Origin of the sequence: Allonocardiopsis opalescens (assembly GCF_003002095.1) — a bacterium.
GTDB lineage: Bacteria > Actinomycetota > Actinomycetes > Streptosporangiales > Streptosporangiaceae > Allonocardiopsis > Allonocardiopsis opalescens.
Genome location: NZ_PVZC01000001.1, coordinates 401,816 through 517,158, shown reverse-complemented (window position 1 = coordinate 517,158; position 115,343 = coordinate 401,816). Strand labels below are relative to the sequence as shown.

41 protein-coding genes and 1 tRNA gene (1 of these 42 cut by a window edge) are annotated in these 115,343 nt (G+C 76.1%); 6 read left to right on the top strand and 36 right to left on the bottom strand.

Translation table 11 applies throughout. The features are described from left to right. Positions 1–10: 10 nt before the first annotated feature. The 14 genes from atpD to rpmE form a co-directional block, all read right to left on the bottom strand. Positions 11–1,453: a F0F1 ATP synthase subunit beta gene (atpD, locus tag CLV72_RS01885; protein WP_106238110.1), complete on the bottom strand. Its 1,443-nt coding sequence runs from the start codon at positions 1,451–1,453 to the stop codon at positions 11–13. Continuing rightward, positions 1,454–2,380 (bottom strand): F0F1 ATP synthase subunit gamma, encoded by a 927-nt coding sequence (locus CLV72_RS01880; protein ID WP_106238107.1) that lies wholly within the window; start codon positions 2,378–2,380, stop codon positions 1,454–1,456. A 3-nt stretch (positions 2,381–2,383) separates the two neighbouring features. Continuing rightward, positions 2,384–4,027 (bottom strand): F0F1 ATP synthase subunit alpha, encoded by a 1,644-nt coding sequence (atpA, locus tag CLV72_RS01875; RefSeq protein WP_106238104.1) that lies wholly within the window; start codon positions 4,025–4,027, stop codon positions 2,384–2,386. A 55-nt stretch (positions 4,028–4,082) separates the two neighbouring features. Beyond that, positions 4,083–4,892 carry a F0F1 ATP synthase subunit delta gene (locus CLV72_RS01870; protein ID WP_106238102.1) on the bottom strand — a complete coding sequence of 270 codons (810 nt, stop codon included), beginning with the start codon at positions 4,890–4,892 and terminating at the stop codon, positions 4,083–4,085. Further along, positions 4,892–5,440: a F0F1 ATP synthase subunit B gene (locus tag CLV72_RS01865; RefSeq protein ID WP_106238099.1), complete on the bottom strand. Its 549-nt coding sequence runs from the start codon at positions 5,438–5,440 to the stop codon at positions 4,892–4,894. The genes CLV72_RS01870 and CLV72_RS01865 overlap by 1 nt, the downstream gene beginning before the upstream one ends. A gap of 46 nt (positions 5,441–5,486) precedes the next feature. After that, on the bottom strand, positions 5,487–5,711 hold the full coding sequence (gene atpE / locus CLV72_RS01860; RefSeq protein WP_106238097.1) for an ATP synthase F0 subunit C: 225 nt from the start codon (positions 5,709–5,711) through the stop codon (positions 5,487–5,489). 88 nt (positions 5,712–5,799) lie between these two features. Then, a complete protein-coding gene (gene atpB, locus CLV72_RS01855) occupies positions 5,800–6,648 on the bottom strand; it encodes a F0F1 ATP synthase subunit A (RefSeq protein ID WP_106238094.1) in 849 nt (282 codons plus the stop codon). Positions 6,649–6,717: 69 nt separating this feature from the next. Next, entirely contained in the window at positions 6,718–6,936 is a 219-nt protein-coding gene (locus CLV72_RS01850; protein WP_211302659.1) for an AtpZ/AtpI family protein, read from the bottom strand. A gap of 69 nt (positions 6,937–7,005) precedes the next feature. Next, positions 7,006–7,410 carry a Cg1360 family ATP-synthase-associated protein gene (locus CLV72_RS01845; RefSeq protein ID WP_106238087.1) on the bottom strand — a complete coding sequence of 135 codons (405 nt, stop codon included), beginning with the start codon at positions 7,408–7,410 and terminating at the stop codon, positions 7,006–7,008. A 214-nt stretch (positions 7,411–7,624) separates the two neighbouring features. Continuing rightward, positions 7,625–8,782 (bottom strand): glycosyltransferase family 4 protein, encoded by a 1,158-nt coding sequence (locus CLV72_RS01840; protein WP_106238083.1) that lies wholly within the window; start codon positions 8,780–8,782, stop codon positions 7,625–7,627. Positions 8,783–8,943: 161 nt separating this feature from the next. Continuing rightward, positions 8,944–9,750 (bottom strand): L-threonylcarbamoyladenylate synthase, encoded by an 807-nt coding sequence (locus CLV72_RS01835; protein WP_106238079.1) that lies wholly within the window; start codon positions 9,748–9,750, stop codon positions 8,944–8,946. Between the two features lie 364 nt (positions 9,751–10,114). Next, positions 10,115–10,972 (bottom strand): peptide chain release factor N(5)-glutamine methyltransferase, encoded by an 858-nt coding sequence (prmC, locus tag CLV72_RS01830; RefSeq protein ID WP_106238076.1) that lies wholly within the window; start codon positions 10,970–10,972, stop codon positions 10,115–10,117. After that, positions 10,969–12,036: a peptide chain release factor 1 gene (gene prfA, locus CLV72_RS01825; RefSeq protein WP_106238072.1), complete on the bottom strand. Its 1,068-nt coding sequence runs from the start codon at positions 12,034–12,036 to the stop codon at positions 10,969–10,971. Before prfA ends, prmC begins: the two co-directional genes overlap by 4 nt. Before the next feature lie 90 nt (positions 12,037–12,126). Then, entirely contained in the window at positions 12,127–12,336 is a 210-nt protein-coding gene (rpmE, locus tag CLV72_RS01820) for a 50S ribosomal protein L31 (RefSeq protein WP_106238069.1), read from the bottom strand. Positions 12,337–12,662: 326 nt separating this feature from the next. Here rpmE and CLV72_RS01815 point away from each other — a divergent pair, with 326 nt between their 5' ends. Continuing rightward, on the top strand, positions 12,663–12,944 hold the full coding sequence (locus tag CLV72_RS01815) for a hypothetical protein (RefSeq protein ID WP_106238066.1): 282 nt from the start codon (positions 12,663–12,665) through the stop codon (positions 12,942–12,944). A 124-nt stretch (positions 12,945–13,068) separates the two neighbouring features. Here the strand turns inward: CLV72_RS01815 and rho are convergent, their stop codons facing one another. From rho to CLV72_RS01780, 7 genes are all read right to left on the bottom strand, one after another. Then, positions 13,069–15,048 carry a transcription termination factor Rho gene (gene rho, locus CLV72_RS01810; RefSeq protein ID WP_106238064.1) on the bottom strand — a complete coding sequence of 660 codons (1,980 nt, stop codon included), beginning with the start codon at positions 15,046–15,048 and terminating at the stop codon, positions 13,069–13,071. A gap of 416 nt (positions 15,049–15,464) precedes the next feature. Next, on the bottom strand, positions 15,465–16,517 hold the full coding sequence (thrB, locus tag CLV72_RS01805) for a homoserine kinase (protein ID WP_106238061.1): 1,053 nt from the start codon (positions 16,515–16,517) through the stop codon (positions 15,465–15,467). Beyond that, on the bottom strand, positions 16,517–17,581 hold the full coding sequence (gene thrC / locus CLV72_RS01800; RefSeq protein WP_106238057.1) for a threonine synthase: 1,065 nt from the start codon (positions 17,579–17,581) through the stop codon (positions 16,517–16,519). The genes thrB and thrC overlap by 1 nt, the downstream gene beginning before the upstream one ends. An 85-nt stretch (positions 17,582–17,666) precedes the next feature. Continuing rightward, a complete protein-coding gene (locus tag CLV72_RS01795; protein WP_106238053.1) occupies positions 17,667–18,959 on the bottom strand; it encodes a homoserine dehydrogenase in 1,293 nt (430 codons plus the stop codon). An 80-nt stretch (positions 18,960–19,039) separates the two neighbouring features. Then, a complete protein-coding gene (gene lysA / locus CLV72_RS01790; RefSeq protein ID WP_106238050.1) occupies positions 19,040–20,425 on the bottom strand; it encodes a diaminopimelate decarboxylase in 1,386 nt (461 codons plus the stop codon). A gap of 105 nt (positions 20,426–20,530) precedes the next feature. Continuing rightward, positions 20,531–21,676 carry a DALR anticodon-binding domain-containing protein gene (locus tag CLV72_RS01785; protein ID WP_146159314.1) on the bottom strand — a complete coding sequence of 382 codons (1,146 nt, stop codon included), beginning with the start codon at positions 21,674–21,676 and terminating at the stop codon, positions 20,531–20,533. Positions 21,677–21,733: 57 nt separating this feature from the next. Then, the gene (locus tag CLV72_RS01780) at positions 21,734–22,147 is read right to left on the bottom strand and encodes a response regulator transcription factor (RefSeq protein ID WP_245929811.1); all 414 of its coding nucleotides are present in this window, start codon (positions 22,145–22,147) and stop codon (positions 21,734–21,736) included. A 105-nt stretch (positions 22,148–22,252) separates the two neighbouring features. On the opposite strand from CLV72_RS01780, the gene CLV72_RS01775 reads away from it, so the two are divergent. Both CLV72_RS01775 and CLV72_RS01770 read left to right on the top strand, forming a co-directional pair. Then, a tRNA-Arg gene (locus CLV72_RS01775) sits at positions 22,253–22,324 on the top strand. A 678-nt stretch (positions 22,325–23,002) separates the two neighbouring features. Beyond that, positions 23,003–23,383 (top strand): VOC family protein, encoded by a 381-nt coding sequence (locus CLV72_RS01770; RefSeq protein ID WP_106238043.1) that lies wholly within the window; start codon positions 23,003–23,005, stop codon positions 23,381–23,383. A 141-nt stretch (positions 23,384–23,524) separates the two neighbouring features. Here the strand turns inward: CLV72_RS01770 and CLV72_RS01765 are convergent, their stop codons facing one another. Next, positions 23,525–24,145 carry a TetR/AcrR family transcriptional regulator gene (locus tag CLV72_RS01765; RefSeq protein ID WP_106238039.1) on the bottom strand — a complete coding sequence of 207 codons (621 nt, stop codon included), beginning with the start codon at positions 24,143–24,145 and terminating at the stop codon, positions 23,525–23,527. Between the two features lie 91 nt (positions 24,146–24,236). Here CLV72_RS01765 and CLV72_RS01760 point away from each other — a divergent pair, with 91 nt between their 5' ends. Beyond that, a complete protein-coding gene (locus tag CLV72_RS01760) occupies positions 24,237–25,775 on the top strand; it encodes an MFS transporter (protein WP_106238037.1) in 1,539 nt (512 codons plus the stop codon). A 108-nt stretch (positions 25,776–25,883) separates the two neighbouring features. Here the strand turns inward: CLV72_RS01760 and CLV72_RS01755 are convergent, their stop codons facing one another. The 4 genes from CLV72_RS01755 to CLV72_RS01740 all read right to left on the bottom strand — a co-directional run bounded on the left by CLV72_RS01755 (position 25,884) and on the right by CLV72_RS01740 (position 30,230). Beyond that, positions 25,884–26,870, bottom strand: a complete 987-nt coding sequence (locus tag CLV72_RS01755; RefSeq protein WP_106238033.1) for an NAD-dependent epimerase/dehydratase family protein — start codon at positions 26,868–26,870, stop codon at positions 25,884–25,886. A 4-nt stretch (positions 26,871–26,874) separates the two neighbouring features. Further along, complete coding sequence (locus tag CLV72_RS01750) at positions 26,875–28,227, bottom strand: nucleotide sugar dehydrogenase (RefSeq protein ID WP_106238030.1); 1,353 nt, start codon at positions 28,225–28,227, stop codon at positions 26,875–26,877. A gap of 130 nt (positions 28,228–28,357) precedes the next feature. Continuing rightward, positions 28,358–29,230, bottom strand: a complete 873-nt coding sequence (gene rfbA / locus CLV72_RS01745; protein WP_106238026.1) for a glucose-1-phosphate thymidylyltransferase RfbA — start codon at positions 29,228–29,230, stop codon at positions 28,358–28,360. A gap of 226 nt (positions 29,231–29,456) precedes the next feature. Continuing rightward, positions 29,457–30,230: a thioesterase II family protein gene (locus tag CLV72_RS01740; RefSeq protein WP_106238024.1), complete on the bottom strand. Its 774-nt coding sequence runs from the start codon at positions 30,228–30,230 to the stop codon at positions 29,457–29,459. A gap of 980 nt (positions 30,231–31,210) precedes the next feature. On the opposite strand from CLV72_RS01740, the gene CLV72_RS01735 reads away from it, so the two are divergent. After that, positions 31,211–34,000, top strand: a complete 2,790-nt coding sequence (locus tag CLV72_RS01735; RefSeq protein ID WP_106238021.1) for a helix-turn-helix transcriptional regulator — start codon at positions 31,211–31,213, stop codon at positions 33,998–34,000. A gap of 79 nt (positions 34,001–34,079) precedes the next feature. On the opposite strand, the gene CLV72_RS01730 is transcribed toward CLV72_RS01735, so the two are convergent. The 9 genes from CLV72_RS01730 to CLV72_RS01690 form a co-directional block, all read right to left on the bottom strand. Then, the gene (locus CLV72_RS01730; RefSeq protein WP_106238018.1) at positions 34,080–45,272 is read right to left on the bottom strand and encodes a type I polyketide synthase; all 11,193 of its coding nucleotides are present in this window, start codon (positions 45,270–45,272) and stop codon (positions 34,080–34,082) included. Positions 45,273–45,380: 108 nt separating this feature from the next. Next, complete coding sequence (locus CLV72_RS01725) at positions 45,381–46,622, bottom strand: type III PLP-dependent enzyme domain-containing protein (protein WP_106238016.1); 1,242 nt, start codon at positions 46,620–46,622, stop codon at positions 45,381–45,383. Continuing rightward, positions 46,619–48,166 (bottom strand): AMP-binding protein, encoded by a 1,548-nt coding sequence (locus CLV72_RS01720; protein WP_245929810.1) that lies wholly within the window; start codon positions 48,164–48,166, stop codon positions 46,619–46,621. Before CLV72_RS01720 ends, CLV72_RS01725 begins: the two co-directional genes overlap by 4 nt. Before the next feature lie 239 nt (positions 48,167–48,405). After that, entirely contained in the window at positions 48,406–70,428 is a 22,023-nt protein-coding gene (locus CLV72_RS33535) for a type I polyketide synthase (RefSeq protein WP_106238012.1), read from the bottom strand. Positions 70,429–70,435: 7 nt separating this feature from the next. Next, complete coding sequence (locus tag CLV72_RS01710; protein WP_106238009.1) at positions 70,436–86,653, bottom strand: type I polyketide synthase; 16,218 nt, start codon at positions 86,651–86,653, stop codon at positions 70,436–70,438. Between the two features lie 310 nt (positions 86,654–86,963). Further along, positions 86,964–87,593, bottom strand: coding sequence for a dTDP-4-dehydrorhamnose 3,5-epimerase family protein (locus CLV72_RS01705; RefSeq protein WP_245929809.1), 630 nt, complete (start codon positions 87,591–87,593; stop codon positions 86,964–86,966). A 227-nt stretch (positions 87,594–87,820) separates the two neighbouring features. Continuing rightward, positions 87,821–92,740: a type I polyketide synthase gene (locus CLV72_RS01700; RefSeq protein ID WP_106238005.1), complete on the bottom strand. Its 4,920-nt coding sequence runs from the start codon at positions 92,738–92,740 to the stop codon at positions 87,821–87,823. A gap of 80 nt (positions 92,741–92,820) precedes the next feature. Then, positions 92,821–112,764 (bottom strand): type I polyketide synthase, encoded by a 19,944-nt coding sequence (locus CLV72_RS33025; protein WP_281262383.1) that lies wholly within the window; start codon positions 112,762–112,764, stop codon positions 92,821–92,823. A 278-nt stretch (positions 112,765–113,042) separates the two neighbouring features. Next, a complete protein-coding gene (locus CLV72_RS01690; RefSeq protein ID WP_106237998.1) occupies positions 113,043–114,623 on the bottom strand; it encodes an AMP-binding protein in 1,581 nt (526 codons plus the stop codon). Positions 114,624–114,786: 163 nt separating this feature from the next. On the opposite strand from CLV72_RS01690, the gene CLV72_RS01685 reads away from it, so the two are divergent. Then, a complete protein-coding gene (locus tag CLV72_RS01685; protein ID WP_106237994.1) occupies positions 114,787–115,035 on the top strand; it encodes a phosphopantetheine-binding protein in 249 nt (82 codons plus the stop codon). 29 nt (positions 115,036–115,064) lie between these two features. Here the strand turns inward: CLV72_RS01685 and CLV72_RS01680 are convergent, their stop codons facing one another. Then, positions 115,065–115,343: the final stretch of an ACP S-malonyltransferase gene (locus CLV72_RS01680; protein WP_146159313.1), read on the bottom strand. It continues 669 nt past the right edge of the window; only the last 279 of its 948 coding nucleotides appear in the window; its start codon lies off the right edge, out of view; it ends in the stop codon at positions 115,065–115,067.

Genomic DNA, 115,343 nt, shown 5'->3' with positions numbered 1-115,343 from the left:
GCGGCCGGCCTCAGCTCTTGAGGGTCTCCGCCTTCTTGACGGCTTCCTCGATGCCGCCGACGTTGAGGAACGCCTGCTCGGGCAGGTGGTCGTACTCGCCCTCGGTCACCGCCTTGAACGAGGCGACGGTGTCCTCCAGCTCGACGAACACGCCCGGGTCGCCGGTGAACTTCTCCGCCACGTACATGTTCTGCGACAGGAAGCGCTCCAGGCGCCGCGCCCGGCGCACGATGATCTTGTCCTCTTCGGTCAGCTCGTCGATGCCGAGGATGGCGATCTGGTCCTGGAGGTCGTTGTTGCGCTGCAGGATCTCGATCACCCGCTGCGCGACCTGGTAGTGCTCCTGGCCGACGTACTGCGGGTCCAGGATGCGGGAGGTCGACGCCAGCGGGTCCACCGCCGGGTAGATGCCCTTGGCGAACACGCCGCGGGACAGCTCGGTGGTGGCGTCCAGGTGCGCGAAGGTGGTGGCCGGGGCAGGGTCGGTGTAGTCGTCCGCCGGCACGTAGATGGCCTGCATCGAGGTGATGGAGTGGCCCCGGGTGGAGGTGATCCGCTCCTGCAGGATGCCCATCTCGTCGGCCAGGTTGGGCTGGTAGCCCACCGCGGACGGCATCCGGCCCAGCAGGGTGGACACCTCCGAACCCGCCTGGGTGAAGCGGAAGATGTTGTCGATGAACAGCAGCACGTCCTGCTGCTGCACGTCGCGGAAGTACTCCGCCATGGTCAGCGCGGACAGCGCCACCCGCAGCCGGGTACCGGGGGGCTCGTCCATCTGGCCGAAGACCAGCGCGGTGTCGGGCAGCACGCCCATCTCCGCCATCTCGACCATCAGGTCGGTGCCCTCACGGGTGCGCTCGCCGACGCCGGCGAACACCGACACACCGCCGAAGTTGCGGGCGATACGGGTGATCATCTCCTGGATGAGCACCGTCTTGCCCACACCCGCGCCGCCGAACAGGCCGATCTTGCCGCCCTTGACGTAGGGGGTGATCAGGTCCAGCACCTTGATGCCGGTGACCAGCATCTCGGTCTTGGACTCCAGCTGGTCGAAGGCCGGCGGGCGGCGGTGGATCGGCCACCGCTCGGTGACCTCCAGGGAGGCTCCGTCGGCGTCCAGCGGCTCGCCCAGCGTGTTGAACACGTGGCCCTTGACGCCGTCGCCGACCGGCACGGTGATCGGACCGCCGGTGTCGATGACCGGCATGCCGCGGACCAGGCCGTCGGTGGGCTGCAGCGAAATGGCCTTGATCAGGTTGTCGCCGATGTGCTGGGCGACCTCCAGGGTCAGGGTCCGCTTGTCGGCGCCGAAGGTCACGTCGACCTTGAGCGCGTTGTAGATCGCGGGCATGGAGCCGCGCGGGAACTCCACGTTGACGACCGGACCGATCACCTCGGCCACGCGTCCGGACGCGACGCCGGACGCGGCCGTCTCCTCCACAGTCGCAGTCACTTAGTTCTCACTCCCCACCTGAGCGTCAGCGAGCGCGTTGGCGCCCCCGACGATCTCGCTGATCTCCTGGGTGATCTCCGCCTGCCGGGCCGCGTTGGCCTGGCGGGCCAGGACCTTGGCCAGCTCCTGGGCGTTGTCCGTGGCCGCCTTCATGGCGGCCCGGCGCGACGCCTGCTGGGAGGCGGCCGACTCCAGGAGGGCGAAGTAGATCCGGTTGTTGACGTACCGGGGCAGCAGGCTGTCCAGCACCGCCTCGGCCGAGGGCTCGAACTCGTACAGCGGGAGCGCCTGGCCGCCGTGGGCCTGCCGCAGCTCCTGCTCGCTGACCTCTTCGACCTCCAGCGGCAGCACGCGGTGGGCCGCCGCCCGCTGGGACAGCATCGAGACGAACTCGGTGGAGACGATGTGGATCTCGTCCACGCCGCCCTCTTCCGTCGGGGTGGTGAACGCCGCCATCAGCGCGTCCCCGATCTCCTTGGCGTCGGCGTAGGAGGGGACCTCGGTGATCCTCTCCCAGCTGCCGGCCAGCGGCCGCTCCCGGAAGGTGTAGTACGTGATGCCCTTGATGCCGACGATGTAGGTCAGCACCTCCTTGCCCTCCGAGCGGAGCAGCTCGGTCAGGCTCTCGGCCTCCTTGATGGCGTTGGAGGTGTACGCGCCGGCCAGGCCCTTGTCGCTGGTGATCAGCAGCACGGCGGCCCGGGTGGGCCGCTCGGCCTCGGTCAGCAGCGGGTGGTCGGTCGACTGGTAGCCGGCCACCGCCGACACCGCGCGGGTGATCTCCCGCGAGTAGGGCCCCGCCGCCGCGGCACGCTGCTGCGCCTTGGTGATCCGGGTGGCGGCGATCAGCTCCATCGCACGGGTGATCTTCGCCATCGACTTGACCGACCGGATCCGACGGCGCAGAACGCGAAGCTCGGCACCCATCCGCTAGCTCCCGCCGCGCTTGGCGACCTTGATGGTCTCCTGGCCGACCTCGTCGCTGTCCAGCGCCTCGGCCTCGGCCTCGGAGCCCAGCACGGTGCCCGAGCTGGTCTCGAAGTTCCGCTTGAACTCCTCGATGACGTTCTTGAGCTGGTCGGCGGTCTCGTCCTCGAAGGTGCCGGTCTCGCGGATGCCGTCCAGGATGCCGCCGTGCTCGCGGGCGACGAAGTCCAGGAAGTCGGCCTCGAAGCGGCGGATGTCCTCGACCGGCACCTCGTCGAGCTGGCCGGTGGTGCCGGCCCACACCGAGATGACCTGCCGCTCCATCGGCTGCGGCTGGTACACGCCCTGCTTGATCAGCTCGTACAGCCGCTCACCGCGCTCCAGCTGCGCCTTGGACGCGGCGTCCAGGTCGGAGCCCAGGCCGGCGAAGGCCTGGAGTTCGCGGTACTGGGCCAGCTCGGTGCGCATCCGGCCGGAGACCTTCTTCATCGCCTTGGTCTGCGCGGCGCTGCCGACTCGCGACACCGAGATACCGGTGTTGATGGCCGGCCGCTGGCCCTGGTTGAACAGGTCGGCCTCGAGGAAGATCTGGCCGTCGGTGATCGAGATGACGTTGGTGGGGATGTACGCCGAGACGTCGCCCGCCTTGGTCTCGATGATCGGCAGACCGGTCATCGAGCCCGCGCCCAGCTCGTTGTTGAGCTTGGCGCAGCGCTCCAGCAGCCGGGAGTGCAGGTAGAAGACGTCGCCGGGGTAGGCCTCGCGGCCCGGCGGGCGGCGCAGCAGCAGCGACACGGCGCGGTAGGCCTCGGCCTGCTTGGTGAGGTCGTCGAAGATGATCAGGACGTGCTTGCCCTGGTACATCCAGTGCTGGCCGATGGCCGAGCCGGTGTAGGGGGCGATGTACTTGTAGCCCGCCGGGTCGGAGGCCGGGGCCGCCACGATGGTGGTGTACTCCAGCGCGCCGGCCTCTTCCAGCGCGCCGCGCACGCCCGCGATGGTGGAGCCCTTCTGGCCCACCGCCACGTAGATGCAGCGCACCTGCTTGCTGGGGTCGCCGGACTCCCAGTTGGCCTTCTGGTTGATGATCGTGTCGATCGCGATCGCGGTCTTGCCGGTCTGGCGGTCGCCGATGATCAGCTGCCGCTGGCCGCGGCCGATCGGGGTCATGGCGTCGATCGCCTTGAGGCCCGTCTGCATCGGCTCGCGCACTTCCTGGCGCTGCACCACGGAGGGGGCCTGCAGCTCCAGCGCGCGGCGCTCGGTGCTGGCGATCTCGCCCTTGCCGTCGATCGGGCGGCCGACGGGGTCGACCACGCGGCCCAGGTAGGCGTCGCCCACCGGCACCGAGAGGATCTCGCCGGTCCGGCGGACCGGCTGCCCCTCCTCGATCTTCTCGAAGTCGCCGAGGACGATGACACCGATCTCGCGGGTCTCCAGGTTCTGGGCCAGGCCCAGGGTGCCGTCCTCGAACTCCAGCAGCTCGTTCGCCATCGCCGAGGGAAGGCCGGCCACGCGGGCGATGCCGTCACCGGAGTAGGTGACGGTGCCGATCTCCTCGCGTGCGGCGGCTTCAGGCTCGTACGACTGGACGAAGCGCTGCAGCGCGTCCCGGATCTCCTCCGGCCGGATGGTCAGCTCCGCCATCTCGTATGTCCTTGCTCTAGAAGTCTTCAGGCTCTTGGTGAGGTGCGGTCGGGGGTCAGCCCGCCAGCCGCTTCCTGATCTCGGCCAGGCGGCCGGCGACCGTGCCGTCGATGACCTCGTCGCCGATCCGGACGGACATCCCGCCCATCACCTCGGGATCGACTTCGATGTTGACGTGGACGGGACGGCCGTAGGTGCTGGACAGCGCGCTGACCAGCCGGGCCCGCTGGCGCTCGGAGAGCGGGACCGCGCTGCGCACCACCGCCACCAGGCGCCGGCGCCGCTCGGCCACCAGGCGGCTGTACGCCTCCAGCCCGACCTCAAGGTTACGTCCCCGCGGACGGGTGACAAGTTCGCCGACCAGGCGGCGCGTGGCCGCGCTCGCCCGGGTGCCGAGCAGGTCGGCCAGCAGCCGCTCCTCGCGCTCGGCCGAGGCCGAGCGGTCGGTGAGCGCGCTGCGCAGCGCCGGCTCGGCCGCCACGATCCGGTCGAAGCGGAACAGCTCGTCCTCGACGTCGTCCAGCCGCCCCGACCGCTCCTCGTCCAGCACGGTGGCGAACACGGCCAGCCGCTCCACGGCGTCGGTGAGGTCGGCGCCCCGCGACCAGCGCGCCCGCACGACGTCGTCGACCAGCAGGGCGGCGGTCGGCGAGACCTTGCCCTCGAGCAGGTCGGCGGCGAAGCGCGACTTGCGGTCGGCCTCGACGGAGGGGTCGGCCAGCACCCGCCGCAGCGAGTGCTCGCGGTCCAGCAGCGCCACCACGTCGAACAGCTCGCCGCCCAGCGAGGCCGCGTCGGCGTCGCGCGCGACGGTGTTGAAGCGGTCGGTGACCTCGGCCAGCGAGGTGCGGCTCACACCTCGCATCAGCGTGCCTCGGCCTGCGAACCGGCGCGGTCCTGGCTTTCCAGCTCGTCCAGGAAGCGGTCGATGACGCGGCTCTGCGCGGCGTCGTCGGAAAGGGCCTCGCCGACGATCCGCTCGGCCAGCTCGGTGGAGAGCGTGCCGATCTCCACCCGCAGCCGCGCGACGGCCTGCTGCCGCTCGGCCTCGATCTGGGCGTGCGCGTTCTCAACGATCTTGCGCGCCTCGACCTGCGCCTGCTCGCGCATCTCGGCGATGATCGCGGCACCCTGCTGCTTGGCCTTCTCGATCTCGGCATTGCGCTCGGCCCGGATCTCGGCCAGCTGGGCCTGGTACTGCTGCAGCGTCTCCCGCGCCTCGGCCTCCGCGGCCTTGGCGCGCTCGATGCCGCCCTCGATGGCGTCGGCCCGCTCGTCGAGCGTGGTCGTCACCCTCGGCAGGATCTTGGTCCAGAACGCGAAGAGGATGATGGCGAACGCGATGAGACCGAACACCAGCTCCGAGGTGTGCGGCATCAGGATGTGGTTTTCCTCGGCTGCCAGTAGCCCCATGGGTGGCACCCCCTTTCTCGTGTCCGTCGGGAGTCGTCAGGGAGGGTCAGGAAGAGGTGTACGGCAGCGCGAAGGCGAGCACGAAGCCAAGGATGGCCAGCGCCTCGACCAGCGCCATACCGAGGTAGATGTTCAGCTGCAGCGGGCCGCGCAGCTCCGGCTGGCGCGCGATGGCCTGGTTGCCGAGACCGAACACGATGCCCACGCCGATGCCCGGGCCGATGGCGGCGAGACCGTAGCCGATGACGTTGAGGTTACCGAGGATTTCCATGCTTATCCCTTATCTTCTGCAACGACCGGCGGTGCTCGGGTCGGTCCGCCGGAGTGGTTTCGGTTGACGGGTACGTAAGACGTCCGCCCTAGTGCGCCGGCTCGACCGCGCCGCCGATGTACACGGCGGTGAGCAGCACGAACACGAACGCCTGGAGGCTCATGATGACGATCTCCAGCAGGGTGAAGGCGAAGAAGCCGAGGAACGCGAACCCGGAGAAGACCACCGAGACCGCGCCCAGCAGGGCGTCGGGGGCTCCCGGGTTGAACATGTAGAAGCCGGCGGCCGCGAAGGTGGCCAGCAGCAGGTGCCCGGCGAACATGTTCGCGAAGAGTCGGACGGCGTGGGTGACCGGCCGCACGATCAGGGTCGAAATGACCTCGATCGGAGTCAGGATGATGTAGAACGGCCAGGGAACGCCGGGCATGAACAGGATGTCCCTGAAGTAGCGCCAGCCGCCCTGCTTGCGGATGCCCACGACGTTCCAGAACACGTACACGATCAGCGCCAGCACGATCGGCACCGCGGTGTTCGCGGTGACCGGCAGCTGGCCGACCAGCGGAACGACGCCCCAGAGGTTCATGACCAGGATCATGAAGAACAGCGTGATCAGCAGCGGGACGTACCGGTCGCCCTGCTTGCCGATGGTGGGCCTGGCCACCTGGTCGCGGATGAAGAGGTACCCCATCTCCGCGACGCTCTGCCAGCGGCTCGGCACCAGCTTCATCTTCGACGTGGTGGCGAACCAGAATCCCAGCACCACCACCACGGTCAGCGCGAGCAGCACCGTGTACTTGGAGATCGCGAACGGCCCGAACTCCACGATGGGCGGCGGGAAGAAGATGTCGGTGGTCGGCGGGGCGAACCCCGGTCCACCCGGCGTGAACAGGCCGCCATCCCCGTCCTCGGCCGCGAGGACGTGTGCGTTAGCGCTCACGGCGAACCCTTTCGTCGTGATTCAACAAAGACCTCGTACATGAGGGCACTGCGGTGCCCGTGCTGTGTGTCAGTGCTTGGGCAGCCGCCGCCAGACCAGGTAGATCGAGCCACCGAGGCCGAGCAGGATGCCGATCGGGAGGAACAGCGGGGTCGCGCGATCGGTGAGCCAGTCGGCCAGCCAGCCGATCCCGCCCCAGCACAGCGGGCCGGCCAGCAGAGTTCCGACGATCGCCATGGCGTCGACCTTGGGTTCCGGCTCACGGTCGGACCCCTGGCGATCGTTCATCTCGCTCCGGAACATAGCAGTTGGTACGGGTGTACCGCACATCGCCCGAAAGGCGGGGGCGGACGGGTTTCATCGGCCCGCGTCCGGGTCGACATAGAGGATCTTGGTGGTGGCGGTGGCCCAGGTCTGGCCGCCGATCCACACCACCGCGCACAGCGCCGCCGTGAGGGCGAACGCGGTGTGGTCGAACAGCGGGGTACCGCGCAGCGCGACCAGCAGGACGCCCAGGACCAGCACCTTGAGCAGGTAGCTGCCGAGCGCGCCGGCCATCATCAGCTGCGGGTTGATCCGCGCCACGTAGGAGACCGCGAGGAGCCCGAGCGGGAAGAAGACCATCACCAGCACGATGCCGGCCAGCGCTCCGTACAGGCCGTGGGTACCGGCCATGAAGAAGGCGGCGGCCGCGGCTAGCGCGCCGGCGATGACTGTCGGAATCGCGGCGCCGCGGAGGATCCGGGCGTCGTGTCCCTGCATAGAAGAACTCCGGAAAGTTAAGAAGGGCTCTGCTCGTGAAAGGTATCACAAGCTCTCGGCGTCCCATTTAGGCGGTTGGGACCCGGGTGCGCCCGCTGTCGGGCGCGCCTCGCCACCAACGGGCGTCCAGGCAATGGAACCCGAGGTCAGCGGGGTTCTGACCGAAGCCGTCAAATCGTTGCCGAGCCGTGTTCATCCGCCGCTGAGACGCACATCATGCGCCGCCGCGCGGCCCGGGACCGACGCCGACCGCGGCCCGCGCCCGCGCCTCGCGCAGCCGCTCCTGGCGGCGGCGCAGCCGGGGCAGGGTGACCAAGAGCACAGCGCACGCGGCGACGCCCAGCGCGCCGAGCAGGAAGACCCACGGGTCCGCGAAGATCGACATGGTGACGGCGGCGAAGGCGATGATCCCGGCCCACAGGTACATCAGCAGCACCGCGCGGGCGTGGGAGTGGCCGAGGCCGAGCATCTGGTGGTGGAGGTGCTTGCGGTCGGGGGCGAAGGGCGACTTGCCCGCCAGGGTGCGCCGCACCACCGCCAGCAGCAGGTCCAGGAAGGGCAGCGCCAGCACCAGGATCGGCAGCAGCATCGGCAGCAGCGCCACCAGGCCGCCGGCCTCGCCGCCGACGCTCGGGGTGAACTGGCCGGTCACCGTGATGGTGGTGGAGGCCAGCAGCAGGCCGATGAGCATGGCGCCGGTGTCGCCCATGAAGATGCGGGCGGGGTGCAGGTTGTGCGGCAGGAAGCCGGCGCAGATGCCGATCAGCACGGCGGCGATCATCGCCGGGAAGGTCTGCCGGTCGAAGCCCTGGTGGATGGCGACGGCGTAGTAGTAGATGAAGAAGGCGCTGGCCGCGATGGCGACGATGCCCGCGGCCAGGCCGTCGAGGCCGTCCACGAAGTTCACCGCGTTGATGGTGACCACGATGAGCACCACCGACACCACGGTGTGCACGTCGGGCGGCAGCACCAGGGTGGTGTCGGGCAGCGGCAGCCAGAGCAGCTGCGCCCCGCTGCCGACCAGCACGCCGGCCGCGAGCACCTGGCCGGCCAGTTTGCTCAGCGGGTCGAGGTCCCAGCGGTCGTCCACCACGCCGACGATCACGATGATCAGCCCGGCCAGCAGCACGCCCTGCCAGGACTGGTCGACCAGGGTCTCGCGCAGGTTCGGCAGCTGCCCGGCGACCAGGAAGGCCGCCACCAGCCCCGCGTACATGGCCAGCCCGCCCCAGCGGGGGGTGGGCACGGTGTGCACGTCTCTGGCCCGGATCGGGGTGAACGCGCCGAACCTGAACGCCAGCCACCGGACGAACGGCACCGACAGGTAGGTGACGGCCGCGGCGATCAGGATGGTGAGTGCGTACTCCCGCACGTGACAGCTACGCCTTCGCGATCTGCCCGGCCCGGACCGGGAACCGGGGAAACGGGGAACGAGGAATACGGAAGAGCAAAGAGGAAAGAGCCTGCCCCAAACTAGCAGCCGCGGCGCGGCGGCCGGAGCCGCTTCGCCGGACGATACCGAGCCTTCACACGTCAGTCACCCGAGGCGGACGGGCCGTGGTCGCGGTGCGGCGGCTCGCCGCCGTCGCCGCGCTCGGGCGCCTCCTCCGCGTCGGTGCGGGGCGCGGCGGACTCGGTGTCGGGGGCCGCCGCGGCGGAGTCGGCCGCCGGCGCGGCGTCGTCGCCGTCCTCCTCGTCCACGCCCAGGATCGAGCCGACCACCTGGCGCAGCCGGTCGACCGGGATGGCGCCCTCGCGCAGCACGCGCGGCACCGCGTAGGTGAGGTCGACGATCGTGGACGGCACCGTGTCGGCGCTCGGGCCGCTCTCCAGGTACACCTCGACCCGGTCCTCCAGCTGCTCGCGCGCCTCCTGCGCGGTGCGCGCGGGCGGCCGGCCGGTGCGGTTGGCGCTGCTCACCGCCATCGGCCCGACCTCCTTCAGCAGGTCGAGTGCGACCGGGTGCATCGGCATCCGCAGCGCGACGGTGCCCCGGGTGTCGCCGAGGTCCCACGACAGGCTCGGATTGGCGGTGCACACGATGGTGAGCGCCCCGGGCCAGAACTCGTCGATGAGGTCCTGGCCGAAGGCACCGAGGTCGGTGATGAGCGAGGTGGCCGCCCGCACACTGCCGACCAGCACCGGCGGCGGCATCTCGCGGCCGCGCCCCTTGGCGGCCAGCAGCGAGCGCACCGCGCCCGGTGTGAAGGCGTCGCAGCCGATCCCGTACACGGTGTCGGTGGGCAGTACCACCAGCTCGCCCCGGCGTACCACCGACGCGGCGTCGGACAGGCCCGCCTTGCGCTCGAAGTCGACCGAGCAGTCGTAGGACCGGCTCATTACCTCTCCCGTGCTTCGTTCACTGGCCGGGCCGCCCGGCCGTGTTTCCCGGCGCGGCTCACTCGTCGAGTCGCCGTGCTGTGCCTCCCGGCACGGCTTGGTCTCCTCGCTCGCTCCGCGGACGAACCCAATCGCACGAATCGCGCTTCGTCCACTCCGCTCACTCGTCGAGTCGCCGTGCAGTGCTTTCCGGCACGGCTCGGTCTCCTCGCTCGCTCCGCGGACGAACCCAATCGCACGAATCGCGCTTCGTCCACTCCGCTCACTCGTCGAGTCGCCGTGCAGTGCTTTCCGGCACGGCTCGGTCTCCTCGCTCGCTCCGCGGACGAACCCAATCGCACGAATCGCGCTTCGTCCACTCCGCTCACTCGTCGAGTCGCCGTGCTGTGACGAACCTGTCCCGCCGGGTCAGGTCCTTGTGGTTGCGGACGTCGCGCCAGCCGAGTTCCTCGGCGAAGACCCAGGGGACGTCCAGGCCCTGGCCGTCGCCGTGCTCGACGGCGAGGGCGCCGCCGGGGCGCAGCAGCCGGCGGGCGGTGCCCTCCAGGGCGCGGATGGCGTCCAGGCCGTCGGTGCCGCCCCACAGGGCGGAGGCGGGGTCGTGGTCCCGCGACTCCGGCGGCATCCGCTCGCGCTCGCCCTCGGGGACGTAGGGGGGGTTGCTGACGACGAGGTCGGCGCGGCCGGCCAGCTCGGGCAGGCAGGCGGCGAGGTCGGCCAGGTGCAGGGTGACGCGGTCGGCGTGGCCGCTGGCCTCGATGTTGGCCGCGGCCCAGCGGTGCGCGGCGGGCTCGACCTCGACGGCGTGCACCCGCGAGCGGGGCACCTCCTGGGCGATCGAGATGGCGATGGCGCCCGAGCCGGTGCCGAGGTCGACCACCAGGGGGTCGGCGACGTCCATGTCGCGGAGGGTGTCGATGGCCCAGCCGACCATCATCTCGGTCTCGGGGCGGGGCACGAAGACGCCCGGGCCCACCTGGAGTTCGAGGTAGCGGAAGAAGGCCCGGCCGGTGATGTGCTGCAGCGGCTCCCTGGCCGCGCGGCGGGCCACCGCCTCCCAGTACCGGGCGTCGAAGTCGGCGTCGGCGACGGCGTGCAGCTCGCCGCGGGACACGCCGTGGACGTACGCGGCCAGCTCCTCGGCGTCGAAGCGCGGCGAGGCCACGCCGGCCTCGGCCAGCCGCAGCGTGGCCCGTGCCACCTCGTCCAGCAGGAAGTTCATGCTTGGGCCTGGCTGAGCCTCTCTGCCATGTCGGCGTCGAGCAGGGCGCGCAGGACGTCGTCGAGCGCGCCGTCGATGACCTGGTCCAGGTTGTACGCCTTGAAGCCGACGCGGTGGTCGGAGATGCGGTTCTCCGGGAAGTTGTAGGTGCGGACCCGCTCGGAGCGGTCGACCGTGCGGACCTGGCTCTTCCGCTCGGCCTGCGCCTCGGCGTCGGCGCGCTCCTGGGCGTCGGCCAGCAGCCGGGCGCGCAGCACCCGCATCGCCTGCTCCTTGTTCTGCAGCTGGCTCTTCTCGTTCTGGCACGAGACGACGATGCCGGTGGGCAGGTGTGTGATGCGCACGGCGGAGTCGGTGGTGTTCACGCTCTGGCCGCCGGGGCCCGAGGAGCGGAAGACGTCGACGCGGATGTCGTTGTCGTTGACCTCGATCTCGACCGCCTCGGCCTCGGGCATCACCAGCACGCCCGCCGCGGAGGTGTGGATGCGGCCCTGCGACTCGGTGACGGGGACCCGCTGCACGCGGTGCACGCCGCCCTCGAACTTCAGCTGCGCCCACACGCCCTCGCCGGGCGCGGGGTTGCCGCGCGCCTTCACCGCGACGGTGACGTCCTTGTAGCCGCCGAGGTCGGAGTGGGTGGCGTCGATGATCTCGGTGCGCCACTGCCGACGCTCGGCGTAGCGCAGGTACATCCGGAGCAGGTCGCCGGCGAAGAGCGCGGACTCCTCGCCGCCCTCGCCCGCCTTGATCTCCAGGATGACGTCCTTGTCGTCATTGGGGTCGCGCGGGACGAGCAGCCGGCGCAGCCGCTCCTCCAGCTCGCCGCGGCGGCGGGTCAGCTCCTTGGCCTCCTCGGCGAAGGCGGGGTCCTCGCTCGCCAGCTCCATCGCGGTCTCGTAGTCGTTGCCGACCTGCTCCAGCTCCCGGTACGCCTGCACGATCGGGGTCAGCTCGGCGTAGCGCTTGCCCAGCCGGCGCGCGGCGCTCTGGTCGGCGTGCACCGAGGGATCGGCGAGCCGCTCCTCGATGTCGGCGTACTCGCCGACGAGTTCGTCAAGCTTCATGGGTGCGATCCTGGGGGCTGGCGGGCGAGAGCGGACGGACGCGCGTGCGCCGCGACCGCGCGGAGCGCGGTCGCGGCGCGGAAGCGGCCGCTACTTGCGCTTGCCGAACCGCTTCTCGAAGCGCGCCACCCGGCCACCGCTGTCCAGGATCTTCTGCTTGCCCGTGTAGAACGGGTGGCAGTTGGAGCAGACGTCGGCACGGATGGTGCCGCTCTGCGCGGTGCTGCGGGTGGTGAAAGTGTTCCCGCAGGTACAGGTCACCGTGGTGACCACGTACTCGGGGTGGATGTCGGGCTTCACGTGGGTCTCCTCGCATCGGGCGGCCGCCGGGCGCTCAGCGCGGATCGCGGTGGGGCGATTGTCCCGGGGGATGAGCGTGAACCGGTGCCGCAGCGGTCGATGTCCAGTCTGCCAGATGCGGGAACGTGCCTGGACCGGACGGTATTCCGACTGCGCTCCGCCGCCCCGACCGCGCTCACCGGAACGGACCAGTCGCCGGCTCGCACGCCTCGATCCGTCTTGAAATTACGTCGCTTGACGAACGTTTCACTTATACAGTCTGCACGTCCAACCTTTGGCCGACCTAGAGACTGCACATGCCGTGCATAAGAACTTATGCACAAGTCATGGCGTTCAAGCGGATCGTCATCAGTGTCCCGGAGAGTCGTGTGTCCGAGATCAAGGAAGCGGCCGGCGAGCAGTCGGTGCCCAGTTGGTTCGCCGCGTTGGTCGCCCGCCGACTGCTCGACCAGGAGAGCGACCGCCTGTGGGATGAGTGGATCGCCAAGGCCGAGGCGACCGCCACCCCCGAGGACCTGGAGTGGGTCGAGGAGGCCGTTGCCGAACTCCGACAATTCGATGCGGAGCAGGAGCAGCAGAGCAGGAAGAACGCATCACCGTGGGAGTGATCCTCGATGCAGGGCCTTCATTGCGCTGGAGCGCAGGCAGGACCGGGTAGGACCTACTAAGGAGACAGGGATGCCCCGGACCAACGCAACTGGTCCGGGGCATCCCCTGTACTGAGATCATGGCTCAGTTCTCGTCCGAGCCGCCCACGGTGGTCTTCTGGACCTGGAGCAGGAACTCGGCGTTGCTCTGGGTCTTGCGCATCTGCTCCAGCAGCAGTTCGAGAGCCTGCTGGGTGTCGAGCGCGTGCAGGACCCGGCGGAGCTTCCAGACGACCTGGAGCTCCTCGCGCGACATCAGGATCTCCTCCTTGCGGGTGCTGGAGGCGTCGACGTCGACGGCGGGGAAGATCCGCTTGTCCGCGAGGCCGCGGTTGAGCTTCAGCTCCATGTTGCCGGTGCCCTTGAACTCCTCGAAGATGACCTCGTCCATCCGCGAGCCGGTCTCGACCAGGGCGGTGGCCAGGATCGTCAGGGAGCCGCCGTGCTCGATGTTGCGGGCGGCGCCGAAGAAGCGCTTGGGCGGGTACAGCGCGGTGGAGTCGACACCACCGGACAGGATGCGCCCGCTGGCCGGGGCGGCGAGGTTGTAGGCGCGGCCCAGGCGGGTGATGGAGTCGAGCAGCACGACCACGTCCAGGCCCAGCTCGACCAGGCGCTTGGCCCGCTCGATGGCGAGTTCGGCGACGGTGGTGTGGTCCTCGGCCGGGCGGTCGAAGGTGGAGTTGATGACCTCGCCCTTGACCGTGCGCTGCATGTCGGTGACCTCTTCGGGCCGCTCGTCGACAAGCACGACCATCAGGTGGCACTCGGGGTTGTTCTGGGTGATCGCGTTCGCGATGGCCTGCAGGACCATCGTCTTGCCCGCCTTGGGCGGCGACACGATCAGACCGCGCTGGCCCTTGCCGATCGGCGACACGAGGTCGATGATCCGGGTGGTCAGGATGTTCGGCTCGGTCTCCAGCCGCAGCCGCTCCTGCGGGTACAGCGGCACCAGCTTGGTGAAGTCGGGGCGGTTGCGCGCCTCCTCGGGCGGCAGGCCGTTCACGGTGTCCAGGCGGACCAGCGCGTTGAACTTCTCGCGCCGCTCCCCCTCGCGCGGCTGGCGCACCGCGCCGGTGAGCGCGTCGCCCTTGCGCAGGCCGTTCTTGCGCACCTGCGCCAGCGAGACGTAGACGTCGTTGGAGCCCGGCAGGTAGCCGGTGGTGCGGATGAAGGCGTAGTTGTCGAGGATGTCCAGGATGCCGGCGACCGGCAGCAGGACGTCGTCGTCGCTGATGACGGGCTCGGGGTCCACGCGGTCGCGCCCGCCCCTGCGGTCGCGGTTGCGGAACCGGCGGCCCCGGCGGCGGCCGCCGCCGTCGTCATCGTCGTCATTGCGGTCGTTGCGGTTGCCGCGGCCGCCGTGGTCGCCGCCGCGCTGCTGCTCGGCGTCGTCGCGGGGGCGGTCGTCGCGGGCGCGGCGGCGGTCGTCGCCGTCGCCGCCGTCGCGGTTGCGGCGGTTGCGCTGCCGCTCCGGGCGCTCGCCGGAGGCGGCGCGGTCGGCGCCGCCCTGCTGGGGCGCGGACTGCTGCTGGGCGCCGCCGTCGTTCTCGGGGGCCGCGTCGTCGGCGTTGCGCCGGCCGCGGCGGTTGCGGGTGACGGCGGAGCCCGCCGGCGCGCTCGACGCCGCCGGCTCGGCCGTGGTCTCGATGGTGGTCTGAACGGTACTGTCCTTGCTCTCGGGGCTCTGCGGGCCGGGTTCGGTCGCGGCCGCCGCCGCGCCGGAGGAGTTCTCCCTGCCGTTGCGCGAGGTCTCGGCGCCCGCCGAGGCGGCGGCGCCGGAGCGCCCGTTGGCCGCGCCCTGGCCGTTACCGCCGCTCTGCTGCTCCTGGATGGCCGCTACGAGCTGGTTCTTGCGCATGCGTCCGATGCCCGTGATGCCGAGCTGCGACGCCACGGCCTGCAGTTCGGCGAGCTTCAGCGCGGACAGGCCGGTTCCCGAACGGCTCCGGGAGCGCGACGTGGCGGGAGTCGCGGCAGCGTCGACAGCTCCACCCGATACGGGCTCGGCCGTTCCGGGCGCCGCGTTGTCCGCATCGTGGTGGAGTTCGGTGGTGTCGCTCAACTCAAGGGTCCTTCCCAGGGAGCGGGCTGGCGTGGCCGTCGGGGACCAGCAGCCCAGTGGTGCGGTCCGGCGGGGGGCCGGATCGAGCTCCACGTGTATGTTGCGGCAGACCTCGCTTCGATGGAAGCGCTCCCCTTTACATGCACCGTGGGTTCTGGGTACAGCCAGATGTCCTGGATCGTCAGCCCGCGCGACTGGTGCCAACGGCGTTTGAGGAAGACGTGGAACCACTGTCGATGGAAACACTGTCTCGACGCGATCGCGGCACGGAAGCCGCCCGGATGCGGTGCTTGCGCGGAAGGCTGTGCAGCGGACGAGCACACACCCCGCATCGGGGCATCTGGTGCAGTCACTAGCCTAACACCACCAGGAGCCACGGCTATTCCTCTGGTGCGTGTCGTGTCACGGCGAAGCCGTCACACGTCAGGGGAGGTAACGAGCGCGCCCGTGTGATCGACAGCGAACGGGCTTATATGCCATGCGGTACCCGGTTCGCCCGCCGTCGAATCTCGCACCGCGCTGTGGTCTTCGCCCGATGCCAGCACGAGCACGCTCGGGCCGGCGCCGGAGACGACCGCGGGGAGTCCGCGCTTGCGCAGTTCGGCCACCAGGGCCGCCGTCGCCGGCATGGCGGAGGCGCGGTAGTCCTGGTGCAGCCGGTCCTCGGTGGCGGCGAGCAGCAGCTCGGGGCGGCCGCTCAGGGCGGCGACGAGCAGCGCGGCCCGGCCCGCGGTGAACGCGGCGTCGGCGTGCGGCACCCGCTCGGGCAGCAGGCCGCGGGCGCGCTCGGTGGCCAGCCGCTCCTCGGGCACGCACAGCACCGGGCTGAGCCCGGCGAAGGGCTCGAAGCGGGCGGCCGCCCAGCCGCCGCCTCCGCGCTGTGCCTCCCAGCGCGGCTTGGTCTCCTCGCTCCCTCCGCGGACGAAGTCGGTCGCACCGATCGGACTTGGTCCACTCCGCTCACTCGTCGAGTCGCCGCGCCAGGCGATAGTGCAGCCGCCATAGACACACGGCGCGACATTGTCGGGGTGGCCCTCGATGTCGGCGGCCAGGGCGAAGACGCGCTCGCGCGCCACCGCGAGGCCGGGACCGACCAGGGGTCCGTCGCGCAGCAGCGCTCCCGCGGCCAGCACGCCCGCGACGATGGCGGCGGCCGAGGAGCCCAGGCCGCGGCCGTGCGGGATGCGGTTCACGCAGCGCAGCGCGATGCCCGGCCGCGGCACGCCGAGCGTGTCGAAGACGGTGTGCATGGTGCGCAGCACCAGGTGGCGGTCGTCGCCGGGCAGCGAGTCGGCGCCTTCGCCGCTGACGCTCACGGTGCTCGGGCCCGGGCTCAGCTCGGCGGTGACCTCGTCGTAGTGGGCGAGGGCGAGGCCGAGCGCGTCGAAGCCGGGGCCGAGATTGGCGCTGGTGGCCGGGACCCGCACCGTGACGGGGCCCTCGCGCCAGGTGCGGTCCGCGCCGCCCATCAGGCCAGCCCGAGTTCGATCGCGGCGGAGTGGGCGTCGACCGGCACCGTGATGGGGGCCGGGGCGCCCGAAAGCGCCCAGTCCGTGTCCTTGAGGCCGTTTCCGGTCACTGTGCACACCACCCGCAGGCCGCGCTCGATCGCGCCGGAGGAGACGGAGCGCAGCAGGCCGGCCACGCTCGCGGCCGAGGCCAGTTCGACGAACACGCCCTCCTCGCGGGCGAGCAGCCGGTAGGCGGCCAGGATCTCGCGGTCGGTGACGGCGTCGATGAGGCCGCGGGACTGGTCGCGGGCCCGCTCGGCCAGCTGCCAGGAGGCGGGGTTGCCGATCCGGATCGCGGTGGCGATGGTGCTCGGCTTGGGCACCGGTTCGCCGCGCACGATCGGCGCCGCCCCGCTGGCCTGGAAGCCCGCCATCCTCGGGGTGCGGGCGGCGACGCCGTCGGCGGCGTACTCCTGGTAGCCCATCCAGTACGCGGAGATGTTGCCGGCGTTGCCGACGGGCAGGCAGTGGACGTCGGGGGCGTCGCCGAGGGTGTCGACCACCTCGAAGGCGGCGGTCTTCTGGCCGTCGAGCCGGAAGGGGTTCACCGAGTTAACCAGGGCGACGGGGTAGTCGACGGCGAGCTTGCGGGCGAGTTCGAGGCAGTCGTCGAAGTTGCCGTCGACCTGGAGCAGCTTGGCGCCGTGCACCAGCGCCTGGGCGAGCTTGCCCAGCGCGATCTTGCCCTGCGGCACCAGCACCGCGCACATCATCCCGGCGCGCACCGCGTAGGCGGCGGCGCTGGCGCTGGTGTTGCCGGTGGAGGCGCAGATGACGGCCTTGGCGCCGGCCTCGGCCGCCTTGCTGATGGCCATCGTCATCCCGCGGTCCTTGAAGGAGCCGGTCGGGTTGAGCCCTTCGACCTTGAGGAAGACCTCGCAGCCGGTCAGCGCGGACACGCGCGGGGCGGGCAGCAGCGGGGTGCCGCCCTCCAGCAGCGTGACGACCGGGGTGTCGGCGGTGACAGGCAGCCGTTCGCGGTACTCCTCGATGACTCCGCGCCAGGACCCTGGGCCGCTCACGGCGCCTCCTTCGGTGTTATGCGTCGTCCCGGTCGTGATCGGTTCCGCGCACCCGCCCGCCGGGCCGGGAGGGGTGCGGCGCGGGTCAGCCGTCGGCCAGCGCCTCGACGCGCATCACGCTGGCCACCGAGCGGACGGTGGACAGCCGGCGCAGGTCGTCGACGGTGGCGGCGAGTGCGGCGTCGGCGGCCATGTGGGTGACGATGACGAGCTGGGCGTCGTCGCCGTGGCCCTCCTGGCGCACGTTCTTGATGGACACGTCGTTGCGCGCGAAGCTCTCGGCGACCGTGGCCAGCACACCGGGGCGGTCGGCCACGTCGAGGGCGACGTGGTAGCGGGTGACGGAGTCGCCCATCGGGTGGACCGGCAGCCCCGCGTAGGTGGTCTCCTCCGGGCCGCGCGCCCCGGCCAGCCGGTTGCGGGCCACCGCGACGAGGTCGCCGAGGACGGCGCTGGCAGTGGGGGCGCCCCCCGCGCCGGCGCCGTAGAACATCAGCCGGCCGGCCGACGCCGCCTCGACGAAGACCGCGTTGTATGCCTCCCTGACGCCGGCCAGCGGGTGCTCGCGCGGCAGCATCGCCGGGTGCACCCGCACGCCGACGCTGGAGCCGTCGGGCGAGCGCTGGCAGATGGCCAGCAGCTTCACCACGCAGCCCATCGCCTTCGCGCTGGCGATGTCGGCCGCGCTGACCTCGGTGATGCCCTCGCGGTGCACGTCGGCGGCGGTGACGCGGGTGTGGAAGGCGAGGCCGGCCAGGATGGCGGCCTTGGCGGCGGCGTCGAAGCCCTCGATGTCGGCGGTGGGGTCGGCCTCGGCGTAGCCGAGCGCCTGCGCCTGCTCCAGCGCCTCGGAGAAGCCCGAGCCGTGGGCGTCCATCCGGTCCAGGATGTAGTTGGTGGTGCCGTTGACGATGCCGAGCACCCGCTCGACCCGGTCGCCGGCCAGCGACTCGCGCAGCGGCCGCAGCAGCGGGATGGCGCCGGCGACGCTGGCCTCGTAGTAGATGTCGGCGCCGGTCGCCTGGGCGGCGGCGAACAGGGTGGCGCCGTCCTCGGCCAGCAGCGCCTTGTTGGCGGTGACCACGGACTTGCCCGCCTTGACGGCGTCCAGCAGCAGGGTGCGGGCCGGCTCGATGCCGCCGATCACCTCGACGACGATGTCGACGTCGTCGCGGACGGCCAGCGCGGCGGCGTCGGTGGTGAACAGGGCCGGGTCGACCTCGGGCAGCCGGACGCGGCCGGGGCGGCGCACCGCGACTCCGGCCAGCTCCAGGGGCGCGCCGACGCGGGCGGCGAGGTCGTCGGCCTGCCGGGCCAGCTGCCTGACCACTTCGGACCCGACCACACCGCAGCCGAGCAGCGCCACCTTCAGTGCCATGTCGCCGCGCTCCCCATCTCCACCTTCGTCCCGCGCCGTGCCGGACCGGCCGCGCACCCGCGGCCCCACCTGGCCAGGAGTCAGCCTACGTCCAACCGCAGCAGGTCGTCCTCGGTCTCGCGCCGCACGATCGTGCGGGCCCGGCCGCCGCTCACCGCCACCACCGCCGGCTTGGGGAGGTGGTTGTAGTTGTTGGCCATCGAACGGCAGTACGCGCCGGTGCCGGCGACCGCCACCAGATCGCCCGGGCCGATGTCGGACGGCAGGTAGAGGTCGCGCACCACGATGTCGCCGCTCTCGCAGTGCTTGCCGACCAGGCGCGACAGCATCGGCGGCGCCGTGCTGGCACGCGAGGCGACCACGCAGCTGTAGTCGGCGCCGTACAGCGCGGTGCGGATGTTGTCGCTCATCCCGCCGTCGACGCTGACGTAGCTGCGCAGCCCCTCGACGTCCTTGACCGTGCCGACCTCGTACAGGCTGATGCCGGCCGGGCCGACGATGGCGCGGCCCGGCTCCACCGACAGCCGCGGCACCTCCAGGCCGTTCGCCGCGCACTCGCGGGCGACGATCTCGCGGAGGTTCGCCGCGATGACGGTGACGTCCAGCGGGGTGTCCTCGGGCAGGTAGGCGATGCCGAGGCCGCCGCCCAGGTCCAGTTCGGGCAGGGCCACGCCGTGGCGGGCGTGCACCTCGGCCAGGAAGACGGTGAGCCGGCGCGCCGCCACCTCGAAGCCGGCCGTGTCGAAGATCTGCGAGCCGATGTGGGAGTGCAGCCCGACCAGCTCCAGCTGCGGGCACTCCAGCACCCGGCGCACCGCCTCGGCCGCGGCGCCGGTGCTGAGCGCGAAGCCGAACTTCTGGTCGTCGTGCGCGGTCGCCACGAACTCGTGGGTGTGCGCCTCGACGCCGGTGGTGACCCGCACCTGCACCTGCGCGCGCACATCGCGCTCGGCCGCGAGGGCGGCCAGCCGGTCGATCTCGGTGAAGGAGTCCACGATGATCCGGCCCACCCCCGCGTCCAGCGCGCGGGCCAGCTCGGGCACCGACTTGTTGTTGCCGTGCATGCCGATGCGCGCGGGCGGGAAACCCGCCGCCAGCGCCACCGCCAGCTCGCCGCCGCTGCACACGTCCAGGCCCAGGCCCTCCTCGGCCACCCAGCGGGCCACCGCCTTGCACAGGAAAGCCTTGCCCGCGTAGTAGACGTCGGCGCCGCCGAAGGCGTCGCGGAAGGCGCGGGCGCGGGCCCGGAAGTCGTCCTCGTCCAGCACGTAGAGCGGGCTGCCGTACTCGGCGACCAGGTCTTTCACGCCGACCCCGCCCACCGTCAGCATGCCCTCGACGCGGCGCGCGCCGCTCGGCCACACGGCCGCGTCCAGGACGTTGACGTCCTCGGGCGGCGCCGGCGGGTGGTCACCGGGCAGCACGTCGGCGTGACGCGGCCCGGCGGGGTGGGCGTAACGGCTCATGGTCGGCTCGCTCCTCGTTCCCTTCGGTCGTGGCAGGAGTGCGGCGGGGCGCCCCGGGAGGCGCGGCGGAGCCCCGGTCCGCGGCGGTGCGGTGCGGAGGCGGGGTCACATCCGCTCGGGGGCGCTCACGCCGATCAGGCGCAGGCCCGTGCCCAGCACCGTGCGGGTCGCGGCGGTCAGCCGCAGACGGGCGCGCACAGTGCCGTCGGCGGCGTCGTCGCCGCGCGGCAGCACCCGGCAGGTCTCGTGGAAGTCGTGGTAGATGTCGGCGAGTTCTTCGAGATAGCGGACCAGCGCCTGCGGTTTCGCGCCGCGGGCGGCCAGCGCCACCTCGCCCGGGAACGCGAACAGCATCCGCAGCAGCGCGCGCTCGCACGGATGGCCGAGCGGGTGGGCGGACGCCGCGGAGACGCCGTCGGGCCGTTCCCGGCCCTCCTCCACCTGCCAGCCTAGTGCGTCGCCGGCGCTGTGCGGGCCCCAGGTCAGGCGCAGGTCCGCGGCGTGACGCAGGGCACTCGCCGCGTGCGCGTGGGCGTAGCGGACGTCGAAGACCGGATTGCCGCGCCGCTGGGCCGACCACAGCACCAGGTCCGGCGCTGCCGGAGCCCCGCCCGCCGGCACCGCGGCGCCATGGCAGAACGCGAAGCGCAGCGCATCCGCGCCCAGCGCCGCCAGCGGCCCCGCCAGATCGGGCCCGCAGCCCGCGGGCGGCGGCGGAGCCTGCCACGACACCCGCGCACCCGACGCCGCCAGCAGCCGCGCGATGACCTCCGCCCGCACCCGCCCCCGCGCCTGCGCCAGCGAACCCGCCGCCGCCAACTCCCCCGCCGGCACCGCCTCGATCACCGTCGGGCGCTGCGTCCGGCCCGAGCCGTACCGCTCCCCCGCCGCCAGGATCTCGTCCGCCAACTCCGACAGTGCCCCGTCGGCCAGCCGCAGCAGCAGCATCCCGCGCGGATGGCCCCGCGCCGCCGCGAAACCCGGCGCCGCCGCCAGCCGCTCCGCCAGCGCCGCCGCCACCTCCCCCGGCGGCCGGCCCGCCGACGCCCCCCGCAAACGGATCGGGAAGGGAGTCGCGAAATCGAAGGAATCCGCCGGCCCCGGCGGATCCAGCCGGCCCGACACGGACGCGCGGCTGCCCACCGTCCACAGCGGCACCGGGACCATCCGGGCCGCGCCACTCAGCACACCCGCACCGACCAGCGCTGACACCGCGCCGGACAGAGCGGCGTTCACGGCGTCAGGGGTCACCCCACGAGCCTACCGACCGCCCCGCCGCCCCCTCGGGCGGCGGAACCCCCGCCCGGGCTAGCCCGCCTGCCCGCCCGCACCGCGCTCACGGACCCGCTCCGCCGCCAGCGACCGCACCACCCGGATCAACTCCGAAGGATCGAAGGGCTTGGTGAGATAGGCGTCCACCCCGATGTCCTCACCCCGGCGCAGATCGTCGTCCTGCGCCCGCGCCGTGATCAGCACCACCCTGATCCCCCGGGTACGGGCGTCATGGCGCAGCCGCGAGGCCGTCACCCAGCCGTCCAGCCGCGGCATCATCACATCCAGGGTGATCACGTCGGGAGCCACCTCGCCGACCCGGTCCAGGCAGTCCTGGCCGTCGACCGCGGTGTGCACGTCGAAGCCCTCTAGTTGCAGGTTCACGGCGATGAGCTGCCGAATGACCTCATCGTCGTCCACGACCAGTACACGTCCCAGCGCCTCTCCCACGGCCGCGAGGCTAGCGCCTCCGCCCGGATCGCGCTCCCGTATCCGTTAAAGGACGGGCCGACCGGCCGAAGCTGCTACTCTTGTCCCGCCGGTAGAACACGGCACGCCCCCCTAGCTCAGGGGATAGAGCAACGGCCTCCGGAGCCGTGTGCGCAGGTTCGAATCCTGCGGGGGGCACGCGACTTGGGCTTGTCATACTCGCCGCCCCTTTGGGGCGGCTTCGCTGTTGTGTCGCGTTGGTGTTGGCCCGGGGGGAGACCCCCCGGAACCCCCCACTGGGTTGCCTCCGTTCCGGTCCCAGTTCCGGCGGTTACCCCAGGTCCGGGCTTCGGGGCTCGCCGTTTTTCCAGTTCCTCAGGTCCGGGCTTCGGGCGGTCCCTGTTCTTCGCTCCTCAGGTCCGGGCTTCGTCTAGGCCGTGGTTCTTCGCTCCTCGGGTCCGGGCTTCGGTCTGGGCCGTGGTTCTTCGCTTTCGGGGCCGTACTTCGGTGTTCGGCGTTGTTGATCCTTCTCTGGGGCCGTGCTTCGGGGCGGTCCCCGTTCTTCGCTGTTCTCCGCTCTCCGGGTCCGGGCTTCGGTCCGGGGCCGCAGTTGGTCCTTCCTCGGGCGTGTTCGGGTCGTGCCGTTGTTGTTCGGTTCTCGGGTGGATTCTCGGGCTTTGGATTTGTCGGGTTTGGGAGGTTATTTGGGGGTGGGCATGAGTGGGTTAATTCAGGTGGGGATATAGGGGTGCACCTGAATTCGGAGGGGGTTCCCGGGGTTTTTGCGGTAGGGGCTGGAGTGGGGGTTACGGGGTGGATTAGGCTGGCTACCGCAGGTTGGAACGGTTGAGTTGTTCGTGGAGGTTGGTCGGGCTTATGAGCGATCCTGTTGTTAATTTCGAACTGCCGGCGGACGACGTCGAGCGGGCGCGCGGGTTTTATCGCGAGGCGTTCGGGTGGGAGATCACTGCCTTTCCGGAGATGGACTACACGATGCTCGGCACCTCGCCGGTGGACGAGAACGGGGCGCCGACCCAGCCGGGTGCGATCAATGGCGGCATGGTGAAGCGGGAGTCCGCCAGCGACGTCCCGATGATCGTGATCCGGGTCGGCGACATCGCGGCGGCGCTGGAGAAGGTGGAGCGGCTGGGCGGCAAGGCGATCAATCCCGCCAAGGCCGTGGGCAACATGGGCTTCAGCGCCACCTGCGCCGACAGCGAGGGCAACGTGATCGGGCTCTGGCAGGACGCCGCGTAGGCGCGGCGCTCCGTCTCCGGCGGCCGGAGGCGCCCCCGGGGGGCGCGTCCGGCCGCCGCCGCGCCGGCGGCTCGGTCCGCTGCGGACCGCCCGGCCGCCCGCGTCCGCACCGCGCTCGTCCCCTCCGCTCCGGGCCCCGGCTCAGCCGTCCGCGGGCTCGGCGCCGCCGGCCGGGCCGGACTCGTGGAACTCGCGGGTCAGGATGCGCAGCGCCTCGGCGAGGTCGTGCGCGGTGGGGGCCCGCTCCGGGTCGATGCCCCGCTGCAGCATCACCCCGATCAGCAGGGCTAGGTAGAAGCCGCCGAGGGCCCGGTCCGCCCCCTCGTCCGCCGCCTTCATCCCGCTCTGGAACCAGGCGGCGATCCCCTGCCGCCCCTCCTCGTAGCCGTCGGCGACGTGGTCGAGCAGCTCCGGCGAGTGCCGCGCCTGAGACAGCACCTCGAAGGTGCCGGCCCATGAGTCGTCGAAGCCCGCCATGGACTCCAGCACCCGTTCCCAGGAGCGCTCGAAGCGCTGGTAGGGGTCGTTCGCGTCGCTGAGGTCGATCTCGCTGCTCAGCGAGCGTTCCAGGTCGTCGGCCCAGTCCTTGACCGTCTCGATGAGGGCCACGTTCAGCAGCGCCTCCTTGGAACCGAAGTGATAGCCGATGGAGGCCAGGTTGGTGCCCGAGGCGGCCACGAGGTCGCGCGCCGTGATGCGCGCGTAGCCGAGCTCGTGCAGGCACTTCTTGGCCGCGGCGAGTAGGTCTTCGCGATGTCCCACGTGACGACTGTACCAAGTGAGCCATACATACGTATGAACTGAACAGACGTATGACCTATACGCACGTATAAGACGCATGTATAGTGGCCGCATGACTGAGCTCACGCCCAAGGCGGGGCGGCGGGAGTGGATCGGGCTGGCCGTCCTCGTCCTGCCCGCCCTGCTGGCCTCGATGGACCTGTCCGTACTCTTCATGGCGCTGCCCTGGCTCAGCGCCAGCCTGGAGCCGACCGGCCCGCAGCAGCTGTGGATCATGGACATCTACGGCTTCCTGCTCGCCGGCCTGCTGGTCACCATGGGCACACTGGGCGACCGGATCGGCCGCCGCCGCCTGCTGCTGATCGGCGGCGTGGCCTTCGGCGCCGCGTCGGTCCTGGCCGCCTACTCCTCCTCCCCGGAGATGCTGATCGCCGCGCGAGCCCTGCTGGGCATCGGCGGCGCGATCCTGGCGCCGTCCACGCTCTCGCTGATCCGCAACATGTTCCACGACGAGAACCAGCGCAATGTGGCGGTCGGCGTGTGGACCGGCGCCTTCTCCGGCGGCATCGCCCTGGGCCCGCTCTTCGGCGGCCTGCTGCTGGAGTACTTCTGGTGGGGCTCCGTCTTCCTGGTGAACGTGCCGGTGATGGTGCTGCTGCTGATCGCGGGCCCGCTGCTGCTGCCGGAGTTCAAGGACCCCAACCCCGGCCGCTTCGACCTGGTCAGCGCGGTCCTGTCCATCGCGGCCGTGCTGCCGATCATCTACGGCATCAAGGAGGTGGCGGCCAACGGCCTGGAGTGGGCGCCGCTCGCCTTCATCGTGGTCGGCCTCTTCGTCGGCTACGCCTTCGTGCGGCGGCAGAACGCGCTGCCCGACCCGCTGATCGACACCAGCCTGTTCCGGCGGAGCGAGTTCAGCGCCTCGATCGGCGCGCTGACCATGCTCGCCTTCGCCAGCGCGGGGGTGGGCATGCAGGTCACGCAGTACATGCAGCTCATCCTCGGCCTCGGGCCCTTCGAGGCCGCGCTGTGGATGATCCCGACCCTGTTCGGCACGGTGATCGGCGTCGCGCTGGGCACCCAGCTGGTGAAGCGCTTCCGCCCCGGTTTCATCGTCGGCGCCGGGCTGGGCATCATCGCGGTCGGCTTCGCCGTGCTGACGCAGATCACGGTCGAGTCCACGCTGATGACCATCATCGGCGGCTACATCGCGGTCACCCTCGGCACCGGCATGGTCGCGACCCTGGCCAACAACATGGTCATCACCACCGCGCCGCCCGAGCGGGCCGGCGCCGCGGCGGCCCTGTCGGAGACCGGCGGCGAGTTCGGCGGGGCGCTGGGCATCGCGATCATGGGCAGTATCGCGGTGGGCGTGTACCACGGCACGATGGTGCAGAGCCTCCCCGACGGGCTGTCGCCCGAGGCGGCGGAGGCGGCCAGCGGCACCCTGGGCGGCGCGGCGGCGGTCGCCGCGGAGCTGCCCGGCGAGCTCGGCGGGCAGCTGCTCGACGCGGCGCACCTGGCGTTCACCAACGGGATCAACGTCCTGGCGGTCGTCGGGGTGGTGATCATGCTGACCGGCGCCGTCGTCGTGTCGACGCTGCTGCGCAAGGTGCGCACGCCCAGCGAGAACGCCGAACTCTCCGGCTGAGTCGGTGGCGGTCCGGGCGCACCGGAGTCCCGGACCGCCGCCGCGCCGGACGGCCCCGGCCCCGTCGCACGGGGCCGGGGCCGTCGTCGCTGCCTGAAGGCCCGCGCCTCAGGCGGGCGAGGGCGCCTGCTCCAGCCACCACGGGTTGGCCCGCGCCCACTCCAGGGTGCGGGCCAGGCCCTCCTCCAGCGGGACCGCGCAGCTCCAGCCCAGGAGCTCGCGGGCCTTGGCGGTGTCGGGGACGCGCCGGTCGATGTCCTGGTAGGTGTCGCCCATGGCGGTGCCCGTCTCCAGCGTGGTGGGCGCCTCCCCGGAGCCGGACAGCTCGCCGATCAGCCGGACGACCTCCCCGACCGTGGACTCCCGCGAGGAGCCGATGTTGAAGCAGTGGCCCTGGGCGGCGGGGTGGGTGGCGGCCAGCAGCGTGCCGTCGATCGCGTCGTCGATGTAGGTGAAGCACCGGGTCTGCGTGCCGCTGTCGTAGACCTCGGGGGCCCGGCCGTGCAGGGCCCGGTGGATGCTCCTGCTGACGACGTAGGCGGGCCGCTGGCGCGGGCCGTAGACGTTGAAGTAGCGGACCACCGACGCCTTGAGTCCCTGCCCGCGGACCATGGCGAAGGCCAGGTGCTCGGCGAGGGCCTTGCTGGAGGAGTAGGTCCAGCGCTCGGTGGCGGTGCTGCCGAGCACCCGGTCGTCGTCCTCGCGCCACGGGACGGTCGGGTTCTTGCCGTAGACCTCGCTGGTGCTGGCCACGACCACGCGGACGCCGGCGGCCAGCGCCAGCCGCAGCACGTTGCGGGTGCCCAGGACGTTGATGTCGATGACGTCGAGCGGGCGGCTGAGGTAGCGGTCGACGCCGACCACCGCGGAGAGGTGGAAGACCACGTCCACGTCCGGGGTGATCACGGCCGCCAGCGCCGCCTCGTCGGTGATGTCGCCCTTGACGAAGTCGACGGCCCGGTGCGCGGCCTGGTCGAAGTCCGGGGGCGGGGACCCCAGGTCGTAGACGACCACCTCGTGGCCGGTGCGGCTGAGACGCTCGACGAGGTGGCTGCCGATGAAGCCGCAGCCTCCCGTGACGACGACCTTGGACACGTTCTCACCGTCCGATTCCGCGGTAGGTGTAACCGATTTCGTACAGTTCGCCGATGGTCTGCCGCGAGTAGTACGCGCGACCGTCGAAGACCAGGCACGGCATGGACACCCGCTTGCCCAGGGCGGCGAAGTCGAGCCGCTGGAACGGGTCGTGTCCGGCCAGGACGGCGAGGCAGTCGGCGTCGCGGACCGCCTCCTCCAGCACGGGGACCGGCCGCAGGCCGAACATCTTCTCCGCCTCGTCCGGATCGGCCAGCGGGTCGAAGAGGGTGACCTTCGCGCCGGCGGCGCGCAGCGCCGCCACGGCCGGCAGCACCGGCGTGGCGCGCAGGTCCCCCGTGTTGTTCTTGAACGCGATTCCCAGTACGGAGACGACCGCGCCGTCCAGGCTCTTGCCCGCCTTCGCCAGGCCGTCGGCGATCATCTCGCAGGCGTAGGCCGGCATGGACTCGTTGACCTTGCGGGCCGTCTCGATGGTCTCCAGCCGCGCGCCGCGGTCGCGCGCCGCCCGCCAGGCCATCCAGGGGTCCTTGGTCAGGCAGGACCCGCCGACGCCGACGCTGGGCCGCAGGATGTTGACGTAGGAGTCGCCCTTGGCCAGCGAGTTGGCCCCGTCGATCACATCCAGGACGTCGACGCCGAAGGCGTCGCACATCCGGGCCAGGTCGCTCGCCATCGCGATGTTGTGGTCGATCCACCAGTTGTCGGCCAGTTTGACGATCTCGGCCACCTCGGCGGCCGCGTACTCCAGCACGGGCACGCCGAGCGCCCGGTGCCAGAACTCGCTCGACGCCTTCGTGCTCTCCTCGTCGCAGCCGCCGACGATGATCGGCAGCTTCCGGATCTGGGCGAGCGCCCCGCCCTCCGAGAGGCGCTCCGGGCAGAAGGCGAGCCCGAAGTCGGTACCGTGCCGCGCGCCGCCGGCCTCGAGCAGCGGGAGGACGGCCTTGCGGGTGTGGCCCGGCGCGACGGTGCTCTTCAGGATGACCAGCTGGCCGGTGCGCAGCCGCGGCGCCAGCTGCCGGCAGACGCTCTCCAGCGCCTCGGTCCGCATCGCGCCCTCGGCGTCCACGGGCGTGCCGACGGTGATGATGACGACGTCGGCGGCGTCGACGCCGGTGTAGTCGGTGGTGAAGCTCAGCCGCGGGGAGTCGCGCAGGGCCGTGAGCGCTTCGGCGAGCCCGGGTTCGGCGGTGCGGCAGTGGCCGCGCTCCAGCTCGCCGATCAGCTCGCGGTCGCTGTCGATCCCGATCACCGTCATCCCCTGCTCGGCCAGTGTGACGCCGAGGCAGGAGCCGACGTAGCCGAAGCCGATGACCGCGACCGTGAGGTCGGGGGAGTCCCGCAGAAAGCGCATGGTGGTTCCTTTGGTCGCGCCGCCGTGGCGGCCGGTTGCCGGGCCGGGGCGGCCGGTGGATGGTGCGACTGCTCGTGACGGCCGCCTCCGCGCGCCGCGGGGCGCGCCGGGGCGGCGGGCGGGACCGCCGTCAGCGGAGCTGCTCGGCGATGGAGAGCACGTACTGGCCGTACGCCGAGCCCGCGAGCTCCTGCCCGAGCCGCGCGCAGCTGTCGGCGTCGATGAAGCCCATCCGGAGGGCGATCTCCTCCAGGCAGGCGATGCGGACGGACTGGCGGTGCTCCAGCGTCTGCACGTACTGGCCGGCCTCCAGCAGCGACTCCGGGGTGCCGGCGTCGAGCCAGGCGAAGCCGCGGCCGAGGTCGATGACGCGCGCCTGGCCGCGTTCGAGGTAGACCCGGTTCACGTCGGTGATCTCGAGTTCGCCGCGGGCCGAGGGGCGCAGGTTCTTGGCGATGTCCAGCACGCTGTTGTCGTAGAGGTACATGCCGACGACGGCGCGGTTGGAGCGCGGGGTCCGCGGCTTCTCCTCGATGGACAGCAGCCGGCCGTCCGCGCCGATCTCCGCGATCCCGTAGCGCTCGGGGTCGCGGACGGGGTAGCCGAACAGCACGCAGCCCTCGATGTCCTCGGTGTGGCGCTGCAGGATCTCCTGGAAGGCGTAGCCGTGGAAGATGTTGTCGCCCAGGACGAGGGCGACCGGGTCGTCGCCGACGTGCTCGGCCCCGATGACGAAGGCTTCGGCGAGGCCGTTGGGCTCGGGCTGCTCGGCGTAGTCGATCCGCAGCCCGAGGTGCGAGCCGTCGCGGAGCAGGCGCCGGATCTGCGGCAGGTCCCAGGGGGTGGAGATCACCAGGATCTCCCTGATGCCCGCCAGCATGAGCGCCGAGAGCGGATAGTAGATCAGCGGCTTGTCGCTGACCGGGAGCAACTGCTTGGAGACGGCCAGCGTGACCGGGTACAACCGGGTGCCCTTGCCGCCGGCCAGGATTATGCCTTTCATCAACGGACAGCCGTGTGAACGCCGGCGCAGCGCACGGCACCGTGAAAGGCATTGTTGGGAATACTCACCGGAAACACCTCTACAGAAATGCCCGCACCAGGGGCCCGCACATGTCGGAATTCGACCCGAGCTTGTCCGCGCCATTCTCGAAATGGCCGGACGATGGACACTCTGGCATGTCCCGGTGAAGCCATCAGCCCCTAGCGTCCCCCTTAACGGCCCCTGATCACCGGGCGGGAGCGGTGCCCGCCAGTGCCGCCAGCCGCTCGCGCAGGTACCCGATCACCTCGGCCGCGCGCTCGTTCAGATAGAAGTGCCCGCCGGGGTGGACGCGCAGCTCGAAGGGGCCGGAGCTGTGCTCGCGCCACGCCTCGGCCTCCGCCAGGTCGACCTTGGGATCGTCGTCGCCGATCAGGACGGAGAGGGGGCAGGCCAGGGTCTCGCCCGGCCGGTGCCGGTAGGTCTCGATGGCCTTGTAGTCGCTGCGCAGCGCGGGCAGCACCGTGCGCATGACCTCGTCGTCGTCGAGCAGGCTGCTGGTCGTGCCGCTGAGGGTGCGCAGCTCGGCGAGCAGGCCGGCGTCGTCCAGCTGGTGCAGCCGCTCGTCGCGGTAGCGCGACGGCGCCCGGCGCCCGGAGGCGAAGAGCGCGATCGGCGGGGTGCCGCGCCGGCCGAGCCGGAGCGCGACCTCGTAGGCGAGGGTGGCGCCCAGGCTGTGGCCGAAGAGCGCCACCGGGCGGGTGATCCAACCGTCCAGCGCGCGCACGGTGCGGTCGGCGAGCTCGCCGATGTCCTCGACGCGCGCCTCCGCGCGGCGGTCCTGGCGCCCGGGGTACTGCACGGCGAGCACTTCGACGCTCGGGGCCAGCGCGCGGGAGACGGGGAAGTAGAAGCTGGCCGATCCGCCTGCGTACGGGAAGCACAGCAGCGTGACCGCCGCCTGTTCCGACGCGTGGAACCGGCGAATCCAGGAGGTGTCTCTTTCGTTCGAACCGGCCATTGCCACTCCGTGCCCCTTCGATGTCGAACGCGTCGGCGGACCGGCGTCACAGGCCGTTCCGGCCGATTTCCCGCTGGATTCTCCCGTATTTCTCCGGCCGCTGTCCGGCGCCGCCGGACGGCGGTGCGGACCGGGCGTCCTGCGGGCGGCGCGGCCATCTGCCGAGAGGCCGGAAAGTGCGCTTCCGGAACGGGGACGGCGCATTATCCGGCGCCACCGGCCAAGTCGAGCAGACGGCCGGCGTCGGCGCCTACCCCTAACCCCGGGCCGCGCCGCCGCTAGGGGTCCGGCCTTCCCCGGCCCGCGCCGCGGCCGCGCCGGCGGCGCGCTCCGGGGGCCGGGACAGGAGCCGGCCGTACCGGTCACCGGGACGCCGGTCCGCACGGCCGAGCCGGGCGACGGATTCGAATACAACCTCCACTAGATGACTTTATCAGCTATTACTGAAATGAAATCCTGCCGACATTCACCGTTAACGAATCGCATCCCAAGTGAAACCCCCCTTGCACCGAACGGTCGCCCCCTAGGGGCGCGACCATGAAAATATGGGGCCCCTACTCCAGGCTAAATGCCTGAATAGCGGATGCCGCCGACCTCCACGCCGGCTCCGTTGCCATGCCGGAACAGCAGCCATTCAAACGTGATGCCGACCACAGAAGTGCGGGCATTTGGTGCGCACAGCGCACCCGCGGCCGCCGCGACCCCATTAGCGACCCCGTAACGCGACACCAGGGACGAAACCCCCCAAACAGGTACATCAAGGCACCTACCGCAATAAAGCAGGCAAGGCGCCTGACCGGAGTCGGACACCTTGATCGCAATATCACTCTGAGCAGCCGATAGTCACTCTGAGCAGCTTGTGATCATCTTGTGTGGTCAGTTATGTTCCGCCCAGATCGACACAATGATCTACGGATCTACTACGGGAACTCACGCTTCTCCCGGACCCGCCCTCCGAAACGAGAGGTACCCCTAGTCTCATGCCTTTGGTCGAGCGAAGCGATGAACTCTCTCACTTGGCCGATCTACTTGCGGATAGCGTGAGTGGTAAAGGACGCCTTGCGGTCATCATGGGACCGATTTCCTACGGGAAAACGGAACTGCTTCGTGTATTCGGCGAGCAGGCCGCGGAATCGGGCGTGACATGGTTGAGCAGTTCGTGCTCGCCCCTGGAGCGCGACCTGCCCCTCGGTGTCATGAACCAGCTCTTCCACACCGCCGCGCTGCCGGCCGACCACCGGGCGCGGGCCGCGCAGACGCTCCGGGAGGCCGTCCACCACCCCACCGGGACGGAGGACGCCGGCGACTGGCTGAGCCTCGCGCCGCGGCTGTGGACCGTTCTGCTGGAGCTGTCGGAGAGCAGGCCGCTGCTCATCACGGTCGACGACGTCGAGTACGCCGACCTCCCCTCGCTGCACCTGCTGCTGTACCTGGTGCGCCGGATCACCAGCGCCCGGATCTTCGTGCTGCTCGCCGCGGCCGACCGCCCGCAGCGCGTCTGCCCCATACTCGACGTCGACCTGCTGCACCATCCCGCCTGCGAGCGGATCCGGCTGAACCCCCTGTCGATCAAGGGCGTCGCCGACGTGGTCACGCACGAGCTGGCCGGCGCCGCCGACGAGGCGACGGCCGCGGCGGTGTACCGGATCAGCGGCGGCAATCCGCTCCTGGTCACCGCGATCACCGAGGACTACCGCAACGCGGTCAAGGCGGCGAACGGAGCGGAGCCCGCCGGGATACCGGTCGGCGAGACCTACGCCCGCTCGGTGCTGACACTGCTGCACCGCGGCGACCCCGACACGCTGCTGGTCGCCCGCGCCCTCGCCGTGCTCGGCGAGCACGGCTCCCCCAGGCTGGTGGCCGACCTGGTCGACCGGACCGCCGACACGGTCGGGCAGGCGCTGCGCTCGCTGCGCGCCATCGGCCTGTTCGGGGTGTCGGACTACCGCCACCCCAGCGCCCGCTCGGCGGTGCTGAACGACATCGACCCGCACGACCGCGTCGAGGCGCACCGGCGCGCCGCCCACCTGGTGCACGCCGAAGGGGCGGCCGCCACGACCATCGCCGACCACCTCGTCCGCGCCGCGCACCACGAACCGCCCTGGGCGCTCGAACTGCTCCGCGACGCCGCCACCCAGGCGGTCGCCGCCGGCCGGCACGACGCGGCCATCCGCTACCTGCGGCTGGCGTCCAGGGCCACCACGGACGAGGGCGAGCGCGCGCTGGTCACCAGCCTGCTGGCCCGGGCCGAGTGGCTGCTCAACCCCGCCATCGCCGAACGGCACGCCGCCCCGCTGCACGCGGCCGCCGGCAACGGGGTGCTGGGCCGCTCCGACACCTTCAGCAGCATCCGCTTCCTGCTCTGGTACGGCTACCTCGACGAGGCGACGGACCTGCTGCGCAAGCTCGGGTCCAGCGCCGACGAACTGGACCTGGAGGACGCCGCCTCGCTGGAGATCACCGGCCGGTGGCTCTCCCTGACCTTCCCCGGCGTCTTCCAGGAGGTCAGCAGGGACCTCCCCCCCTTCGACCAGACCGGCGTGGTCCCCTCGTCCTTCAGCGTCTACCTCCAGGCGGTGCGGGCGCTCGACACGGTGCTGCGCCGCGGACCCGACATCGAGGCCGCCAGGACGGCCGACCAGGTGCTGCGGCACTCCGCGGTGGACGAGCCCTTCGTCGAGGCCATGGACAGCGCGCTGTCCGCGCTCATCCACGCCGACCAGCTGGACAAGGCGCGCCACTACTGCTCGTCGCTGCACGATGAGCTGTCGAACCGCGGCTCACCCACATGGCAGGCGTACTTCTCCTCGGTCCGCGCCTATATCGAATTGCGCCAGGGCCGGCTGTCGGCGGCCTTGGAGCACATCACGGCCGCGCTGCGGATAATGCCGCTGCGGAACTGGGGCACGGCCGTCTGCCTTCCGCTCGCCGTGCTGATTCGCGCGCACACGGAGACGGGCGATTACGAGTCCGCGCTGGCGAGCGTGCGCCACCCGATTCCCGAATCGCATGTGAAGACCCGCTGGGGCTTTCCCTATCTCTATTCACGTGCCCAGTACTATCTGCGCATCCACAATTTCCGTGCCGCGCTGAGCGACTTCCTCGCCTGCGGCCGGCTCATGCGCGAGCTGGACCTGGACTCACCGGCACTGGCCCCGTGGCGGACCGGGGCGGCGGAGGCGTACCTCGGCCTGGGCGAGTCCGAGCCGGCCAGGAAGCTCCTCAACGAGCAGCAGGCGCTCCAGTACCGCCAGCCCGCCCGTGTCCGCGGCAACCTGCTGCGGGTCCAGGCCGCGGCCGGTGAGCCCCGGCAGCGCCCCGCCCTGCTGAGGCAGGCCGTCGACGTGCTGCAGGAGTCGGGCGACGGCCTGGAGCTGGCCTATTCCCTGGTCGCCCTGACCCGCGCGCTCGACGCGCTCGGCGATTCCAACAAGGCGCGCATGATCGGCCACCGCGCCGAGACGGTCATCACCGACTGCGGCGCGGAGCCGCTGCGCCGCGCGCTGTCCTACAGCGGCGGGGGCGACTCGGGCGGCTCGGGGGAATCGTCCGGGGCGGCGGAGGGCATCGGCGCGCTCAGCGACGCCGAGCAGCGCGTCGCCTCGCTGGCCGCCTCGGGCTACACCAACCGGGAGATCGCCGGGAAGCTCTACATCACCGTGAGCACCGTCGAGCAGCACCTGACCCGCATCTACCGGAAGCTGGCGGTGAACGGCCGCAGCAACCTGCCGGTCCTGTTCCACCAGAACCAGAAGGTCTCCGCGGAGTGAGGCGGGGCCGCCGGCTCGCGCCGGCGGCCCCCTCCGCCCGCCCGGGCCGAGCCGCCCCCGCCCGGCCCGGGCCGGCGGCCTAGGTCCGCAGCTCGTTGTCCAGGATGTCGAACAGCTCGTCGGCGGTGGCCGCGTGCAGCTCCTGGTCGGCCGCCGCCTCGCCGGCGGCGCGCAGTTCGGCCCAGCGGGCGGTGAGCGCGTGCAGGCGGGCGGCGATCCGGGCGTGCTCGGCGTCGTCGGGGCGCGCCCCGTCCAATGCGGACTCCAGCCGCGCCAGCTCCTCGTCCACCGACGGCCCCTCCGGCGCCGCCTCGCCGACCAGCTCCGCCTGGAGGTGCTCGGCGACGGCGGCGGGGGTGGGGTGGTCGAAGATCAGGGTGGCGGACAGGCGGACGCCGGTCACCCCGCCCAGGCGGTTGCGGAACTCCACCGCGCTGAGTGAGTCGAAGCCGACCTCGGTGAAGGCGCGCTCGGCGTCCACGGCCTGCGGGCCGCTGTGCCCGAGCACCGCCGCGGCGTGCGTCCGCACCAGGTCGAGCAGGTGGCGGCCGCGCTCCTCCGCCGGCATCGCGGCCAGGCGCTCCGCCAGGGGGTCGTCGGTCCGGTCGGCCGCCGCCGCGCCGGCCGCCGGGCGGACCGGCCGGGCGGCCAGCTCGCGCAGCAGCGGCGGCAGGGCGGCGCCGCGCTCGCGCAGCGCCGCGGCGTCGAAGTTCACCGGTGCCAGCAGCGCGCGGTCGTAGCGGAGCGCCGCGTCGAGCAGCGCCAGCCCCTGCCGGTCGGGGATCGGCGCGATCCCGTCGCGGGCGACCCGCTCGGCGTCGCGCCGCGACAGCCCGCCGCCCATCCCGCCGGCCTGCTCCCACAGACCCCAGGCCAGCGAGACCGCGGGCAGCCCGGCCGCCCGCCGGTGCAGCGCCAGGCCGTCCAGGAAGGCGTTGGCCGCCGCGTAGCCCGCCTGCCCGGCGCCGTCCACCCAGCCGGCCAGCGAGGAGAAGAGCACGAACATGTCCAGGTCGAGCTCGCGGGTCAGCTCGTGCAGGTGCCAGGCGGCCTCGGCCTTGGGCGCCAGCGCCGTGTGCAGCCGCTCGGGCGTCAGCGCGGTGACCACGCCGTCGTCGAGCACGCCTGCGGTGTGCACCACCCCGGTCAGCGGCGCCTCGGTGGGGACGGAGTCCAGCAGGGCGCGCAGCGCCTCCCGGTCGGACACGTCGCAGGCCGCCACCCGCACCGACGCGCCCAGACCCTCCAGCTCCGCGACCAGTTCGGCCGCGCCCGGCGCATCCGGGCCGCGCCGGCTCACCAGCAGCAGGCTCGGCACCTCGTGCCCGACCACGAGGTGCCGAGCGACCAGGGCGCCCAGCCCGCCGGTACCGCCGGTGACCAGCACCGTCCCGGCCGGGTGGGCCGCGGGCCGCGGTGCCCGCGGGCCGCCCGCCTCCGCGCGGGCGGCCCGCGCGGCCAGCACCGTGCCGCCCCGCACGGCGGTCTGCGGCTCCGCCGAGGCGAGCGCGGCCATCAGCATCCCGGCGGAGCGGACGGGGTCCGCGTCCAGGTCCACCAGGGCGAAGCGGTCCGGGTGCTCGGCCTGCGCGGCCCGCACCAGGCCCCACACCGCCGCCGCCACCACGTCCGCGACCCCCTCGCCCGGCACCGCCTCCACCGCGCCCCGGGTGACCACCGCCAGCCGGGTCCGCGCCAGCCGCTCCTCGGCCAGGACCGCCTGGACGGCGGCGAGGACGCGGGCGGCCGCGGCGCGCAGGGCCGCGGGCCGGTCGGCCGCCGACTCGGGGGGCGGGCACCACAGCAGCGCCGTCTCCGGCGCCGGGCCGCCGGCCGCGGCCTCGGCGGCCAGCGCGGCGGCGTCCCGGTGGACGGCGACCGTGCCGCCGGGGACCGGGCCGAGGCCGGAGCCTCCGTCGTCGAGCAGCGCGATCCCGCGCACCGGCAGCGCCTCCCCGGCCGGTACCGGGACCCACCGCAGCGCGTACAGGGAGTCGCGCCCGCCCGGGGCGCGGAGCTGCTCGGGGGCGACGGGCCGCGTCGCCAGCGCCGCCACCGAGGCGACGGGGGCTCCCGAGGCGTCCGCCAGCGCGAGGGAGAAGGCGCCGGACGCAGTGCCCGACACGCGCACCCGCAGCGAGGCGGCACCGCCCGTGGAGACGCCGACGCCGGTCCAGCTGAAGGGCAGCGCCGACGCCTCGGCCGCCCCGGTGAGGCCGGCGATGTGCAGGGCGGCGTCGAAGAGCGCGGGGTGCAGCCGGTAGCGCTCGGCGTCGACCCGCTCCTCATCGCGCAGCGCGACCTCGGCGTAGACCTCCGCGCCGCGCCGCCAGGCGGCCCGCAGCCCCTGGAAGGCGGGCCCGTACTCCAGGCCCTCGCGGGCCAGTTCGCCGTAGCGGCCGCCGATGTCCAGCGGTTCGGCGCCCAGCGGCGGCCAGACCGACAGCTCGGCCGGCTCCGCGGGCGCGTCGGCGGCGGCCCGCAGCAGCCCGGTGGCGTGGCGGGTCCACTCGCCGTCCGCGCCGGCACCGTCCGGGCGGGCGTAGACGCGGAGCCGCCGGTCCCCGGACTCCTCGGCGGGGTCGACGCGGACCTGCACCGCGACGCCGGTGTCCTCGGGCACCGGCAGCGGCGCTTCCAGGGTCAGCTCGTCCAGTACCGGGCGGCCGACCTCGTCGCCGGCCCGGACCGCCAGCTCCACCAGCGCGGTGCCGGGCACCAGCACGGTGCCGTGCACCTGGTGGTCGGCCAGCCAGGGGTGGGTGTCCAGCGAGAGGCGGCCGGTCAGGGTGACCGCGTCGCCGTCGGGGTCGGCGACCACGGCGCCCAGCAGCGGGTGCCCGGCGGCGGCCTGGCCGAAGCCGGCGGCGTCGCCGCCCTGGGCCGCCGTTCCGGACGCGTTCAGCCAGTAGCGCTGCCGCTGGAAGGCGTAGGTGGGCAGCTCCGGCCGCGCCTGCAGGGCGCCGGCCACCGCCCGCCCGGGGAGCAGCGGGGTCCAGTCGACGCGGACGCCGTGGGCGTGCAGCTCGGCCAGCGCGGTGACGGCCTGGCGCGGCTCGTCGCGGTCGCGGCGGGCGGCGGGGACGAAGACCGCGTTGGCCTCCTCGGGCGCGGCGCCCTGGCCCATGGCCGTCAGCACGCTGTCGGGGCCGATCTCCAGGAAGGCACGCACGCCCTGGCCGTGCAGGGTCCGGACGCCGTCGCCGAAGCGCACCGCGGCGCGCACGTGCCGGACCCAGTAACCGGGGGTGGCGATCTCGTCTCCCGCGAGGCCGCCGGTCACGTTGGACACCACGGGGACGGTCGGCGCCTGGAAGCGCAGATCCGCGATCGCGGCCTCGAACTCCGCGAGCATCGGGTCCATCAGCGGCGAGTGGAAGGCGTGCGAGACCCGCAGCTCGCGGGTCTTGTGCCCCGCCTCGGCCAGCCGGGCGGCGATCCCGGCCACGGCCTCGCGGGCGCCGGAGACGACGACGGCGGCGGGGCCGTTGACGGCCGCGATCCCCACCCGGTCCTCGACACCGGCCAGGTACGGCAGCACCTCGTCCTCGGCGGCCTGCACCGCGAGCATCACGCCGCCGTCCGGGAGCGCCTGCATCAGCCGGCCCCGTGCCGCCACCAGGGCGCACGCGTCGGCCAGGGTGAGTACGCCCGCGACGTGCGCCGCGCTGATCTCGCCGATCGAGTGGCCCGCCAGGAAGTCCGGGCGCACCCCCCACGACTCCACCAGCCGGAACAGCGCCACCTCGAAGGCGAACAGCCCCGCCTGGGTGAAGAGCGTCTGGTCGACCAGGCCCGCGCGCTCCGATTCCGGTTCGGCCCACAGCACCTCGCGCAGCGGCTCGGGGAGCAGCGCGTCGAACTCGGCGCAGATGGCGTCGAAGTTCGCGGCGAACACCGGGAAGGCGCCGTGCAGTTCGCGGCCCATGCCGAGCCGCTGGGAGCCTTGCCCGGAGAAGAGCACCGCCAGGCCGCCCTCGCGGGCGACCCCCCGCACCAGGCCCGGGTGCGGCTCGCCCGCCGCCAGGGCGCGCAGCCCGGCCAGGGCCTCGGCGCGGTCGGCCGCGAGCACCACGCCCCGGTGGTCCAGCGCCGAACGCGTGCCGACCAGCGCCGCCGCGACCTCGGGCAGGCCGCTCGCCTCGTCCCCGGCCAGGAAGGCGGCCAGCCGCCCGGCCTGACCGGCCAGCCCGCGCTCGCCCCGGCCCGAGACCACGACCGGCACCACCGGCGCGGCCGGAGCATCGGCGGCGGGCTCGGCCGCGGCACCGGCCGGTTCCTCGGCCGGCGGCTGCTCGATGATGACGTGCGCGTTGGTGCCGCTGATCCCGAAGGACGACACCCCGGCCCGGCGCGGACGCCCGTCGGCCTCCCAGGGGCGCGGCTCGGTCAGCAGCTCCACGGCCCCGGCCGACCAGTCCACCTGCGAGGACGGGGCGTCCACGTGCAGGGTCTTCGGCATCACCCCGTGCCGCATCGCCTGCACGGCCTTGATCACCCCCGCGACGCCGGCGGCGGCCTGGGTGTGCCCGAGGTTGGACTTGATCGAGCCCAGGTACAGCGGCCGCCCCTCGGGCCGGTCCTGGCCGTAGGTGTCCAGCAGCGCCTGCGCCTCGATCGGGTCGCCGAGCGTGGTGCCGGTGCCGTGCGCCTCCACCACGTCCACCTCGGCCGCTGGTACCCCCGCCGCCGCGAGCGCCTGCCGGATCACCCGCTGCTGCGAGGGGCCGTTCGGCGCGGTCAGCCCGTTGGACGCCCCGTCCTGGTTGACCGCCGAACCCCGTACGACGGCGAGCACCTGGTGCCCGTTGCGGCGCGCGTCCGAAAGCCGCTCCAGCACCAGGAGGCCGACGCCCTCCGACCAGCCGACCCCGTCGGCGGCGTCGGCGAAGGAGCGGCACCGGCCGTCCGAGGAGAGCCCGCGCTGCCGGCCGAAGTCGACGAAGGTGTCCGGGGTGGCCATCACCGTGACGCCACCGGCCAGCGCGAGCGCGCACTCGCCGTTGCGGAGCGCCTGGACGGCCAGGTGCAGGGCGACCAGCGAGGACGAGCAGGCCGTGTCGACCGTCACCGCGGGCCCTTCGAGGCCGAAGACGTAGGACACCCGGCCGGACACGACGCTGGCCAGGCTGCCGTTGCCCAGGTAGCCGGCCAGGTCGTCGGGGACGTGCGCCAGGCGGGTCCCCCAGTCGTGGTACATCACCCCGGCGAACACGCCGGTCCTGCTGCCGCGCAGGCTGTCGGCGGGGATGCCGGCCCGCTCGAAGGCCTCCCAGGAGGCTTCCAGCAGCAGGCGCTGCTGCGGGTCCATCGCCAGCGCCTCGCGCGGGCTGATCCCGAAGAGCTCGGCGTCGAACTCGGCGGCGTCGTAGAGGAAGCCGCCCTCGCGCACGTAGGTGCGGCCCGGCAGGCCGGGCTCGGGGTCGTAGATGCCGGCCAGGTTCCAGCCGCGGTCGGTCGGGAAGGGCGCCACGCCGTCCCGGCCGTCGGCCACCAGCCGCCACAGGTCCTCGGGGCTCGCCACCCCGCCCGGGTAGCGGCAGCTCATCGCGATGATCGCGATCGGCTCGTCGCCGCCGGCGGCGGCCGCCGGGGCGGGTTCGTCCGCGCGGACGGCCGTCCCGAGCAGCTTCTCGGCGATGTGCCCGGCGAGGGCGACGGGGTTGGGGTAGTCGAAGACGAGGGTGGCCGCGAGCCGGACGCCGGTGGCGCCGGTGAGCCGGTTGCGCAGCTCCACCGCGGTGAGCGAGTCGAAGCCGAGCTCGGTGAAGGCGCGGTCGGACTCCACCGCCCAGGCGCCGTCGTGGCCGAGGACGGCGGCCGCGTGCGAGCGGACCAGGTCGAGCAGGTGGCGGGCGCGCTCGGCCTCGGCCATCCCGGCCAGCCGGTGCGCCAGCGGCGTCTCGGCCGGCGCGCCGCCGGCCTCCCTGGCGACACGGCGCGGCGCCGGCCCGGCCAGGCCGCGCAGCACGGCGGGCAGCTCGCCCGCCGCGGCGCGCCGCAGCGCGGAGCGGTCCCACCGGGCCGGGACCAGCAGCGGCTCGCCGAGATCGAGGGCGGCGTCGAGCAGGGCGAGCCCGTCGGCGTCGGTCAGCGCGCGGGCGCCCTCGCGGGCCATCCGCGCCAGGTCGGTCGCGCCCAGCCGGGCCGCCATGCCCCCGGCCCGCTCCCAGGGCCCCCAGGCCAGCGAGACGGCGGGCAGCCCGGCGGCGCGGCGGTGCAGGGCGAGGCCGTCCAGGAAGGCGTTGGCGGCGGCGTAGTTGCCCTGGCCCGCGCCGCCGAGCACGCCCGACACCGACGAGAACAGCGCGAACAGGCGCAGGTCCAGGTCCGCGGTCAGCTCGTGCAGGTGCCAGGCCGCGTCCGCCTTCGCCGCGAGGACGCCGTCCATCCGCTCGGCCGTCAGCGCCGTAACGACGCCGTCGTCCAGCACGCCCGCGAGGTGCACCACCCCGGTCAGCGGCGCCTCGGCCGGGACGGCCGCGATGAGCGCGGCGAGGGCGTCGCGGTCCGCCACGTCGCAGGCCGCCACCTCGGCCGCCGCGCCGAGCTCGGCCAGCTCCGCGACGAGTCCGGCCGCGCCGGGCGCGTCCGGGCCGCGCCGGCCGGCCAGCAGCAGCCGGCGGACGCCGTGCTCGGCGGCCAGGTGGCGGGCGACCAGGCCGCCCAGCCCGCCGGTGCCGCCGGTGACCAGCACCGTGCCCTCGGCCAGGCCCGCCGGCCGCCCCGCCGCGGGCGGCTCGCCCCCGGGCCGGGCGGCTCTGGCCAGCCTCGGGACGAGGGGGGCGCCCGCGCGCACGGCCAGCTGCGGCTCGCCGGTGCGCAGCGCGTCGGCGAGCGCCCGCGCGGACTCCGGCGCTCCGTCCAGGTCGACCAGGACCAGCCGGTCGGGGTGCTCGGCCTGCGCGGTCCGCACCAGGCCCCACACGGCGGCGGCGGCCGGGTCGGACACGCCCTCGCCGGGGACGGCCTCGACCGCGCCGCGCGTCACCACGGCCAGCCGGGCACCGGCCGAGCGCTCGTCGGCCAGCCACTCGCGCAGCCGCGCCAGGGTCCCGTTCGCGGCCGCGTGCAGCGCGGCCGGCAGGCCGCCGCCGGCGCCCCGGCAGGACAGCAGCGCGACGGCGGGGGCCGGGCCGGAGAGGGCGGCGAGCAGCTCCGCGCCGTCGCGGTAGGCGGGGACGCCGGGCAGCACCGACGCCAGGCCGAAGGGGTCCTCGCCGAGCAGCCCGACGGGCCCGGCGGCGGGGCCGGCGCCTTGCGGGGCGGGCACCCAGTCCAGCCGGAACAGCGCCTCGCGGGCCGCGCCGCCGGCGGCGAGCCCGTCGACCGCGACCGGCCGCATCGCCAGCGCCGCCACGGAGGCGACGGGGGCGCCGGTGGCGTCGGCCGCCGCCAGCGTGACGGTGTCGGGCCCGGCCGGTGCGATGCGCACCCGCAGCGCGGTGGCGCCGGCGGCGTGCAGGGTGACGCCGGACCAGGCGAAGGGCAGCACGGTGTCGGTCCGCTCCGCGCCGCCCAGGTCGGTGGCGTGCAGGGCGGCGTCCAGCAGCGCGGGGTGCAGCCCGAAGCGGGCGGCCTGGTCGGCCGCCTCCCCGGGCAGGGCCACTTCGGCGAAGATCTCGTCCCCGCGGCGCCAGGCGGCGCGCAGCCCGCGGAACAGCGGGCCGTACTCGTAGTGCCGCTCCCGCAGCTCCGCGTAGACCCCGTCGACCGCGAGCGGGCTCGCGCCCTCGGGCGGCCAGACGCTCAGGTCGGCGGTGTCCTCGGCCGGGGCTGCGGCGGCCAGGCTCCCCGAGGCGTGCCGGGTCCACTCCTCGTCCGCCGCGTCCTCGGGCCGCGCGTGCACCTCGACGGAGCGGAGCCCGGAGGCGTCGGGGGCGCCCGCGGTGACCCGCAGCGCCACACCGCCCTGCGGCGGCAGGACCAGCGGCGCCTCCAGGGTCAGCTCGGCCAGCCGCGGGTGGCCGCACTCCTCCCCGGCGCGCAGCGCCAGTTCCACGAAGGCGGTGCCGGGCAGCAGCACGGTGCCCGCGATGGCGTGCTCGGCCAGCCAGGGGTGGGTGCGCAGCGCGAGCCGCCCGGTCAGCACCGTGCGCCCGTCGCCGGGCAGGCCCACGGCGGCGCGCACCAGCGGGTGGCCGGTCGGCCGCTGGCCGAGGCCGCGGGCGTCGCCCGACGCCGGCTCGGGGCTGAGCCAGAAGCGGCGGCGCTGGAAGGGGTAGGTCGGCAGCTCGGTGCGCCGGGCGCCGACCCGGGCGAGCGGCGCCGCCCAGTCGGTGCGCGCGCCGCGCACGTGCGCCGTCGCGAGGGCGGTCAGCAGCTGCTCGGCCTCGCCGCGGTCGCGGCGCAGCGCCGGGACGAGCACCGCGCCGCCGCCGGGCGCGACGCACTCGGCGCCCATCCCGGAGAGCACGCCGTCGGGGCCCAGCTCCAGGTAGGTGGTGACGCCCTCGCCCTCCAGGTAGCGGATCGCGTCGTGGAAGCGCACGGAGCCGCGCACGTGCCGCACCCAGTACTCCGGCGAGCACAGCTCCTCGGCCGGGGCGGGGCGGCCGGTCGCGTTGGACACCACCGGGACGCGCGGCGGCGCGTAGGCCACCTCGCGCGCCACCCGGTGGAAGTCCGCGAGCATCGGCTCCATCAGCGGGGAGTGGAAGGCGTGGCTGACGCGCAGCCGCCGGGTGCGGTGGCCGGCGGCCGACAGCCGGCCGACGACGTCGAGCACCGCGTGCTCGGCGCCGGAGACCACCACCGCCTCGGGCCCGTTGAACGCGGCGATGCCGACCTCGTCCTCGCGTCCCGCCAGCAGCGGCGCCACCTCGGCCGGGTCGGCCTGGACCGCCGCCATCGCCCCGCCCGCGGGCAGTTCCTGCATGAGGCGGCCGCGGGCGGCCACCAGCATGGCGGCGTCCTCCAGCGGGAAGACGCCGGCCGCGTGCGCGGCGGCCAGCTCGCCGATCGAGTGCCCGGCCAGGAAGTCGGGCCGCAGCCCGAAGGACTCCACCAGCCGGTACAGGGCGACCTCGACGGCGAACAGGGCGGGCTGGGCGTAGCCGGTCCGGTCCAGCAGCGCCGCCGCCTCGGAGCCGGGCTCGCCGAACAGCAGGTCGAGCAGCGGCGTCTCCAGCTGGAGGTCGAGATGGCCGCACACGTCTTCAAGCGCGTCGGCGAAGGCGGGGTAGGCGTCGTACAGCTCGCGGCCCATGGCGAGCCGCTGGCTGCCCTGCCCGGTGAACAGGAAGGCGAGCCTGCCGCCGCCGGCGGTGCCCCGCACCACCCGCGCTCCGGCGGGCGCGGTGTCGGGCTCGGCGACGGCGTCCAGGCCGCGCAGCAGTTCGGCGCGGTCGCCGGCCAGGACGACCGCGCGGTGGTCGAGCGAGGCGCGGGTGGCCGCCAGCGAGTAGCCGAGGTCGGCGAGGGCCAGGCCGGGCCGGTCCGCGGCGAAGGCGCGCAGCCGCCGGGCCTGCTCGCGCAGTGCCGCGCCGCCGCGGGCGGACAGCACCAGCGGCACGGGGGCGGCCGCGCGGGGCTCCGTCTCCCCCGGCTCCTCCGGTTCGGCGGTGTCCTCGGCCGCGGGCGCCTGTTCGAGGATGGCGTGCGCGTTGGTGCCGCTGATGCCGAAGGCCGACACCCCCGCCCGGCGGGGGCGCCCGGTGTCGGGCCACGGGACGGTCTCGGTCAGCAGCTCGACGCCGCCGGCCGACCAGTCCACGTGCGGGGTGGGCGCGTCGACGTGCAGGGTGCGCGGCAGCACGCCGTGCCGCATCGCGAGCACCATCTTGATCAGGCTGGCCACCCCGCCGGCCGCCTGGGTGTGGCCGAGGTTGGACTTGACCGAGCCCAGGTGGAGCGGCCGCCCCTCCTCGCGCCCCTGCCCGTAGGTGGCGATGAGCGCCTGCGCCTCGATGGGGTCGCCCAGGCGGGTGCCGGTGCCGTGGGCGTCGACGGCGTCGACGTCGGCGGCACGCAGCCCGGCGTCGGCCAGCGCCTGCTGGATCAGCCGCTGCTGCGCCAGTCCGTTGGGGGCGGTCAGGCCGTTGCTGGCGCCGTCCTGGTTGACGGAGGTGCCGCGCACCAGCGCCAGCACCTCGTGGCCGTTGCGGCGGGCGTCGGAGAGCCGTTCCAGCACGAGCACGCCGATGCCCTCGGAGAAGCCGGTGCCGTCGGCCGCCGCGGCGAAGGCCTTGCACCGGCCGTCGGGGGCCAGGCCCCGCTGCCGGCTGAAGGCGGTGAACATGCCGGGGCTGCCCATCACGGCCACGCCGCCCGCCAGCGCCAGCGAGCACTCGCCGCGGCGCAGCGACTGGGCGGCCAGGTGCAGGGAGACGACGGAGCCGGAGCAGGCGGTGTCGACGGTGACCGCCGGGCCCTCCAGGCCGAGCAGGTAGGCGACCCGGCCGGAGACGACGCTGGGCGCGTTGCCGGTCATCAGGTAGCCGTCGAGGCCGTCCGGCGCCTCGTGCACGCGCACGCCGTACTCGTGCACCTCGGCGCCGACGAAGACGCCGGTGCGGCTGGCCCGCAGCGAGTTCGGGTCGACGCCCGTGCGCTCCAGCGCCTCCCAGCAGGTCTCCAGCATCAGGCGCTGCTGGGGGTCCATGGCCAGCGCCTCGCGGGGGTTGATCCCGAAGAGGTCGGCGTCGAAGAGGGTGGCGGTGTCCAGGAAGCCGCCCTGGCGCACGTAGCTCTTGCCCGGGGCGTCGGGGTCGGCGTCGAAGAGCCCGTCCAGGTCCCAGCCGCGGTCCTCGGGGAAGCCGGACAGCACCTCGCGCTCGTCCATGACCAGCCGCCACAGGTCCTCGGCCGAGGCCACCCCGCCGGGGTAGCGGCAGGCCATGCCGACGATGGCGACCGGGTCGGCGTCCGCGGCGGCCGGGGCGGCGGGGGCCGGGGCGGCCGGCGCCTGCGGGGAGAGGCCCAGCGCCTCGGCGCGCAGGTGCCGGGCGATCTGGAGCGGGGTGGGGTGGTCGAAGGCGATCGTCACCGGCAGCGGCAGGCCGGTCTCCGCCACCAGCCGGGCGTGCAGCTGGACGGCGGCCAGGGAGTCGAAGCCCACCTCCTTGAAGGGCAGCTCCGGGGGGACCTCGCCCGCCCGCTCCGGCACCACCGCGCGCAGCACCGCGGCGGCCTGCGCGCACACCAGGTCCACCAGCACCCGTTCCTGCTCGTGGGGAGGCAGGCCGGAGAGCCGCCGCGCCAGAGAGGGGCCGCCGGGCGCGCCCCCGGTCGCGGTGGCGCCGGCCGGGGCGAGTTCTTCGGATCCGCTCATCGTGTACTCCACTCGGCAGGCCCAGGGGGATGCTGCACATCGGTTCCGGTGCGCCCTTCGGGCCCGCGCCCGCGGACGGGGGCGGGCCGCGCCGGAGGGCGGGTCACCTCATCGGTGCGCGCCGGCTCGCGGCACGTCGAAGTTCCTGCGGTGCTCGATGCGGGAGACCGAGACGACCTCGCCGCCGCGGACGACCACCTCGGTGGCGGCGGGCCTGCCGAGGAACATGAGCAGGCTCGCGGTCACGCCGTAGGCGCCGGCGTTGGGCACCGCCACGACGTCGCCCTCGGCCAGCGGCGGGACCTCGACCTCGCGGCCCAGGAAGTCGCCGGGCGTGCACAGCGGCCCGGCCAGGGTGGCGCGCCGGCTCGCCTCGGCGCCGGAGGGGCGCACCGCGACCGGCAGCAGCCGGCCGAGGCCCGCCATCCCGCCGAAGACGTTGATGCCGCCGTCGAGGATGGCGAAGCCGCGGCCCCGGCTCTCCTTGACGTTGACGACGCCGCACAGCAGCTCGCCGCAGCCGCCGACCAGGTAGCGGCCGGACTCGCAGGCGAAGCGCGGCGTGCCCTCGCGCCAGTCCGGGAAGCGCGCGTCCAGGGCGGCCTCCAGGCCGGAGCGCAGCTTGTCGTACCTGGGCCGCTCCCCCGGCACGCCGTAGGGCATGGCGAAGCCGCCGCCGATGTCGAGCAGCCGGACCGGCAGCCCGAGGGTGTCGCGGAGTTCGGCTGCGACGGCCAGGGTGTGCTCGAACTCGGCGAGCAGGCTGGCCTCGTCCTTGGCGTTGCTCAGTGGGAAGAAGTGCGCGCCGGCGATCCGGGTGCCCGGCACCCGCAGCAGCTCGGGCAGCAGCTCGTCCAGGGTCTCCCGGTCGATGCCGAACTGGGAGGGCGCCCCGGTCATCCGGATGCTGGTGGACGCGCTCGCCGACACGCTGTTGATCCGCAGCAGGCAGTCGGCGACCGCGCCGTGCCGCCGGGCCGCGGCGCCGATGTGGCGCAGGTCGCCGGGGGACTCCACCGAGAAGGTGCGCACCCCCGCCCCGATGGCCGCGTCGAGTTCGGCGGCGGTCTTGCCGGGGCCGGTGTAGAGGCAGTCCCCGGCCGGGAAGCCCGCGGCGAGCGCGGCGGCCAGCTCCCCGGTGGAGCTGATCTCGGCGCGGCAGGCCCGGTCGGGGTCCTCGCGCAGCACCGCCGCCACCTCGGGGTGCGGGTTCGCCTTCATCGCGTAGTACAGCTCGAAGGACTCGGGCAGCGCGGCGAACAGCGCGCGGCGGGCCTCGGCGACGCGGTCCAGGTCGTAGACGTACAGCGGTGTGCCGTACTCGGCCGCCAGCTCGGCGTAGCGGGTCACCGGGCACCTCCGTCCAGGAGCTCGGCGAGCTTGGCGCGCTCGTTCTTGCCGTGGCTGGTCAGCGGCAGCCGGTCGAAGACGTGGCAGCTGGCCGGCACCTTGGCCGGCTCCAGCCGGCCCGCCAGCTCCTTGAGGACGGTGTGCGGGGCCAGCTCGGTCTCCACGCACAGCGCGAGGTCGCGCCGGCCGCTCGGCGGCACGGCCGCGGCGGCGTGCACGCCGGGGATGTCCAGGGCGGCCGCCTCGATCTCCAGAGTGCTCATCCGGATGCCCTTGCGCTTGAACATGTCGTCGCGGCGGCCGTCGAAGTAGAGGTAGCCGTCCTCGTCGAGCCGGCCGTAGTCGCCGGTGTGCAGGCGGGTCCCGCCGGTCTCGGGGTCGGGGCGGAAGCTGGCGGCCGTCAGTTCGGGGGCGCGCCAGTAGCCGGGCATGACGTGCGGGCCGGTGACCACGATCTCGCCGGTCCGGCCGGCGGGGACCGGCCGGCCGTCCTCGTCCAGGATCGCCACCCGGGTGCCGGGCAGCGGCAGGCCCACCGACTGGGGCCGCTCGCGCTCCTCCTCGGGCGGCATGATGGAGACGCGCTTGCACTCGGTCTGCCCGAACTGGCGCACCACCCGGGAGCCGGGGAACACCCGGCGCAGCTCCTCGGTGGCCGCGTCCGACAGCGCCGCCCCGGTGTTGGTGAACATGCGCACGGTCGTCACCGGCTCGGACTCCCGCCGGGCCAGGGTGGTGATCATCTGGGCGAAGGAGGGGACGATCGGGACCACGGTCGCGCCGCACTCCCGGATCCGCTTCAGCAGCAGCAGGTCGGCCTCGCCGTCGGCCAGCACCAGCTCGGCGCCGGCCAGTGTGGCCAGCAGCACCTTGTACAGGCCGTAGTCCCACGAGATCGGGAAGCGGCAGAACACGACGTCGTCGGGGCGGTAGCGCAGCACGGCGGCGATGGACCGGGTCGCGAAGGTCATCTGCGCGTGCGGGCAGATGACGGCCTTGGGCGCCGAGGTGCTGCCCGAGGTGTACACCAGCACGGCGATGTCGGCGGCGCTGATGCGCGCCGGCTCGGCTTCGGCGCCCTCGGCGGCCAGCGCGGCCACCTGCTCCCAGACCTCGCCGAGGCCGTACACGGGCACCGGGCCGAGGCCGCGCATCATCTCGACCGAGCCGTCGTCCACCACGATCAGCCGCGGTTCGGCATTTCCGATGACCGAGCGCAGGTGGTAGGGCTTCATCGCGGCGTTGAGCGGCACGAACACCGCGCCGCCGCGGACGGTGCCGTACAGCATCGCCACCTGCTCGCGGCCGGTGGGGACCCGCACCACGACGCGCTCGCCCGGCGCCACACCCCTGTCGCGCAGCCAGCGGTCGAAGGCCCGGCTGTGGGCGGACAGCTCGGCGTAGGTCCACGAGCCGCCGGCGTCGGTGACGGCGCGGGCCGCGGGCTCGCGGGCGGCGGCGTCGTCGAGCAGGGCGGGCACGAGCCCGGCCCAGGGGTGATCGGGCTCCGGGTCCCCGTGCGTTGCGTCGGCGAAGCCGTCCACGGCCGCTCTCCTGTTCTCGCTCCGGCGCGTTCCCCGTCGGTCCGCGTCCCCCGGGAGGGGAGATATCGGGTATGACGGACCATTCCGATTTCGCTGCGACGCTATCCCGGCGGCGCGTTCGCGCCGTACCCCTAACGTCCCCTATCCGACCGTTCCCGCCGCTCCGCCGGGCCCGGCCCGGATACGGGAGCGCGCCGCGGCGCCGGGGTCCGCCGCGCGGCGGACCCCGGCTCCCCCGGCTAGGTGGTGACCGTCCCCAGCCAGTCCTCGATGGCCCCGGCCGTCCGCGCGGACTCCTCCTCGACCATGGAGAAGTGGTCCACGTCGATCTCGGCGACCGCGTCGGCGATCTCCCAGGTGCCCCGCCAGGTGTCGACCGTCTTCTGCCCGCCGGGGCCGACGAACAGGATCGGCGCCGCCAGCTCGGGCAGCTCGCGGTCCTGGAGCAGGCCGATGTACCAGCTCATCGCCGACAGCCGGGCGCTGGTCAGCGGCCCGTAGGACGCCTCCCGGTCCAGCACGCCCTGGACGATGCCCTGCCAGGCGGCGTCGCCAGTGCCCGGCCTGGGCACATGGGTGTCCAGCAGCACCACGGCCGCCGGGGGGACCCCCAGCTCCTCCAGGACGTGCGCGGTGGCGTGCGCGAAGACCCCGCCGCCGGAGTAGCCGACCACCGCGAAGGGCTCGTCGGCGCCCCCGTCGCGGCGGATGCTCTCGGCGAAGCCGCGGGCGACGGTGTCCACCGAGTCCGGCAGCGGCTCGCCGCGGCCGAAGCCGGGCAGCGGCAGCGCCAGGACGTCGCGGACGTCGCGGAAGCCCGCGGCCACCCGGACGAACTGGTGCGCCCCGCCGAAGGCCATCGGCGAGTTGACGCAGTACAGCCGCGGCGCCTTCGGGCCGCTCGCCAGCCGCACCGGCTCCGGTACCCCGCCGGGCTCCTCCGGCGAGGAGTAGCCGGGCCGCAGCAGCGCGACCGAGCGCAGCATGGACAGCGCGGGGACGAAGCGGCCGGCGCCGACCGCCTCGCGGAACAGCGCGCTCAGCGTGTCGGGGCCCTGGTCGGCGGCGTCGGAGCCGCCACCGGCCGGTGCGGCGGCCGCCGGGGCGGCGCCGGGCGGTGCGGCGGGTGCGGACTGCGCGGCCAGGTCCTCGCGCAGCTGGCGGGCCAGGGCGCGCGCGCTGGGCGCGTCGAAGGCGACCGTGGCGGACAGCCGAAGCCCGGTGGCGGCCTTCAGCCCGTTGCGCAGCTCGACCGCGGTCAGCGAGTCGAAGCCCAGCTCCAGGAAGTTGCGCTCGGGCTCGACCGCGTCGGCCGACGCGTGCCCGAGCACCGCCGCCACCTGGGTGCGGACCAGGTCGAGCAGCACCTGTTCGGCCTCGTCCTGCGGCAGCCCGGCGACGCGGCGCCGCAGCGCCTCGGCGTCCGGGCGCTCGGCCGCGCCCGCCGCGCTGCGCCGTCCGGCCGGGACGAGCCCGCGCAGCACCGCGGGCACGCCGTCGGTCCGGGCCCGCAGCGCGGCCAGGTCCAGCCGGGCCGGCATCAGGGCGGCGTCGCCGGCCTCCGCCGAGACGGTGACGGCCGCGTCCAGCAGGGCCAGGCCCTCGGCGGCCGTGAGGGCGCGCTGCCCCCAGCGGCCGATGCGCTGCACGTCGGCCTCGCTGAGGTGCCGGCCCATGCCGTGGCCCTCGCCCCACAGCCCCCAGGCCAGCGAGGTCGCGGGCAGGCCGAGCGAGCGCCGGTGCCGGGCCAGGGCGTCCAGGAAGGTGTTGGCCGCCGCGTAGTTGCCCTGGCCGGGGTTGTCCAGCAGCGTCGAGGTGGACGAGTAGAGCACGAACAGCGCCAGGTCGAGTTCGCGGGTCAGCTCGTGCAGGTGCCAGGCCGCGTCGGCCTTCGGCCGCAGCACCGCCTCCAAGTGCTCAGGGGTGAGGCCGCCGATGACCGCGTTGGCGCTGACCCCGGCGGTGTGCACCACCCCGGTCAGCGGGTGCTCGGCCGGGATCCCGGCCAGCAGCCCGGCCAGCGCCGCCCGGTCGGCGACATCGCAGGCGGCCACGGTGGCCGCCGCCCCGAGCCCCTCCAGTTCGGCGACCAGTTCGGCCGCCCCTTCGGCGGCCGGGCCGCTCCGGCTGACCAGCAGCAGGCGGCGCACGCCGTGCTCGGCGGCCAGGTGGCGGGCTGCCAGGGCGCCCAGCCCGCCGGTGCCGCCGGTGACCAGCACGGTGCCCGACACCGGCCACGGGGGCGCGGCATCGGCCGGCGGCGCCGCCGCCGGGGCGAGCCGGGGCGCCAGCAGCTCCCCGCCGCGCAGCGCCGCCTGCGGTTCACCCGAGCGGGCGGCGGCGATCGCGGCGGCGGCCGCGCCCGTGTCCGGGGCGTCCGGCAGGTCGAGCAGCACGACGCGGTCCGGGCTCTCGGACTGGGCGGCGCGGACCAGGCCCCACACGGGGGCGGCCGCCAGGTCGACGGACTCGGTCCCGTCGGCGTCGACGGCGCCGCGCGTCACCACCACCAGCCGGGCCCCGGCCAGCCGCTCCTCGGCCAGCCAGGACCGCACCGCCGCGAGGCTGTGCCCGAGGTCGGCCCTGACGGCGCCGGGTACCGCCTCGCCGTCCGCCGCGGCGCCGGGCACCTGGTACAGCGCCACGACGTCCGCGGGCAGCTCGCCGGACTCCACCGCCGCGGCCACCGCCGCCGCGTCCGGGTAGGGCCGCACCGAGGGCTCGCCGGCCGCGAGCCCGGACCGGTCCGGCCCCAGCAGCACGCACGGCTCGCCGCCGCGGGCGGCCACGGCGCTCCCGGCGGCCGGGCGCTCCCAGCGCAGCCGGTACAGGGACTCCTGGTGGCCGCCCTGCGCCGCGCGGGCCGCGTCGAGCTGCGCGGACGACACCGGGCGCGCCACCAGCGAGCGCACGGTGGCCACCGGCGCGCCGGTGGCGTCGGCGATCTCCAGCCGCATGCTGGCGGTGCCCGCGCCGGCCTCGGGGCCCGCCCCGGCGCGCACCCGCAGCCGGGCGGCGCCCGCCGCGTGCAGCGACACGCCGTTCCACTCGAAGGGGATCAGCGGCCCGTCGCGCTCGGGGCCGCCGCCGTCCTCGGTCCCGCCGCCCAGGAAGCCGACGTGCAGGGCGGCGTCCAGCAGGGCCGGGTGGACCCCGTACCGGTCCGCCTGCTCGGCCTCGTCCTCGGGCAGCGCCACCTCGGCGAAGAGTTCGCCGTCGTGGTGCCAGGCGGCGCGCAGCCCCTGGAAGACCGGGCCGTAGCCGTAGCCGTCCGCCGCCAGGCGCTCGTACAGGCCGGCCACGTCGATGGGCTCCGCGCCCGGCGGCGGCCATGCCTCGCCCCCGGCGGGCGGCGCCTCGGCGGCCGGGGCGAGCACACCGGTGGCGTGCCGGGTCCAGGCCGGTGCCGGCGCCGATTCTTCGGCGCGCGAGTAGATCCCGAGCGCGCGGCGGCCGTCCGGGCGGGCGGCGTCGACCACGACGCGCAGCGCCACCGCGCCCCGCTCGGGCAGCAGCAGCGGCGCCTCCAGGGTCAGTTCCTCGACCGCGCCGCAGCCGACCTCGTCGCCGGCGCGGACGGCCAGCTCCACGAAGCCGGTCCCGGGGAGCAGCACGGAGCCGACCACGGCGTGGTCGGCCAGCCACGGCTGGGCGTCCAGCGAGAGCCGGCCGGTCAGCACCGCGCCCTCGGACTCGGGGTTGTCCACCACCGCCGCGAGCACCGGGTGGTCCACCGCGCCGAGGCCCGCCGACGCCACGTCGGCGGCGGCCCCGGGGATCTCGTCCAGCCAGAAGCGCTCGCGCTGGAAGGGGTAGCCGGGCAGCTCGACGTGCCGGGTGGCGCGGCCCGCGAACAGGGCGGACCAGTCCACCGGCGCGCCGCGCGTCCACGCCTGGCCGACCGAGGCGAGGAAGCGGTCCGGGCCGCCGTCGTCGCGGCGCAGGGTGCCGACCGCCAGCACGTCGTCGGCGCCGGCGGCCGCGGCGGTCTCCTCGACGGCCATCGTCAGCACCGGGTGCGGGCTCAGCTCCACGAAGACTCGCGCGCCCTGGGCCAGCAGGTCGTGCGTGACCCGCTGGAAGGAGACGGTTTCGCGCAGGTTGGCGTACCAGTATTCGGCGTCCAGGGCGGTGGTGTCGTCCACCACGCCGCCGGTCACGGTGGAGTGGAAGGGCACCGCGGCGGGGCGCGGCCGGATGTCGGCCAGTTCGCGCAGCAGGTCCTCGCGGAGCACCTCCACGTGCGCCGAGTGGGAGGCGTAGTCCACCGGCACCCGCTTGACCCGCACGTCGTCGCGCCTGAGGTCGGCGGCGAGCGCGTCGAGCGCCGCCCCGTCGCCGGAGACGACCACGGAGCCGGCGCCGTTGACGACCGCCACAGAGAGCCCGTCGCCGCGCTCGCGCAGCAGTTCGCGGGCCCGTTCCTCGGGCAGCCCGACCGAGAGCATGCCGCCGCCCAGGCCGGTCAGCCGCTCGGCCACCGCCCGGCTGCGCGCCACCGCGACGCGGGCGCCGTCGTCGAGCGAGAGCGCGCCCGCGACGCAGGCCGCCGCCACCTCGCCCTGGGAGTGGCCCACCACCGCGGCCGGGTGCACGCCCATGGAGCGCCAGGTCTCGGCCAGGGCGACCATGACGGCCCACAGCACCGGCTGCACCACGTCGACGCGGTCGAGGGACGGCGCTCCCTCCGTGCCGCGCAGCACGTCCAGGACCCGCCAGTCGACGTGCCGCTCGACGGCCGCGGCGCACTCGTCCAGCGCCCGCGCGAACTCGGGTGACGCCGATAGCAGGTCCAGCCCCATGCCGAGCCACTGGGAGCCCTGGCCCGGGAAGACGAACACCGTGTCGCCGGGGCCCGTGCCGGTGGTGCCGGTCAGGGCGTCGGCGCTCCGGCGCCCTTCGGCCAGCGCGCGCAGCTCCGCCCGCGCCGCCGCGCCGTCGCGCACCACCACGACCGCGCGGTGCGCCAGCGCCGAGCGGGTGCTGAGGGCGTGCGCCACGTCGAGCGGCCGCGCCTCGGGCAGCTCGGCCAGCCGGTCGGCCAGCCGCGCGGCCTGCGCGCGCAGCGCCTCGGCGGTCTTCGCCGACAGCGGCCAGGGCACCGCCGCCGGCTCGGCGGCACCGGCCGGAGCGGCGTCCTCGGGCTCGGGTTCGGTGCCCGCCTGCTCGATGATGACGTGCGCGTTGGTGCCGCTGATCCCGAAGGAGGAGACCCCGGCGCGGCGGGGGCGGCCCAGGTCCTCCCAGGCGCGGGCCTCGGTCAGCAGCTCCACCGCGCCCTCGGACCAGTCCACCTGCGAGGTCGGGGCCGAGACGTGCAGGGTCTTCGGCATCGTCCCCGCGCGGATGGCCATGACCGTCTTGATGATCCCGGCGACGCCCGCCGCCGCCTGGGTGTGCCCGATGTTGGACTTCAGCGAGCCCAGGTAGAGCGGCCGGCCCTCGGGGCGCTCCTGCCCGTAGGTGGCCAGGAGGGCCTGGGCCTCGATCGGGTCGCCGAGCTTCGTTCCGGTGCCGTGCGCCTCCACCAGGTCCACATCCGCGGGCCCGAGCCCGGCGCCCGCGAGCGCCTGCCGGATCACCCGCATCTGGGAGGGTCCGTTGGGCGCGGTCAGGCCGTTGGACGCCCCGTCCTGATTGATCGCCGAACCGCGCACCACCGCGAGGACGCGGTGGCCCTTGCGGCGCGCGTCCGAGAGCCGCTCCAGCACCAGCACCCCGACGCCCTCACCCCAGGAGGTCCCGGCGGCGTCGTCGGAGAAGGAGCGGCACCGGCCGTCGGCGGCCAGGCCGCGCTGCCGGCTGAACTCGATGAAGGACGCGGGCGTGGCCATGACCGCGACACCGCCCGCCAGCGCGAGCGAGCACTCCCCCGACCGCAGCGCCTGCGCCGCCCAGTGCAGCGCGACCAGGGACGAGGAGCAGGCGGTGTCCACGGTGACGGCCGGGCCCTCCAGGCCGAAGGTGTAGGCCACCCGGCCGGACACCACGCTGCCGCCGCTGCCGCCGCCCGCGTAGTCGTGGTACATCACCCCCGCGAAGACGCCGGTGGGGCTGCCTTTCAGGCCCGCCGGGTCGATGCCGGCGTGCTCGAATGCCTCCCACGAGGTCTCCAGCAGCAGCCGCTGCTGGGGGTCCATGGTCAGCGCCTCGCGCGGGCTGATGCCGAAGAAGCCCGGGTCGAACTCGGCGGCGCCGTACAGGAAGCCGCCCTCGCGCGTGTAGGAGGTCCCCGGCCTGCGGGCGTCGGGGTCGTAGAGGCCGTCCAGGTCCCAGCCCCGGTCGGCCGGGAAGGACGCGATGCCGTCGCCGCCCTGCTCGACCAGCCGCCACAGCTCCTCGGGGCTGCTCACCCCGCCCGGGTAGCGGCAGGCCATCCCGACGATCGCGATCGGCTCGTCCGCCGGCGCCGCCGCCGGCCCGGCCGCCGCGGCCCGGTCCGCGGTCCCCGCCACCTCGGCCAGCAGGTGCTCGGCCAGTACCAGCGGAGTCGGGTGGTCGAAGACCAGGGTCGCCGGCAGGCGCAGCCCCGTCGCCGTGCTGAGGCCGTTGCGGAACTCCACCGCGGTCAGCGAGTCGAAGCCGAGATCCTGGAAGGCCCGGTCGGGCTCGACCCCCTTGGTGTCGGCGTAGCCGAGCACCGCCGCCACCTGCGCCGATACCAGCTCCACCACCGCGGCCCGGCGGCGCGAGGGGTCCAGGCCCGCCAGCCGCTCGGCGAGCGCCGAGCCGCCGGCCGGCGCCGTACCGGCCGCCGCGGCCCGCCGAGCCGGGCGCCCGGCGATCCGGGCCAGCATCCGCGGCGGCTCCCCGGCGGCGCGCAGCGCCGGCAGGTCCCACTTCACCGGCACCAGCAGCGGCTCACCGGCGAGCGCGGCGTCGAACAGCTCCAGGCCCTCGGCCTCGGCCAGCGGCAGCACCCCGCCGCGCGCCATCCGCGCCACATCGCCGCCGTCGAGCCCGCCGGCCATACCGCCGGCCTCCCACAGTCCCCAGGCCAGCGAGACGGCCGGCAGCCCGGCGGCACGGCGGTGCTGGGCCAGGGCGTCCAGGAAGGCGTTGGCCGCCGCGTAATTGGCCTGGCCCGCGCCACCCAGCACACCCGACACCGAGGAGAACAGCACGAACATGCCCAGGTCCAGCTCACGCGTCAGCTCGTGCAGATGCCAGGCCGCCTCCGCCTTGGGCTTGAGCACCGCGTCCAACCGCTCCGGCGTCAGCGCCGAGACGATCCCGTCATCCAGCACTCCCGCCGCATGCACCACCCCGGTCAGCGGCGCGTCCGCCGGGACGGCCGCCAGCAGCGCGGCCAGCGCGGCGCGGTCGGCCACATCGCAGGCCGCCACCCGCACCGACGCGCCCTGGCCCTCCAGCTGCGCGACCAGTTCGGCCGCTCCGGGGGCCTCCGGGCCGCGCCGGCTCACCAGCAGCAGGCTCCGCACCCCGTACTCGGCCACCAGATGCCGCGCCACCAGCGCGCCCAGCCCACCGGTACCACCCGTGACCAGCACCGTTCCCGAGGGGTCCACCGGCCGCTCGGCCGGGGCCGGCCGCGCCGCCGCCAGCCGTGGGACGCGCCACTCCGGGCCGCGGATCGCGGACTGGCCCTCGCCGGAGCCGGCCGCGGCCGGCAGCGCGGCGAGGGGGACGGCCGCGGCGGCCGGGTCGGCGTCCACCAGGACGAAGCGGTCCGGGTGCTCGGCCTGCGCCGACCGGACCAGGCCCCAGGCGGCGGCCGCGCCGAGGTCGGCCACGCCTTCGCCCGGCACCGCCTCGACCGCGCCCCGCGTCACCACCACCAGGCGGGTGTCCGCCAGGCGCTCATCGGCCAGCACCGCGCGCACGGCGGCGAGCACGGCGCCCGCGGCCGCGCGGGCCGCACCGTCCTCCGCCCCGCCCGAGCAGGCGAGCAGCAGCACGGCGGGCACCGGATCGCCCGCGTCGAGACCGGCGCTGAGCGCCGCCGCGTCCGGATAACGGGCGAGCCCGGCGTCCTGGCCGCCCAGGCCGAACGGGTCCGCGCCGAGGAGCGCCGCCCGCACCGGGTCCGGCCCGGTCGGGGCCGGCGCGGCGGCCCACTCCACCCGGTACAGCGCGTCGCGGCGGCCGGCGGACGCGGTCCGCAGCCCTTCGGCCGAGACCGGCCGCACCGCCAGGGAGCCGACCGTGACCACGGGCGCACCGGAGCCGTCGGCCAGCGTGACCGCCATGCCGCCGTCCGCGGCCGGGGCGACCCGGACCCGCACGGCGGCGGCCCCGGTGGCGTGCAGGGCCACATCGGACCAGGCAAAGGGGACGGACGGCGCCTCGGGCGGCGCGCCTTCGTCCTGGCGGACGAAGGCGGCGTGCAGGGCGGCGTCGAGCAGCGCGGGGTGGATGCCGAAGGAGTCGGCGTCGGCGGCGTCGGGAAGCGCGGCCTCGGCGTAGACCTCGCCGCCGCGCCGCCAGGCCGCGCGCAGCCCCCGGAAGGCGGGCCCGTAGCCGAAGCCCGCGTCGGCCAGTCCCTCGTAGAAGCCGGCCAGCTCCACCGGCTCGGCGCCTTCCGGCGGCCACTCCGACAGGCCGGTGTCCGGTGGTCCGGCGGGCGCGGCCGCCGGGAGCAGGGTGCCGGCGGCGTGCCGGACCCAGCCGGTGCCATCGGGGGCGTCCTCCGGCCGCGAGTGGACCGCCACGCCGCGGCGGCCGGCCTCGTCCGGCGCCTCCGCCACCACCTGGATAACGGTGGGGGCCGCCAGCACCAAAGGCGCCTCCAGGGTCAGCTCGGCGAGGGCGCCGCAGCCCACTTCGTCACCGGCCCGGATCGCCAGCTCCACCAGCGCGGTCCCCGGAACCAGCGCGGTGCCGAGCACCTGGTGGTCGGCCAGCCAGGGCTGGGCGTCCGGCGACAGGCGGCCGGTCAGGGTCACCGCGCCGCCGTCCGGCGCCGCCACCACCGCGCCCAGCAGCGGGTGCTCGGCCGGGCGCAGGCCGGCCGAGCCGACCTCACCGGGCCCGGCCGCGTCGAGCCAGTAGCGCTGCCGCTGGAAGGCGTAGGTGGGCAGCTCCACCCGGGCGCCGCCGCGGCCGCCGAGGAAGGGGGTCCAGTCCACCGGCACGCCGTGGGCGTGCAGGGCCGCCAGCGCGGCCACCGCCTGCCGCACCTCGTCGCGGTCGCGGCGGGCGGCCGCCACCACGGCCGCCTGGGCGGCCGCCTCGCCCAGGGTCTCCAGCACCGGGGAGGCGAGCACGCTGTCCGGGCCGACCTCCAGGAAGGAGCGCACGCCCTCGGCGTGCAGGGCGCGCACGCCGTCGGCGAAGCGGACCGCGGCGCGCACGTGCCGGACCCAGTAGTCCGGGGTGGCGATCTCGTCTCCCGCCAGGGCGCCGGACACGTTCGACACCACGGGGATCTCCGGCGGCCGGAAGGACAGGTCCGCGATCGCCGCTTCGAACTCGGCCAGCATCGGGTCCATCAGCGGCGAGTGGAAGGCGTGTGAGACCCGCAGCGGCCGCGTCTTGTGGCCCGCTTCCCCGAGGCGCGCCGCGATATCGGCCACCACGTCACCGGCGCCCGAGACCACCACGGCGGCCGGGCCGTTGACGGCCGCGATCCCGGCCCGGTCCTCCACTCCGGCCAGGAACGGGAGGACCGTGTCCTCCCCGGCCTGGACGGCGAGCATCACGCCGCCGTCCGGGAGCGCCTGCATCAGCCGGCCGCGCGCCGCCACCAGCGCGCAGGCGTCGGCGAGCGGGAGGACCCCGGCGACGTGCGCCGCGCTGATCTCGCCGATCGAGTGGCCCGCGACGAAGTCCGGGGCCGTCCCCCAGGACTCCAGCAGCCGGAACAGCGCCACCTCGAAGGCGAACAGCCCCGCCTGGGTGAACACCGTCCGGTCCAGCAGCCCGGCGGCGTCGGACTCCGGCCCGGCCCACAGCACCTCGCGCAGCGAAGCGGCCCCCGCCTCGCGCAGCGGCTCGGCCAGCAGCCCGTCGAAGCTCTCGCACGCCGCGTCGAAGGCGGCCGCGAACACCGGGAAGGCGGCGTGCAGCCCCCGCCCCATGCCCGCGCGCTGGGACCCTTGCCCGGAGAAGACGAGGCCGAGGCCGCCGGTGCGGACCGCGCCGCGCACCAGGCTCGGATGCGGCTCCCCGGCGGCCAGCGCGCGCAGCCCGTCCAGAGCCTCGGCGCGGTCGGCGGCCAGCACCACGGCCCGGTGGTCCAGCGCCGAGCGGGTTCCGAGCAGCGCCGCCGCGATGTCGGGCAGACCGGTGTCCGCCCGCTCGGCGAGGAAGTCGGCCAGCCGCCCGGCCTGGGCGGCCAGTCCGTGCTCGCCCCGGCCCGACACGGCGACGGGTACCAGGGGGACCGGCGGTTGCGCGGCGTCGTCGGGCGCGTCCGCCGCCCGGGCCGGCTCCTCGGCCGGGGGCTGCTCGATGATGACGTGCGCGTTGGTGCCGCTGATCCCGAAGGACGACACCCCGGCCCGGCGCGGGCGCCCGTCCGCCTCCCAGGGGCGCGGCTCGGCCAGCAGCTCGACCGCACCGGCCGACCAGTCGACCCGGGACGAGGGGACCTCGGCGTGCAGGGTCTTCGGCAGCACCCCGTGCCGCATCGCCTGCACCATCTTGATCACGCCCGCCACCCCGGCGGCCGCCTGCGTGTGCCCGATGTTGGACTTCAGCGAACCGAGGTAGAGCGGGCGTCCCTCGGGGCGCTCCTGGCCATAGGTGGCGATCAGGGCCTGGGCCTCGATCGGGTCGCCCAGGGTGGTGCCGGTCCCGTGCGCCTCGACCGCGTCGACCTGGTCGGGCGTCATCCCGGCACCGGCCAGCGCCTGCCGGATCACCCGCACCTGGGAGGGGCCGTTCGGCGCGGTGATGCCGTTGGAGGCGCCGTCCTGGTTGACGGCCGAGCCGCGTACGACGGCGAGGACCCGGTGGCCGTTGCGGCGGGCGTCCGACAGCCGCTCCAGCACCAGCACGCCGACGCCTTCGGACCAGCCGACCCCGTCGGCAGCGTCGGCGAAGGACCGGCACCGCCCGTCGGCCGAGAGTCCGCGCTGCCGGCTGAACTCCACGAACGACGCCGGGGTGGCCATCACCGTCACACCGCCCGCCAGCGCGAGGGAGCACTCCCCCGACCGCAGCGCCTGCGACGCCAGGTGCAGGGCGACCAGCGAGGACGAGCAGGCGGTGTCCACGGTCACCGCCGGGCCTTCGAGGCCGAAGGTGTAGGAGACCCGGCCGGAGACCATATTGCCGCCGCCGCCCGCGTTCCCGGCGTAGTCGTGGTACATCACCCCGGCGAAGACGCCGGTGGGGCTGCCCTTGAGCCCGGCGGGGTCGATCCCGGCCCGTTCGAATGCCTCCCAGGAGGTCTCCAGCAGCAGCCGCTGCTGCGGGTCCATGTACCGGGCCTCGCCGGGGCTGATCCCGAAGAAGTCCGGGTCGAACTCGGCCGCGTCGTACAGGAAGCCGCCCTCGCGCGTGTAGGAGGTGTCGGCGCGTTCGCCGGACGGGTCGTAGAGCCGGTGCAGGTCCCAGCCCCGGTCGGCCGGGAACAGCGCGATGCCGTCGCCCCCTTCGGCGACCAGCCGCCACAGCTCCTCCGGGCTGCTCACCCCGCCCGGGTAGCGGCAGGCCATGCCCACGATCGCGATCGGCTCGTCCACCGGGCCCGCGGCCGGGAGCGACGCGTCCCGCCGCACCGCGCCGGCCGCCTCGGCGAGCAGGTGGTCGGCCAGCGCCAGGGGCGTCGGGTAGTCGAAGACCAGGGTCGCCGGCAGGCGCAGCCCGGTCGCCGTGCTGAGGCCGTTGCGGAACTCCACCGCGGTCAGCGAGTCGAAGCCGAGATCCTGGAAGGCGCGGCCGGGTTCGACCGCCTCGGCGTCGGCGTGGCCGAGCACCGCCGCGGCCTGCGCCCGCACCAGTTCCACCACGACACCGCGGCGGCGGGCCGCCTCCACCCCCGCCAGGCGCTCCGCCAGCACCGAGCCGCCCGCGGACCGGACGGCCCCCGCCGCCGACCGCCGCGCCGGGCGGCCCACCAGCCTGCTCAGGGTCCGGGGCGGCTCGCCGCCGGACCGCAGCAGCGCCAGGTCCCACTTCACCGGCGCCAGCACGGCCTCAGCACGCCCGATGGCCGCGTCCAGCAGGGCCAGGCCCTCGGCGTCGGACAGCGGGAGCACCCCGCCGCGCGCCATCCGGGAGCGGTCGGCCGTGCCGAGCCCGCCGCCCATCCCGCCCTCCCGCTCCCACAGACCCCAGGCCAGTGAGACGGCGGGCAGGCCGGCGGCGCGCCGGTGCTGGGCGAGGGCGTCCAGGAAGGCGTTGGCCGCCGCGTAATTGGCCTGGCCCGCACCGCCCAGCACACCCGACACCGAGGAGAACAGCACGAACATGCCGAGATCCAGGTCCCGCGTCAGCTCGTGCAGGTGCCAGGCGGCGTCCGCCTTGGGCTTGAGCACCGCGTCCAGCCGCTCCGGCGTCAGCGCCGAGACGATCCCGTCATCCAGCACCCCCGCCGCGTGCACCATCCCGGTCAGCGGCAGGTCCGCTGGTACACCGGCCAGCAGTCCGGCGACCGCCGCGCGGTCGGCCACATCGCAGGCCGCCACCCGCACCGACGCGCCCAGCGCCTCAAGTTCCGCCACCAGCTCGGCCGCGCCCGGCGCATCCGGGCCGCGCCGGCTCACCAGCAGCAGGCTCCGCACCCCGTACTCGGCCACCAGATGCCGCGCCACCAGCGCGCCCAGCCCACCGGTACCACCCGTGACCAGCACCGAGCCCGCCGCCAGCCGCTCCCGCGCGGCGGCGGAGCCGGCCGCCTCGGCGGCCCGCACCCGGGTCAGCCGTGGTACGTACAGCCGTTCGCTCCGGACGGCCGCCTCGGGCTCGCCGGAGCCGACGGCCGCCGCCAGCGCCGACGCCGGCGCGTCCGCGTCCAGGTCCACCAGGGCGAAGCGGTCCGGGTGCTCGGCCCGCGCGGCCCGGACCAGGCCCCACACCGCGGCGGCGCCGACATCGGCCACCCCCTCGCCCGGCACCGCCTCGACCGCGCCCCGCGTCACCACCACCAGCCGCGACCCGGCCAGGCGCTCATCGGCCAGCATCTCGCGCACCGCGGCGAGCGCACCGCGGGCCAGCGCGCCCGCCGCCTCCGCCGCGTCCGGCGCTGCCGGATCCGAGGCGCACGGCAGCAGCAGCACGTCGGGCACCGCGGCGCCCGCGTCCACCGCCGCGGCCAGCGCGGACGGGTCCGGGTAGGTATCGGCGCCGTCGGGCCGGGCCGGGAAGGCGCCGCCGGTGAGCACGGCGGTCCGGCCCGGCAGCGGGCGGGAGGCGGCCGGGGCCGCCTCCCAGTCCAGCCGGTACAGCGCGTCGCGGAGTCCGGCCGTCACGGCGGCCGCGCCCTCGTCGGCGAGCGGCCGGACCGCCAGCGAGCGCACCACCGCCACGGGCGCGCCGGAGGGGTCGGCCAGCCGCAGCTCGGTCCCGCCGGGCCCCGACACGCTCAGCCGCACCCGCAGGGCGGCGGCCCCGCCGGCCAGCAACTCCACTCCGGACCAGGCGAACGGGACCGCGGGCCCGTCGCCGCCGTCGCCGGCCGCCAGCCCCGCGTGCAGGGCGGCGTCGAGCAGCGCCGGGTGCAGGCCGTAGCCGGCGGCGTCCTCGGCCGCCTGCTCCGGCAGCGCCACCTCGGCGAAGACCTCGTCGCCGCGCCGCCACACGGCGCGGAGCCCCTGGAAGGCGGGCCCGTAGGCCAGGCCGATCCCGGCCAGTTCCGGGTAGAGCCCGTCCAGCGCGATCGGCTCGGCCCCCTCGGGCGGCCAGGCCGCGAACTCGAAGTCCTCGGCGTCCTCCGGCGGCGCGGCGGCCAGCACGCCCGAGGCGTGCCGGGTCCACGGTGTGCCGGGGGCGGCGCCGTCCGGGCGGGAGTGGACGCGGACCCGGTAGCGGTCGGCCGCCGGCCCCTCGGGCTCGGCCACGACCTGGACCGCGAGCCCGGTGTGCTCGGGCACCGGCAGCGGCGCCTCCAGGGTCAGCTCGTCCAGCACCGGGCAGCCGACCTCGTCGCCCGCCCGGATCGCCAGCTCCACCAGCGCGGTCCCCGGCACCAGCACGGTGCCCAGCACCTCGTGGTCGGCCAGCCACGGCTGGGTGTCGCGGGCGAGCCGGCCGGTGAGGGTGACGGTGCCGCTGTCGGGATCGGCCAGCACCGCGCCGAGCAGCGGGTGGTCGGCGCTGCCCTGGCCCAGTCGGACGGCGTCGCCCGCCACGGTGGTGACGGCGGAGTCCACCCAGTAGCGCTGCCGCTGGAAGGCGTAGGTGGGCAGCTCCACCCGGGCCGGGCGCGCGGGCAGCAGCGCCGCCCAGCCGACCGGTGTCCCGTGGGCGTGCAGGCCCGCCAGGGCGGTGACCGCCTGGCGCACCTCGTCGCGGTCGCGGCGCGAAGCCGCGGCGAAGACCGCTTCGGCGTCCTCGGCCAGGTTCGCGGGCCCCATGGCCGCCAGCACGCTGTCCGGACCGATCTCCAGGAAGGTGCGCACGCCCTGGGCGTCCAGGGTGCGCACGCCGTCGCCGAAGCGGACCGCGGCACGCACGTGCCGGACCCAGTAGTCCGGGGTGGCGATCTCGTCCCCGGCCAGGCCGCCGGACACGTTCGACACCACGGGGACGGTCGGCGCCTGGAAGCGCAGATCCGCGATCACGGCCTCGAACTCGGCCAGCATCGGGTCCATCAGCGGCGAGTGGAAGGCGTGCGAGACCCGCAGCGGCCGCGTCTTGTGGCCCGCCTCGGCCAGCCGCGCCGCCACGGCGGCCACGGCCTCGCCCGCCCCGGAGACCACGACCGAGGCCGGGCCGTTGACGGCCGCGATCCCGGCCCGGTCCTCGACACCGGCCAGGAACGGGAGGACCGCGTCCTCCCCCGCCTGGACGGCGAGCATCACGCCGCCCGCCGGGAGCGCCTGCATCAGCCGGCCCCGGGCCGCGACCAGCACGCACGCGTCCGCCAGCGGCAGCACGCCCGCGACGTGCGCCGCGCTGATCTCGCCGATGGAGTGCCCGGCGACGAAATCGGGCGCGACACCCCAGGACTCGAACAACCGGAACAGCGCCACCTCGAAGGCGAACAGCCCCGCCTGGGTGTAGAGCGTCTGGTCCAGCAGCCCGGCGGCGGCGGACTCCGGATCGGCCCACAGCACCTCGCGCAGCGACGCGGCGCCCGCCTCGCGCAGCGGCTCGGCCAGCAGCCCGTCCAAGCTCTCGCATGCCTGATCGAAGGCGGCCGCGAACACCGGGAAGGCGGCGTGCAGCTCCCGCCCCATCCCGAGCCGCTGCGAACCCTGCCCGGAGAACAGCACGCCAAGGCCGCCCGGCCGGGCCACGCCCCGCACCAGGCCGGGATGCGGCTCGCCCGCCGCCAGCGCGCGCAGCCCGTCCACGGCTTCGGCGCGGTCGGCGGCCAGCACCACGGCCCGGTGGTCCAGCGCCGAGCGCGTCCCGACCAGCGCCGCCGCCACGTCGGGCAGCCGGGCGTCGTCGCGGGTGTCCAGGAAGTCGGCCAGCCGCCCGGCCTGGGCCGCCAGCCCGCGCTCGCCCCGGCCCGACACCGCCACCGGGACGACCGGCGCGCCCGGCTCCTCGGCCGGGTCGTCCGCCGCGTCGTCCGCCGGTGCCTGCTCGATGATGACGTGCGCGTTCGTGCCGCTGATCCCGAAGGACGACACCCCGGCCCGGCGCGGATGACCGGCCGGCTCCCACGGACGGGGCTCGGTCAGCAGCTCCACCGCGCCCGCCGACCAGTCCACCTGCGTGCTGGGCGCGTCCGCGTGCAGGGTCCTCGGCATCACGCCCTTGCGCATGGCCATCACGGCCTTGATCACGCCGCCCACTCCGGCCGCCGCCTGGGCGTGCCCGATGTTGGACTTGAGCGAGCCGAGATACAGCGGCCGGTCATCGGGCCGGTCCTGCCCGTAGGTGGCCAGGAGGGCCTGGGCCTCGATCGGGTCACCGAGCTTGGTGCCGGTGCCGTGCGCCTCCACCAGATCCACGTCCGCGGGCGCGATCCCGGCGCCCGCGAGCGCCTGCCGGATCACCCGCACCTGGGACGGGCCGTTGGGCGCGGTCAGCCCGTTGGAGGCGCCGTCCTGGTTGACCGCGCTGCCCCGCACCACCGCGAGCACCTGGTGCCCGTTGCGGCGCGCGTCCGACAGCCGCTCCAGCACCAGCACCCCGACGCCCTCCGACCAGCCCACGCCATCGGCCGCGTCCGAGAAGGACTTGCACCGCCCGTCCGCCGCCAGCCCGCGCTGGCGGCTGAACTCCACGAAGGAGTCGGGGGTGGCCATCACGGTGACGCCGCCCGCCAGGGCCAGCGAGCACTCGCCCGAGCGAAGGGCCTGCGCCGCCCAGTGCAGCGCGACCAGGGAGGAGGAGCAGGCGGTGTCCACGGTGACGGCCGGGCCCTCCAGGCCGAAGGTGTAGGCCACCCGGCCGGACACGACGCTGCCGCCGCTGCTGCTGTAGGCGTAGTCGTGGTACATCACCCCGGCGAAGACGCCTGTCGGACTGCCCTTGAGCCCGGCGGGGTCGATGCCCGCCCGTTCGAAGGCCTCCCACGAGGTCTCCAGCAGCAGCCGCTGCTGGGGATCCATGAACCGGGCCTCGCCGGGGCTGATGCCGAAGAAGTCGGGGTCGAAGTCGGCGGCGTCGTGCAGGAAGCCGCCCTCGCGGGTCAGCGAGGTGCCCTCCCGCTCGCCTGAGGGATCGAACAGCCGGTGCAGGTCCCAGCCGCGGTCGGCCGGGAACAGCGAGACGCCGTCACCACCCTCGGCCACCAGGCGCCACAGGTCCTCGGGGCTGCTCACCCCGCCCGGGTAGCGGCAGGCCATCCCGACGATCGCGATCGGCTCGTCCACCGCGGCCGCGGAGGGCAGCGGTTCGGCGCGCTCGACGTCGCCGTCGACCTCGGCCAGCAGGTGCTCGGCCAGGGCCAGCGGGGTCGGGTAGTCGAAGACCAGGGTCGCCGGCAGGCGCAGCCCGGTCGCCTTGCCCAGCCCGTTGCGGAACTCCACCGCGGTCAGCGAGTCGAAGCCCAGGTCCTGGAAGGCCCGGCCGGGTTCCACGCCCTTGGCGTCGGCGTAGCCCAGCACCGCCGCCACCTGCGCCGCCACCAGCTCCACCACCGCGGCCCGGCGGCGCGAGGGGTCCACCCCCGCCAGCCGCTCCGCGAGCGGCGAGCCGCCGCCCGCGGCAGCGGCCGCCCGGCGCGCCGGGCGGCCGACCAGGCCGCGCATGATCGGGGGCACCTCGTCGGCACCGGCCCGCCGCAGCAGCTCCAGGTCCCACTTGACCGGGGCCAGCACCGGTTCGTCGCGGCCTGCGGCGGTGTCGAAGAGTTCCAGGCCCTCGGTGTCGGACAGGCCGAGCAGGCCGTCCCGTGTCATCCGGGCGCGCTCGTCCGCGCCGAGCCCGCCGCCCATGCCGCCGGTCTGCTCCCACAGCCCCCAGGCCAGCGAGACGGCGGGCAGCCCGGCGGCGCGGCGGTGCTGGGCCAGGCCGTCCAGGAAGGCGTTGGCCGCGGCGTAGTTGGCCTGGGCGGCGCCGCCGACCAGGCCCGACACCGAGGAGAAGAGCACGAACATGCCCAGGTCCAGCTCACGCGTCAGCTCGTGCAGGTGCCAGGCCGCCTCCGCCTTGGGCCGCAGCACCGCGTCCAGCCGCTCCGGGGTCAGCGCGGTGACGACTCCGTCGTCGAGTACGCCCGCCGTGTGCACCACGCCCGTCAGCGGCGCCTCGGCCGGGACGGTGGCCAGCAGCGCGCGCAGCGCCTCCCGGTCCGACACGTCGCAGGCCGCCACCCGCACCGAGGCACCCGACGCCTCCAGCTCCGCGACCAGTTCGGCCGCGCCCGGCGCCTCGGCACCGCGCCGGCTCACCAGCAGCAGGCCGCGCACCCCGTGCTCGGCCACCAGATGCCGCGCCACCAGCGCGCCCAGCCCACCGGTACCACCCGTGACCAGCACCGTCCCCGACGCCGGCCGCTCCGGCGCCGGACCGTCCGCGACGGCCGCCCGGCCCAGCCTCGGCACCAGCAGCCGCCCCCCGCGCACCGCCGCCTGCGGCTCACCCGCGGCCAGCACCGCCGCCGGCGCTCCGCCCGCCGGGCCCTCGCCGTCCGCGATGTCCACCAGCACGAAGCGGTCCGGGTGCTCGGCCTGCGCGGCCCGTACCAGGCCCCAGACGGCGGCCCCGCCGACATCGGCCACCCCCTCGCCCGGCACCGCCTCGACCGCGCCCCGCGTCACCACCACCAGCCGCGACCCGGCCAGGCGCTCATCGGCCAGCAACTCGTGCACCGCGGCCAGGGCCCGGCGGGTGAGGATGCGGGCCGCCGCCGCGGCGTCCGCCGCCGGGTCCGCGACGCACGGCAGCAGCACCGCCGCGGGCGCCGGCGCCCCCGCCGCCACGGCGGCGCCCAGCGCGGACGCGTCCGGATAGGCGCCGGCGCCGCCGAGCAGCTCCGCCGGCTCCGGCCGCCCGCCGCCCAGCAGCGCAAGGCTGATCGCGGCGGCCGGCTCCGCCGTCGCGGGACCGGCCGGCGTCCACCGCAGGTCGAACAGCGTGTCGTGCCGGCCGCCCGCCGAGCTGCGCGCCGCCGCCAGTTGCCCGGCCGCCACCGGCCGCGCCACCAGCGAGCGCACGGCGGCGACCGGGGCGCCGGAGGGGTCGGCCAGCCAGACCTCGACCCCGTCGGTCCCCGTACCGGCCAGCCGCACCCGCAGGCTGCTCGCCCCGCCGGCGAACAGCTCCACTCCCGACCAGGCGAACGGGACGGAGGGGCCGGCCGCCCCGTCGTCGTCGGCGCGGAGGAAGCCGCCGTGCAGGGCGGCGTCCAGCAGGGCCGGGTCGATGCCGAAGGCGCCGGTGCCGTCGTCGCTCCGCTCCGGCAGCGCGACCTCGGCGAACAGCTCGTCGCCGCGCCGCCAGGCGGCGCGCAGCCCCTGGAAGGCCGGCCCGTAGGACAGGCCGACGTCCACCAGTTCCCGGTAGAAGCCGTCGACGGCCACCGGCTCGGCGCCCTCCGGCGGCCACACCGACAGGTCCGGTGCGCTCCCGCCGGGACGGGCGGCGGTGAGGAAGCCGGTGGCGTGCCGGGTCCAGACGCCCTCCATCCGGCCGCCGTCGCCGCAGGAGTAGATCTCGACCGGCCGGCGGCCCAGCTCGTCGGCGGCGCCGACGGCGACCCGCAGGTCGGTGCCGCCGCCGTCGTCCAGCACCAGGGGCGCCTGGAGGGTCAGCTCGTCCACCACCGGGCAGCCGGCCTCGTCGCCGGCCCGGATCGCCAGCTCGACCAGGGCGGCGCCCGGGACCAGCACGGTGCCGAGGACCTGGTGGTCGGCGAGCCAGGGGTGGGTGTCCAGCGAGATCCGGCCGGTCAGCACGACGGAGTCGGTCACCGGGAGGGAGACGACCGCGCCCAGCAGGGGGTGGTCGGCGGCGGCCTGGCCGAGCCGGGCCGCGTCGGCCGCCCCGGTGCCGCCGGTGGAGTTCAGCCAGTAGCGCTGCCGCTGGAAGGCGTAGGTGGGCAGCTCGACCCGGCCGCCGGTGCGGCCGGTGAGGAAGGGGGTCCAGTCCACCCGCGCGCCGTGGGCGTGCAGCGCCGCGAGCGCGGCCGCGGCCTGGCGCACCTCGTCGCGGTCGCGGCGCGCCGCCGGGACGAACAGCGCCTCGGCGTCCTCGGGCAGGTTCGCCCGGCCCATGGCGGTGAGCACGCTGTCCGGGCCGATCTCCAGGAAGGAGCGCACGCCCCGGCCGTAGAGGCTGCCGACACCGGCGCCGAAGCGGACCGCGGCCCGCACGTGCCGCACCCAGTAGTCCGGGCTCGCGATCTCCGCCCCGGCGGGCTCCCCCGTCACATTGGAGACCACCGGGATCTCCGGCGGCTGGAAGGACAGGCCGGCGATCGCGGCGGCGAACTCGGCCAGCATCGGTTCCATCAGCGGCGAGTGGAAGGCGTGCGAGACCCGCAGCGGCCGCGTCTTGTGCCCGGCGTCGCGCAGCCGGGCCGCGGCGGTGTCGACGGCGTCACGTGCGCCGGAGACCACCACCGACGCGGGGCCGTTCACCGCGGCGATCCCGACCCGGTCCTCGACACCGGACAGGAAGGGGAGCACGGTCTCCTCGGCCGCCTGGACCGCGACCATCACACCGCCGGACGGGAGCGCCTGCATCAGCCGGCCCCGCGCCGCCACCAGGGCGCACGCGTCGGGCAGGGAGAGCACCCCGGCGACATGCGCGGCGCTGATCTCGCCGATGGAGTGGCCCGCCAGGAAGTCCGGGCGCACGCCCCAGGACTCGGCCAGCCGGAACAGCGCCACCTCGAAGGCGAACAGCCCCGCCTGGGTGTAGAGGGTCTGGTCCAGCAGCTCCGCCCGCTCCTCGCCGGGCTCCGCCCACAGCACCGCGCGCAGCGAAGCGGCGCCCGCCTCGCGCAGCGGCTCGGCCAGCAGACCGTCCAGCAGGCCGCACACCTCGTCGAAGGCGGCGGCGAACACCGGGAAGGCGGCGTGCAGCTCCCGGCCCATCCCGGGCCGCTGCGAGCCCTGCCCGGAGAACAGCACCCCCAGGCCGCCGGAGCGGGCGTGCCCCCGCACCACGGACGGATGCGGCTCCCCGGCGGCCAGTGCGCGCAGCCCCGCCACGGCCTCGGCGCGGTCGGCGGCCACCACCACGGCCCGGTGGTCCAGCGCCGCACGCGTCTCCACCAGCGCCGCCGCGGCATCGCGCGGATCGGCCTCGCCGCGGTGCTCGAAGAAGGCGGCCAGCCGCCCGGCCTGGGCGGCCAGCCCGCGCTCGCCCCGGCCCGACACCACGACGGGCAGCAGCGGCGCCGGGGCGCCGGGCGCCGCCGGCTCGGCGGCCGGCTCCTCGGCGGGCGCCTGCTCCACGATGATGTGCGCGTTGGTGCCGCTGATGCCGAAGGACGACACCGCCGCCCGCCTCGGGTGCGGCCCCGCCTCCCACGGCCGCGCCTCGGTCAGCAGCCGCACGGCGCCGGCCGCCCAGTCCACCTGCGAGGACGGCGCGTCCACGTGCAGGGTCTTGGGCATCGTCCCGCTGCGCATGGCCATCACGGCCTTGATCACGCCGCCGACCCCGGCGGCGGCCTGGGCGTGCCCGATATTGGACTTCAGCGAACCCAGGTAGAGCGGACGGCCCTCCGGGCGCTCCTGCCCGTAGGTCGCCAGGAGCGCCTGCGCCTCGATGGGGTCGCCCAGCGTGGTGCCGGTGCCGTGCGCCTCCACCAGGTCGACCTGGTCGGCCGAGATCCGCGCGCTGGCCAGCGCCTGCCGGATCACCCGGACCTGGGACGGGCCGTTGGGCGCGGTCAGCCCGTTGGAGGCGCCGTCCTGGTTGACGGCCGAGCCGCGCACGACGGCGAGGACCTGGTGGCCGTTGCGGCGGGCGTCGGACAGCCGCTCCAGCACCAGGACGCCGACGCCCTCCGACCAGCCCACGCCGTCGGCCGCGTCCGAGAAGGACTTGCACCGCCCGTCCGCCGCCAGGCCCCGCTGCCGGCTGAACTCCACGAACATCTCGGGGGTGGCCATCACGGTGACGCCGCCCGCCAGCGCCAGCGAGCACTCGCCGTTGCGCAGCGACTGGATCGCCAGGTGCGCCGCGACGAGGGAGGACGAGCAGGCGGTGTCCACCGTCACCGCGGGCCCTTCGAGGCCGAGGGTGTAGGCGACCCGGCCTGACACGACGCTGCCGCCGCTGCTGCTGTAGGCGTAGTCGTGGTACATCACCCCGGCGAAGACGCCGGTCGGGCTGCCCTTCAGGCCCGACGGGTCGATCCCGGCCCGCTCCAGCGCCTCCCAGCCGCTCTCCAGCAGCAGCCGCTGCTGCGGGTCCATGAAGCGCGCCTCGCCCGGGCTGATCCCGAAGAAGTCCGGGTCGAACTCCGCCGCGTCGTACAGGAAGCCGCCCTCGCGGGTCAGCGAGGTTCCCTCCCGCTCGCCGGTCGGGTCGTAGAGCCGGTGCAGGTCCCAGCCCCGGTCGGCCGGGAAGGGCGCCACCGCGTCCGTGCCCTCGGCCACCAGCCGCCACAGGTCCTCGGGGCTGCTCACCCCGCCCGGGTAGCGGCAGGCCATCCCCACGATCGCGATCGGCTCGCGCAGGGCCGCGGTGAGCTTCCTGTTCCGCTCGCGCAGCCTCTCGGCCTCCTTGAGCGACGTGCGGAGCGCCTCGACAATGCGTTCGTCGGACTTGCCCATCCCGGCCTCACAGCTCCTGCGTCGTGTTGTCAAGGTCAAGGTCGTCGAGCGCCAGGCTGATCAGGCTCTCGGTGTCCATGGCGTCGATGTCGTCGGCGTCGCCCGGCTCGTCCTGCTCCGGGTCCGCGTCCTCGATCCCGGCGAGTTCGAGCAGGCCGTCCAGCAGGCCGGCATCGCGCAGGCGGGTGATCGGGATGGCGGCCAGCGCCGCCCGCAGCCGCTCCTCCTGCGACTCCAGCCGCTCCTCCTCGGCCCGGTCCGGGACCAGCTCCGCGCCGATGCGCTCCGCGAGGACCTGCGCGTTCGGGTAGTCGAAGACGGCGGTGGCGGGCAGCCGCAGCCCGGTCGCCCGGTTCAGCCCGTTGCGCAGCTCCACCGCGCTCAGCGAGTCGAAGCCGAGTTCCTGGAAGGCGCGCTCGGGCTCCACCGCGTCCGCCCCGGCGTGGCCGAGCACCGAGGCGACGTGCGCGCGGACCAGGTCGAGCAGCGCCTGGCTCCGCTCCGGCCCCGTCAGTCCGGCCAGCCGCTCGGCGAGGCCGTCCGCCTGGGGCGCGGCGGCCGCGGCGCCGCGGCGGGCCGGGGGGACCAGGCGGCGCAGGATGGCGGGCACGCCGTCGGCCCGGCTGCGCAGGGCCGCCTCGTCCAGCCGGATCGGCGCCAGGGACGCGTCACCGGCGGCCAGCGCGGCGTCCCACAGCGCGAGCCCCTGCTCGGCGGAGAGCGGCAGCATGCCCCAGCGGGCGATGCGGGCTACATCGGCCGCCGCGAGCAGGCCGCCCATGCCCTGGGCCGCGTCCCACAGGCCCCAGGCCAGCGAGAGCGCGGGCAGGCCCTCGGCCCGCCGCTGCCGGGCCAGCGCGTCCACGAACACGTTGGCCGCCGCGTAGTTGCCCTGGCCGGGGTTGTCCACCAGGGCGGCGGAGGAGGAGAAGACGGCGAAGAGCGACAGGTCCAGCTCACGGGTCAGCTCGTGCAGGTGCCAGGCCGCGTCCGCCTTCGGCGCGAGCACCAGGTCGAAGTGCTCCGGGGTCAGGTCCGCCACCACGGCGTTGGCGCCGAGGCCCGCCGAGTGCACCACCCCGGTCAGCGGGGCGTCGGCGGGGACCTCCGCCAGCAGCGAGCGCAGCGCCTCCCGGTCACCGACGTCGCAGGCGGCCACCCGCACGTGCGCGCCCATCGACTCCAGCCCGGCGACCAGTTCGGCGGCACCGTCCGCCTTCGGTCCGCTCCGGCTGGCCAGCAGCAGGTGCCGGACGCCGTACCGGGCGACCAGGTGCCGGGCGACCGCGCCGCCCAGCCCACCGGTGCCGCCGGTGACCAGCACCGTCCCGGCCGCGAGCGCCGCGCCGCCGCCGGCGGGGGCCGGGTCCGCGCCGGCCGGGACGCGTGCGAGCCGGGGCGCCAGCAGCCGCTCGCCGCGCACCGCGAGCTGTGGTTCCGGCGAGGCCGCCGCGGCGAGCAGGGCCGACGGCGCGGGCTCGGCCGCGTCCAGGTCGAGCAGGGCGAAGCGGTCGGGCACCTCCGCCTGGGCCGCCCGGAGCAGCCCCCACAGCGGGGCGTGCGCGAGGTCGGGCACGCCCTCGCCGGGCAGCGCCTCGACGGCGCCGCGCGTCACCACCACCAGGCGGGAGCCGCTGAGCCGGTCGTCGGCCAGCCACTCCCGCACCGCGGCGGCGGCGCCGTCCAGGGCCGAGCGGACCGCCGCCGGCAGCCCGGCCGCCGGCGCCCCGGTGTAGGGCAGGAAGACCGTGTCGGGCACGGGCGCCCCGGCGTCGAGCGCGGCCCGCAGCGCGGCGAGGTCCGGGTGGGCGGGCAGCTCCGCGAGGGCCCCGCCCAGGACGGCCGTGCGGGCGGCGCCGGTGCCGGTCGGCGCGGGCACGTCCTCCCACTCGACCCGGAACAGGGAGTCGTGCCGGCCGCCGCGGGCCGATCGGGCCGCCGCCAGCTGCTCCGGCGACACCGTGCGGGCGACCAGCGCCGCGATGGACGCCACCGGCGCCCCGGTCGGGTCGGCGAGCGTGACGGACTTCCCGCCGCCCGCCGCCGGGGCGATCCGCACCCGCACCCGGGAGGCGCCGCCCGCGTGCAGCTCGACGCCGGACCAGGAGAAGGGGATGGCGGGGCCGGCGTACTCGCCCTCGGGCTCGTTGAGGAAGCCCGCGTGCAGCGCCGTGTCGAGCAGCGCCGGGTGGACGCCGTAGCCGCCGGCCTCGTCGGCGGCGGGCTCCGGCAGCGCCACTTCGGCGAAGACCTCGTCGCCGCGCCGCCAGACGGCGCGGAGCCCCTGGAAGGCGGGGCCGTAGCCGAAGCCGCCCTCGGCCAGCTCGGGGTAGAAGCCGGCCAGCGGGACGGGCTCGGCGCCGCGCGGCGGCCAGACCGCCAGGTCCGGCTCTGCCGCCGCCGGTCCGCCGCCGGGGAGGAGGGAGCCGGTCGCGTGCCGGGTCCACGGCGCGCCGGGGGCGGCGTCGTCGGGGCGGGAGTAGAGGCGGACCCGGTACCGGCCCGGGTCGCCGCCGGCGCCGTCCTCGGGATCGGCCACCACCTGGAGCGCGAGCCCGGTGTGCTCGGGCACCAGCAGCGGTGCTTCCAGGGTCAGCTCGTCCAGCACGGGGCGGCCGACCTCGTCGCCGGCCCGGATCGCCAGTTCCACCAGCGCGGTCCCCGGCACCAGCACGGTGCCCAGCACCTCGTGGTCGGCGAGCCAGGGGTGGGTGGCCAGGGACAGCCGGCCGGTCAGCGTCACGGCGCCGCCGTCGGGGTCGGCGAGCACCGCGCCCAGCAGCGGGTGCCCGGCGGCGGCCTGGCCGAGGCCCGCGGCGTCGCCCGCCTGGCCGGTCGCGAGGGCGGAGTCCAGCCAGTAGCGCTGCCGCTGGAAGGCGTAGGTGGGCAGCTCCACCCGGGCCGGACGCGCGGGCAGCAGCGCCGCCCACTCGACCGGCGCGCCGTGGGCGTGCAGGGTCGCCAGGGCGGTGACGGCCTGGCGCACCTCGTCGCGGTCGCGCCGCGAGGCGGCCACCACGGCGGACTGGGCGGCCGCCTCGTCCAGGGTCTCCAGCATCGGCGAGGCCAGCACGCTGTCCGGGCCGATCTCCAGGAACGAGCGGACGCCCTCCGCGCGGAGCGTGCCGATCCCGGCGGCGAAGCGCACCGCCGCGCGGACGTGCCGCACCCAGTAGCCGGGGGTGGCGATCTCGTCCCCGGCCAGGCCGCCGGACACGTTCGACACCACGGGGATCTCCGGCGGCCGGAAGTCCAGGCCGCCGATCGCGGCCGCGAACTCGGCCAGCATCGGCTCCATCAGCGGCGAGTGGAAGGCGTGCGAGACCCGCAGCTCACGGGTCTTGTGCCCGGCGTCGCGCAGCCGGCCCGCGATGCCCGCCACGGCCTCGCGGGCGCCCGACACCACCAGCGAGGCGGGACCGTTGACCGCGGCGATCCCCGCCCGGTCCTCGATCCCGGCCAGGAAGGGCAGCACCTCGTCCTCGGCCGCCTGCACCGCCACCATGGCGCCGCCGGCCGGGAGCGCCTGCATGAGGCGGCCGCGCGCCGCGACCAGCGCGCACGCGTCGGCGAGCGAGAGGACCCCGGCGACGTGCGCGGCGCCGATCTCGCCGATGGAGTGCCCGGCGACGAAGTCCGGGCGCACCCCCCAGGACTCCAGCAGCCGGAACAGCGCCACCTCGAAGGCGAACAGCCCCGCCTGGGTGTAGAGCGTCTGGTCCACCAGGCCCGCGCGCTCCGACTCCGGTCCGGCCCACAGCACCCCGCGCAGCGACGCGGCCGCCGCTTCGCGCAGCGGTTCGGCGAGCAGCGCGTCGAACCCGGCGCAGACCGCGTCGAAGTTCGCGGCGAAGACCGGGAAGGCGGCGTGCAGCTCGCGGCCCATGCCGAGCCGCTGGGAGCCCTGCCCGGAGAAGACCGCGGCCAGCCCGCCGGAGCGGGCCGTCCCGCGCACCGCGGCCGGGTGCGGCTCGCCCGCCGCCAGGGCGCGCAGCCCGTCCACGGCTTCGGCGCGGTCGGCGGCCAGCACGACGGCCCGGTGGTCCAGCGCCGAGCGCGTCCGCACCAGGGCGGCCGCGATGTCGGGCAGTTCGCCGTCCGCGCGCTCGGCCAGGAAGCCGGCCAGCCGTTCGGCCTGGGCGGCCAGCCCGCGCTCGCCCCGGCCCGACACCGCGACCGGCACCAGCGGCGGCGCGGGCCGAGCGCCGGCGGGCTCGGCCGCCGCGCCGGCCGGTTCCTCGGCCGGCGCCTGCTCGATGATGACGTGCGCGTTGGTGCCGCTGATCCCGAAGGACGACACTCCCGCCCGGCGCGGATGCCCGTCCGCCTCCCAGGGGCGCGGCTCGGTCAGCAGCTCCACCGCGCCCGCCGACCAGTCCACCTTGGTGCTGGGCGCGTCCACGTGCAGCGTCCTGGGCATCACCCCGTTCCGGATCGCCAGCACGGTCTTGATGACTCCGCCGACCCCGGCGGCGGCCTGGGCGTGCCCGATATTGGACTTCAGCGAGCCCAGGTAGAGCGGCCGGTCCTGGGCGTGCTCCCGGCCGTAGGTGGCCAGGAGGGCCTGGGCCTCGATCGGGTCGCCCAGGGTGGTGCCGGTGCCGTGCGCCTCCACCAGGTCCACCTGGTCGGCCCGCACCCCGGCGGACGCGAGCGCCTGGCGGATCACCCGGATCTGGGCGGGGCCGTTGGGCGCGGTGATGCCGTTGGACGCCCCGTCCTGGTTGACGGCCGAGCCCCGGACCACGGCGAGCACCTGGTGCCCGTTGCGGCGCGCGTCGGACAGCCGCTCCAGCACCAGGACGCCCGCGCCCTCGGACCAGCCGACGCCGTCGGCCGCGTCGGCGAAGGACTTGCACCGCCCGTCGGCGGCCAGGCCGCGCTGCCGGCTGAACTCCACGAACGACGCGGGCGTGGCCATCACCGTCACACCGCCCGCCAGGGCCAGCGAGCACTCGCCCGACCGCAGCGCCTGGGCGGCCCAGTGCAGCGCGACCAGGGAGGAGGAGCAGGCGGTGTCCACCGTGACGGCGGGGCCCTCCAGGCCGAAGGTGTAGGCGACGCGGCCCGACACCATGCTGCCGCCGCCGCCCGCGTTGCCCGCGTAGTCGTGGTACATCACCCCGGCGAAGACGCCGGTGGGGCTGCCCTTCAGCGCGGCGGGGTCGATGCCCGCGCGCTCCAGCGCCTCCCAGCTGCTCTCCAGCAGCAGCCGCTGCTGCGGGTCGAGGATGGTCGCCTCGGCCGGGCTGATCCCGAAGAAGTCCGGGTCGAACTCGGCCGCGTCGTACAGGAAGCCGCCCTCCCGGGTGTAGGAGGTGTCGGCGCGCTCCCCCGAGGGGTCGTAGAGGCCGTCCAGGTCCCAGCCCCGGTCGGCCGGGAACAGCGAGACGCCGTCGCCGCCCTGCTCGACCAGCCGCCACAGCTCCTCGGGGCTGCTCACCCCGCCCGGATAGCGGCAGGCCATCCCGACGATCGCGATCGGCTCGTCCGCCGGCGCCGCCGCCGACCCGGCCGCCGCGGCCCGGTCCGCGGTCCCCGCCACCTCGGCCAGCAGGTGCTCGGCCAGCACCAGCGGAGTCGGGTAGTCGAAGACCAGGGTCGCCGGCAGGCGCAGCCCCGTCGCCTTGCCCAGCCCGTTGCGGAACTCCACCGCCGTCAGCGAGTCGAAGCCGACGTCCTGGAAGGCCCGGTCCGGCTCGACCGCCTCGGCGCCGGCGTGGCCGAGCACCGCCGCGGCCTGCGCGCGCACCAGGTCCAGCACCAGCTTGCGACGACGGGCCGGCTCCACCCCGGCCAGCCGCTCCGCGAGGGCCGAAGCGGCCGGGCGGCCGCCGCCGGCGGCCGCCCGCCGCGCCGGGCGGCCGACCAGGCCGCGCAGCAGCCAGGGCACCTCGTCGGCCTCGGCCCGCCGCAGCAGCGCCAGATCCCACTTCACCGGCACCAGCACCGGGTCGCCGGCCGCCAGGGCGGCGTCGAACAGCTCCAGCCCCTCCGCGTCGGCGAGGGCGAGCACGCCGCCCTTGGCCAGCCGGCCCAGATCGGCCTCGGTCAGCCGGCCGGCCATGCCGCCGGTCCGCCGCCACAGGCCCCAGGCCAGTGAGACGGCGGGCAGCCCGGCGGCGCGGCGGTGCTGGGCGAGGGCGTCCAGGAAGGTGTTGGCCGCCGCGTAGTTGGCCTGGCCCGCGCCGCCGGTCGTGCCCGCGCCCGCGGAGAACAGGGCGAACAGCCCCAGGTCGAGATCGCGGGTCAGCTCGTGCAGGTGCCAGGCGGCGTCGGCCTTGGGCCGCAGCACCGCGTCCAGCCGCTCGGGGGTCAGCGCGGTGACGATCCCGTCGTCCAGTACACCGGCCGTGTGCACCACGCCGGTCAGCGGGGCGTCGGCGGGAAGGCCCGCCAGCAGCGCGGCCAGCGCCTCCCGGTCCGCCACGTCGCAGCCGGCCACCCGCACCGAGGCGCCCAGCCCCTCCAGTTCGGCCACCAGTTCGGCCGCACCCGGAGCGTCGGCGCCGCGCCGGCTGGCCAGCAGCAGGCTCCGCACCCCGTACTCGGCCACCAGATGCCGCGCCACCAGCGCACCCAGCCCACCGGTCCCGCCGGTGACCAGCACCGTCCCGGCCGCCAGCCGCTCCCGCGCGACGGCGGGGCCGGCCGCCCGGCCGGATCCGGCGGGCACCTGGGCCAGGCGGGGCACCAGGACCTCCCCGCCGCGCACGGCCAGCTGCGGCTCGCCGGTCGCCAGCGCCGCGCGCAGCGGGCCGGCGCCGTCGCCCTCCTGCACGTCCACCAGGACGAAGCGCCCCGGGTGCTCGGCCTGCGCGGCCCGCACCAGGCCCCAGACGGCGGCCGCGCCGACATCGGCCGCGCCCTCGCCCGGCACGGCCTCCACCGCGCCCCGCGTCACCACCGCGAGCCGGGTGTCGGCCAGCCGCTCATCCGCCAGCAGCGCCCGCACCGCGGCCAGGGCCTGCCGGGCGGCGGTGCGGGCGGCGGCCGCCGCGTCGCCGCCCGCGCCGGAGCAGCGCAGCACCACCGCCGCCGGAGCGGCCGCGCCCTCCGCGAGGGCGGCGGCGAGCGCGGCCAGGTCCTCGGCGGCCGGCTCCAGGCCCGGGACCGGCGGCACCTGGCCCACGGCCGCGATCCGGTCGGGGCCGGACGACGGAGCGGCGCGGGCGGCGGCCCACTCCAGCCGGTACAGCGACTCGTGCCGGCCGGCGGGGGCGGCCCGCAGCCGCTCGCCCGGCACCGGCCGCAGGGTCAGCGAGCCGACCGAGGCGACGGGCACGCCCTCGGCGTCGGCCAGCCGGATGCGCACGCCGTCGCCGGCCGCCGCCGCGATGTGCACCCGCAGCTCGGTGGCGCCGGTGGCGTGCAGCTCAACGCCCGACCAGGCGAAGGGGACCGCCGCGGCGCCCGTCTCCGCGCCCGCTCCGCCCGCGAAGGCGATCGGGTGCAGGGCGGCGTCCAGGAGCGCGGGGTGGATGCCGAAGGCGGCGGCGCCGTCCGGCCCGCCGGGCAGCGCGACCTCGGCGTAGACCTCCTCGCCGTGCCGCCAGGCGGCGCGCAGCCCCTGGAACAGCGGCCCGTACTCCAGCCCCGACCGGGCCAGCTCCGGGTAGAAGCCGGCCAGCTCGACGGCTTCGGCGTCGCGGGGCGGCCAGACCGACAGGTCCGGTTCCGGGCGGTCAGCGGCCGGTGCGGCGGCGGCCAGGGTGCCGGTGGCGTGGCAGGTCCAGCCGGTGGCCGCCGGGGCGTCCTCGGGGCGCGAGTACAGCTCCACGCTCCGGCGGCCCGCCTCGTCGGCGGCGCCCACCACCACCTGGACGGCGATCCGCGCCGCCTCGCCGAGCACCAGCGGCGCCTGGAGGGTCAGCTCCTCCAGCACCGCGCAGCCCGCCTCGTCGCCGGCCCGCACGGCCAGCTCCACCAGCGCGGTGCCGGGGACCAGCACGGTGCCGAGCACCTGGTGGTCGGCGAGCCAGGGCTGGGCGTCCAGGGAGAGGCGGCCGGTCAGCGTGACCGTGTCGCCCTCGGGAGCCGCCACCACCGCCGCGAGCAGGGGGTGTTCGGCCGGGCGGAGTCCGGCGGCGGCGAGGTCGCCGGGCGCGGTGCCCGCGGTGTCGAACCAGTACCGCTGCCGCTGGAAGGCGTAGGTGGGCAGCTCCGCGGCGATCCGGGCCCGGCCCGCAGCGGCGGGCGCCCCGCCGGTGAGGACCGGGGTCCAGTCGACGCGGGCGCCGTGCGCGTGCAGTTCGGCCAGCGCGGTGACGGCCTGCCGCGCCTCCTCGCGGTCGCGGCGCGCGGCGGGCACGACGGCGGCCTGCTCGGCCGCCTCGCCCAGGGTCTCCAGCACCGGGGAGGCGAGCACGCTGTCGGGACCGATCTCCAGGAAGGAGCGCACGCCCCGGCCGTGCAGGGCCCGCACGCCGTCCGCGAAGCGGACGGGGCGCCGGACGTGCCGCACCCAGTAGCCCGGGGTGGCGATCTCGTCCCCGGCCGGCTCGCCGGACACGTTGGACACCACCGGGATCTCCGGCGCGTGGAACGACAGGCCGCTGACGGCCTGCTCGAACTCGGCGAGCATCGGGTCCATCAGCGGCGAGTGGAAGGCGTGCGAGACCCGCAGCGGCCGCGTCTTGTGGCCCGCCTCGGCCAGCCGCGCCGCCACGGCGGCCACGGCCTCGCCCGCCCCGGAGACCACGACCGAGGCCGGGCCGTTCACGGCCGCGATCCCGACCCGGTCCTCGACACCGGCCAGGAAGGGGAGCACGGTCTCCTCGGCCGCCTGGACGGCGACCATGGCGCCGCCGGACGGGAGCGCCTGCATCAGGCGCCCGCGCGCCGCCACCAGGGCGCACGCGTCCGCCAGCGACAGCACCCCGGCGACGTGCGCGGCGCTGATCTCCCCGATCGAGTGGCCCGCCAGGAAGTCCGGACGCACCCCCCACGACTCCACCAGCCGGAACAGCGCCACCTCGAAGGCGAACAGACCCGCCTGGGTGTAGAGCGTCTGGTCCAGCAGCTCCGCCCGCTCGTCACCGGGCTCCGCCCACAGCACCGCGCGCAGCGGCTCGCCGAGCAGCCCGTCCAGCAGGCCGCACACCTCGTCGAAGGCGGCGGCGAACACCGGGAAGGCGGCGTGCAGCTCCCGCCCCATCCCGGGCCGCTGCGAACCCTGGCCGGAGAAGAGCACGGCCACGCCGCCCGCGCGGGCCGCGCCGCGCACCAGCGCCGGGTGCGGCTCGCCCGCCGCGAGGGCGCGCAGCCCGGCCAGGGCCTCGGCGCGGTCGGCGGCCACCACCGCGGCCCGGTGGTCCAGCAGCGCGCGCCCGTCCGCGAGGGCGGCGGCCGCGTCCCGGAGCGCGAGGTCCTCGCGCTCGGCCAGGAAGGCGGCCAGCCGCCCGGCCTGGGCGGCCAGCGCCTCGGCCGTCCTGGCCGACACGGCGACCGGCACCACCGGCGCCGGGTCGGCGGGCGTTCCGGCGGCACCGTCCCCGGTCGCGGCGGGCTCCGCCTCGTTCTCGGCCGGCGGCTGCTCGATCACGACGTGCGCGTTGGTGCCGCTGATCCCGAAGGACGACACCCCGGCGCGGCGGGGGCGGCCCTCGGCCGCCCAGGCGCGGGGCTCGGTCAGCAGCTCGACCGCTCCCCCGGACCAGTCCACCTGCGAGGACGGCGCGTCCACGTGCAGCGTCTTCGGCATCAGCCCGTGCCGCATCGCCTGCACCATCTTGATCACGCCCGCCACCCCGGCGGCCGCCTGGGCATGCCCGATGTTGGACTTCAGCGAGCCCAGGTACAGCGGCCGGCCCTCCGGCCGGTCCTGCCCGTAGGTGGCCAGGAGGGCCTGCGCCTCGATCGGGTCCCCCAGCGTCGTACCGGTACCGTGCGCCTCCACCACGTCCACCTCGGCCGGCGCGAGCCCCGCGCCGGCCAGCGCCTGGCGGATCACCCGCTGCTGCGAGGGCCCGTTGGGCGCGGTCAGCCCGTTGGACGCCCCGTCCTGGTTCACGGCGCTGCCCCGCACCACCGCGAGGACCTGGTGCCCGTTGCGGCGCGCGTCCGACAAGCGCTCCAGCACCAGCATCCCCACACCCTCGGACCAGCCGGTCCCGTCGGCCGCGTCCGCGAAGGACTTGCACCGCCCGTCCGGCGCCAGCCCGCCCTGGCGGCTGAAGGCGACGAAGGACTCCGGACTCGACATGACGGTGACGCCCCCGGCGAGGGCCAGCGAGCACTCCCCCGCGCGGAGCGCCTGCGCCGCCCAGTGCAGCGCGACCAGCGACGACGAGCACGCGGTGTCCACCGTCACCGCCGGGCCCTCCAGGCCGAGGGCGTAGGCGACCCGGCCGGAGGTGACCGCGCCCGCGTTGCCGGTGCCCAGGTACGCCTCGACGTCCTCGGGCACGGCCGCCGGCAGCGAGGTGTACTCGCTGCCGCCGGCGCCGACGAAGACGCCGACCGGTGCGCCGCGCAGGGAGTCGGCGGGGATGCCCGCCCGCTCGACGGCCTCCCACGAGGTCTCCAGCACGAGGCGCTGCTGGGGGTCCATGGCCAGCGCCTCGCGGGGGCTGATCCCGAAGAAGGCGGCGTCGAACTCGGCGGCGTCGTAGAGGAAGCCGCCGCGGTCGGTGGGCGCGGCGCCGTCCGGGCCGGTCTCCAGCGCGCGCAGCCGCTCCAGGTCCCAGCCCCGGTCGGCCGGGAACTCGGCGATCCCCTCGCCGCCCTCGGCCACCAGCCGCCACAGGTCCTCGGGGCTCGCCACCCCGCCCGGATACCGGCAGGCCATCCCGACGATCGCGATCGGGTCGCCGTCGTGCCGGACCGCGACGGGGGCGGCCGCGGCCGCCCCGGCGGTGCCGGCGACCGCGCCGAGCAGCAGTTCGGCGAGGGCGGCCGGGGTGGGGTGGTCGAAGACCAGCGTGGCGGGCAGCCGCAGCCCGGTGGCGGCGTTCAGCGCGTTGCGCAGTTCGACGGCGGTGAGCGAGGTGAAGCCGAGGTCCTGGAAGGCCCGGTCCGGCTCGACGGCGCCGGCGTCCGGGTGGCCCAGGACGGCAGCCACCTGGGCGCGCACCAGTTCGAGTACGGCCTGTCCGCGCTCGTGCTCGCCCAGTCCGGCCAGCCGGTCGGCGAGCGGGCCGCCGCGCCCGTCGTCCGCGCCGCCGGCCGCGGCGCGCCGGGCCGGCCGGCCCACCAGGCCGCGCAGCAGCGGGGGCAGCTCCTCGGCCGGGGCGCGCCGCAGCACGGACAGGTCCAGGCGGGCCGGCACCAGCAGCGGCTCGGGGCGGGCGAGGGCGGCGTCGAACAGGGCCATGCCCTCGGCGGCCGGCAGGCCGAGGATGCCGCCGCGCGCCATGCGCGCGATGTCGGCGTCGGACAGGTGCGCGGTGAGGCCGGTGCGCTCGCCCCACAGCCCCCAGGCCAGCGAGTGGGCCGGGAGCCCGGCCGCGCGCCGGTGCTGGGCGAGGGCGTCCAGGAAGGTGTTGGCGGCGGCGTAGTTGCCCTGGCCCGCGCCGCCGAGCACGCCGGCCATCGCGGAGAACATCGCGAACAGCGAGAGGTCCAGGTCCCGGGTCAGCTCGTGCAGGTTCCAGGCCGCGTCGACCTTCGGGGTGAGGACGCCGGCCAGCCGCTCGGGGGTCAGCGAGGAGACGAGCCCGTCGTCGAGCACACCGGCGGTGTGGACCACGCCGGTCAGCGGCGCCTCGGCCGGGACCTCGGCCAGCAGCTCCCGCAGCCGCCGCCGGTCGGAGACGTCGCAGGCGGCGACGCGGGCGGTGGCGCCCAGGGCGGCCAGCTCGGCCACCAGCTCGGCCGCTCCGGGGGCGGCCGGGCCGCGCCTGCCGACCAGCAGCAGCCGGCGCACGCCGTGCGCGGCCGCCAGGTGCCGGGCGACCTGGGCGCCGAGGCCGCCCGTCCCGCCGGTGATCAGCACGGTTCCCGCCGGGTCGATCCGGGGGCCGGGGGCGGCCGGCTCTACCGGCACCCGCGCCAGGCGCGGGGCCAGCAGCTCCCCGCCCCGCACGGCGAGCTGCGGTTCGGCCGAGCCGAGCGCGGCCGGCAGCGCCGCGGCCCCGGACGCGGCGAGGTCGACCAGGGCGAGCCTGCCCGGGTTCTCGGCCTGCGCGGACCGCACCAGGCCCCACACCGGCGCGGCCGCCAGGTCCGCGACGCCCTCGCCCGGGACCGCTTCCACCGCGCCGTGCGTCACCACGGCCAGCCGGGCGGCGGCGAGCCGGGGATCGGCGGGCCAGGCGCGCAGCACCGCGAGCACCTCCCGCGCGGCCGCGTGGGCCTGTGCTGCCGTGTCACCGCCCTCAGCGGCGGGGCACGGCAGCACCACCACGTCCGGCACCGGCGCGCCCGCGTTCAGGGCGGCGCCGAGCGCGGCGAGGCCGGAGTGGCGGCTCGCGCCGGGCAGCCGGTCCAGCTCGGGCAGGCCGTCGCCGAGCACGGCCGGCCGCTCGGGTGCCTGGTGCCGGGCGCCGGGCAGCGGCGCCCAGACGACGCGGAACAGCGACTCGTGCTCCCCGTGCCGCGCGGTGCGCAGCAGCTCCGCCGTGACCGGTTCCCGCTCCAGCGAGCCGATCGACAGCACCGGCGCGCCGGACGCGTCGGCCGCCTCGATCGCGAGCCCCGACGCCCCGGCCGGGGCGATGCGGACGCGCAGCCGGTCCGCGCCCTCGGCGTGCAGGGCGACGCCCGACCAGGCGGCCGGGATGAGCGGGCCGCCGGGCTCGGCCAGGGCGGCCGCGTGCAGGGCGGCGTCGAGCAGGGCGGGATGGAGCCCGAAGTCGCGGGCGCCGGCGGCGGGCCCGTCCGGGAGCGCCACTTCGGCGAAGACCTCGTCGCCGCGGCGCCAGGCGGCGCGGAGCCCCTGGAAGGCCGGGCCGTAGGCCGCCCCCCGTTCGGCCAGCCGCCGGTAGCCGCCGTCCAGGGCCATCGGCTGCGCGCCGGGCGGCGGCCAGGCCGCCAGGTCGGCGGGGTCGGCCGGGGCGCTCAGCGCCGGAGCCAGTACGCCGGCGGCGTGCCGGACCCAGGGGGCGTCGGCGGCCGCGCCGGCGGCGTGCGAATGGATCTCGACCGTGCGCCGCCCGTCGGCGTCGGCGGCCCCGACCACGACCTGCACGGCGCGGCGGGCGCCCGGCTCCAGCACCAGCGGCGCCTCCACCGCCAGCTCCGCCAGGGCGGCGCAGCCCGCCTCGTCGCCGGCCCGGACCGCCAGCTCCACCAGCGCGGCGCCCGGGAGCAGCACGGTGTCCAGCATCCGGTGATCGGCCAGCCAGGGGTGCGTGTCCAGCGAGAGTCGGCCGGTCAGCACCACGCCGTCCGAGCCCGGCGAGGCGACGACCGCGCCGAGCAGCGGGTGCTCGGCGGCGCGCAGGCCGGCGGAGGCGACGTCTCCGCTGCCGGACGCGGCGCCCGCCGCGTCGAGCCAGTAGCGCCGCCGCTGGAAGGCGTAGGTGGGCAGCTCCACCCGCCGGGTGCCGGGGGGCAGCGGCGCCGCCCAGTCCAGGGGCGCGCCGGCGCAGTAGAGCGCGCCCGCGCCCGCGAGCAGCGCTTCGGCCTCGCCCCGGTCGCGGCGGGCGGCCGGGACCACCGCGGCCTGGGCGGCCGCCTCGCCCAGGGTCTCCAGCACCGGGGAGGCGAGCACGCTGTCCGGGCCGATCTCCAGGAAGACCCGCACCTCCTCGGCATGCAGGGCGCGCACGCCGTCCGCGAAGCGGACCGCGGCGCGCACGTGCCGCACCCAGTAGCCGGGGGTGGCGATCTCGTCCCCGGCCAGGGCACCGGTCACGTTGGACACCACGGGAACGCGTGGGGCCTGGAAGGACAGGTTCGCGATCGCCGCTTCGAAGTCGGCCAGCATCGGGTCCATCAGCGGCGAGTGGAAGGCGTGCGAGACCCGCAGCGGCCGCGTCTTGTGCCCCGACTCGGCCAACCGGGCGGCGATCCCGGCCACGGCCCCGCGGTCACCGGAGACCACGACCGAGGCCGGGCCGTTCACGGCCGCGATCCCCACCCGGTCCTCGGCGCCGGCCAGGAAGGGCAGCACGGTGTCCTCGGCGGCCTGCACCGCCACCATCACCCCGCCGTCCGGGAGCGCCTGCATCAGGCGGCCGCGCGCCGCCACCAGGGCGCACGCGTCGGCCAGGGAGAGCACGCCCGCGACGTGCGCCGCGCTGATCTCCCCGATGGAGTGCCCGGCCACGAAATCGGGCACGACGCCCCAGGACTCCAGCAGCCGGAACAGCGCCACCTCGAAGGCGAACAGCCCCGCCTGGGTGAACACCGTCCGGTCCAGCAGCCCGGCCCGCTCGCTCTCGGGCTCCCCCCACAGCACCTCGCGCAGCGACGCGGCCCCCGCCTCAGCCAGCGGCTCGGCGAGGTGCGCGTCCAGATGTGCGCACGCCGCGTCGAAGGCGGCCGCGAACACCGGGAAGGCGGCGTGCAGCTCGCGCCCCATCCCGGGCCGCTGCGAACCCTGGCCCGAGAAGACGACGGCCAGCCCGCCCTCGCGCGCCGCCCCCCGCACCAGCTTCGGATGCGCTTCCCCGGCGGCCAGCGCGCGCAGCCCGTCCAGAGCCTCGGCGCGGTCGGCGGCCAGCACCACGGCCCGGTGGTCCAGCGCCGAGCGGGTGCCGACCAGGGCGGCCGCCAGGTCGGGCAGCGCCAGGTCGCCGTGCTCGGCGACGAAGTCGGCCAGCCGTCCGGCCTGGGCGGCCAGCCCGCGCTCGCCCCGGCCCGACACCACCACCGGCAGCAGCGGCGGCGCCGGCGCCTCGGCGGCCGCCGCTGCGTCCGAACCGTCGTCCGTTCCGTCGGCCGCTTTCTCGGCCGGTGCCTGCTCGATGATGACGTGCGCGTTGGTGCCGCTGATGCCGAAGGACGAGACTCCCGCCCGCCGGGGGCGGCCGTCCGCCTCCCACGGGCGCGGCTCGGTCAGCAGCTCAACGGCGCCCGCCGACCAGTCGACCTGCGAGGACGGCGCGTCCACGTGCAGGGTGCCGGGCATCAGCCCGTTCCGGATGGCCTGCACCATCTTGATCACGCCCGCGACGCCCGCCGCCGCCTGGGCGTGCCCGATATTGGACTTCAGCGAACCCAGGTACAGCGGGCGGTCGTCGGGCCGCTCCTGGCCGTAGGTGGCGATCAGCGCCTGGGCCTCGATCGGGTCCCCCAGCGTGGTGCCGGTCCCGTGCGCCTCCACCACGTCCACGCTAGACGGCACCACGCCCGCCGCCGCGAGCGCCTGGCGGATCACCCGCTGCTGCGAGGGCCCGTTGGGCGCGGTCAGCCCGTTGGACGCCCCGTCCTGATTGACGGCCGAACCCCGCACCACCGCCAGCACCTGGTGCCCGTTGCGGCGCGCGTCCGACAAGCGCTCCAGCACCAGCATCCCCACACCCTCGGACCAGCCGGTCCCGTCGGCCGCGTCCGCGAAGGACTTGCACCGGCCGTCCCGGGCCAGGCCGCTCTGCCGGCTGAAGGAGGTGAAGGTGGTGGGGGTGGCCATGACCGCGACGCCGCCGGCCAGCGCCAGGGTGCAGGCGTCATCGCGCAGGGCCTGCACCGCCAGGTGCAGGGCGACCAGGGAGGACGAGCAGGCCGTGTCCACGGTGACCGCGGGGCCTTCGAGGCCGAGGGTGTAGGACACCCGCCCGGAGATCACCGCCCCGAGCGCGCCGGTGCCCAGGTGCGCCTCGATCTCCTCGGGCACGGCGGGGACCAGGTCCAGGTAGTCCTGGTTGCCGGCGCCGACGAAGACGCCGACCGGTGCGCCGCGCAGGGAGTCGGCGGGGATGCCGGCCCGCTCGAATGCCTCCCAGGAGGTCTCCAGCACGAGGCGCTGGTGCGGGTCCATGGCCAGCGCCTCGCGCGGGCTGATCCCGAAGAAGTCGGCGTCGAACTCCGGCGCCTCGTGCAGGAAGCCGCCGAAGCGGGTGTGGGAGCCGCCGGAGCGCTCCGGGTCGGGGTCGTGCAGCCGCTCCAGGTCCCAGCCCCGGTCGGCCGGGAACTCGCTGATCCCCTCGCGGCCCTCGGCCACCAGCCGCCACAGGTCCTCGGGGCCGGCCACTCCGCCGGGGTAGCGGCAGGCCATCCCCACGATCGCGACCGGCTCGCGCTCGCGGTCCTCGACCTCCCGCAGCCGCTGCCTGGTCTGGTGCAGATCGGCGGTGACGCGCTTGAGGTAGTCGAGGATCTTCTCTTCGCTGTTCCCCACCTGGCACCCCACTGACGAAATCACAATTCCAGGACACGCCAATGCGAGGCAATTGGCGAGAGACTTCAGAGCGGCAATGACGGCGATAACGGCAAGGACCGGATGCAGACAATTGACACCCAAGATACCTTTGCGCACATTACTGAGGCTTAATGGCCACGGCCAACCCCTAACGCCCCCGAGGTGTCCCCTAGCCGGTTTTCCCCTTCGGCGCACGGCGGGGCCGCGGCCGGGCGCGGCCGCGGGCCGGGCGCGGCCGCCCCGCCCCGGGCCGCGGCCCGGGCGGACCGGGGCGGCGCGGGCGGGCCGGCTACCCGGCCGCGGCCGACGCGCGCAGTTCGGCGTAGCGCGCCTGGCAGGCGGCGTAGTCGGGGAGGGTGCCCAGCCGCTCGGCCTCGCGCAGCGACGGCGCGGCGCGGTCCTCGGCGGAGAGGATGGGCTCGGCGTCGGGCCAGGGCAGCGCCAGTTCGGGGTCGAGCGGGTGCACCCTGATCTCGGTGTCGCGGTTCCAGGTGTTGGAGCACAGGTAGACGACGGTCGCCTCGTCGGTCAGCGGGGCGAAGCCGTGCGCCACTCCCTCGCCCATGTAGAGCACGTGCCGGTTGTCCTCGGTCAGTTCGACGGGCTCGTACCGGCCGAAGGTCGGCGAGCCGAGCCGGACGTCGACCACGATGTCGACGATGGCCCCGCTCACGCAGGTGGCGTAGCGCGCCTGGCCCGGCAGGGCGACGGCGTGGATGCCGCGGATCGTGCCGCGCCGCGAGGTGGAGCAGTTCACCTGGGCGACGTCGAGCGGATGGCCCAGCGCCTCGCGGAACGCGGGCTGGCTGAACACCTCGAGGAACAGGCCGCGGTCGTCGGGGAAGACCTTCGGTTCGAAGACGTAGGAGCCATCAAGTCCAAGCTGCCGAACCCGCATGACGGTGTTCTCCCCATCCATGTCGGCCGACCTTCCGCCGCCTCGAACAAATGGCGCCGGATCCGTTTCGCAATGCCATTCGAAAACGTGTCGCTCCACAGTGCCGGGACTTTCGCGTCACACTTCCCGGCGACCGCTTTTCAGTGGCGAAGAAGACGCCAGTAGCCGAAGATGCCAGCCGCCGGCCCGCCCGGGCAACCCCTAACCGCTCCCCTAGCGGCGGGCGCCGGGCGGGTGGGGCCGCGCCCTCAGGCACCGCCGAACTCCTTGTCGATGAAGGCGAGGACCTCGTCCACGCCGGCGTCCTTGAGCGCCCCGGCCACGCCGGCGCCCTCGGCGGCGCCCGCCGCCTCCAGCCGGTCCAGCAGCGCGCGCAGCCGCGCGGTGACGCGGGTCCGCTCGATCTCCGCCGCGGGCAGGTCGGCAACGGCCGCCTCCAGCCGGTCGAGTTCGGCCAGCACCGGTTCGGCCGCCGCCTCGCCGCCGCACAGCTCCGCCCGCATGTGCTCGGCGAGGGCGAGCGGACTGGCGTAGTCGAAGGCCAGGGTGGCCGGCAGCCGCAGGCCGGTCGCGGCGCCGAGCCGGTTGCGGAACTCCACGGCGGTGATGGAGTCGAAGCCGAGGTCCTGGAAGGCGCGTTTGGGCTCGACCGCGGCGGCGCCCTCGTGGCCGAGGACCGCGGCCGCGTGCCGCCGGACCAGGTTCAGCAGGGTGCGGCCCTGCTCGGCCGGGCCCATCGCTGCCAGCCGGGCCGCCAGCGCCGCCGCCTCGGGGGCGTCCCCGCCGCCGTCCTGCCGGTCCAGGGCGGCGCGCGCCTCGGGCACCGCGTCCAGCAGCGGCCGGGGGCGGGCGAGCGCGTAGGCGGGCGCGAAGGCGGCCCAGTCGATGTCGGCCACCACCAGGTGGGATTCGCCGCCGTCGAGCGCCTGCTGGAGCGCTGCCAGCGCCGGTGCCGGGTCGAGCGGGCGCATGCCGAGGCGCCGCAGGTAGGCGCGGCCCTCCTCGTCGCCCATTCCGTCGCTCCAGGCGCCCCAGGCGATCGCGGTCGCCGCCTCGCCGCGCGCCCGCCTGCGGTGGGCGAGCGCGTCCAGGTAGGCGTTGGCCGCCGCATAGGCGCTCTGCCCGGCGGTGCCCCACACGGCGGCGCCGGAGGAGAACAGCACGAAGGCGTCCAGCGGCCGGCCGGCCAGGATCTCGTCCAGGTGTGCCGCGCCGGCGGCCTTGGCGCGGACGATCTCGGCGACCTCGGCCAGGCTGTGCTCGGCCAGCGGGGCGGCGGCGTGCATCACGCCCGCGGCGTGCACGACGGCGGTCAGCGGGTGCTCGCCGGGGACGGAGGCGATCAGCCGGGCCAGCGCCTCCCGGTCGGAGACGTCGCAGGCCGCGATGGTGGTGGGCACGCCCATCGCCGCCAGCTCGGCCTCCAGTTCGGCCGCTCCCGGCGCCTCGGGGCCGCGCCGGCCGGCCAGCACCAGGTGTTCGGCGCCGGCGGCCGCCAGCCAGCGCGCCACATGCGCGCCGAGCCCGCCGGTGCCGCCGGTGACCAGCACGGTGCCCCGCGGCCGCCAAGCGGGCCGGGCGGCGGACTCCGGCCGGGGCGCCCGCGCCATGCGGCGGGCGAAGAGCCCGCCGGGCCGGATCGCCAGCTGGTCCTCGCCGCCCGCGCCGCCGGCCAGCACGGCCGCCAGCAGGTCGGCCGCCCGCTCGTCGAACACCTCGGGGAGGTCGACCAGGCCACCCCAGGCGTCGGGGTGGTCCAGGCCCAGGACCACGCCCATGCCCCACACCGGCGCCTGCCCGGGGCGGGTCGGCTCGGCGTCGCCGCCGACCGCCACCGCGCCGGCGGTGGCGCACCACAGCGGGGCGGTGACGCCCGCGTCGCCCAGCGCCTGCACCAGGGTGACGGTCCCGGCCGTGCCCCGGGTCAGCTCCGGGTGCTCCTGGTCGGGGCGGCCGTCCAGCGCGAGCAGGGAGAGCACGCCGTCGGGGGCCGGGCCGAGGGCGCGCAGCCGCGCGGCGAGCGCGTCCCGGCCGGCGCCGTCCGCCTCGACGGCGACCACCTCGGCGCCGCGCCGGGCGAGCGCCGCGCTCGCGGCGGCGGCCTGCTCGGACGCCTCGGATCCGGCGGGCACCGCGAGCCACCAGGTGCCGCCCGGCGCGCCGCCGCCGGGTTCGGCAACCGGTTCCCAGCGGACCCGGTACCGCCAGCCGTCCACCTGCCGCTCGGTGCTGCGCCGCCGGTACCAGGCCGACAGCCCGGGCAGCACCCGCTCGACGTCGTCGGGGGCGAGCTCCAGTTCGGCGGCGAGGGCGGCCGCGTCGCCGCTCCGCACCGACTTCCAGAAGGAGTCCGCAGCCGGGTCGGCGGCGCCCGGCTCGCCGCCGGCCGAGCGGGCGGCGCGGTCGCCGAGCCAGAAGCGGCGGCGCTGGAAGGCGTAGGTGGGCAGGTCGACCGCCTCGGCGCCGGTGCCCGCGTACAGCGCCGCCCAGTCCGGGGAGAGCCCGTGGACGTGCAAGCGCGCCACCGCGCCGAGCAGGGCGGCCGCCTCCGGGCGGTCCCGGCGCAGCGTCGCCGTCACCGCCGCCTCCTCGGAGGCGCCGCCGGGCAGGATCTCGCGCACCAGTGCGGACAGCACCCCGTCGGGGCCGATCTCGACGAAGCGCCGTACGCCCTGCCCTTCCAGGTACCGGACGCCGTCGTGGAAGCGGACCGTCTCGCGGACGTGCCGGACCCAGTGGGCCGGGTCGGCCAGCTGCTCGGCGGTGGCCGCGCTCCCGGTCAGGTTGGACACCAGCGGGATGCGCGGCGCCCGGAACTCCAGGCCGCTGACGGCCCGCTCGAACTCGGCCAGCATCGGATCCATCAGCGGCGAGTGGAAGGCGTGGCTGACCGCCAGGCGCTTGACCCGGCGCCCGGCCTCGGCGAGCCGGGCGGCGACGCGCTCGACGGCGGCCTCGGCGCCCGAGACCACCACGGTCCCGGGCCCGTTGACGGCGGCGATCGCCGCCTCCGGCTCCGCCGCCAGCAGCTCGCGCACCTCGTCCTCGCCCGCCCGCACCGAGGCCATTGCGCCGCCGGCCGGCAGCGCCGCCATCAGCCGCCCCCGGGCGGCGACCAGCGCGCAGGCGTCCTCCAGGGAGAGCACGCCCGCGACGTGCGCGGCGGCCAGTTCCCCGACGGAGTGCCCGGCCACGAACTCCGGCACGATCCCCCACGCCTCCACCAGGCGGTACAGCGCGACCTCGACCGCGAACAGGGCGGCCTGGGTGTACCGGGTGCCGTCGAGCAGCGCGGCCTCGGGCGCGGCCGGATCGGCCCACATCACCTCGCGCAGCGGCCGGTCGAGCAGCTTGTCCAGCCGCGCGCACACCTGGTCCAGCGCCTCGGCGAAGACGGGGAAGGCGTCGCTCAGCTCCCGGCCCATCCCGGTGCGCTGCGCCCCCTGGCCGGTGAACAGGAACGCGGTGCGCCCGCGCGCCGCCGCGCCCGTCACCACCAGCGGCGACTCCTCGCCCGCCGCCAGGGCCCGCAGCCCGCGCAGCGCCTCGTCGCGGTCGGCGGCCACGACGACCGCGCGGTGCTCCAGGGCGGCGCGGGTGGTGGCCAGCGCGTAGCCGACGTCGAGCGCGCCCGCGCCGGGGTGCTCGGCGAGGTGGCCGGCCAGCCGGGCGGCCTGGGCGCGCAGCGCGGCCGGGGTCCGGCCGGACAGCGGCCACACCGGGGGCGGCGCCGGCGCGGGGACGGCAGGGTCGGCCGGCTCCGCCGGGGCCGGCGGCGCCGCGGCGGGCGGCTCCTCCACGATCACGTGCGCGTTGGTGCCGCTCACCCCGAAGGAGGAGACGCCCGCCCGCCGGGGCCGTTCGCCGCGCGGCCACGGCTCCGGCTCGGTGAGCAGCCGGACGTGCCCCGCGGACCAGTCCACGTCCGGGCTGGGCTCCTCGGCGTGCAGGGTGCGGGGCAGCCGCTCGTGCCGCATCGCCTCGATCATCTTGATGATGCCGGCCACGCCCGCGGCCGCCTGGCTGTGGCCCATGTTCGACTTGATCGAGCCCAGCCGCAGCGGCCGCTCGGCGGTGTGGTGCCGCCCGTAGGTGGCCAGCAGCGCCTGCGCCTCGATCGGGTCGCCCAGCGTGGTCCCGGTGCCGTGCGCCTCGACCGCGTCGACCTGGTCGGCGGTGAGCCCGGCGGCGGCCAGCGCCTGCCAGATGACGCGCTGCTGGGAGCGCCCGTTGGGGGCGGTCAGCCCGTTGGACGCCCCGTCCTGGTTGACCGCCGAGCCGCGCACCACCCCCAGCACCTCGCGGCCGTTGCGCAGCGCGTCCGACAGCCGCTCCAGCAGCAGCACCCCGACCCCGTCGGACCAGCCGGTGCCGTCGGCGGCCGCCCCGAAGGACTTGCACCGGCCGTCCTTGGCCAGGCCGCCCTGGCGGCTGAACTCCACGAATACGTCGGGGGTGGACATGACGGCGACGCCGCAGGCCAGCGCGAGGGTGCACTCGCCGCGCCGGAGCGCCTGCGCGGCCAGGTGCACGGCGACCAGCGAGGAGGAGCAGGCGGTGTCGATCGCGATCGCCGGGCCCTCCAGGCCGAACACGTACGACAGCCGGCCCGCGACGACGGCGGGCAGGGTGCCGGCCAGTAGGAAGCCCTCGGCCTCCTCCGGCACCGACACCAGCCCGTTGGCGTAGTCGGGGGCCATCACCCCGGCGAAGACGCCGGTCTGGCTGCCGCGCAGCGACAGCGGGTCCATCCGGGCCCGCTCGAACACCTCCCAGGCGGTCTCCAGCAGCAGCCGCTGCTGCGGGTCCATGGCGGTGGCCTCGCGCGGGCTGATCCCGAACAGCTCCGGGTCGAAGGCGCTGGCCTCGCGCAGGAAGCCGCCGCGCTTGACGTAGGTGGTGCCCGGGTGGCCGGGATCGGGGTGGTAGAGCGCGTCGGTGTCCCAGCCCCGGTCGGTCGGGAAGTCGCCGATCACGTCCCGGCCGGCGTCGACCAGCTCCCACAGCTGGTGCGCCGACTCAACCCCGCCCGGGTAGCGGCAGCCGGCCGCGACGATCGCGATGGGCTCCCGCTCCCGGTCCTCCGCCTCGCGCAGCCGCTGGCGGGTCTGCCGCAGGTCGGCGGTGGCCCGCTTGAGGTAGTCGCGGAGCCTGTCGTCGTTGGCCATGGGGCCCACCAATCTCGGCCGGTCGGTCGGCCGGTCCGCACGGACCGGCCGCGGGTCGGGTGCGGCGGCGGCCGCGGGGGTCAGGGCCGCCCCGGAGCGTCCGGCCCGGAGAGGCCGAGTTCGCTGTCGAGTACGGCGAAGATCTCGTCGTCGGTCGCGTCGTCCAGGTCGCCGCCGGGCTCGGCCGGCGCGGCCGCGGCGTCGTCGCGCCAGCGCCGGGCCAGCGCCTCCAGCCGCGCCGCGATCTGGGCATGGTCCCCGTTGGGGGAGGTCACCCCGGCCAGCGCCGCCTCCAGCCGGTCGATCTCCAGCAGCACCAGGCGGGCCGGGTCGGCGGCCTCGGGCGCGATCGCCGCGCCCAGGTAGCCGACGAGCTCGACCGGGGTCGGGTGGTCGAAGACCACGGTCTTGGGCAGGTCCAGGCCGGTGGCCGCGCCCAGCCGGTTGCGCAGTTCGACCGCGCCGACCGAGTCGAAGCCGATCTCGTTGAAGGCGCGGTCCGGCTCGACCTCCTCGGCGCCGTCGTGGCCGAGCACGGCCGCGACGTGCGTGCGGACCAGGTCGAGCAGGGCGCGGTCCCGGTCGCCCGGCTCCAGCGCGGCCAGGGTGCGGGCCAGGTCCGGCGCCCCGGGCCCGGCCGCCGCGGCGGCCCGGCGGACCGGCGCGGGCGCGGGCGCGCCGTCGCGCACCTGGTCGGCCGCCGGGCCGGAGCCTGCGGCCGCGGCGAGCACGGCGGCCGGGACCGGTGCCGCCACCAGCGAGCGGACCGCGGCGACCGGTCCGCCCGCGGCGTCGGCGACCGTGACGGCCACGCCGTCCGGCCCGGACGGCGCCAGGCGGACCCGGACGGCGGCGGCTCCGGTGGCGTGCAGCCGCACCCCCGACCAGACGGACGGCACCACCGGTCCGCCGGCGCCCAGGTCGCCGCCGGCGAGGAAGAAGACGGCGTGCACGGCCGCGTCCAGCAGCGCCGGGTGGATCCCGTAGGCGCCGGCGCCCTCCGCCGCCGCCTCCGGCAGCGCCACCTCGGCCAGCACCTCGTCCCCGTGCCGCCAGGCGGCGCGCAATCCCTGGAAAGCCGGGCCGTAGCCGTAGCCGTGCTCGGCCAGCCGCTGGTAGAAGCCGTCCAGGGGCAGCGGCACCGCGCCCGCCGGGGGCCAGGCGCCCGCCTCGGCCTCGGGCTCCGCGTCCGCCCCGGCGGCCAGCACACCGGTGGCGTGCCGGGTCCAGGGGGCGCCGGCGGGCGCGTCCTCGGCGCGGGAGTACACCCGCACCGGGCGCCGCCCGGTCCCGTCGTCGCCGCCCACCACCGCCTGGAGCGCGACCCGGTCCCGCTCGCCGAGCACCAGCGGTTCGTCCAGGACCAGTTCGGCCAGTTCGCCGCAGCCGACCTCGTCGCCCGCGCGCACCGCCAGCTCCACGAAGGCGGCGCCCGGGACCAGCGCGGCGCCCAGGAGCGTGTACTCCGCCAGCCAGGGCTGGGCCGCCCGGGACAGCCGGCCGGTCATCGTCACGCCGCCGCCCTCGGGCGCGGCCACCGCGGCGGCCAGCAGCGGGTGCCCGGCGCTCGCCAGGCCCGCCGCGGCGACGTCGCCCGCCGCCTCGGTGGAGTCCAGCCAGAACCGGCGCCGCTGGAAGGCGTAGGTCGGCAGCTCGACGGGCTCGCCGGACCGGGCCGGCAGCACCCGCGCCCAGTCCACCGCGCAGCCGCGCGCCCAGGCCCGGCCCAGCGAGAGCAGCATCCGGGGCAGGCCGCCCTCGTCGCGCCGCAGCGACTCCACGGCCGCCGCGGTCGCGCCGGCCGCCTCGGCGGTCTCGGCCACGGCCATGGTGAGGACCGGGTGCGGGCTCATCTCGATGAAGACGCGGGCGCCCTCGTCGAGCAGGGAGCGGGTGACCTGTTCGAAGGAGACCGTCTCGCGCAGGTTGGTGTACCAGTAGGCGGCGTCCAGCCCGGCGGTGTCCAGCCGCCCGCCGGTGACCGTGGAGTGGAAGGGCACCGTGCCGGAGCGGGGCCGGACCGGCTCCAGCGCCGCCAGCAGGTGCTCGCGCAGCACCTCCACGTGCGCGGAGTGCGAGGCGTAGTCCACCGGCACCCGCTTGGCGCGCACCCTGTCCGCGCGCAGCCGCTCGGCGATCGCGTCCAGCTCCGCGCCGTCGCCGGACAGCACCGCCGACTCGGCGCCGTTCGCGGCGGCCAGCGCGACCCCGTCGTACTCGGCCACCAGCTCCGCCGCCCGCTCCGGGGGCAGGCCCACGGCGAGCATCCCGCCGCCGAGGCCGCCCAGCCGCTCGGCCACCGCGCGGCTGCGGGTGACCACGATCCGGGCGCCGTCGCGCAGCGACAGGCCGCCCGCGACGCAGGCCGCGGCGATCTCCCCCTGGGAGTGGCCGACGACCGCGGCCGGCTCCACCCCGAAGGAGCGCCACAGCCGCGCCAGCGAGACCATCACCGCCCACAGCGCGGGCTGCACCACGTCGACGCGGTCCAGCGGGGGCGCCCCGTCCGCGCCGCTCAGCACCTCGCGCAGCCGCCAGTCCACCAGCTCCTCGACGGCCGCCGCGCACTCGTCCAGGTGCCGCGCGAAGACCGGGGAGGCGTCCAGCAGCTCACCGCACATCCCGAGCCACTGCGAGCCCTGGCCGGGGAAGACGAACACCGGGCCGGCACCGGCGCCGGCCGGGCCGGTCGCCTCTCGCACCGCACCGGCGGGCACCGTCCCGCCGGCCAGCTCGGCCAGCCGGCGCAGCGCCTCGCCGCGGTCGCCGGCGAGCACGACGGCGCGGTGCTCCAGCGCGGTGCGGGTGGTGGCCAGCGCGCGGCCGACCGCGCCCGGCTCCAGCCCGGGGTGCGCCTCCAGGTGCGCGGCGAGCCGGCCGGCCTGCGCGGCGAGCGCCTGGCCGCTGTGGCCGGACAGCACCAGGGGCCACACGCCCGCGCGGTCCAGGTCGGCGGGCGGCGCCGCGCCGGGCTCCGGCTCGGGCGCAGCCTCCCGCGGCCGCTCGGGGGCCTGCTCCAGGATCAGGTGCGCGTTGGTGCCGCTGGCGCCGAAGGCGGACACGCCCGCCCGGCGCGGCCGCCCGCCGCCGTCCCACGCCCGCGCCTCGCGCAGCAGCTCCACGGCCCCGGCCGACCAGTCCACATGGCTGGTCGGGGCGGCGACGTGCAGGGTGCGCGGCAGTACGCCGTACCGCATGGCCTGCACCATCTTGATCACGCCCGCCACACCCCCGGCGGCCTGGGCGTGCCCGATGTTGGACTTGAGCGAGCCGACCCACAGCGGGCGCCCGGCCGGGCGGTCCTGGCCGTAGGCGGTGATGAGCGCCTGCGCCTCGATCGGGTCGCCCAGCGTGGTGCCGGTGCCGTGCGCCTCCACGGCGTCCACCTCGCCGGGCTCCACCCCGGCGGCGGCCAGCGCCTGCCGGATCACCCGCACCTGGGAGGGGCCGTTGGGGGCGGTGATCCCGTTGGAGGCGCCGTCCTGGTTGACGGCCGAGCCGCGCACCACCGCGAGCACCCGGTGCCCGTTGCGCTGCGCGTCCGACAGGCGCTCCAGCACCAGCACGCCGACGCCCTCGGACCAGCCGGTGCCGTCGGCGTCGTCGGAGAAGGACTTGCAGCGCCCGTCCGGCGCCAGCCCGCCCTGGCGGCTGAACTCCACGAAGGACTCCGGTGTGGCCATCACGGTGACGCCGCCCGCCAGCGCCAGGGAGCACTCGCCCGAGCGGAGCGCCTGCGTGCCCAGGTGCACGGCGACCAGCGAGGACGAGCAGGCCGTGTCCACCGTGACGGCCGGGCCCTCCAGCCCGTAGGTGTAGGAGACGCGGCCGGCGACCAGGTTGCCGGTGCTGCTGCTGCCCGCGTAGTCGTGGTAGGTGAGCCCGGTGAAGACGCCGGTCCGGCTGCCCTTGAGGCCCGCCGGGTCGATGCCGGCCCGCTCCAGCGCCTCCCAGGAGGTCTCCAGCATCAGCCGCTGCTGCGGGTCCATCCCCAGCGCCTCGCGCGGGCCGATGCCGAAGAAGGCCGGGTCGAAGTCGGCGGCGTCCGCCAGGAAGCCGCCGGCCCGGGTGTAGGAGGTGCCGGCGCGCTCGCCGGTCGGGTCGTAGAGGCGGTCGAGGTCCCAGCCCCGGTCCGCCGGCAGCCCGCCGACGGCGTCGCGCTCCTCGACGAGCAGCCGCCACAGGTCCTCGGGGCCGGCCACGCCGCCCGGGAAGCGGCAGGCCATGCCGACGACGGCGATCGGCTCGCCGGTGGGCGCCGGGGCGTCCGCCGCGGCGGCGCCCCTCGGCTCCCCGGCCACGCCCAGCTCGGCGAGCAGGTGGGCGGCGAGCGCCGCGGGCGAGGGGTGGTCGAAGACGGCGGTCGCCGACAGCCGCAGACCGGTCGCGGAGTTCAGCGCGTTGCGCAGCTCCACGGCGGTGAGGGAGTCGAAGCCGAGGTCCTGGAAGGCGCGGTCCGGCGCGATCGTCCCAGGGCCGGTGTGGCCGAGCACCGCGGCCACCTGGGCGCGCACCAGGTCCAGCAGCACCCGGTCCCGCTCGGCCGCGCTCAGCGCGGCCAGCCGCTCCGGCAGCCCGCCGCCGGCCGGCGCGGCCGGTGCCGCGTCCCGGCGGGTGCGCGGCACCAGGCCGCTGAGCAGCGGCGGTACGCCGTCCGCGCGGGAGCGGACCGCGGCCGGGTCGAAGCGGGCCGCCAGCAGCGCCGCCCCGTCCACGGCCGCGGCGGCGTCCAGCAGCGCGGTGCCCTGGCCGACGGAGAGGGCCCGCACACCGCGCCGCTCGATCCGGGCCACGTCGGCCGCGCCGAGCAGGGCGCCGACGCCGAGCTCGGTGTCCCACAGCCCCCAGGCCAGGGACTGGGCGGGCAGGCCGGCGGCCCGCCGGTGCCGGGCGAGCGCGTCCAGGAAGAGGTTGGCCGCCGCGTAGTTGCCCTGCCCGGGGTTGTCCAGCCAGGCCGAGGTGGAGGAGAACATGACGAAGAAGCCGAGTCCGGCGCCCGCGGTCAGCTCGTGCAGGTGCCAGGCCGCGTCCGCCTTCGGCGCCAGCACCGCGTCCAGGTGCTCCCCGGTGAGGTCGGGCACGACCGCGTTGGCGACGGTGCCGGCGGTGTGCACCACACCGGTGAGCGGCCGCTCGGCCGGGATCGCGGCCAGCAGCGCGGCGAGGGCGTCCCGGTCGGACACGTCGCAGGCGACCACCTCGGCCGTCGCGCCCAGCTCGGCCAGCTCGGCGGCCAGCCCGGCCGCTCCGGGCGCTTCCGGCCCCCGGCGGCTGGCCAGCACCAGGTGCCGCACGCCGCGCTCGGCCGCCAGGTGCCGGGCGACCACGCCGCCCAGCCCGCCGGTGCCGCCGGTGATCAGCACCGTCCCCCGCGGGTCCGCGGCGGGCGGCGGGCCGGCGGCCGCGGCGCACCGGGCCAGCCGGGGGGCGAGCAGGGCGCCGCCGCGCACCGCCGCCTCGGCGACGGGCAGCGCCGCGGCGGCGAGCGCGCCGGAGGCGTCCGCCGGGTCGGCCAGGTCGATGAGGCGGAAGCGGCCGGGCGCCTCGGACTCCGCCGCCCGGATCAGGCCCCACACCGGCGCGGCCGCCAGGTCGGCGACGCCCTCGCCGGGCAGCGCCTCCACCGCCCCGCTGGTCACCACCGCCAGCCGCGCCGCCGCGAGGCGGCTCTCGGCCAGAAGGGCGCGTGCGTGCGCCAGGACGCGGCCGAGGGACGCCCGCACCTCGCCTGGGAGTCCGCCGCCGGGACGGGGCGGGCAGGGCAGCAGCACCAGCGCGGGCGGGGCCGCGCCTCCCTCGACGGCGGCGGCGAGCGCCGCCACGTCGGGGTGGGCCGGCACCGCGGCGCCCAGGGCGGCGGCGAAGGGGCCGGCGTCCTCGCCCAGCACCGCCACCCCGTCCAGCGCCGGGGGCTCGGCCGCCGTCGCGCCGACCGGGATCCATTCCACCTGGTAGAGACCGTCGGTGCGCGGCCCCGGCAGCCCTGCGGCCTCGGCGGGCCGGAAGGCGACGGACTCCAGGGCGGCGACGGGCGCCCCGGTGGCGTCGGCCAGGATGACCTCTCTGGCCTCCGCCCCGTCCGCGGTCAGCCGGACGCGCAGCTCCGCGGCGCCGGAGGCGTGCAGCTCCACCCCGGTCCAGGCGGCCGGCAGCAGCGGTCTGGCGTCGTCCGCGCCGGCCGGCGCCAGCGCGTGGGCGGCGGCGTCCAGCAGGGCGGGGTGGATGCCGTAGCCGTCGACCGGCCCTGCCTGCTCGGGCAGCGCGACTTCGGCGAAGATCTCGTCGCCGCGCCGCCAGGCGGCCCGCAGGCCCTGGAAGGCCGGCCCCCGGAGGTGGCCCGCCTCGGCCGCGTGGGCGGACGCCTCCGCCGGGTCCAGCGGCACCGCGTCGCGGGGCGGCCACACCGACAGGTCGGCGGGGGGCGCCGCGGGCGCCGGCGCGGCGGGGGCGAGCAGGCCGGCGGCGTGGCGGGTCCAGCCGGTGCCGGCGGGGGCGTCCTCCGGGCGGGTGTGCACGGCCACGGTCCGGCGGCCCGCCGCGTCGGCGGCGCCCACCACGACCTGGAGCGCGAGGCGCGCCCGCTCGTCCAGGACGAGCGGGGCGTCCACGGCCAGCTCCGCGAGGACGCCGCAGCCGGCTTCGTCGCCGGCCCGGATCGCCAGTTCGACCAGGGCGCTGCCGGGCAGCACCGCCGCGCCGCCCAGCCGGTGCTCGCCCAGCCAGGGCTGGGTGTCCAGGGACAGGCGCCCGGTCAGCGTCACCGCGCCGCCCTCGGGTGCCGCCACCACGGCGCCCAGCAGCGGGTGGTCCGCGGGGCGGAGCCCGGCTGCGGCGACGTCGCCGGACCCGCCGGAGGGGCGCAGCCAGTACCGCTCCCGCTGGAAGGCGTAGGTGGGCAGCTCCGCGACCACGGGCCCGGCGACGCGCCCGGCCAGCAGGGCGGTCCAGTCCGGGCGCAGGCCGTGGACGTGCAGGGTCGCCAGCGCGGCCACGGCCTGCCGCACCTCGTCGCGGTCGCGGCGCGCGGCGGCCGCCACGGCGGCCTGCTCGGCCGCCTCGCCCAGGGTCTCCAGCACCGGGGAGGCGAGCACGCTGTCGGGACCGATCTCCAGGAAGGAGCGGACGCCCTGCTCGTGCAGGGTCCGGACGCCGTCGCCGAAGCGCACGGCGGCGCGCACGTGCCGCACCCAGTAGCCGGGGGTGGCGATCTCGTCCCCGGCCAGGGCACCGGTCACGTTGGACACCACGGGAACGCGCGGCGCCTGGAAGCGCAGATCCGCGATCGCGGCCGCGAACTCCGCCAGCATCGGCTCCATCAGCGGCGAGTGGAAGGCGTGCGACACCCGCAGCTCACGCGTCTTGTGCCCCGCCTCGGCCAGCCGCGCCGCCACGTCGGCCACCGCCTCGCGGGCACCGGAGACCACGACGGAGTTCGGGCCGTTGACGGCCGCGATCCCGACCCGGTCCTCGATCCCGGCGAGCAGCGGGACGACCTCGTCCTCGGCCGCCTGCACCGCCACCATCATCCCGCCCGCCGGGAGCGCCTGCATCAGGCGCCCGCGCGCCGCCACCAGCGCGCACGCGTCCGCCAGCGACAGCACCCCGGCCACGTGCGCGGCGCTGATCTCCCCGATCGAGTGGCCCGCCAGGAAGTCCGGACGCACCCCCCACGACTCCACCAGCCGGAACAGCGCCACCTCGAAGGCGAACAGCCCCGCCTGGGTGAACACGGTCCGGTCCAGCAGCCCGGCGGCGTCGGACTCCGGCCCGGCCCACAGCACCTCGCGCAGCGAAGCGGCCCCCGCCTCGGCCAGCGCCGCCGCGAGCGGCCCGTCCAAGGCACCGCACAGCTCATCGAAACCCTCGGCGAACACCGGGAAGGCGGCATACAGCTCCCGCCCCATCCCGAGCCGCTGCGAACCCTGCCCGGAGAAGAGCACCGCCAGGCGCCCGGGCCGGACAGCGCCCCGCGCGACGCCGGGGTGCGGCTCACCGGCGGCCAGGGCGGCCAGCCCGGCCAGGGCCTCGGCGCGGTCGGCGGCCAGCACGACGGCGCGGTGCTCCAGTGCCGCGCGCCCGCCCGCCAGCGCCGCGGCGGCCTCGGGGAGGCCGGTCCCGCCGTGCTCGGCCAGGAAGGCGGCCAGCCGCCCGGCCTGGGCGGCCAGGGCGCCGGGCGTCCGGGCCGACACCGCCAGCGGCACCAGCGGGAGCGGCGCGGCCGGGTCCTCGCCGCCGCCCGGCGCGGCCGGGGGCTGCTCGATGATCGCGTGCGCGTTGGTGCCGCTGACGCCGAAGGAGGAGACTCCGAAGCGCCGGGGCCGGTCGCCGGGCTCGTCCCACGGGCGCGGCTCGGTCAGCAGCTCCACCGCGCCGGCCGCCCAGTCCACCTGCGAGGACGGCGCGTCCACGTGCAGGGTGCGGGGCATGACGCCGTGCCGCATGGCCATCACCATCTTGATGACGCCGCCGACGCCGGCCGCCGCCTGGGCGTGCCCGATATTGGACTTCAGCGAACCGAGGTAGAGCGGCCGGTCCTCGGGCCGGTCCTGCCCGTAGGTGGCGATCAGCGCCTGCGCCTCGATCGGGTCGCCCAGCGTGGTCCCGGTGCCGTGCGCCTCGACCACGTCGACCTGGTCGGGCGCCACCTCCGCACTGGCCAGCGCCTGACGGATCACCCGCTGCTGCGAGGGGCCGTTCGGCGCGGTCAGCCCGTTGGAGGCGCCGTCCTGGTTGACGGCCGAGCCCCGCACCACGGCGAGCACGTGATGGCCGTTGCGGCGGGCGTCGGAGAGCCGCTCCAGCACCAGCATGCCCACCCCCTCGGACCAGCCGGTGCCGTCGGCCGCGTCCGCGAAGGGCTTGCACCGTCCGTCCGGCGCCAGGCCGCTCTGCCGGCTGAAGACCACGAAGCCGTCGGCCGTGGACATGACGGAGACGCCGCCCGCCAGCGCGAGGGAGCACTCCCCCGACCGCAGCGCCTGCGACGCCCAGTGCAGCGCCACCAGCGAGGACGAGCAGGCGGTGTCCACCGTCACCGCGGGGCCCTCAAGGCCGAGGGCGTAGGAGACCCGGCCCGAGACCACGGCGGCCGAGCCGCCGCTGATCAGGTACGCCTCCATGTCCTCGGGCATCTCGGCGGGCGGGGCGGCGTAGTCCAGGTCGCCCGCGCCGACGAAGACGCCGACCGGCTCGCCGCGCAGCGCGTCGGGGTCGAGCCCCGCGCGTTCGAGCGCCTCCCACGAGGTCTCCAGCACGAGGCGCTGCTGGGGGTCCATGGCCAGCGCCTCGCGGGGGCTGATCCCGAAGAAGGCGGCGTCGAAGTCGGTCGCGTCGTGCAGGAAGCCGCCCTCGCGGACGTAGGAGGTGCCGGACCGGTTCGGGTCGGGGTCGTAGAGCCGCTCCAGGTCCCAGCCCCGGTCGGCCGGGAACTCGGTGATCCCGTCGCCGCCCTCGGCCACCAGCCGCCACAGGTCCTCGGGGCTCGCCACCCCGCCCGGATACCGGCAGGCCATCCCGACGATCGCGATCGGCTCGTCCGAGGCGGCGGCGGCGCGGACCGGCGGCGGCGCGGCGGCCGTCTGGGTCAGTTCGGCGAGCAGGTAGCCGGCCAGGGCGGCGGGGGTGGGGTGGTCGAAGACGAGTGTGGCGGGCAGCCGCATCCCGGTGGCGCCGCTGAGCCGGTTGCGCAGCTCGACGGCGGTCAGCGAGGCGAAGCCCAGGTCCTGGAAGGCGAGGGCCGGATCGACGTCCGCGGCGCCGTCGTGGCCGAGCACCGCGGCCGCGTGCGTGCGCACCAGCTCGACCAGCAGCGACCGCTGCTCCGCCTCGTCCAGCCCGGCCAGCCGCTCGGCCAGCCGGGTCCGGACCGGCTCGTCCTCCAGCGCCCCGGCGGCCGCTCGGCGGGCCGGCCCGCCGAGCAGCCCGCGCGCCACCGGCGGTACCTGCTCGGCGGCCAGCCGGCGCAGGCCGGCCAGGTCCCAGCGCGCGGCCACGACCGCGGGCTCGGCCAGGCCGAGCGCCGCCCCGAGCAGTTCCATCGCCTCGGCCTCGCCCAGACCCAGGTCGGCGGGGGGCGCGGCGGCGGCGTCGGACTCCGCGTCGGACTCCCAGCGGCCCCAGGCGAGCGAGCGCGCCGGCAGCCCGGCCGCGCTGCGCCGCCGTGCGAGGGCGTCCAGGTAGGCGCCGGCCATGGCGGGCGCGGCCTCGCCCGCGGCGGGGAGCGTGCCGGCGGCCGTGGAGAACAGCACGAAGAGGGAGAGGTCGAGTCCGCTGGTGAGTTCGTGCAGGTTGCGGGCTGCGTCCTGCGCGCGGGACACCGCGTCGAGCCCGATGGGGGCCGGCCCGGCGAGCGGTCCGCCCTCCACCGGCTCCGGGATGTGCACGACCCCGGTCAGCGGCGCGTCGGCGGGCAGCCCGGCCAGCAGCCCGCGCAGCGCCTCGCGGTCGGCGGGGTCGCAGGCGGCGGCGCGGGCGGACGCGCCGAGCCCGGCCAGTTCGGCGGTCAGGCGGGCCGCCTCGGCCGCGTCCGGGCCACCGGAGTGGGCCAGCAGCAGCGTGCGGGCGCCGTGCTCGGCGAGCAGCCTGCGGGCGACGGCACCGGCCCGCGGGTCGGCCGCTCCGGTGAGCAGCACCGTCCCGGCCGGGTCGAGCGCCGGCGGCCGGGCCTCGGCCGGCGGCCGCGCCACGGCCAGCCGGGGGCTGAGGACGGTGCCCGCGCGCACGGCCAGCTGCACATTGTCCGCCGACCGCGCCGCGACGGCCGCGAGGACGGCGCCGAGCGCGCCGGCCGGGTCGTCGGCGTCGGCCAGCGCGAAGCGGCCGGGCGCCTCCGCCTGGGCGGCGCGCACCAGCCCCCACACCGCGGCGCCCGCCGGGTCGGGGGCGTCGGCGTCGGCGGCGGCCACCGCGCCCCTGGTGACCACGACGAGCGTGGTGCCCGCAGGTCCCTCCCCGGCCGCCCAGGCCCGCACGGCGGCCAGGACACCGCCGTCCGCCTCCCGGACGGCCTCGTCCGCCGGGGCGGGCGGGCAGCTCAGCAGCGCCATCCGGGGCGCCGCCCCGCCGGCGGCCGCGGCCAGCGCGGCCACGTCGGGGTAGGCGACGGCGCCGCCGAGGGCCGCGCCGAGGCCGAAGGGGTCGGCGCCGATGATCGCCGCCTCACCGGCGCCCGGTCCGGGCGCGGGGCCGGCCGCCGCGGGCTCGGCCGCCCACTCCAGCCGGTACAGCGCGCCCGCGCGGCCGCGGTGCTCAGCGCGCGCCGCCTCCAGCCGCTCGGCCGAGAGCGGGCGGCGGCGGACGGAGCGCACCTCGGCGACCGGGCCGCCCGCCGGGTCGGCGAGGGTGACGGCCTGCCCGCCCGCGCCGTCGGAGGCGATCCGCGCCCGGATCCGCTCGGCGCCCGCCGCGTGCAGCCGCAGCCCGGACCACTCCCAGGGCAGCGCGGGGCCCTCTGCGGTCCCGGGCGGCGCGGCCGCGCGCAGCGCCGCGTCCAGCAGCGCCGGGTGCAGTCCGAAGGCGGCGGCCGTCCCGTCGCCGGGCGCCGCGACCTCGGCGAAAACCTCGTCGCCGCGCCGCCAGAGCGCCCGCAGCCCGGCGGGCCGGGCCGCGTCGCCGTCCGGCGCGACCGGGACCTGGCGTGCCCCCGGAGGGGGCCAGGACGCGAGTTCGGCGTCCTGGGCGGGCGGCGCGGCCTCCGCCGGGGCGAGCACACCGCCGCCCAGGCGCGACCAGCGCTGCTCGGGGCCGGCGTGCTCGGGCCGGGCGTACAGCTCGACGCCGCGCCGGCCGGAGGCGCCGGCGGCGGCCACCACCACCTGGACGGCGAAGCGGTCCCGCTCGTCCAGGACCAGCGGGGTGTCCAGGGCCAGTTCGTCCAGCACCGGGCAGCCGACCTCGTCCCCGGCGCGGACGGCCAGCTCCGCCAGCAGGCTGCCCGGGACGAGCACGGCGTCCAGCACCCGGTGCTCGGCCAGCCACGGCTGGGCGTCCAGCGACAGCCGGCCGGTCAGCGTCGCGGCGCCGTCGGGAGCGGCCACCACCGCGCCGAGCACGGGGTGCTCGGCCGAGCGCAGGCCCGCCGCGGTGACGTCGGCCGCCCCGGCCGCGCCGTCCATCCAGAAGCGGCTGCGCTGGAAGGGGTAGGTGGGCAGCTCGACGTGGCGGGGCGCGGCCCCGGTGAGCAGCGCGGACCAGTCCACCGGCACGCCGTGCGCCCAGGCCTGGCCCAGGGAGGCGATGAGCCGGTCCGGGCCGCCGTCGTCGCGGCGCAGGGTGCCGACCGCCAGCACGTCGTCGGCGCCGGCGGCCGCGGCGGTCTCCTCGACGGCCATCGTCAGCACCGGGTGCGGGCTCAGCTCCACGAAGGCGCGGACACCGCTCGCGAGCAGGTCCCGGGTGACGCGGGCGAAGGAGACGGTCTCCCGCAGGTTCGCGTACCAGTATTCGGCGTCCAGGGCGGTGGTGTCCGCCACCACGTTCCCGGTCACCGTGGAGTGGAAGGGCACCGCGGCGAGGCGCGGCTCGATCCCGGCGAGTTCGGCCAGCAGGCCGTCCCGCAGCACCTCCACGTGCGCCGAGTGGGAGGCGTAGTCCACCGGCACCCGCTTGACCCGCACGTCGTCGCGCCTGAGGTCGGCGGCGAGCGCGTCCAGGGCGGCGCCGTCACCGGAGACGACCACCGAGCCGGCGCCGTTGACCACCGCCAGCGAGAGCCCGTCGCCCCGCTCGGCCAGCAGCTCGCGCACCCGCTCCTCGGGCAGCCCCACCGACAGCATCCCGCCGCCGAGCCCGGTCAGCCGCTCGGCCACGGCGCGGCTGCGCGCCACCGCGATCCGGGCGCCGTCGTCGAGTGAGAGCGCCCCGGCGACGCAGGCCGCCGCCACCTCGCCCTGCGAGTGCCCGACCACCGCGGCCGGGGTGACACCCGCCGAGCGCCACAGCTCGGCCAGGGAGACCATCACCGCCCACAGCACCGGCTGCACCACGTCGACCCGCTCCAGCGAGGGCGCGCCCTCGACGCCGCGCAGCACGTCCAGGACGCGCCAGTCGACGTGCCGCTCCACCGCGGCGGCGCACTCGCCCAGCGCCCGGGCGAACTCCGGGGAGGTCTCCAGCAGCTCCAGGCCCATCCCCGGCCACTGCGAGCCCTGGCCGGGGAAGACGAACACCGCCTCCGCCGCCGTCGGGCCCGCCGCGCCCGCCACCGCGCCCGCGCCGTCCCGCCCCTCGGCCAGGGCGCGCAGCTCTCCCGGCGCCGCCGCGCCGTCGCGCACCACCACGACCGCGCGGTGCTCCAACTCGGTCCGGGTGGTGGCGAGGGCGTGCGCCACGTCGAGCGGCCGCGCCTCGGGCAGCTCGGCCAGCCGGTCGGCGAGGCGCCCCGCCTGCGCGCGCAGCGCCTCGGCGGTCTTCGCCGACAGCGGCCACGGCACCACCGCGGGTTCGGGGCCGTCCTCAACCGGCTCCGCGGCCTCCGCTGGGGGCTGCTCAATGATCACGTGCGCGTTGGTGCCGCTGATGCCGAAGGACGAGACTCCCGCCCGGCGCGGATGCCCGTCCGCCTCCCAGGGGCGCGGCTCGGTCAGCAGCTCGACCGCGCCCGCCGACCAGTCCACCTTGGTGCTGGGCGCGTCCACGTGCAGCGTCTTCGGCATGACGCCGTGCCGCATCGCCTGCACCATCTTGATCACGCCCGCGACGCCCGCCGCCGCCTGCGTGTGCCCGATGTTGGACTTCAGCGAGCCCAGGTACAGCGGTCGGCCCTCGGGGCGCTCCTGCCCGTAGGTGGCCAGGAGGGCCTGCGCCTCGATCGGGTCGCCCAGAGTGGTGCCGGTCCCGTGCGCCTCCACCACGTCCACCTCGGACGGGGTGAGCCCGGCGCTCGCCAGCGCCTGCCGGATGACCCGCATCTGGGACGGGCCGTTGGGCGCGGTGATGCCGTTGGAGGCGCCGTCCTGGTTGGTCGCCGAGCCCCGGACGACCGCGAGGACGCGGTGGCCCTTGCGGCGGGCGTCCGACAGCCGCTCCAGCACCAGCACGCCGACGCCCTCGCCCCAGGCCACCCCGTCGGCGGCGTCGGAGAAGGACTTGCACCGGCCGTCGCGGGCGAGGCCGCGCTCCTGGGTGAAGGCGATGAAGGAGTCGGGGGTGGCCATGACGGTGACGCCCCCGGCCAGGGCGAGGGAGCACTCGCCGGAGCGCAGCGCCTGCGCCGCCCAGTGCAGCGCGACCAGCGAGGACGAGCAGGCGGTGTCCACGGTGACCGCCGGGCCCTCCAGGCCGAGGGTGTAGGCGACGCGGCCCGACACCATGCTGCCGCCGGTGCCGCCGCTCGCGTAGTCGTGGTACATCATGCCCGCGAAGACGCCGGTGGGGCTGCCCTTGAGCCCGGCGGGGTCGATCCCGGCGTGTTCGACGGCCTCCCAGGAGGTCTCCAGCAGCAGCCGCTGCTGGGGGTCCATGGCCAGCGCCTCGCGCGGGCTGATGCCGAAGAAGCCGGGGTCGAAGTCGGCGGCGTCGTGCAGGAAGCCGCCCTCGCGGGTCACCGAGGTGTCCGGCCGCCGGCCTTCCGGGTCGTAGAGGCCGTCCAGGTCCCAGCCCCGGTCGGTCGGGAACAGGGAGATGCCGTCGCCGCCCTCGGCCACCAGCCGCCACAGCTCGTCCGGGCTGCTCACCCCGCCCGGGTACCGGCAGGCCATGCCGACGATGGCGATCGGCTCGTCGGTCGCGCCGACCGCCATGACCGCCCCCGACCGGTCGGCCGCGCCGTCGACCTCGGCCAGCAGGTGCTCGGCCAGCGCCAGGGGTGTCGGGTGGTCGAAGACCAGCGTGGCCGGGAGCCGCAACCCGGTCGCCTTGCTCAGCCCGTTGCGGAACTCCACCGCCGTCAGCGAGTCGAAGCCCAGGTCCTGGAAGGCGCGCGCCGGCTCGACGCCCTTGGCGTCGGCGTAGCCCAGCACCGCCGCCACCTGTGCCGCCACCAGCTCCACCACCGCGGCCCGGCGGCGCGACGCCTCCACCCCCGCCAGCCGCTCGGCCAGCGCCGAGCCGCCGCCCGCCGCCGCGGCGGTCCGGCGCGCCGGGCGGCCGGCCAGGCCGCGCAGCAGCGCGGGCAGCTCCTCGCCCCTGGCCCGCAGGGCGGCGAGGTCCCACTTCACCGGGGCGAGCACCGGCAGCCCGGTCCGGACGGCGGTGTCGAGCAGCCGCAGCCCTTCGGCGTCGGGCAGCGGGAGCGCGCCCGAACGGGCCAGCCGCGAGCGGGCCGCGGCGTCCAGCCCGCCGGCCATACCGCCCGCCTGCTCCCACAGGCCCCAGGCCAGCGAGACCGCGGGCAGCCCGGCCACCCGCCGGTGCTGGGCCAGGGCGTCCAGGAAGGTGTTGGCCGCGGCGTAGCCCGCCTGCCCGGCGCCGTCCACCAGGCCCGAGGTGGAGGAAAACAGCACGAACATGCCCAGGTCCAGCTCGCGGGTGAGTTCGTGCAGGTGCCAGCCGGCGTCCGCCTTCGGCGCCAGGACGGCGTCCAGCCGCTCGGGCGTCAGCGCGGTGACGACTCCGTCGTCCAGGACGCCCGCCGTATGCACCACACCCGCCAGCGGGGCCCCGGCCGGAACGGAGTCCAGCAGCGCGCGCAGCGCCGCCCGGTCCGACACGTCGCACGCGGCCACCCGCACCGAGGCGCCCGCACTCTCCAGCTCCGCCACCAGTTCGGCCGCGCCCGGCGCATCCGGGCCGCGCCGGCTCGCCAGCAGCAGGCTCCGCACCCCGTACTCGGCCACCAGATGCCGCGCCACCAGCGCGCCCAGCCCACCGGTACCACCCGTGACCAGCACCGTGCCCGGCAGCTCCGGCCGCGCGGCCGGCCCGTCCGCGCCGTGCAGGCGCACCAGCCGGGGGGCCAGCACCGCGCCGTCGCGGGCGGCGAGTTCGGGGGCGCCCGACGCGGTGAGCGCGGCCAGCTCGGCGAGCGGGACGGAGGCGTCGGTGTCCACCAGGGCGAAGCGCCCCGGGTGCTCGGCCTGCGCGGAGCGCACCAGTCCCCACACCGCGGCCGCCGCCAGGTCCGCCACGCCCTCGCCCGGCACCGCCTCGACCGCGCCCCGGGTGACCACCACCAGGCGCGCGCCGGCGGGCCCGTCCTCGGCCAGCACCGCCTGGACCCCGGCGAGCACGCGGTGCGTCAGCGCCCGGACCGCCTCCGGGAGTCCGGCTCCGCCCGGTGCGGAGACGGCGGGCAGCACCACGGCGCCGGCCGGGCCGTCGCCCGGTGCCGCGTCCCCGCCGCCGATGGCGGCGAGGGAGGCGGCGTCCGCGTCCGGTACCAGGGCGGGGGCGGGCGCCGCGCCGGATGGAACCGGCACTGCGGTCCACTCGACCCGGTACAGCGGCTCACCCCCCGGGGCGGCGTCGAGCCGGTCGCGGGACACCTCGCGGGTGACCAGCGAGCGCACCGAGGCGACAGGGCCGCCGGAGGGGTCCGCCAGCGCGATGGACAGGCCGCCGCCCTCGCCGGGGGCGACGCGCACCCGCACCCGGGTGGCGCCGCCGGCGTGCAGTTCGACGTCCGACCAGGCGAAGGGGACGGTCGGGGCGTCCGGCTCGGCCGCGCCGCCGGCGAAGGCGGCGGCGTGCAGGGCGGCGTCGAACAGGGCGGGGTGGATGCCGAAGGCGCCGGGCGCCTCGCCTTCGGGCAGCGCCGCCTCGGCGAAGACCTCCTCGCCGCGCCGCCAGACGCTGCGCAGCCCCTGGAAGAGCGGCCCGTACTCCAGGCCGGTCCCGGCCTGCCGCTGGTAGAAGCCGTCCAGAGCGACCGGTTCGGCGCCCGGGGGCGGCCAGGCGGCGGAGTCCGCGACCGGGAGGGCGGCGCCCCCGCCGGCGGGAACGAGCATGCCGGCGGCGTGCCGGACCCAGCCGTCCTCGGCCGGGCCGTCCTGCGGGCGGGCGTAGACGCCCACGCTCCGGCGGCCCGCCTCGTCGGCGGCGTCCACCACCACCCGGATCACGACCGGGGCGGCGTCGCGGACCACCAGCGGCGCCTCCAGGGCCAGCTCGGCGAGGACGCCGCAGCCCGCCTCGTCGCCGGCCCGCACGGCCAGCTCCACCAGGGCGGTGCCGGGCACCAGCACGGTGCCGTGGACCCGGTGCTCGGCCAGCCAGGGGTGCGTGTCCAGCGAGATGCGGCCGGTCAGGGTGACCGCGCCGCCGTCCGGGGCGGCGACGACCGCGCCGAGCACCGGGTGGCCGGCGGCGGCCTGGCCGAGCCGGGCCGGGTCGGCCGCGGCGGCGCCGGGCGAGTCGAGCCAGTAGCGCTGCCGCTGGAAGGCGTAGGTGGGCAGCTCCACCGGGCCGGCCGCCTCGGGGAGCAGCGGGCTCCAGTCCACCCGCGCGCCGCGGGCGTGCAGCTCCGCCAGCGCGGTGACGGCCTGCCGCACCTCGTCGCGGTCGCGGCGGGCGGCGGCGGTGAAGCGCGCCTCGGCCTCCTCGGGCAGGTTCGGCGGCCCCATGGCCGCCAGCACGCTGTCCGGGCCGACCTCCAGGAACGTGCGCACGCCCTGGTCGTGCAGGGTCCGGACGCCGTCGCCGAAGCGCACGGCGGCGCGCACGTGCTCCACCCAGTAGTCCGGGGTGGCGATCTCGTCCCCCGCCACGGCGCCGGTCACGTTGGACACCACGGGGACGCGCGGCGCCTGGAAGGACAGGCCGCCGATCGCGGCCGCGAACTCCGCGAGCATCGGCTCCATCAGCGGCGAGTGGAAGGCGTGCGAGACCCGCAGCGGCCGCGTCTTGTGCCCCGACTCGGCCAACCGGGCGGCGATCCCGGCCACCGCCTCGCGGTCACCGGAGACCACGACCGAGGCCGGGCCGTTCACGGCCGCGATCCCCACCCGGTCCTCGGCGCCGGCCAGGAAGGGCAGCACGGTGTCCTCGGCGGCCTGCACCGCCACCATCACCCCGCCGTCCGGGAGCGCCTGCATCAGCCGGCCCCGGGCCGCGACCAGCGCGCACGCGTCGGCCAGGGAGAGCACCCCGGCGACATGCGCGGCGCTGATCTCGCCGATGGAGTGGCCCGCCAGGAAGTCCGGGCGCACGCCCCAGGACTCCAGCAGCCGGAACAGCGCGACTTCGAAGGCGAACAGGCCGGCCTGGGTGTAGAGGGTCTGGTCGACCAGGCCCTCGTGCGGGCCGCCGGGTTCGGCCCACAGCAGTTCGCGCAGCGACGCGGCCCCCGCCTCGGCCAGCGCCGCCGCGAGCGGCCCGTCGAAGGCGCCGCACAGCTCGTCGAAGGCGTCGGCGAACACCGGGAAGGCGGCGTGCAGTTCACGGCCCATGCCGAGCCGCTGCGAGCCCTGGCCGGAGAAGACGACGGCCAGCCCGCCCTCGCGCGCCGCCCCCCGCACCAGGCCCGGGTGCGGCTCGCCCGCCGCGAGCGCGCGCAGCCCGGCCACCGCCTCGGCGCGGTCGGCCGCCACCACCGCACCGCGGTGGTCCAGCAGCGAGCGGGTGGTCACCAGTGCCGCCGCCACGTCGGGCAGCCCGGCGTCGGCCTGCTCGGCGAGGAAGTCGGCCAGCCGCCCGGCCTGGGCGGCCAGGCCCCGCTCGCCCCGGCCCGACACCAGCACCGGGACCACCGGCGGTACGGCCGGAGCCCCGGCGGCGGGCTCGGCCGCCGTGTCGGCCGGTTCCTCGGCCGGCGCCTGCTCGATGATGACGTGCGCGTTGGTGCCGCTGATGCCGAAGGACGACACCCCGGCCCGGCGGGGGCGGCCCTCGGCCGCCCAGGCGCGCGGCCCGGTGAGCAGTTCCACGGTCCCGGCCGACCAGTCCACCTGCGACGAGGGCGCCTCAGCGTGCAGCGTGCGGGGCAGCACCCCGTGCCGCATCGCCTGCACCATCTTGATCACGCCCGCGACGCCCGCCGCCGCCTGGGTGTGCCCGATATTGGACTTGACCGAGCCGAGGTACAGCGGCCGCCCTTCGGGGCGCTCCTGTCCGTAGGTGGCGATCAGCGCCTGCGCCTCGATCGGGTCGCCCAGCGTGGTGCCGGTGCCGTGCGCCTCCACGGCGTCCACCTGGTCGGCCGGCACTCCCGCGCTCGCCAGCGCCTGCCGGATCACCCGCTGCTGGGAGGGGCCGTTGGGGGCGGTGATCCCGTTGGAGGCGCCGTCCTGGTTCACCGCGCTGCCGCGCACCACCGCGAGCACCCGGTGCCCGTTGCGGCGGGCGTCCGACAGGCGCTCCAGCACCAGCACGCCGACGCCCTCGGACCAGCCGACCCCGTCGGCGGCGTCGGAGAAGGACTTGCACCGGCCGTCCGCCGACAGCCCGCGCTGCTCGCTGAACTCCACGAAGGACTCGGGGGTGGCCATGACGGAGACGCCGCCGGCCAGCGCCAGGCGGCACTCGCCGCGCCGCAGCGAGTGGGCGGCGAGGTGCAGGGCGACCAGGGAGGAGGAGCAGGCGGTGTCGACCGTCACCGCGGGGCCCTCGAGGCCGAAGGTGTAGGCGACCCGGCCCGACACCATGTTGCCGTCGCTGCTGCTGCGGCCGTAGTCGTGGTACATCACCCCGGCGAAGACGCCGGACGGGCTGCCCTTGAGCCCGGCCGGGTCGATGCCGGCCCGCTCCAGCGCCTCCCAGGAGGTCTCCAGCAGCAGCCGCTGCTGCGGGTCCATGGTCAGCGCCTCGCGCGGGCTGATCCCGAACAGGTCCGGGTCGAACTCGGCCGCGTCGTGCAGGAAGCCGCCCTCGCGGGTGTAGACCGAGCCCGGCGCCTCGCCCGAGGGGTCGTAGAGCCGCTCCAGGTCCCAGCCCCGGTCGGCCGGGAACGGGGTGATGCCGTCGCCGCCCCGCTCGACCAGCCGCCACAGGTCCTCGGGGCTCGCCACGCCGCCCGGGTAGCGGCAGGCCATGCCCACGATCGCGATCGGCTCGTACTCGCGCTGCTCGGCCTCGTGCAGCCGCCGCCGTGCGTCGCGCAGATCCGCGGTGGCCCGCTTGAGGTAGTCGACCAGCTTCTGCTCGTTTACCACCGAGTCACCTCGATCACAGATCCCGCGACGTCGAAATAAAGAATTGTGCGCACCGGGCGGACGGCCGGAACCGCATGAGCACATGGACAGGCAAATGGCGCCCGGCATACCGGAATGCACATTACGGAGACGCGCACACCGGTCCCACCCCTACCTCGCCCCTAGGGGTCCTTAAGCGTCCCCTCATCGGAAGCACCGAACGGTTCCCGCACCGGAGGCGCCATTTTCCGGCCGGTTTTGGCGCGGACGCGCGCTCCGGCCGAATGGCGCCGCGCCGTTCAGCCGGCCGCCCCGCCGCGGGTCGGCGCCGCCGCCCCGACCAGCTCGGCGGCGCGGGCGGCGAGCACCGGCCGGTCGACCTTGCGGTTGGCGTTCAGCGGCAGCTCGTCCAGGTGCTGGTACCGGCGCGGGATCATGCCGTGGGGCAGCAGCTCGCGCAGGCTCCTGGCCAGCTCGGCGGGGGTGGCGGGGCGGCCGGTGTAGAACACGACCAGCTCCACGCCGTCCTCGCGCGCCGCGCTGACGGTGACCGCGCTCTCCACCCCCGGGCAGCCGGCCAGCGCGTGGTCGATCTCGCCCAGCTCGACCCGCCAGCCCTGCACCTGGACCTGCGCGTCGAGGCGGCCCAGGTAGGCCAGCTCGCCGCCGCCGACCCGCCGCACCCGGTCGCCGGTGCGGTACCAGCGCCGTCCGTCCCGGTCCAGGAAGCGGCCGGCGCCGTCCTCGGGGTCGAGGTAGCCGGGGGTCAGCTGCGGGCCGGCCACGCACAGCTCGCCCTCGGTCTCCGCGGGCTCGCCGTCCGCGCCGATCAGCAGCTCCTCGTGGCCGTCGTGCAGGGTGCCGATGGGCACGACGCCGTTGACGCCGAGCTTGCGGGAGGCGTCGGGGTCCCAGCGGTGCGCGGTGACGGTGACGGTCAGCTCGGTCGGCCCGTACAGGTTCTCCACCACCGAGCCCGCGGCGGCGCGCTGCCAGTCCTCGGCGTCGCGGCAGCGCAGGGCCTCGCCGGCGAAGAAGCTCCAGCGCAGCGAGGGCAGCGAGCCCGGGGCCAGCCCGCCCATCCGGCGGGTGAGGCCGATCGCGCTCGGGGTGGCGAACCAGACGGTCAGCCCCCGCTCCGCGCAGAAGGCCGGCAGGTCGCGGTAGGCCGACGGGGGGACCGCCACCACGCTCGCCCCCGCGCCCCAGGCGCAGAACAGGTCAAACATGGCGCAGTCGAAGTTCAGGTCGAAGGTCTGCGAGAACACGTCGCGCGAGCTGAAGTCGTAGCGGGCGTCCAGCAGCCGGAAGTAGTGGTGCGTGCTGCCGTGGGTGATCGGCACGCCCTTGGGCCGGCCGGTGGAGCCCGAGGTGAAGAGCACGTAGGCGGTGTCGTCGGTGCCGGCGGGGCACGGCCGGTCCAGGGCGTCCTCGGGGCGCGCCGCGACGGTGCCGGCCCCGGCGGCGCCGGGCGCCTCGGCCGGGGCGAGCACCGGCAGGCCGTGGTCGGCGCCGAGCAGCTCGGGCAGCGCGGCGCCGCCGCGCTCGTCGGTGATCAGGGCGCCGACCCCGGCGGCCTTGAGCATCTGGCGGGTGCGGGCGGCCGGGAACATCGGATGCAGCGGGACGACGACGGCGCCGGCGTAGAGGCCGGCCAGGATGCCGGTGTAGGCGGTCTCGCCCTTGCCCGCCAGGACGCCGACCGGCGCGGGCGTCCCGCCCGCGGCCCGGCGCAGCGCGCCCGCCCACAGCAACGCCCGCTCGTGGACCTCGCGGTAGGTGGCGGAGCGCGCGCCGAGATAAAAGGCGGGCCGGTCGGGGGCCGCAGAAAGCCCGCGGAGAAAACGAGCGTGCAGAGCGGGCCCGTTCATTTCATTCATGCCGTCTCCTCGGCGCGATCCGCGTTATGACTTCTCTCGAACCGGGTCGCGGTTTCATTGACAGATCACTCCGCGCCGCGTGTATCTTGGTGCACCGGGAATCCGAAATGTCCGATGGCCGGAATGGCTTGCGGGCGCGCACCGGAAATGAGGTCGACCACCCATGTGGGATGAACGCTTCGAGGGGATCCTCCGCCCCTATCTCCCTTTCCTCTCCCCTGACGAGCCGCTGGCCGCGGACGCCGGCCTGCGCGAGCTGGGCCTGGACTCGCTGGCGATGGTCGAGCTGCTGGCCGCGCTGGAGAGCGCCTACGACGTCAAGTTCACCGACGACGCGCTGACGCTGGAGACCTTCGAGACCCCCGGCGTGCTGTGGGGCACCCTGTCGGGGGTGCTGGCGCGCTCCGCCTGACCGAACGGCCCGCATCCGTCCCGGCCCCTCTAGCGCGTACCGGTCCGACGCCGCGGCTGCATGGCCAGCCGCGGGTTGGCCGCCACCACGTCGAAGTTGGCTGTGGTGATCCCCACCCGGCCGAACAGGCTGTCCGGCCCCGCCACGCACACCCGGGTCACGCCGGCCTCCTTGAAGGCCGCGACCACCTCGGGCCAGCGCAGCGCCCGCACGATGCCGTCCAGCAGCAGCGTCCGCACCTGCTCGGCGGAGGTGAGGACCGAGCCGTCGTGGTCGGAGACCACCGGCAGCTTCGGGTCGGCGAAGTG

Coding starts and splice junctions, on each gene's coding strand:
- CLV72_RS01815 (WP_106238066.1), top strand. CDS start 12,663: ATGGCGTTCAAGCGGATCGTCATCAGTGTCCCGGAGAGTCGTGTGTCC.
- CLV72_RS01730 (WP_106238018.1), bottom strand. CDS start 45,272: ATGAGCGGATCCGAAGAACTCGCCCCGGCCGGCGCCACCGCGACCGGG.
- CLV72_RS01795 (WP_106238053.1), bottom strand. CDS start 18,959: ATGGCACTGAAGGTGGCGCTGCTCGGCTGCGGTGTGGTCGGGTCCGAA.
- rfbA (WP_106238026.1), bottom strand. CDS start 29,230: ATGAAAGGCATAATCCTGGCCGGCGGCAAGGGCACCCGGTTGTACCCG.
- CLV72_RS01705 (WP_245929809.1), bottom strand. CDS start 87,593: ATGGATGGGGAGAACACCGTCATGCGGGTTCGGCAGCTTGGACTTGAT.
- CLV72_RS01685 (WP_106237994.1), top strand. CDS start 114,787: ATGTGGGATGAACGCTTCGAGGGGATCCTCCGCCCCTATCTCCCTTTC.
- atpE (WP_106238097.1), bottom strand. CDS start 5,711: ATGGAAATCCTCGGTAACCTCAACGTCATCGGCTACGGTCTCGCCGCC.
- CLV72_RS01845 (WP_106238087.1), bottom strand. CDS start 7,410: ATGCAGGGACACGACGCCCGGATCCTCCGCGGCGCCGCGATTCCGACA.
- prfA (WP_106238072.1), bottom strand. CDS start 12,036: ATGAAGCTTGACGAACTCGTCGGCGAGTACGCCGACATCGAGGAGCGG.
- CLV72_RS01700 (WP_106238005.1), bottom strand. CDS start 92,740: ATGGCCAACGACGACAGGCTCCGCGACTACCTCAAGCGGGCCACCGCC.
- CLV72_RS01735 (WP_106238021.1), top strand. CDS start 31,211: ATGCCTTTGGTCGAGCGAAGCGATGAACTCTCTCACTTGGCCGATCTA.
- lysA (WP_106238050.1), bottom strand. CDS start 20,425: ATGAGCCGTTACGCCCACCCCGCCGGGCCGCGTCACGCCGACGTGCTG.
- atpA (WP_106238104.1), bottom strand. CDS start 4,027: ATGGCGGAGCTGACCATCCGGCCGGAGGAGATCCGGGACGCGCTGCAG.
- CLV72_RS01740 (WP_106238024.1), bottom strand. CDS start 30,230: ATGGCCGGTTCGAACGAAAGAGACACCTCCTGGATTCGCCGGTTCCAC.
- CLV72_RS01750 (WP_106238030.1), bottom strand. CDS start 28,227: ATGCGCTTTCTGCGGGACTCCCCCGACCTCACGGTCGCGGTCATCGGC.
- CLV72_RS01865 (WP_106238099.1), bottom strand. CDS start 5,440: ATGGGGCTACTGGCAGCCGAGGAAAACCACATCCTGATGCCGCACACC.
- CLV72_RS01770 (WP_106238043.1), top strand. CDS start 23,003: ATGAGCGATCCTGTTGTTAATTTCGAACTGCCGGCGGACGACGTCGAG.
- CLV72_RS33535 (WP_106238012.1), bottom strand. CDS start 70,428: ATGGGCAAGTCCGACGAACGCATTGTCGAGGCGCTCCGCACGTCGCTC.
- CLV72_RS01880 (WP_106238107.1), bottom strand. CDS start 2,380: ATGGGTGCCGAGCTTCGCGTTCTGCGCCGTCGGATCCGGTCGGTCAAG.
- thrB (WP_106238061.1), bottom strand. CDS start 16,517: ATGGGCGGCGCGGACCGCACCTGGCGCGAGGGCCCCGTCACGGTGCGG.
- CLV72_RS01690 (WP_106237998.1), bottom strand. CDS start 114,623: ATGAATGAAATGAACGGGCCCGCTCTGCACGCTCGTTTTCTCCGCGGG.
- prmC (WP_106238076.1), bottom strand. CDS start 10,972: ATGAACTTCCTGCTGGACGAGGTGGCACGGGCCACGCTGCGGCTGGCC.
- CLV72_RS01760 (WP_106238037.1), top strand. CDS start 24,237: ATGACTGAGCTCACGCCCAAGGCGGGGCGGCGGGAGTGGATCGGGCTG.
- CLV72_RS01870 (WP_106238102.1), bottom strand. CDS start 4,892: ATGCGAGGTGTGAGCCGCACCTCGCTGGCCGAGGTCACCGACCGCTTC.
- CLV72_RS01835 (WP_106238079.1), bottom strand. CDS start 9,750: ATGAGCCGGTCCTACGACTGCTCGGTCGACTTCGAGCGCAAGGCGGGC.
- CLV72_RS01850 (WP_211302659.1), bottom strand. CDS start 6,936: ATGAACGATCGCCAGGGGTCCGACCGTGAGCCGGAACCCAAGGTCGAC.